88 protein-coding genes (2 of these 88 cut by a window edge) are annotated in these 115343 nt (G+C 54.2%); 32 read left to right on the top strand and 56 right to left on the bottom strand.

Annotated elements, in window-relative coordinates; all coding sequences use genetic code 11:
* On the top strand, positions 1-436 hold the 3' portion of the coding sequence (locus R3C20_14230; protein ID MEZ6041660.1) for a hypothetical protein. Its footprint begins 71 nt before the window's first position; 436 of the gene's 507 nt are visible here — the last part of the coding sequence; the start codon falls outside the window, past its left edge; the stop codon is at positions 434-436.
* A gap of 32 nt (positions 437-468) precedes the next feature.
* The gene (locus R3C20_14225) at positions 469-1305 is read left to right on the top strand and encodes a hypothetical protein (GenBank protein MEZ6041659.1); all 837 of its coding nucleotides are present in this window, start codon (positions 469-471) and stop codon (positions 1303-1305) included.
* Between the two features lie 71 nt (positions 1306-1376).
* Here R3C20_14225 and R3C20_14220 read toward each other — a convergent pair whose 3' ends face one another.
* Positions 1377-2813: a sulfatase gene (locus tag R3C20_14220; protein MEZ6041658.1), complete on the bottom strand. Its 1437-nt coding sequence runs from the start codon at positions 2811-2813 to the stop codon at positions 1377-1379.
* A gap of 198 nt (positions 2814-3011) precedes the next feature.
* Positions 3012-3674 (bottom strand): DUF1559 domain-containing protein, encoded by a 663-nt coding sequence (locus R3C20_14215; GenBank protein ID MEZ6041657.1) that lies wholly within the window; start codon positions 3672-3674, stop codon positions 3012-3014.
* Positions 3675-4196: 522 nt separating this feature from the next.
* Here R3C20_14215 and R3C20_14210 point away from each other — a divergent pair.
* Positions 4197-5339 (top strand): DUF6268 family outer membrane beta-barrel protein, encoded by a 1143-nt coding sequence (locus tag R3C20_14210; protein MEZ6041656.1) that lies wholly within the window; start codon positions 4197-4199, stop codon positions 5337-5339.
* Between the two features lie 77 nt (positions 5340-5416).
* Here the strand turns inward: R3C20_14210 and dapB are convergent, their stop codons facing one another.
* From dapB to R3C20_14195, 3 genes are all read right to left on the bottom strand, one after another.
* Positions 5417-6217, bottom strand: coding sequence for a 4-hydroxy-tetrahydrodipicolinate reductase (gene dapB, locus R3C20_14205; protein MEZ6041655.1), 801 nt, complete (start codon positions 6215-6217; stop codon positions 5417-5419).
* 200 nt (positions 6218-6417) lie between these two features.
* Positions 6418-7689 carry a citrate synthase gene (locus R3C20_14200; protein MEZ6041654.1) on the bottom strand — a complete coding sequence of 424 codons (1272 nt, stop codon included), beginning with the start codon at positions 7687-7689 and terminating at the stop codon, positions 6418-6420.
* 351 nt (positions 7690-8040) lie between these two features.
* Entirely contained in the window at positions 8041-11316 is a 3276-nt protein-coding gene (locus R3C20_14195) for a UvrD-helicase domain-containing protein (protein MEZ6041653.1), read from the bottom strand.
* Positions 11317-11539: 223 nt separating this feature from the next.
* Here R3C20_14195 and R3C20_14190 point away from each other — a divergent pair, with 223 nt between their 5' ends.
* From R3C20_14190 to R3C20_14180, 3 genes are read left to right on the top strand one after another with little or no spacing between them, the layout of a single operon-like run.
* Positions 11540-12847, top strand: a complete 1308-nt coding sequence (locus R3C20_14190) for an EAL domain-containing protein (protein MEZ6041652.1) — start codon at positions 11540-11542, stop codon at positions 12845-12847.
* A 48-nt stretch (positions 12848-12895) separates the two neighbouring features.
* Positions 12896-14278: an AAA family ATPase gene (locus tag R3C20_14185; protein ID MEZ6041651.1), complete on the top strand. Its 1383-nt coding sequence runs from the start codon at positions 12896-12898 to the stop codon at positions 14276-14278.
* Positions 14279-14280: 2 nt separating this feature from the next.
* Positions 14281-17583: a tubulin-like doman-containing protein gene (locus R3C20_14180; GenBank protein ID MEZ6041650.1), complete on the top strand. Its 3303-nt coding sequence runs from the start codon at positions 14281-14283 to the stop codon at positions 17581-17583.
* 32 nt (positions 17584-17615) lie between these two features.
* Here R3C20_14180 and R3C20_14175 read toward each other — a convergent pair whose 3' ends face one another.
* The 3 genes from R3C20_14175 to R3C20_14165 all read right to left on the bottom strand — a co-directional run bounded on the left by R3C20_14175 (position 17616) and on the right by R3C20_14165 (position 22769).
* Complete coding sequence (locus tag R3C20_14175) at positions 17616-18590, bottom strand: hypothetical protein (protein MEZ6041649.1); 975 nt, start codon at positions 18588-18590, stop codon at positions 17616-17618.
* Positions 18591-18779: 189 nt separating this feature from the next.
* A complete protein-coding gene (locus R3C20_14170) occupies positions 18780-19742 on the bottom strand; it encodes a hypothetical protein (GenBank protein ID MEZ6041648.1) in 963 nt (320 codons plus the stop codon).
* A 108-nt stretch (positions 19743-19850) separates the two neighbouring features.
* Positions 19851-22769 (bottom strand): DUF2235 domain-containing protein, encoded by a 2919-nt coding sequence (locus R3C20_14165; protein ID MEZ6041647.1) that lies wholly within the window; start codon positions 22767-22769, stop codon positions 19851-19853.
* Between the two features lie 166 nt (positions 22770-22935).
* Between R3C20_14165 and R3C20_14160 the strand changes: the two genes are divergently transcribed.
* Both R3C20_14160 and R3C20_14155 read left to right on the top strand, forming a co-directional pair.
* On the top strand, positions 22936-26421 hold the full coding sequence (locus tag R3C20_14160) for a DUF6797 domain-containing protein (GenBank protein ID MEZ6041646.1): 3486 nt from the start codon (positions 22936-22938) through the stop codon (positions 26419-26421).
* Positions 26422-26545: 124 nt separating this feature from the next.
* On the top strand, positions 26546-27982 hold the full coding sequence (locus R3C20_14155) for a hypothetical protein (GenBank protein ID MEZ6041645.1): 1437 nt from the start codon (positions 26546-26548) through the stop codon (positions 27980-27982).
* A 137-nt stretch (positions 27983-28119) separates the two neighbouring features.
* Here R3C20_14155 and R3C20_14150 read toward each other — a convergent pair whose 3' ends face one another.
* The 3 genes from R3C20_14150 to R3C20_14140 all read right to left on the bottom strand — a co-directional run bounded on the left by R3C20_14150 (position 28120) and on the right by R3C20_14140 (position 30398).
* Entirely contained in the window at positions 28120-28605 is a 486-nt protein-coding gene (locus R3C20_14150; GenBank protein MEZ6041644.1) for a VOC family protein, read from the bottom strand.
* 321 nt (positions 28606-28926) lie between these two features.
* Positions 28927-29475, bottom strand: coding sequence for a hypothetical protein (locus R3C20_14145; GenBank protein ID MEZ6041643.1), 549 nt, complete (start codon positions 29473-29475; stop codon positions 28927-28929).
* Positions 29469-30398 (bottom strand): DUF1559 domain-containing protein, encoded by a 930-nt coding sequence (locus tag R3C20_14140; GenBank protein ID MEZ6041642.1) that lies wholly within the window; start codon positions 30396-30398, stop codon positions 29469-29471. Before R3C20_14140 ends, R3C20_14145 begins: the two co-directional genes overlap by 7 nt.
* A 729-nt stretch (positions 30399-31127) precedes the next feature.
* On the opposite strand from R3C20_14140, the gene R3C20_14135 reads away from it, so the two are divergent.
* The 3 genes from R3C20_14135 to R3C20_14125 all read left to right on the top strand — a co-directional run bounded on the left by R3C20_14135 (position 31128) and on the right by R3C20_14125 (position 34791).
* On the top strand, positions 31128-31961 hold the full coding sequence (locus tag R3C20_14135) for a hypothetical protein (protein ID MEZ6041641.1): 834 nt from the start codon (positions 31128-31130) through the stop codon (positions 31959-31961).
* A gap of 147 nt (positions 31962-32108) precedes the next feature.
* A complete protein-coding gene (locus R3C20_14130) occupies positions 32109-32885 on the top strand; it encodes a hypothetical protein (GenBank protein ID MEZ6041640.1) in 777 nt (258 codons plus the stop codon).
* Between the two features lie 22 nt (positions 32886-32907).
* A complete protein-coding gene (locus R3C20_14125; GenBank protein ID MEZ6041639.1) occupies positions 32908-34791 on the top strand; it encodes a hypothetical protein in 1884 nt (627 codons plus the stop codon).
* A gap of 30 nt (positions 34792-34821) precedes the next feature.
* Here the strand turns inward: R3C20_14125 and R3C20_14120 are convergent, their stop codons facing one another.
* Together R3C20_14120 and R3C20_14115 are read right to left on the bottom strand one after the other, a co-directional pair.
* Positions 34822-35910, bottom strand: a complete 1089-nt coding sequence (locus tag R3C20_14120; protein ID MEZ6041638.1) for a lysylphosphatidylglycerol synthase transmembrane domain-containing protein — start codon at positions 35908-35910, stop codon at positions 34822-34824.
* Entirely contained in the window at positions 35907-36710 is an 804-nt protein-coding gene (locus R3C20_14115) for a DUF1080 domain-containing protein (protein ID MEZ6041637.1), read from the bottom strand. The genes R3C20_14120 and R3C20_14115 overlap by 4 nt, the downstream gene beginning before the upstream one ends.
* A 344-nt stretch (positions 36711-37054) precedes the next feature.
* Here R3C20_14115 and R3C20_14110 point away from each other — a divergent pair, with 344 nt between their 5' ends.
* Complete coding sequence (locus R3C20_14110; protein ID MEZ6041636.1) at positions 37055-38302, top strand: NupC/NupG family nucleoside CNT transporter; 1248 nt, start codon at positions 37055-37057, stop codon at positions 38300-38302.
* Between the two features lie 42 nt (positions 38303-38344).
* On the opposite strand, the gene R3C20_14105 is transcribed toward R3C20_14110, so the two are convergent.
* Both R3C20_14105 and R3C20_14100 read right to left on the bottom strand, forming a co-directional pair.
* Positions 38345-39253, bottom strand: coding sequence for a hypothetical protein (locus R3C20_14105; GenBank protein MEZ6041635.1), 909 nt, complete (start codon positions 39251-39253; stop codon positions 38345-38347).
* A 29-nt stretch (positions 39254-39282) separates the two neighbouring features.
* On the bottom strand, positions 39283-40605 hold the full coding sequence (locus tag R3C20_14100) for a PQQ-binding-like beta-propeller repeat protein (protein ID MEZ6041634.1): 1323 nt from the start codon (positions 40603-40605) through the stop codon (positions 39283-39285).
* Between the two features lie 454 nt (positions 40606-41059).
* Between R3C20_14100 and R3C20_14095 the strand changes: the two genes are divergently transcribed.
* Positions 41060-44446: a S41 family peptidase gene (locus R3C20_14095; GenBank protein ID MEZ6041633.1), complete on the top strand. Its 3387-nt coding sequence runs from the start codon at positions 41060-41062 to the stop codon at positions 44444-44446.
* Between the two features lie 135 nt (positions 44447-44581).
* Here the strand turns inward: R3C20_14095 and R3C20_14090 are convergent, their stop codons facing one another.
* Complete coding sequence (locus R3C20_14090; GenBank protein ID MEZ6041632.1) at positions 44582-45448, bottom strand: hypothetical protein; 867 nt, start codon at positions 45446-45448, stop codon at positions 44582-44584.
* 297 nt (positions 45449-45745) lie between these two features.
* Between R3C20_14090 and R3C20_14085 the strand changes: the two genes are divergently transcribed.
* Positions 45746-47014, top strand: coding sequence for a PQQ-binding-like beta-propeller repeat protein (locus R3C20_14085; GenBank protein ID MEZ6041631.1), 1269 nt, complete (start codon positions 45746-45748; stop codon positions 47012-47014).
* A gap of 37 nt (positions 47015-47051) precedes the next feature.
* Here the strand turns inward: R3C20_14085 and R3C20_14080 are convergent, their stop codons facing one another.
* The 4 genes from R3C20_14080 to murD all read right to left on the bottom strand — a co-directional run bounded on the left by R3C20_14080 (position 47052) and on the right by murD (position 52564).
* On the bottom strand, positions 47052-47573 hold the full coding sequence (locus tag R3C20_14080) for an OsmC family protein (GenBank protein MEZ6041630.1): 522 nt from the start codon (positions 47571-47573) through the stop codon (positions 47052-47054).
* A gap of 62 nt (positions 47574-47635) precedes the next feature.
* Positions 47636-49756, bottom strand: coding sequence for a prenyltransferase/squalene oxidase repeat-containing protein (locus tag R3C20_14075; protein ID MEZ6041629.1), 2121 nt, complete (start codon positions 49754-49756; stop codon positions 47636-47638).
* A gap of 226 nt (positions 49757-49982) precedes the next feature.
* Entirely contained in the window at positions 49983-51041 is a 1059-nt protein-coding gene (locus tag R3C20_14070) for a hypothetical protein (GenBank protein ID MEZ6041628.1), read from the bottom strand.
* A 23-nt stretch (positions 51042-51064) separates the two neighbouring features.
* On the bottom strand, positions 51065-52564 hold the full coding sequence (gene murD / locus R3C20_14065) for a UDP-N-acetylmuramoyl-L-alanine--D-glutamate ligase (protein ID MEZ6041627.1): 1500 nt from the start codon (positions 52562-52564) through the stop codon (positions 51065-51067).
* A gap of 285 nt (positions 52565-52849) precedes the next feature.
* Between murD and R3C20_14060 the strand changes: the two genes are divergently transcribed.
* The 5 genes from R3C20_14060 (at position 52850) to R3C20_14040 (ending at position 60654) form a co-directional block, all read left to right on the top strand.
* Positions 52850-55228 carry a multicopper oxidase domain-containing protein gene (locus R3C20_14060; GenBank protein MEZ6041626.1) on the top strand — a complete coding sequence of 793 codons (2379 nt, stop codon included), beginning with the start codon at positions 52850-52852 and terminating at the stop codon, positions 55226-55228.
* Positions 55225-55977 carry an SCO family protein gene (locus R3C20_14055; GenBank protein MEZ6041625.1) on the top strand — a complete coding sequence of 251 codons (753 nt, stop codon included), beginning with the start codon at positions 55225-55227 and terminating at the stop codon, positions 55975-55977. The genes R3C20_14060 and R3C20_14055 overlap by 4 nt, the downstream gene beginning before the upstream one ends.
* Positions 55978-56063: 86 nt before the next feature.
* Complete coding sequence (locus R3C20_14050) at positions 56064-58727, top strand: cytochrome c peroxidase (protein MEZ6041624.1); 2664 nt, start codon at positions 56064-56066, stop codon at positions 58725-58727.
* 84 nt (positions 58728-58811) lie between these two features.
* Positions 58812-59738, top strand: coding sequence for a hypothetical protein (locus R3C20_14045; GenBank protein ID MEZ6041623.1), 927 nt, complete (start codon positions 58812-58814; stop codon positions 59736-59738).
* Positions 59739-59778: 40 nt separating this feature from the next.
* Positions 59779-60654, top strand: a complete 876-nt coding sequence (locus tag R3C20_14040) for a C1 family peptidase (GenBank protein ID MEZ6041622.1) — start codon at positions 59779-59781, stop codon at positions 60652-60654.
* Positions 60655-60747: 93 nt separating this feature from the next.
* Here R3C20_14040 and R3C20_14035 read toward each other — a convergent pair whose 3' ends face one another.
* The 5 genes from R3C20_14035 to R3C20_14015 form a co-directional block, all read right to left on the bottom strand.
* Positions 60748-62073, bottom strand: a complete 1326-nt coding sequence (locus R3C20_14035; protein MEZ6041621.1) for a hypothetical protein — start codon at positions 62071-62073, stop codon at positions 60748-60750.
* A gap of 1 nt (position 62074) precedes the next feature.
* Positions 62075-63361 (bottom strand): FAD-dependent oxidoreductase, encoded by a 1287-nt coding sequence (locus R3C20_14030; GenBank protein MEZ6041620.1) that lies wholly within the window; start codon positions 63359-63361, stop codon positions 62075-62077.
* On the bottom strand, positions 63358-64314 hold the full coding sequence (locus tag R3C20_14025; GenBank protein ID MEZ6041619.1) for a proline racemase family protein: 957 nt from the start codon (positions 64312-64314) through the stop codon (positions 63358-63360). Before R3C20_14025 ends, R3C20_14030 begins: the two co-directional genes overlap by 4 nt.
* A 194-nt stretch (positions 64315-64508) precedes the next feature.
* The gene (locus R3C20_14020; GenBank protein ID MEZ6041618.1) at positions 64509-65921 is read right to left on the bottom strand and encodes a hypothetical protein; all 1413 of its coding nucleotides are present in this window, start codon (positions 65919-65921) and stop codon (positions 64509-64511) included.
* Between the two features lie 416 nt (positions 65922-66337).
* Positions 66338-66823 (bottom strand): methylated-DNA--[protein]-cysteine S-methyltransferase, encoded by a 486-nt coding sequence (locus tag R3C20_14015; protein MEZ6041617.1) that lies wholly within the window; start codon positions 66821-66823, stop codon positions 66338-66340.
* A 120-nt stretch (positions 66824-66943) separates the two neighbouring features.
* On the opposite strand from R3C20_14015, the gene thyX reads away from it, so the two are divergent.
* On the top strand, positions 66944-67879 hold the full coding sequence (thyX, locus tag R3C20_14010) for an FAD-dependent thymidylate synthase (GenBank protein MEZ6041616.1): 936 nt from the start codon (positions 66944-66946) through the stop codon (positions 67877-67879).
* 27 nt (positions 67880-67906) lie between these two features.
* On the opposite strand, the gene R3C20_14005 is transcribed toward thyX, so the two are convergent.
* Entirely contained in the window at positions 67907-68416 is a 510-nt protein-coding gene (locus R3C20_14005; GenBank protein MEZ6041615.1) for a hypothetical protein, read from the bottom strand.
* Positions 68417-68855: 439 nt separating this feature from the next.
* On the opposite strand from R3C20_14005, the gene R3C20_14000 reads away from it, so the two are divergent.
* Together R3C20_14000 and R3C20_13995 are read left to right on the top strand one after the other, a co-directional pair.
* On the top strand, positions 68856-69326 hold the full coding sequence (locus R3C20_14000) for a DUF1559 domain-containing protein (GenBank protein MEZ6041614.1): 471 nt from the start codon (positions 68856-68858) through the stop codon (positions 69324-69326).
* A 42-nt stretch (positions 69327-69368) separates the two neighbouring features.
* Positions 69369-69986, top strand: a complete 618-nt coding sequence (locus tag R3C20_13995) for a DUF1559 domain-containing protein (protein MEZ6041613.1) — start codon at positions 69369-69371, stop codon at positions 69984-69986.
* Positions 69987-70089: 103 nt separating this feature from the next.
* Here the strand turns inward: R3C20_13995 and R3C20_13990 are convergent, their stop codons facing one another.
* The 4 genes from R3C20_13990 to R3C20_13975 all read right to left on the bottom strand — a co-directional run bounded on the left by R3C20_13990 (position 70090) and on the right by R3C20_13975 (position 76268).
* Positions 70090-70455 (bottom strand): DUF2149 domain-containing protein, encoded by a 366-nt coding sequence (locus R3C20_13990; GenBank protein MEZ6041612.1) that lies wholly within the window; start codon positions 70453-70455, stop codon positions 70090-70092.
* The gene (locus tag R3C20_13985) at positions 70455-71087 is read right to left on the bottom strand and encodes a MotA/TolQ/ExbB proton channel family protein (protein ID MEZ6041611.1); all 633 of its coding nucleotides are present in this window, start codon (positions 71085-71087) and stop codon (positions 70455-70457) included. Before R3C20_13985 ends, R3C20_13990 begins: the two co-directional genes overlap by 1 nt.
* Positions 71084-75193 carry a cobaltochelatase subunit CobN gene (locus tag R3C20_13980; protein MEZ6041610.1) on the bottom strand — a complete coding sequence of 1370 codons (4110 nt, stop codon included), beginning with the start codon at positions 75191-75193 and terminating at the stop codon, positions 71084-71086. Before R3C20_13980 ends, R3C20_13985 begins: the two co-directional genes overlap by 4 nt.
* A 61-nt stretch (positions 75194-75254) precedes the next feature.
* On the bottom strand, positions 75255-76268 hold the full coding sequence (locus R3C20_13975) for a DUF1559 domain-containing protein (GenBank protein ID MEZ6041609.1): 1014 nt from the start codon (positions 76266-76268) through the stop codon (positions 75255-75257).
* 1495 nt (positions 76269-77763) lie between these two features.
* Here R3C20_13975 and R3C20_13970 point away from each other — a divergent pair.
* Both R3C20_13970 and R3C20_13965 read left to right on the top strand, forming a co-directional pair.
* A complete protein-coding gene (locus tag R3C20_13970; protein ID MEZ6041608.1) occupies positions 77764-80499 on the top strand; it encodes a DEAD/DEAH box helicase in 2736 nt (911 codons plus the stop codon).
* Positions 80500-80536: 37 nt separating this feature from the next.
* The gene (locus R3C20_13965; GenBank protein MEZ6041607.1) at positions 80537-80989 is read left to right on the top strand and encodes a hypothetical protein; all 453 of its coding nucleotides are present in this window, start codon (positions 80537-80539) and stop codon (positions 80987-80989) included.
* A 172-nt stretch (positions 80990-81161) separates the two neighbouring features.
* On the opposite strand, the gene R3C20_13960 is transcribed toward R3C20_13965, so the two are convergent.
* From R3C20_13960 to R3C20_13950, 3 genes are all read right to left on the bottom strand, one after another.
* The gene (locus tag R3C20_13960) at positions 81162-82397 is read right to left on the bottom strand and encodes a pitrilysin family protein (protein ID MEZ6041606.1); all 1236 of its coding nucleotides are present in this window, start codon (positions 82395-82397) and stop codon (positions 81162-81164) included.
* A gap of 537 nt (positions 82398-82934) precedes the next feature.
* A complete protein-coding gene (locus tag R3C20_13955; protein ID MEZ6041605.1) occupies positions 82935-85121 on the bottom strand; it encodes a Tex family protein in 2187 nt (728 codons plus the stop codon).
* Positions 85122-85234: 113 nt separating this feature from the next.
* Entirely contained in the window at positions 85235-87058 is a 1824-nt protein-coding gene (locus R3C20_13950; GenBank protein ID MEZ6041604.1) for a phospho-sugar mutase, read from the bottom strand.
* A gap of 321 nt (positions 87059-87379) precedes the next feature.
* Here R3C20_13950 and coaE point away from each other — a divergent pair, with 321 nt between their 5' ends.
* The 4 genes from coaE (at position 87380) to nusB (ending at position 90832) form a co-directional block, all read left to right on the top strand.
* Positions 87380-88120, top strand: a complete 741-nt coding sequence (gene coaE / locus R3C20_13945; GenBank protein ID MEZ6041603.1) for a dephospho-CoA kinase — start codon at positions 87380-87382, stop codon at positions 88118-88120.
* Positions 88121-88361: 241 nt separating this feature from the next.
* On the top strand, positions 88362-89672 hold the full coding sequence (rho, locus tag R3C20_13940; protein MEZ6041602.1) for a transcription termination factor Rho: 1311 nt from the start codon (positions 88362-88364) through the stop codon (positions 89670-89672).
* Between the two features lie 129 nt (positions 89673-89801).
* Positions 89802-90287, top strand: coding sequence for a 6,7-dimethyl-8-ribityllumazine synthase (gene ribH, locus R3C20_13935; protein ID MEZ6041601.1), 486 nt, complete (start codon positions 89802-89804; stop codon positions 90285-90287).
* Positions 90288-90406: 119 nt separating this feature from the next.
* Entirely contained in the window at positions 90407-90832 is a 426-nt protein-coding gene (gene nusB, locus R3C20_13930) for a transcription antitermination factor NusB (GenBank protein MEZ6041600.1), read from the top strand.
* Positions 90833-91322: 490 nt separating this feature from the next.
* Here nusB and R3C20_13925 read toward each other — a convergent pair whose 3' ends face one another.
* Entirely contained in the window at positions 91323-91889 is a 567-nt protein-coding gene (locus R3C20_13925) for a DJ-1/PfpI family protein (protein MEZ6041599.1), read from the bottom strand.
* A gap of 467 nt (positions 91890-92356) precedes the next feature.
* Here R3C20_13925 and R3C20_13920 point away from each other — a divergent pair, with 467 nt between their 5' ends.
* From R3C20_13920 to R3C20_13910, 3 genes are all read left to right on the top strand, one after another.
* Positions 92357-93229: a hypothetical protein gene (locus R3C20_13920; GenBank protein ID MEZ6041598.1), complete on the top strand. Its 873-nt coding sequence runs from the start codon at positions 92357-92359 to the stop codon at positions 93227-93229.
* Between the two features lie 113 nt (positions 93230-93342).
* Positions 93343-93597 (top strand): MoaD/ThiS family protein, encoded by a 255-nt coding sequence (locus R3C20_13915; protein MEZ6041597.1) that lies wholly within the window; start codon positions 93343-93345, stop codon positions 93595-93597.
* A gap of 48 nt (positions 93598-93645) precedes the next feature.
* Positions 93646-94404: a HesA/MoeB/ThiF family protein gene (locus tag R3C20_13910; protein ID MEZ6041596.1), complete on the top strand. Its 759-nt coding sequence runs from the start codon at positions 93646-93648 to the stop codon at positions 94402-94404.
* 78 nt (positions 94405-94482) lie between these two features.
* Here the strand turns inward: R3C20_13910 and R3C20_13905 are convergent, their stop codons facing one another.
* The 13 genes from R3C20_13905 to R3C20_13845 form a co-directional block, all read right to left on the bottom strand.
* Entirely contained in the window at positions 94483-94713 is a 231-nt protein-coding gene (locus R3C20_13905) for a hypothetical protein (protein MEZ6041595.1), read from the bottom strand.
* Positions 94714-94773: 60 nt separating this feature from the next.
* Positions 94774-95169, bottom strand: a complete 396-nt coding sequence (gene atpC, locus R3C20_13900; protein ID MEZ6041594.1) for an ATP synthase F1 subunit epsilon — start codon at positions 95167-95169, stop codon at positions 94774-94776.
* Positions 95170-95244: 75 nt separating this feature from the next.
* Positions 95245-96696, bottom strand: coding sequence for a F0F1 ATP synthase subunit beta (atpD, locus tag R3C20_13895; GenBank protein ID MEZ6041593.1), 1452 nt, complete (start codon positions 96694-96696; stop codon positions 95245-95247).
* Positions 96697-96792: 96 nt separating this feature from the next.
* Complete coding sequence (atpG, locus tag R3C20_13890) at positions 96793-97668, bottom strand: ATP synthase F1 subunit gamma (protein MEZ6041592.1); 876 nt, start codon at positions 97666-97668, stop codon at positions 96793-96795.
* A gap of 65 nt (positions 97669-97733) precedes the next feature.
* Positions 97734-99248, bottom strand: a complete 1515-nt coding sequence (gene atpA, locus R3C20_13885; protein MEZ6041591.1) for a F0F1 ATP synthase subunit alpha — start codon at positions 99246-99248, stop codon at positions 97734-97736.
* Complete coding sequence (gene atpH / locus R3C20_13880; GenBank protein ID MEZ6041590.1) at positions 99199-99840, bottom strand: ATP synthase F1 subunit delta; 642 nt, start codon at positions 99838-99840, stop codon at positions 99199-99201. The genes atpA and atpH overlap by 50 nt, the downstream gene beginning before the upstream one ends.
* Positions 99841-99906: 66 nt before the next feature.
* Positions 99907-100626, bottom strand: coding sequence for a F0F1 ATP synthase subunit B (atpF, locus tag R3C20_13875; GenBank protein MEZ6041589.1), 720 nt, complete (start codon positions 100624-100626; stop codon positions 99907-99909).
* 76 nt (positions 100627-100702) lie between these two features.
* The gene (locus R3C20_13870; protein MEZ6041588.1) at positions 100703-101002 is read right to left on the bottom strand and encodes an ATP synthase F0 subunit C; all 300 of its coding nucleotides are present in this window, start codon (positions 101000-101002) and stop codon (positions 100703-100705) included.
* 109 nt (positions 101003-101111) lie between these two features.
* Positions 101112-102011 carry a F0F1 ATP synthase subunit A gene (atpB, locus tag R3C20_13865; protein ID MEZ6041587.1) on the bottom strand — a complete coding sequence of 300 codons (900 nt, stop codon included), beginning with the start codon at positions 102009-102011 and terminating at the stop codon, positions 101112-101114.
* A gap of 37 nt (positions 102012-102048) precedes the next feature.
* Positions 102049-102438 carry a hypothetical protein gene (locus R3C20_13860; protein ID MEZ6041586.1) on the bottom strand — a complete coding sequence of 130 codons (390 nt, stop codon included), beginning with the start codon at positions 102436-102438 and terminating at the stop codon, positions 102049-102051.
* Complete coding sequence (locus R3C20_13855; GenBank protein ID MEZ6041585.1) at positions 102435-102725, bottom strand: AtpZ/AtpI family protein; 291 nt, start codon at positions 102723-102725, stop codon at positions 102435-102437. The genes R3C20_13860 and R3C20_13855 overlap by 4 nt, the downstream gene beginning before the upstream one ends.
* Before the next feature lie 172 nt (positions 102726-102897).
* On the bottom strand, positions 102898-103791 hold the full coding sequence (locus R3C20_13850; GenBank protein ID MEZ6041584.1) for a DMT family transporter: 894 nt from the start codon (positions 103789-103791) through the stop codon (positions 102898-102900).
* An 85-nt stretch (positions 103792-103876) separates the two neighbouring features.
* Positions 103877-105229 carry a DUF1501 domain-containing protein gene (locus tag R3C20_13845; protein MEZ6041583.1) on the bottom strand — a complete coding sequence of 451 codons (1353 nt, stop codon included), beginning with the start codon at positions 105227-105229 and terminating at the stop codon, positions 103877-103879.
* Positions 105230-105453: 224 nt separating this feature from the next.
* Between R3C20_13845 and R3C20_13840 the strand changes: the two genes are divergently transcribed.
* Positions 105454-106086: a hypothetical protein gene (locus R3C20_13840; GenBank protein MEZ6041582.1), complete on the top strand. Its 633-nt coding sequence runs from the start codon at positions 105454-105456 to the stop codon at positions 106084-106086.
* Positions 106087-106234: 148 nt separating this feature from the next.
* On the opposite strand, the gene R3C20_13835 is transcribed toward R3C20_13840, so the two are convergent.
* The 9 genes from R3C20_13835 to R3C20_13795 form a co-directional block, all read right to left on the bottom strand.
* A complete protein-coding gene (locus R3C20_13835; protein ID MEZ6041581.1) occupies positions 106235-106750 on the bottom strand; it encodes a hypothetical protein in 516 nt (171 codons plus the stop codon).
* A 61-nt stretch (positions 106751-106811) separates the two neighbouring features.
* On the bottom strand, positions 106812-107261 hold the full coding sequence (locus R3C20_13830; GenBank protein ID MEZ6041580.1) for a hypothetical protein: 450 nt from the start codon (positions 107259-107261) through the stop codon (positions 106812-106814).
* A gap of 61 nt (positions 107262-107322) precedes the next feature.
* Positions 107323-108942, bottom strand: a complete 1620-nt coding sequence (locus tag R3C20_13825) for an NADH-quinone oxidoreductase subunit N (protein MEZ6041579.1) — start codon at positions 108940-108942, stop codon at positions 107323-107325.
* 66 nt (positions 108943-109008) lie between these two features.
* Positions 109009-110001, bottom strand: coding sequence for an NADH-quinone oxidoreductase subunit M (locus tag R3C20_13820; protein ID MEZ6041578.1), 993 nt, complete (start codon positions 109999-110001; stop codon positions 109009-109011).
* A 14-nt stretch (positions 110002-110015) separates the two neighbouring features.
* The gene (locus tag R3C20_13815) at positions 110016-110606 is read right to left on the bottom strand and encodes a proton-conducting transporter membrane subunit (protein MEZ6041577.1); all 591 of its coding nucleotides are present in this window, start codon (positions 110604-110606) and stop codon (positions 110016-110018) included.
* Positions 110607-110682: 76 nt separating this feature from the next.
* Positions 110683-113151 carry an NADH-quinone oxidoreductase subunit L gene (nuoL, locus tag R3C20_13810; GenBank protein MEZ6041576.1) on the bottom strand — a complete coding sequence of 823 codons (2469 nt, stop codon included), beginning with the start codon at positions 113149-113151 and terminating at the stop codon, positions 110683-110685.
* 61 nt (positions 113152-113212) lie between these two features.
* Positions 113213-113521 (bottom strand): NADH-quinone oxidoreductase subunit NuoK, encoded by a 309-nt coding sequence (gene nuoK / locus R3C20_13805; protein ID MEZ6041575.1) that lies wholly within the window; start codon positions 113519-113521, stop codon positions 113213-113215.
* 26 nt (positions 113522-113547) lie between these two features.
* Positions 113548-114132: an NADH-quinone oxidoreductase subunit J gene (locus tag R3C20_13800; GenBank protein ID MEZ6041574.1), complete on the bottom strand. Its 585-nt coding sequence runs from the start codon at positions 114130-114132 to the stop codon at positions 113548-113550.
* On the bottom strand, positions 114129-115343 hold the 3' portion of the coding sequence (locus tag R3C20_13795) for a complex I subunit 1 family protein (protein ID MEZ6041573.1). Its footprint extends 132 nt past the window's final position; the window shows 1215 of its 1347 coding nt (coding positions 133-1347); its start codon lies beyond the right edge, outside the window; it ends in the stop codon at positions 114129-114131. The genes R3C20_13800 and R3C20_13795 overlap by 4 nt, the downstream gene beginning before the upstream one ends.

Below are 115343 nucleotides of genomic sequence, written 5' to 3'. Positions count from 1 at the left end.
ACTTCGAACGCCGGGCCGGATCCATCTGATTCTCGCGCTGGTGCTGGTCTCAACCGGCCTTTGGTTGCTGGCATTGCCGGTGATTGTCCCGCTCATTCTGCTGTCGTTGTTACGGTCGTCCTGGGAATATTTTCTGCCGGGATTGTGCACGGAAGTCTGGATGGACGACGACAGACTGATGTGCAAACGCAACGGCCTGGAGATCTGCGTCCCGCTGGCGCAGATCGAATCGATTCGGTTCAGGAAACGGAACAACCCTCCGTATGCCACAATCCAGCTTCGAAAGGCGAGTCCTTTCGGGCCGACACTTTCATTTGTTCCGGATGTCAGCCGAGGGCGATTCTGCGCACAGTTGATCGTTGATGAACTTCATCGTCGATGTGGTATTGAGTCGACCGGTGACATGGATCCGATGGCAATGTCCGTTCATTCGTAAGATGCCCGGTGATCATTTCAGAGAGGATGATAATGCAGACGCAAGAGCTTCGAGCCGAATACGAGTTACGCAAGTCGCAGGCAGAATTGCTGGCTGGTGGCCTTCTCGATATTCCGCGGCGGGTCATTATGCTGACAAACATGTACCTGGATTCCGGGCGCAATCATGCTTTCTGCCAAATGGCGGCCCACGGCGCGCTCTGGGGACTTTCATACTTCGAGTCCGGAGGAAGTCTTGGCCGATTGATTGCCAGGAGGTACTTCTACAATTCAAAAGAGAAGGCCTTTCGGCTGGGCATTTTGCGGGAGTTCGCGGAATCATTTCGAAGAATCAATCGCCAGGTTTGCATCGACACCTATGCAGCGTACGAGTTTACGCGTGAATACGGTCAATTGTCGGCGGCCTCCGACATAGTTCCTGCCGATCTGCTGGAGGCCCTGAATCAAATTCATCACGCAAGTCGGACAAAGAAATCTCTCCCCGGAGATCAGAAACGTCGGATCTTCGAGACTTCATTCCGAAACGAACAGGAGCTGACGGTCGCCCCAGGTGTTCAGAGTGCAATTGCCGCGTTCGATTGCCGCATCATGCGGTGGTTATGTCTGCATCCCGTTGTTCGCTTTTCGTATTTTCCGTCAATGAGATATATGTTCTTTCGAGACTTTGGTTGCACAGAAGAGCGAATTCAACGAGGGATTGAGGCCTATGAAGTAGCAGAGCGTGTTGGGTGGGATCATGTGTTTGACAGTATGGAATTCTATGGTCATATGCCCCGGCCCTTCTTTTCACAACCACTGCCTTACTTCGAAGACCTGAAATCTGATGCGCTTCGCAACGCGGGTGTTGCAGCCACATTCTCCAGACCATGAGACTGTTCAGAGCATGACCGAGCGCAGGCAGAGTCCGTTTGAGGGCGTGCGTTCGATGCTGGAGAGGTTTTTCAATTGGACGCTCCTCGCTTGCCTCGGGGTGCATCTTCCGCGCCGACGGTTGCTTTCCAGTCGTGCAGTTTTTTGAGCAGCCGGTCCCGATCTGCAGGCTGTGAATCCGCCAGGTTTTGTGCCTCCTGAATGTCGGAGGAAAGATCATAGAGCTCAATACGCTGCTCTGTGGGGAACTCCAGTAGTTTCAGATGGCCTTCGCGAATCGCGGACGAAAACCAGTCACCGGTACTTGTGGGTCGGGGAGCCGGGTTGTGCCAGTAGAATGTTCGATCCGGTAAAGCTGCGTTGCTGATAAGACGAGATGCAAGGCTTAAGCCGTCGCGATGATCGCCCGGGCGAAGATCCAGTCCTGCCAACTGCAGCATGGTTGGAAACAGATCTGTTGTGATTACCGGCGAATCGATGGTCTGCCCGGCGTCAATCTTTCCCGTCCAGCGGACGAGCAATGGAATGCGAAGTCCACCTTCGTACAAGTGACCCTTGCCAGCTCGGAATGGTCGATTCGACGTTGCCACTTCCCGTTTGTTGCCCCTCGCCGACAGCCCTCCGTGATCACTTGCAAGAATCACAATGGTGTTTTCGGAAAGGTCGAGGCGATCCAGCAATTTCAGCAGACGGCCGACACCGTTATCGACGCTCTCAATCATCGCTGCGTAGGTTGCATTCTTCTGAACCAGAAGATTTTCGCCTGCACTCTCGGGTTCGTAGAGTCGATCGGGAAGTGGTTTGGTTGCCAGTTTCTGTTCGTAACGTTTGGTCAGATGCGGCTTGGCTTCGATAGGAGTGTGGACCGCATAATGGGCAAGCACCGCCAGAAACGGCTGGTCCTTATGTTCCTTGATGAAGTTTATCGTTTCGACAGTGAGTCGATCCGTCAGGTATTCGTCATCAGGAGCATCATCAAGACCAGTAATGGCTTCTTTTTCTCCTTTTCCGCCGGTCCGCGATCTGGTGTATGGTGCAAAGTGGGAACGCGTTGCACCGGCCGCACCAGCGGCGACGGTCGTGTCGAAACCTGTATTTTCGGGTGCAGACGCCCCTTCACCCAGATGCCACTTACCGCAGTAGAACGTCGCGTATCCGGCCTCCTGAAATGGCTGCCCAAATGTAATGTCGCGATTCGGTTCAATGTGGACACTGTCTCGCTTCTTTTGGAAGACGGCCGGGTGTTTGCCGGTCAGAATGGCAAAACGAGAAGGAACGCACCGGGGATACGCCACGTAAGCCTGCTGGAATTTTGCACCTTCGGCCGCCAGTCGATCCATGTTCGGAGTTTCGTAGAGTGTCGATCCATAACAGGCCAGATCGCGAGGCCCAAAGTCATCCACCAGAATGAACAGAATGTTCGGACGTGAATCTTCTGCACAGAACCCCGACCTGTTAGCAGACAGCAGGATCGCGACACCGAGAGCCAGGAGATAAGGATGTGACATGCGGAGTGTTCCTTTGATTTCAGGGAGTCAGACGGCGTTCTGGCTGGACAGCGTCGGATTTGTCCGGAAAAGAGATGCAGGTCCTTCGTTGGTAGTGCGTTCCATCCTCATGGCAGCCCGATTCGTGAGTGAAGAATTTTCAACGCTTTTCCGGCTGCAGCGTTGAGCGATCCATCCGTCGAATACGGCACTGTCCCGTCAGTAATCGCCGACAACTTCTCCACCATTGATGGTGGAAAGAGCATGGTACGTCGTGAGATCGATGTTTTCGCTGACGAATCTTGCTGAGCCATCCCAGAGCATAAACGTCGCGCCGCCCTGAGGGTGGCGGCTTCGAAAACAAGTGTCGACCTTATCGCCCGAAGCATTTCGCGTGTTGATCGCGTCCCTGCAGGTGATGCGTGCCGGAGAAGACCACAGGAGTTTTGGATCGATGGTATCTGTGTCCAGTTCGCCGGTATGCAGAGAGTTGCTCAACCCGTCCTTTACATCGTTGATACCGCCACGATTCACAGTTCGTCCATCGCCCTGGACTCCTGCATAGTGGGTACGCGCAAGCTGGAGACTGCCGCTGATGATTGTTGATTCTCCGGCATCCGGACAGATCAGGGCCGGAATGACATCTGCCGGCGTTGCGTTGGGAGCCTCCAGGCTTGAAGTCTTCCAGCCTTTGTAATGTCCGAAGCCACTATTGTTATGCAGGGCAACTCCCATTTGGTGCAGGTTGTTCTTGCACTGGGTGAGTCGGGCAGCAGATCGGGCATTCTGGATGGCTGGCAGTAGCAGTGCGATCAGCAGAGAGACAATCGCAAAGACAACAAGCAACTCGATCAGGGTCAGTGCATTCCTGTTCGAACACAACCGGTTTTTGGTGCGGCTGGCACATCCTGGTGAATGCCGACGTTTTGAGGGCAATAAGTTTCACAGGCGCGTGACCTCCCGGTTCTCGAATCCAAAAGCCGGTATGACGTTTGACAGGTTTAGCTTAGCTGTCCGTTGAAAAACCGGGACAGGCAAGCAGGACGACTGGAAACCGTCGTGTTTTAAGGTTTCCTGCTTGAGCCAGTCCCGTTTTTCAACAGGCTGTTGGGTTAGGACATAACTGCGGCGCAGTTGAGAAAATGCTCAATACTGAAAGGAGCGGGTTCTGTCGACTGCTCAAACAGTTCAAAAATGGTTTGGCTGAGCCGTCCTGGCTGCATGATCCCTCCGCTTGCTGTAACCACCTTTGATTGGGCGCCATGGGAAACTGTACCGATTGCATTGGTTGTATGCACAGACTCTGGCGGATTTTGCCGGGAGCATCATGACAGGCCCGGACAATCAGCGGTCATTGGGAAAATCGAACGTTGCAGCAGAACTCATTCATCCGAATTCATCTGCATGATCTTATCTCCTTCCATCCAGGGCAGCGTATTCGCAGTCGCATTGACCGTTGTGTCTCTGTGGAGCAATTGCGTTTGCGCTTCGGATCAGCCAGACGGCAAATGGGAGACGAGCACTGATGTTGGCAGGCTGTTCACCGTAGGGGGCGATACTGCCTGGACCGAATCATTGCGAGAAACACAGAAGTCGGCGAAGGACTCGCAACTCTTCGGTAAGCAGGCGACCGCGATCGTCCCCGTGTCTGCGAATTCGCAGATCGAATCTCCTATCCTGGATCCTTTGCGCTCATCGTCACCCGGTGCGTACCCACCGGGCCTGACAACGTCGCATGCTCCGGATGATTTCGGACCCATTCCGCGTTTTCGCAAATCACTGTTGCAAAGCATTCAGGTACAGCAGGGAAACATCGGCGGGGGAGCGACTGAATCGCTGGGGTTGCATTACGTATCGACGCTGGTCAGTCTTGCGGTGCCCCTCGGAAGCAAGGACAACATTCTGGGTGTAATGCCAAACTTCAAGGCCGACTTCATCAGCGCGCCGGCAACCATGGATGTGCCGGATGCATTATTTGAGACTGGTGTGAAGTTTTTTTACCAGAAGCCGCTGAGCGAAAGAGTTGGCACCACAATTCTCTTCGCACCCTCCGCACGAACGGACTTTCGGACCAGTGAAAAGTCCTTCCGTATTTTCGGGATGGCGATGCTGACATGGGAAGTTGTTCCTGAAGAACTGACTCTGTCGGCAGGTTTGGTTTATCTGGATCGAGCAGACTACCCTGCGATCCCTGGGTTTGGGGTCCTTTGGACGCCGAATCCCCTTTGGCGAATCGATGTGCAGTTTCCCCAACCGCGAATCAGCTACCGCCTTTCGAAAGTCGGCATGGAAAGCGAATCCTGGATATATGTCTCGGGTGGTTTTGGTGGGAATACGTGGGCTGCGATTCGACAGGATGGTACCACCGATGAGATCACCATCAGCGACTTGAGAGCGGCGATCGGCTACGAAAAAGTACTGGCCGGCAACAAGGGGTGGTTTGCGGAAGTTGGTCTGGCATTTGCTCGAAAGTACAAATGGCAGAAGTTGAATGTTGAAAACGAGCTGGATGCCGCAAGCATGATTCGTGGCGGCATCACATTTTGATTCTCTGTCTTGCGTGATGAGCGCAGGACATCTTGAGAACCGTTCGGCGGATTAGCCAAATTCGTGCTGTGGGCAAATTACGAATCCAGGCCCAGGACATCGGCCATGGAGTAGATGCCAGCCGGTTTCTGCACCACGTATTTCGCGGCGGACAACGCTCCGTAGGCGTAGCTGTCACGCGTATGTCCGCGAACTGTCAGGTCAATCGTTTCACCCATCAGGCCAAATACAATCGTGTGTTCACCCACATTGTCGCCTGTGCGGAGTGCGTGGTAACCGATTTCGTTGGCGGGCCGCTTTCCGGGGCGACCCTCACGACCATGAATGTGATTTGTCTGTCCCATTTGTTCGGCGACGATTCGGCCGAAATGCAGGGCTGTTCCACTGGGGGCATCTTCTTTGAAGCGGTGATGGCGTTCGATGATTTCGACGTCGACACCGGATGAGTGATTCTTCAGGATGCGAGCTGCATCCGCGACCAGCTTCATGACGAGATTGACAGCCGTGCTCATACTGGGCGCCATGACAATTGGCGTGACCTGTGATGCTGCCAGCACGGTTTCTCGCTGCGCGTCTGTCAGACCTGTTGTCGCAACAACCAGTGGCACTCGACGATCTTCACACAGGGCAACTACGCGTTCCAGTCCGGCTGGCGTTGAGAAGTCGATCACGACATCAACGTGGCAGTCCAGTTCGGAGGCGATTTTGACTCCGGCGGTCCCTGCCCCGGCAATCTCGCCTGCATCCCGACCCAGGCTGGCGCTGTTTGGAGATTCAAGGGCCGCAGCAAGCTGTAATTCTGTGTCGGCCATGGTCAATGCGACGACCCGTTGTCCCATTCGCCCCGCTGCACCGTTTACGCCGACTTTCAGAACCATAATGCTCCACCCTCAAAGGTCCCTCACAGAGGGAGTGACCAGGAGACGGCAGGTTGCGATCTCCCGAAAACATGAACTCATCAGAAACCCGGCATGAGCAGCCTGTTGAAAAACGGGACTGGGTCGAGCGGGTGATCTCAAAACACGACAGCTTACAGTTACAGCCGTCCAGCATGCCTGTCCCGATTTTCAATGGACAGTTAGCGGTCTGTAACCGGAATGTAACTGCGTTCTGTTGGCCCGGTGTAGATCTGCCGAGGGCGATAAATGCGGCTCGTATCGTCTTCGCGAAGTTCCTTCCAGTGTGCCAGCCATCCGGGGAGCCGACCGATAGCGAACATGACGGTGAACATGTTCACTGGAATTCCCATCGCTCGATACAGGATTCCGCTGTAGAAATCGACGTTCGGATACAGCTTGCGATCAACGAAGTATTCGTCCTCCAGCGCGATCTTCTCGAGGTTCATTGCGATATCCAGAAGTGGATCGTCGATACCGAGAGATTCAAGAACGTCGGCTGACATCTTTCGCAGAATGGTGGCCCGCGGATCGAAGTTCTTGTAGACGCGATGGCCAAAGCCCATCAGGCGGAAGTTGTCATCTTTGTCCTTGGCCTTTTGGATGTATTTTTTGTAGTCGCCGCCGTCTTCATGAATCATGCTCAGCATTTCGAGCACAGCCTGATTCGCGCCACCATGCAGTGGGCCCCACAGAGCGCAGATTCCTGCAGAAATCGAAGCGAAGATATTTGCCCGGCTGCTGCCGACCATTCGAACCGTTGATGTGCTGCAGTTCTGTTCGTGGTCCGCGTGCAGGATCAGCAGCATATTAAGTGCTTTCACCAGCAGCGGGTTGACTTTGTATTCTTCAGCAGGGACGGCAAACATCATGTTCAGAAAGTTTGCACAGTAGGAGAAATCGTTCCGAGGGTAGATAATTGGCTGCCCAATGGATTTCTTGTACGCATACGCAGCAATCGTTCGCACTTTAGCGATCAGGCGAACGATGTTGACGTCCATGTGTTCGTCTTCGGAATCCGGGTAATAGGTCGATAATGATGCGACCATGGCAGAGAGAATTGCCATGGGATGTGCATTGGGGGGGTATCCTTCGAAGAACTTTTTCATGTCTTCGTGGATCATGCTGTGGTAGGTCAGCTGTGCGCGAAAGGTGCGCAGCTGGTCTGCTGTCGGCAGTTCGCCGTTCAGCAGCAGCCAGGATGTTTCCACGAAATCCGATCGCTCGGCAAGTTGTTCGATCGGGTAGCCGCGGTACCGAAGAATTCCTTTGTCACCGTCGATGAATGTAATTGCGCTTTCACATGCGCCAGTGCTGTTGAATCCGGGATCCAGCGTGATCGCGCCCGAGGCGGATCGCAGTTTTGTGATGTCCACACCTACTTCGTGTTCGGTGCCGGTCACGACGGGCAGGTCCCAGGACTTGTCGCCGAGAATGAAACTGGAACTGGTCATAGTGGTCGTTTTCCCGATATTCAGGTCTGTCTCGCGCCCTCAGGCGGGTGCATGCCGGGAAGAAGACGGTGCAAAAACTGACCCGTCCTTCCCAATTCACGTTCAACGTAGCTTCTGGATGTGGCTGCGAGAAGGAAAGTGCCACGGTAGTCCAGTGCGGTGAGGCTACGGCGTGATTCATCCCTCAGAAATGAACCACTCCGTACAGGCGGGATTCTACGGTATCACGCCGAACGCAAAAGTAAACCGACATGGATTCCCTGCGGAATTAACCCGACTTTGAGTGAGAACATGGTGAAGGGAGGGTGTGAATGTGCCGAGCTTGTCTGTTTTGACCACTATTCACGACAATCAGACGGTGACATCGGCGACGGCATCTGCTTCCAGCAAAAGAAGGCGAGCAGTAATGTGCTCTCGCGGCACACGAAAACAGTGTTCAACCGCATGGATATAGATGTCCAGTTGCGGTGCATAGTGCTCCGTCCTGGCCGAAATCCACTCTCTAACAGGTCCCACGACGCGATCTGTCTTGAAGTCGACAATGTCAGCAGCCACGTTTTTTTGGTTTTTTCTCGCCAGAACCAGGCGGTCCATTGTCCCCTGAATGATCGTTCCGTTCTTTGGCAGTACGAACGAGCGTTCGGGCAATACGTGAATCCGGATTTGCCCGGAACGGATTTCGTCTGCCCACCGCGCGAAGGCTCGACTTGTGACTCCGCCACCGAACGGGACCGCTTTCTGTGCTCGATTCTCCGGCACCACTGCCTGTCTGGACATCACTCCTCGTGTCACTGGACGGTTCAGCATGCTGCGGAATTCAACCAGCAGGCTTTCAACAGCCGGCTCCGGGATCGATAGCTCTGCCGCTCGTTTCCGCAGGAGCTGTTCGTCAGGCATCGTTCCGTCTGGCAACCATTCGATACATTCAAACCAGGCATGAATCACTGTCCCTCGGGTTCTTGGGTCCACAGCTCCTGCATGGCTGATGGTTGTGTGTTGCGGCAATTCCTGACTGGTTTCGATGTCCGAGGCAGGTAGAAACAATCGAGTTTCATCATGTCGCGAAGGTGTTTGTCGCGCGAGTCCCCGCCGTCGACCTCCCGACATAGGGGCCAGTTCAATTGTGCGGGATGGAAAGGCGGGCTTTATCTGATGAACTTTGAGAAGGGACTTCGTCGGCAGAAGAGACATCCAATCGGGGTTCCCGGTTGAATAAAGGACCGCATTACCGTCTGCACTTGCGGCGTCGGTCAGACCCGCGAACAACACGCCTGCATATGTCTTTGGCAGTTTTTTGCTGAACGGCTCAATCAGCATATGCAATGCATGTACGGCTCGTGTCATCGCGACGTAAAGGAGGCAAAGTGTTTCGGATAGGTGGCTGGCGGTGGTTTGTTCGAAGGCCTTTTGAATCGGTTCCGGCAGCAGATCACGCATGCTCTTGTTCCGCCAGATTGATACATATTCCGGAGCTTCGCCCGCTTCATTTCCTCCAGCGGCGGCCGCTGGAGCAAGGAAGAGTCTGGCATCCAGTTCGGGCAGCACAACGATGTCAAATTCCAGACCTTTGCTCTGGTGGACAGTCATGACTCGAACCGGAGCGGGCTCCGAGCGCGAAAACCGACTGGTTTCAAGGAGACGCACAAAATCTGCCGCATTCAGGGACGGAGATTCATCGAATTGCCATCCTGCCGCAATCACCTGACGCATTCTCAACAGGTCGCGGGCGTTACAGTGCGGTCGAATGTGGTCGAGCAGATTCTGAAGCGTCCGTCCGTATCCGTCGTCGATCAACTGGTTCCGCAGTGCCTGCGAGACTTCAAGGGCCATTTTGTCGTCGTCCCACGCCGTCAGACCTACGATTTGACCCAGTGGTGAACCGGAAACATGAAACCTGGAAATCTGACAACCCGGATGACTGCAGAGATGAAGGAGCGACATGATGGCCAGAACGGCGGGGCTGTCGAGCGGTGCGGTACCGCCTTCTTCGCTTGCCGGGACACCGAGCAATGTCAGTTCGTGAACTAAACGGGCTACGGTTGCATTTCGGCGCGTAAGGACCCCAATCTCGTGACCTGGTGCCTGTTCGTAAAGATCCCTGATCTGCGATGCTACCCAGCGATACCATGGACCCTTTTTATCCTCGACACCTTTGGTGTCAAGAAAAGGCCCGGTCCGGAGTTCTGCGTAGCCGGGCAGCGTTGTCTTTGCCGTCGAATGTGTCGGGAACAACTTCTGCCATGCATGGCATGCCTCCTCATAATCGCCAAGGTCCTTGTGCTGACTGATGTGTTGAAACAGCTGATTGACAGTCTCGATGACAGGCAATGATGATCGCTGACTGGTATTCAGTGAACCTGCTTTGATCTCCGGGATGGATTTTTCCACGGCGTTCAGAATCTCAGCCTCACCACCACGCCATCCGTAAATAGCCTGCTTGCCATCGCCGACGCAAAAGAACGTCGTCGAGTCTTTGCCGCGGTCCTCCTTGTCCGATCGCGTTCGCGACCTGGATTTTCCTGCGATCGATAGTGCGAGGTCTTTCAGAATGTGCCACTGATCGGGAGAAGTGTCCTGAAACTCATCGAGCAGAAGATGACGGATTGTGCTGTCGAGCCGAAACTGAAGCCGTGTTCCATCAGCCGCCGAACTGGACCGTGCCAGAATTCGCGTCACGTCGCTGAACCGCATTCCTCCGTGCTCGGCCCGCAGTCGGGAATATTCGCGGTCAAATCGCGAAATCAACTCCCACGTCGCATATGTTTGCCTTGCGAGTTGTTCTGTCAGATGAGCCTTTGCCTCCTTGATGAGCGGTTCATAGGCTTCCACCAGTCCGTCTGGCAAAGGCTTGCTGTAGAATACGGGATGCCCCGCGACGATTTTCGTGGCGACTCCGCTGGTGATGAAGGAATCCCATTGCCTGTTTTGAAATCGATCGAGGTCGCCTGTGACAGACGTCTGTACCCTCTTGTCCAGATCCGGCAGCATACTGCGAATCAGAATGACATGATCGCGCAGCAGGTCGTCGCGCTGTCGTTGCGGTTTTGGGAAGCGCAGCCACGCTTCCCTGTCCGTTAACTGGTACAGCTCGTAGAACTTTGAGACTGCATCATCAATCAAATCCCGCACACTTCTTTTGGACCGGCCCTTTGCCAGCATTTGCATCAATTGCTGCGCATCTTTGGACACATGTTGTGCGAGAACAGAATCAATGGCCTGCTGTTTCAGATCCTGATCCACGTGTTCATCAATAATGCTCCAGCCTGGAGGAAGCCCAAGTTCGAGTGTCAGGCTGCGAGCCAGTAGTTGAAAAAAGCTGTCGAGTGTACAGACTCGCATGCGATGCAGGTTATGGGTCACTTCTGCCAGCAGAGCCTGAGAGGACTCCTGTGTAACCAGCGAAGTCTCCAGGAACTCGGCCAACTTTGCACTTGCTGCCGGATCCTCTGCAGCGTCCGAAAGTCTGGTCAGGACTCGCCCCAGAATTTCTCCGGCGGCTTTTCGAGTGAAAGTTGTGGCAAGAATCGATTCCGGTGGGCTGCCTTCGTACAGCTGTCGCAGAAAGTGACCGGACAGACGAAACGTCTTTCCGCTTCCTGCAGACGCGCGGATCAGCAAACGGCTCATTTCGGTTCTCCCTCCACACCAATCTTCCATCGATCACTTCCGGCGGAAGTGTAACGGTTGTAGCGAATCGTGGCAGGGCACCGTCGCGGCGAACAGTCTTGCGACACTGGAAACGCGAGGGTCGCGCATCTTACTCGTTTCTGACCATCGCCCGGTCATGCGGATGATGCGGCTACTCGACTCAAAAGTGGACTGAACGGCTTAACCGTCACCACATACCAGGATGTCAGGCAAACACTACCTCAAATTGGGCGGGGATGCCGGGAACGTGGGCTACGGTTTCTCATTGGTTGCATTGTGGCAACATCCGTCGATGGCTGGCAAATGCATCGACGGGACACCCGAAGTGGTCACAGGCACGCGTAAGATGTTCATTCAGGACAAACCATCGATGGCGACAACTGCACAACATTCTTTGTCGATCAACCCCGCGGAAGGTACGGAACAGCCTGGTCAGAGTCCGGCCTGGATGCTTGTCAGCTCGGTATCAGAGAATGGAACCTGTCAGAAGGTTGCCGTTTCGGTCAGCAATTTTCTTGTCGGTCGCAGCTCTTCCTGCCATCTGACGATTGCTGATCCAACAGTCTCTGGACGCCACGCTGAGCTGCTGGTGATCGATCGGGATCTGTTTATTCGTGATCTGAACAGCACAAATGGAACGCTGTTGAACGGCCGAAGAGTTCAAAACCTGACCGGCCTTCGTTCCGGCGATGTTCTGCATTTCGGCAGTGTCATGTACACCCTGAACAGCGCTGACAGCGAGGCGATACCTGAAGCGACCATGATGGCGGATGTCTCCACGGAAGCCATGGCACAGCTGCAATTTGACAAGTTGCTGAAACGCCCGGGCCTGAAACCGTATTACCAGCCGATTGTTCGCCTGGACGACCATTCCCGTGTCGCTTTTGAAGTCTTGTCACGCAGTACACTGATTGGTCTGGAAACGCCGGATAAGATGTTTCGCATCGCTGCGCAGCGGACATCAGAAGTTGAGTTGAGCATTGTTTGCCGGCACGAAGGGCTCCGTGTCGGAGAGGGAATGGGGCCGGATGTTCAGTTCTATCTGAACACGCACCCTGCGGAACTGAAGAGTACGCAGCTGTTCAATTCGCTCACAACAATGCGGGAAGAATTTCCGCTGATGGATATCGTGATTGAAGTTCATGAAGCGGCGGTTGCATCCACTGATTTTCTCCGTCAGTTGCGGACGGTTGTTTCTGATCTCGGCATGAAGCTGGCATACGACGATTTTGGTGCGGGGCAGGCTCGATTGAAGGAACTCTTCGATGTTCCGCCGGACGTGCTGAAATTCGATGTGAAATTTGTGAATGGACTGCCATTCGCTTCACCACAGCAACGCGCCACGATCCAGTCGCTTGTGAAGCTCGTCCGGGACCTGAATGTGATCCCGCTCGCAGAAGGCGTCGAAACAACTGAGGAGGCGGCCTGTTGTCATGAACTGGGCTTCGAACTTGCTCAGGGGTATCTGTTTGGTCGGGCCGACACGGCTGCACACTGGGCACAGCACTAGTTTTACTGAAAGCTGCGTCATTCCGTCGCAACAGGTTACGCCATGTTAATGTCACGTAGTGCAAAGATAAACGCCGGAGACGCCAGCCTGCTGTCAGCGTTAATGGCGGGTGAAAGCTTCTGGCCCACAGACCCGCGAAGTCTGCAGGAGATGGGTTTAAGCGATCCATTTGTGGAAGCACTGATTTGCCGCCTGCTGCTTTCAACCGGCAACATGACAGGTCGACAGGTCGCGACGGAATCGAGCATACCCTTCCGCATTGCAGAAGGTGTACTGGAACGGCTGAAGTCACGACGGCTTGTTCTCCACTGCGGCAGCGCAAGCCTGAACGATTACATTTATGGTTTGACGGACGAGGGCCGGAAACGGGCCGAGGTCTTTTATGCCGAATGTGGCTACACCGGGCATGCACCTGTGCCACTTACCGATTACGTAATCTCTGTTGAAGCACAGGCCATCTGCGACGAACCGATACGTCGGGCGGAATTGCGAGATGCATTCTATAACGTGTCGATCAACGAAGATTTGATTGATATGCTCGGACCGGCGGTGAACTCTGGCAGCGGTCTGTTTCTGTACGGTGCACCGGGGAACGGGAAATCCACGCTGGCCCACTGTGTCACCAGCTGTTTCGGCCAGGAAATCTGGATTCCGTATTCGATTATTGATGGTCGAGACATCATTACTGTCTACGACCCGTCCTACCACGAAATTGTGGAACCAACAGGGGACACCGCGCCGTATGATCGTCGCTGGGTTCGGGTGCGCCGTCCGACAGTTGTCGTCGGTGGCGAATTGACCATGGATAACCTGGAAATCCGCCACGATCCCGCGACACGAATCAGTGAAGCCCCGCTGCAAATGAAAAGCAATTGTGGCTGTCTGCTGATCGACGACTTCGGACGTCAGAGGATTTCACCAACGGACCTGCTGAATCGGTGGATTATCCCGCTGGAGAATCGTCACGATTTTCTCACTCTGTCATCTGGCAAGAAAATCCAGGTACCGTTCGAACAGCTGATCATTTTTTCAACAAACCTTGATCCATCGGAACTGGTGGACGAAGCTTTCCTGCGACGAATACCGTACCGCATCGAAGTTCGAGATCCGGATGAAACAGAGTTTCATTTGCTGTTTCAGATCGCAGCCGACCGTATGGGTTGCGGCTACGACCGAAACGCTGTCGACCACTTGCTGAAGACTTATTATCGCGATCAGGGCAGACCACTTCGAAGATGTCATGCCAGAGACATTCTTCTTCAGGTGCGAAATTACTGCACGTACCATGATCATCCCTTCGAGATGTTACCTGAGTACTTTGATGCGGTCTCAAGCTGCTTCTTCACACGCGTAAAAACCAGGGATTTCAATCCGGAAACGCAGGATCGAGGCGACCTGCCACAACACGCAGCTCTGCCTGGGAGTAACTGAGAATGGCGAACACGGAGATCGTTTCTACTGCCGTTGTTGGAGGTGATACTCGCGAACCGGGGACAGCGCTGGCTGCGGGTGAGCGCATTATTGCAGGGTATGAACTTCAGGACTGCATCGGGGTTGGCGGCTACGGCGAAGTCTGGCGAGCCATCGGCCCGGGCGGTTTTCCAAAAGCCGTCAAGATCCTGTTCGGCAAGGTGGACGGGCCGCAGGCCGAAACCGAAATGAAGTCTCTGAACCTGATGCGCGAATTGCGGCATCCGTTTCTGCTGAATGTCGAACGAGTAGAACTCATCGGTGGAAGGTTAATTGTCGTTACAGAACTGGCAGACTGCAGTCTCGATAAACGATTCAGCGATATCATCGCGGCTGGTGGCCGCGGGATTCCACGGGATGAACTGATCGGATTTCTGCGCGATGCGGCGGATGCCCTGGATTTCATGTCCGAGCACCACGGTCTGCAACATCTGGACATCAAGCCAGAGAATCTTCTGATCCAGGGAACGCATGCCAAAGTCGGTGATTTCGGTCTCACGAAGAATGTTGCGATCTCGCGAGCATCCCTTGTGAGCGGATTCACACCGCTGTACGCGCCGCCTGAATTGTTTGAAGGCCGCGCGACGCGAAGCAGTGATCAGTACAGCCTCGCAATCGTTTACCAAACGATGCTCACGGGTGTGCCTCCATTCAACGGGCGAACCGCCGCTCAGCTGACAGCCCAGCATCTGCACAGTAAGCCGGATCTCTCATCATTGAGCAACGGTGATCGAAGTGTTGTCGCGCGTGCTTTGTCCAAGAATGCCAATAGTCGCTTTTCCGGTTGCCGACAGTTCGTCGATGAACTGGCAAAACGCCGGACGGGAGGTGGCCCGTCGAATCGACTGCCCGCAATGCCGCTCAGAGATCAGGATAACAGCCTGACCAAAGTGGTTGAGCCGGGTCTGGTAGGCACGACTCAGTCGACGCCACTTCGTCCATCCAGACAACTTCCACTGGTGGCTCCGGACCAGGGGATACGTCATCGGCCCACACTTTTCATCGGCGTCGGTGGCCTTGGAGCAGAGATCCTCAGTAGCCTGCATCAGAAACTGCATGAACAGTTCTGTAGTACTCAGCTCTCGACGGTTGGCTTTGTTGTCGTTGATTCAGACTCTGACGTCATTCGACAGATTCAGAACGGCTTGAGCGAGCAGGAACATCTGCCTTTCCGGGAAGTGGCGATCCCACTTCGCTCGACGCAGCAGTACCGCAAAGTCGCCGATGAGCATCTGACATGGTTGAGCCGAAGATGGCTCTTCAACATTCCCCGTTCGGGAAACGTCGAAGGGATGCGCCCCCTGGGGCGACTTGCGCTGATTGATCATCAGTCAAAGGTGCGCGACGTAATTACGGCCGCGATTGGGGAACTGATCGTGGAAGGAAACGCTGCGAAGAGTTCCGAGCAAACGGGCTGGCAGTTCGACGAAGACTCAATTGACGTCTGTCTTGTTGGTTCGACCGCCGGCGGCACTTCCAGCGGAATGTTGCTGGATATGGGATTCCTCCTGCGACGCATCCTGCGGATGAACGGGCTTCACCACAATCCACGAATCCTTGGCATGTTGCTTCACGGCACCAGTGCCGGGGGGCGGAATACGGATGCACAGGATGCAAACTCTGTTTGTTTTCTGAAAGAGTTGCAACTTTACGGGCTCCCTGGAGCAGACCTGCCTGCAGATATTCGAGCATCCGGGACCGTGGCCAGACCACTCGACGCGGCCTGGTTTGTGCATATGGGCGACGATCTGACAACAGCAGATTATGACCGTCATGTGGAACGTGTGGCTGAGTATCTCCGGACATGGTCCATGTCTCCGCATCGGGCAATTCTCGAAACATGGCGAAAAGAAGATGATGCCGATTCAGCCAGCGCGGCTTCAGAACTGACACTGCATACCATTGGATATTCCGCAATCGATATCGAAACCTGGCGCGATGCGAGTGCCGATTCAGAACGATTGGCACATCAGTGTATTCGTCGGTGGGCTGCCGCGTTTGGCAACAGTCCTGAAAAGGCAACGAACTCGGAAAGTGACGACCACCATGATGTTTCGGGCTGCGGTCGGGAAGGATCGCCCGAACTGGAGCAGCTGTTTCAGTCCCTGTCACTAACCAACAGCCAGATCCTTGAGTTCATGCCGACACTGTTGCGAGGTGAGATCGCAAAGCGAATTGAAATCTATGCAAATGATGTCTGGCGTCGGATTTGCGGAAATATTCGATCGGAATCGGATCTGACAGACCTGGCGTCGAAGCTCGCGGAAACTATCACGCACGATGCGTCCAGTACTTCGCAGTCAATGGACTCGGTCGCCCGCATCACCCAAACGGTGCGGCAGGGTCTTATCGCTCGACTGCAGCAGTCGTACAAAAAGATCACCTCACATTTATCCGAAGTTGTCGACCAGCCTCATCGGGTGTGGAATGCCCGTTACACCCTGGAAAGCTGCTACAGTCGGGTTGAGGCAGCGATTGCAGCCTGTACCTCTCAGAAGACAGACATCCAGCAGTCTTTCAGTGAGCTTTGCGAAACGTTTATGCGAAAGGTCGAGAGCGAAAGCACGACCACATCACAATTGGCTCCCCAGAATTTCTGCCAGCAGTACTGCATGCTGATGACGTGTCAGACGGTTTGCCAATGTGTCATTGGACACCTGGTTAGCCTGCGGGAATTTGTTGAAAAACAACGCCGCGACACAATGGAAAAGCTGCGAGACCAACTGCTGACAATTTCCGGCGGATTGACGATGAACGGCAATACAAATTCGGAAATGAGCGAGTCCGTCGTGGCGGCCTTCGATCAGTATCTGGCCGCCTCGGGACAATTTCGAATTGGTGCTCTGCTGACACAGGCTGTGACGCCGGCCAAAGCTCAGGGAATTCTGCTTTCGGATGCCTCCAGCTTCCTGATGATGCATCGCGAATCTGAGATTAACAGTGGCGATAATGACACAGAGTCGATGCCGACAGTTCGCGAGAATTTCCCGGCGAATGCGAGGCCTGTTCTGAGCAACGTCGGCGGAGGTCACCGTGTGCTCAGTCTGATTCCTGAAAGTGCTGCTCAGGACACGTGGAAATCCCGATTTCAGGCAGAGTTCGGGGAATGTGTTCAGGTTGAATCGTCGAAGGGGACACAGGTTTCGGCCTTCTACGAGGGTTCATCGATTGTCATTCCCGCCGTCATAGATGCCCTGACCCACCTTCGACCCAATGTCGAAGAAATGTCAGACCGCCTACATACTCGAAAAGATGTCGCATGGTAGAACGCCCGTCATAGAACGTCTGACAGGCGACGTCACCACTCGGCGCTTCGTGTCGTTGGCGGATGTTCCACTTCCTGACTGACACGCAGAACGGCATGGTCGCTGGAATTTGGGGAGACGGCTTCAGACTGCCAGCTCTGACTGTAGAGCGAACGCTGATCGGAGTTCGGCAGATTGCGAGATTTGATTCGACCAGCGATGTGCCCGCCGATGACACCGCCAACATATCCAAAGGGTATGTAGCCCGATATCACGTTGCCGACGTAGGATCCATAGGCTGGATAAAGGATCTCGTAGGCCTCTTTTTGCTGACCACGGTCACCATTCACAGTGACGTAGTCAATGGCATCCTGCGTCGCCAGACGTTCGTGGTAGAGTGAAACGCCCGGGATCAGATAGGCTGCTGCATACGTGCCCTTCCATTCTCTTTTGGCAAAGTCTTTGGCATGCCCTCCCTCGTGGTATGCGATAGAGGGAATGTTTGAATAGAGATGGATTGTGTTTGTAAACGGATTGAAGTGGTCGCCGCCAATGAGGCGTCCGGGAAACAGTGTCTCGCCGAGGACGCTCATCGTTCCAAGTGTGTACTTCCATCCCGCGCCGACCGATTTGTTGGCAACGAGCCGTTTCCAGTCGTCGCCGGGGCGGTACTGATTCAGACGTACCTTCACACTGCTGAGCTCGTTCTGAGCCAGATAGCCGGCAATGGCTGTTTCCGTTTGTTGATCAATGTTGTGATTTTCAACACGACGATCAAAAAGCAGAATCTTGTTGGGAATTCCAAATACCCAGCCCACTGAATCGACCACCACATTGGGTTCGCCGCGTTCGATCTGAGGGCCTGTCCGAGCCTGTAGTTCATCACTGGTTCGATAGTGTTCAGCGCGACCAAAATGATACGAACCCGTCGCACAGCCCGCGCAGGCGGAAATGATCAGTGCGATACTGACCTGAAGAGAATGCCGGAATATTGAAGCAATACTTGGCTGGGTATTGTGAAGCTGCACGAAGGGGCTCCGGGAATGCCAGGCAGATGAAGATTTCCCTCATTGTGGCAGAATCGATTGACCTTCCCGAGATCAGTTTGTGACCTGCTGGCCGGACAACGGACACGTGCAGGAGACATTTTCCCGGACCGGCAGAATCTGCCGATTGTCAGATGGCTTCCAGGTGAGTCTCGCCTGCATTCAGGCCGATCAGAATACGTGCCACGCTTTGGATTCAAATTCGGCGATGATCTCGGGCGAATTCGCGCGGGCGGCCAGCTCGTAGTAGGCATACGGGTACTTGAACACGTGGCCGATGCCTAGTGTTTTTTCTCCCCGTTTTTCCCAGTATTCGGCTTCATTCGGACGCAGCTTGCTGAATCGATGATCGGCAATCCTGCGATCCCCGGCCTGGGGGCCACTGCGCGTCACGGTCACGTATTTTCGGAAGGCTGTTCGGCAGCTTTCGGCCCATTCGACGTCACCCATTTCTGCGAGCTCAATCAGGGACTGACCAAACGTCAGCATGTGTCCGGCAAAGCCCTGTCCAAACCCAATAAAGCGATCGATCGCGTCACTGGCTTCTTTCAGGACGAATCGAGACGCGGCTTCGATGTCGCTAAACGGCGGTGGATTGACATTGGCCGCAGGTTCGACATCGCGCCAGGGCTTGATGGCATTGATTAACCGACACACTCCATCGACGCGTTCAGCCGTTGCCAGTTGAGGCATCAACCGAATTGCCTTGATCGCATGCATTGCAAAGATGGCATCGTGTCCGACTTCTCGCAGTACACCGTTTCCGTTCGCCAGCGCTTTGCCGATTTGCTGCGCGGCATCGTCAACAGGATCTGCCCTGGGAAAAGACTGGCACAACTTTGTCCCCGCCCAGTTCAAATCGAAGAGCTGCACAATACGGGCTGAGGCCACATCATCCAACTTGTTGTCCACACAAAGCAGATGAGCCGAGATCATTGCTGCCCCGCGATGTCCGTCAGCAAAGTAACTCATATCTGCCGCGCGGCTCAGAGCGTTCAGACCAAGTTCCACCAGTCGCTGCTGTTCGATCGCTGGTTCCCCGGCCTCCAGCCGTGATGCAGGAATGGAGAAGCCATATCCTGCCAGTACTGCAGCAGTTGAAAGCCCGAATTGACGGCGACTGATTTGATTCATCGAACGGCCCCTGAAACGTGCCCTGCGATTTTTCTACGCGGTGAAGCATCGTCTGCCTGTCAGATGCTTTTGCCGTGTGGCCCGGAAGATGCACGCAGCCATGATCCTCTAAAGGGGCTGAATTGTCACCCTCAACTCTCCGGTATTGTTGAAGTAAAATCCCGGAACGTCGTTTGCGAACAGGAACAAGTATCCATCAGAAGGTGGTGAAAAGGGTTGTTGGTCTCTGATGAGAAATGCGGGTGCGGTTGGATCATTCATGCATCCACACAATGTCATGTATTTGGTGCTCATTCGCCGGAGTGGTCCCGCCAGCTTCATTGCCCGATTCTCGTATTCAACGCCCTCTTTCCCAGCGTGATAATCACCGTCCTGCCAGGATGGTTGTTCGAAGCGTCCGACATAGACCTGACCAGCGCGAAGGTACATCCCTGTTGCCAGAACAGCTGAGCCTTCGACGATGAATGGTTCAGGAGACCCGGATTGATTATTCGCAGGACTTGTCACGGTTTGGGCTGCCGCGGCTGCCGCAGAGTCGTGCCTTTGCAGGCGAATGCGAATGAGCACGTCTTTGATGGTAATCCAAACGGGGTAAGAAAAGACCGCGACCAGGATGCCAACCCCGACCGCTGGCACCACGAACCGTCCCAGCAGGTCGCTCGCCTTACCGAAAACTCCATGGCGATGTCTGATGATTCTCTGAAGCTTCTGAGCCCAGCGATCAAATCTATCCACATCCGGATGCCGAACTTCTTTCTCATGGCGAGAGTATCTCCAGGACAGGACATTCCATTCACGAATCCGATCGCAGCAGAGGTTGTTGAGGCGATTTGTCAGGTACAGTGCCCCCGACAAGAAGGTGAAAATAATCGGTGATCCGAAGACGCCATGGAGGAGTGGTTCGACAAAACCTGGTGCGATCCATTCCACGACGAGAGCGATGGCTGGCCGTGTGACCCATGCGATAAGCATGATGACCATCGTACGTCCAAATAATGCAAGAGCAGCACTCGTATGCTGTTCCGCTGGATACTGAACCCGTCGCCGGGATCGAAGACTGAGAATCACAAACGCAACCAGCGGGGGTGTCAGTACGATGAGCGGAACTGGTGAAAACAGCATCGTCACTATTTCCAGGGCGATCCCTCGCCCCAGGGCAGCTTCCACAGGCCAGGTGGCAAGAGCACGCGCGCTATCGACGGTGACCGCAATCAGGCCGTACAGCGACTGGTTGGCACGATCGATTGCCCATGAGAGACAGTTGGTGGCTTGCCCCGGCTGCCAAAATAGCCCAATGGCAATGGCGATGATCGAAAGCACAATCCATGCGTAATAACATGACCTCCTGATGATGACGTAGCCGGCTGTGTAGTCAGCCGCCAGTTGGCGGTACTTGCTGACAGCTTTTTCCAGTTCCTCCACGTCCAGTGGCGGTTCGCCAGGAAGCGACCCGGACAAAGGGGGTGTTGCTGCGAAACCGGCAACGGGAGGATCGATGGACTCCAGTGCTTTGTACGTCCCTGGACGGTTATTCGGACCGAAGTTCTGTCTCCAGCGTTGTTCTGATGGATTCAGCATTTCACGGCCAGCCGATTGCCTCGCCGCTTTCGTGAAGTTCTCGGCAGTGATCTCTCCGACGGGAACTCCGTTGACGGTGATTTCCGGTCCGAACGATTTCGTTGTTTCCCCAACATCAAGGGGCTTGATCAGGGGCACGAATGCTTCGGATTCTTCCTCGTATTGATTCGGCCCGGGGATTCCGGAAGGGGCGTAATCCAGGCCAAAGTTTTCGATGCGAGCCAGCGTGCTGTGATGAATAAACGGCAAGTTGTGCTGTTGTCTTCCGCTGGCATCAACGTAACTACTTCCGTCGATACCGACTTCTTTGGCGAATTGTTCGATCACGCGAGGCCGGTATCGATAATAGACGGCAAGTCCCGCTCGCGAATCGTGTAGTGTGCCGAGCGGATCGGCCTCCTGTTCATAAGTTGCCTTGAGGGTCTCGTCGAATTCAAGACCGGCGGCTTCGGCATGTCTGATCATCCAGACGAGCGAAACATGGGCCAACTGGTCTTTTGCGTAACCGCCTCCAACGTTGGCATGAACACCCGGGAACCAGACTTGTTTCACCGTGTTTTTCTTGCGTGAGCCGTCCCTGTTGAACTCCAGCCACAGGAGTGGTCGAAACGTTTCGCGTTCGTCATCGATTGAAATGGCGTGGAATGCGCTCTGGATACCTGGATGCAGATCATCATCCTTCCATTCCTTCCAGCTTGTCTTTGGTGGCCGATGGAAGTTCAGCGTCGTCAGTGTCAGCCAGCGAAAGGCGGGCCTTTTGATCACCCGGCACCAGAAGCCGAATAGCCACTGCGTCAGGTTTTCGAATGGAAGTCCCACCGCGGCAACAGTGTCCCACACACCAACGAAACTGATGGGAACGCGACCAATTTCGTGGCTCTTGTCCAGATCGGATTGGTCTGCGGAAACCCCGAATGTTGTTCGAAACTGGTCGGCAACCGTTGTTGCGGGAGAATCCGGCCCGGCGGACTCGATAACGTGGCGGCACTTGTATGCGATGACTGCTTTTCTTGAGATTTCGCGGATGCGATCAATTGTGTGTAGCTGCCGACTGTCTCGATCTCGCTTATCTGCCAATCCACAGACATGAAGCATGTACGCCAGAGTCCGGATGGTGAATGCTCCGCGGCTGAAGCCGAACATATAGATACGGTCGCCCGGTTCGTAAACTTCCATCAATCGAGCGTAGAGCTGTTCCAGATTGCTGGTGATTCCAAAACTGATGGCCTTCCCGATGACTTCCAGCGGCAGAAAGGTGGAGGTCCCGACTCCATCCTGATGGATCAGTATCTGTCGCTCGTTTTTCTCCTTTGTCAGTTTCCTGACGGCTTTGTGGATTCGCCAGACATTTGTGGGAGCTGCGTTTCCACCGACATTCCCCGTTCCGTCGGAACAAATAATAATCGACTTGTTTTTTGGAAGGTTGGTATTCTCAGCGCTGCTTGTCATGATTGGCCCTTCTTGTGCGGATGAGTTCAGCCATTGCATCTATCTTTAGGTGCGGGGTCAAGTGAGTCGCTCCCCAGGGAACGGTTGACATCGCGATTCAGGCCCGGGCGGCAACTCGTCATGTGACGATCGTTTGTGCTGTGCGTTTGTATTATTGAGGATGGAAATGGGCTGGCCTGCTACTCATCGCTGTGCGATGTCCGTTGTTTCCGGGATTCTGGTTTGGTTTTCTGCGGACCTGTCAGCGCAGGATGTGACGAAGCCATTGAAACCGTTTCCACAGAATCGCCTGAAGAGCTTTTACTTTCATCAGGCGGAGCAACTTCTGGATGCAGATCAAATTCCGGATTTGATCCCGCAGTTCCCGGGACTGGATGGCGGCGCATTCGGACACTGGGGACAAAACCCCGAAGAGGTCAATTTTGACCATACACTGAACGACGTTGATACGGGAAATGTTGTTCGACAGGTGATCAATCATTTTGGGACAGCGACGACAAAAGGAGTGGCTGTTCATGTTGACAAAGACTCCTCCACCACGGTGCTGTTCGATCCGGAAAAAATGTCATTTGTGGATACATGGCAGGACGGTTTCGTGCAGTGGGGTGTCAGCCGGTTTGGTGTGATTGGCGGAGTACAGGCGAAGGGCCGACAGTGGATTGGTCTGAATCAGAGCGGCTGGCATCTGCCGGAAAAGACGCAGGCGCGGTATGAAGGTTTTTTCCGCAATGGAACGACCGTCGTATTCCAGTATCGTGTGGGTTCTGCTCGCCTGCTGGATGCTATGACGTTCCATGGCGGAAGGCTGATTCGAACAATCCGGAGCGATCAGACCTTGGGCGAAGGTGTTCATCTGAAACTGATGACCTGCAGAAATGATGTGGTGATGGGAAGGCAACGGAAGGAAGCCGGGGTTGGTACTTCCGGTCCACTCGTGTATTCGTCACGGATTTCGGACGATTCGATGGTGGTTGTCACGCAGGCTCACAGTCTTAACAGTCAGCTTGTCGCATCAGACAACGATCTGGTCGTCGAATTTACGCGTTCGACCAATGAAACGCCGGACTCAGGAACGTTGGTGCAACTGGAGCTTTCCATCGAGCCCATCATTGACGCTGCTTCGCCAGGGACCGCCGTTGAATTAGCGGATGTTGTGGAATTAGCGGAGCTGGCAAAAGGCGGGGCCGGCCAATGGGTCTCACAGACCGTAACGACAACGGGTGTCCCCGGAAGTGCCGGCGACGGATATGCGATCGACACGCTGACGGTGCCGTTCGGGGAAAAAAATCCTTTTCGGACACCCATGCGTCTTTGTGGGATTGGATCGCTCAGCGATGGACGAATCGTTGTTTCCACGCTGATTGGTGATGTCTGGCTGGTGACATCTTCAGGGGATGATCTGAAAGAAATTCACTGGCAGCGCATTGCCGCCGGGTTCTATCAGCCACTTGGTCTGGTCGTGCATAACGACCAGATCGTTGTACTTGGTCGAGATCAGGTGACGCGACTGCATGATTTGAATGGAGATCTGGAAACGGACTTCTACGAATGCCTGACCAACGACTACCCCACAACGCCTGGTCACGACTTTTGTACATCGCTGCAGCAGGATCAGATGGGGAATCTATACTGGTTCACGGCGGCACAAAACTTTGGCGTCACGATGCTGAAAGATGCGTTTCACGATCCGGTTTCGACAAAGCCCGCGTCGATTGCTACCGGTCTTCGCAATTCCAATGGCATAGGAGTTTCTTCAGACGGATCTGTTGTCTACGCGACCGTTCAGGAGGGGACCTGGACACCTGCTTCTGCGATATTTGAAGTCCGTAACGGAAGCTATCACGGCTTCAATGGACCTCGCGATGGAACTGGCAAGTACGGATATGACTTGCCTCTGTGCTTTCTGCCCCGGGGCGTTGATAATTCTTCTGGTGAACTCGCTTTTCTTCCACAGGACCGTCGCCTGGGTCCGCTTTCAGGCGCGACGATCGGCACGTCCTTTGGCGACTGCAGTTACTATGTTGTTCTTCGCGAAGTTGTGAACGGAAAATACCAGGGCGGAATCGTGCCGATGCCCGGAGAATTTGAAAGTGGCGCGTGTCGACTGAGCTTCAATCAGTACGACGGTTGTATCTACGTTGCCGGCACAAGCGGCTGGCAAAGTTACGCTCAGAAGAACGGCTGCCTCCAGCGAATTCGTTATACAGGTCGCCCCGTGGTCTTGCCAACATCCGTCGAAGCGCGAAACAACGGCCTTCTGGTGCGATTCAGCGATAAGATCGACGCAGATTCGGTTCAGCTTTCCAATGTCTTCTGTCAGCAATGGAATTATCTCTACAGTGCTGCGTACGGTTCTCCGGAGTATTCCGTCAAAGACCCCGGACGACAGGCGCACGACTTTGTGAGGGTGGAATCCGTACACGTGCTGTCCGATCAGCAGTCTGTGTTTCTGGAGATTCCTGAGCTTCATCCTGTCATGCAGTTTCATCTGCACATGCGTCTTCGAAATTCGGACGGGCAAATGTTTACGCCGGATGCCTATACGTCCATATTTGAACTGGGTCCAGCGTTTACAGAATTCGAAGGGTACGAACTGATTGCGAAACGACGTGACCCCGATTTTCCAGTCGCCGAAAAGTTCGCGCTCGACCCCAGACTGTCAGCGCAGGATCAATATGGAACCAATTTTGGATGGGTGCAGTCGGCAACCAAACTTTCGATTTCGGCCATCCCCGGTCTACAGTATGAACCCCGTCGACTACGCATTGCACCGCGCAGACGTGTGGCATTGACGTTTCACAACACTGATCCCAGCATGCCCCATAACATTGCAATCGTTAAGGCTGACTCTGCTGATGCGTTTGCGGAAAAGGCGATGATGCTGGCCAGTAATCCGCGTGCCATTGCAACTCACTATGTGCCGCAGGATTCGGCAGAAATCTGTTTCTCACCGATCCTGAATCCGCTGGATCAATATACCGTCTACTTTGAGGCTCCGGAAGAACAGGGCGAGTATCGAATCATTTGCACCTACCCTGGGCATTCGCGAGTGATGCGAGGCACATTGTTTGTTCTTCCGGATGACCAGCCCATGCCCGAAGAAACGGATGCCCCGGTTCGTCGGTTTGTCCGGAACTGGCAACTGCAGGAATTGAGCGATGCTGCAGAAACGATGACGTCGCGGTCTTATGAAAATGGGAAAGCTGTTTTCGTTCAGGCAGGCTGTGTTAAATGCCATCGCATCGGCTCAGACGACTCTGGGTTATCAGGTTCGATCACTTCGGCGCTTGGACCAGATCTCAGCAAGGTCCGTGAGCGGTTCCGTGGGGCAAAATTGCTGCAACAGGTTTTGGAGCCATCTGCTGAGATCAGCAAGCAGCACCAGACATGGATTGTTGTCACCAACGAGGGCCGTACTCTGACAGGCTTGATGACCGACTCCAGCGACACCTCCGTTACTCTGGTCACCAATCCGCTTATCCCTGACCATAAGACCATTGTTGCTCGCAGTGATATTGACGAAATCCTTGCATCCGATCGTTCAACAATGCCCGAAGGACTACTCATGGTTTTCGACCGCGACGAGATTCTGGATCTTCTGGCATATATCCAGTCCGGTGCCAATGACCAGGACGAAGTCTTTCGAAAATGAAGTTCCATCCCATCATCAGGCCCATCTTTGATAATGGTGTGAGTTTGCAGATGGAAACGCTCAGGCCAGACGGACCGTTTTCATGCTGATTTGCCACGACAGGATCAGGCACCCGGAAATGTTAATGAAGTCTGTTCTTGTTCTCATGTCTCTGATGCTGCCATGGCAGTCTGTTTGGGCCGACGATACCGATCTTCTTGCTGCGTGTCAGCGATATCTGGTTGCTGGCGGAAATCCGGATCTCCTGACCAGAGAAACCATGGAAGTACTGGATACGCCTGACCGCGATCCGGTTGTCGTCAATAAGATCGTTGATCGACTGTCTCGGTCTGAACCCGTCGATCGTCAGGCGGTGACAGGCGTGATGGCGAACCAATCGTTCCGGCACCCGGATTTGATGGATAGACATACCGGTGACCTGCTGCACTTCTATGTTCCACAGAGTTACAAGCCCTCTCAGCCGTTTGGATTGGTCATCTTCATGCATGGCGGTGGCGGCCAGACTCCACCAGAACATGCGCTGCATATTGTGACGCATCCGGATGATGACCCACAAAGCATTGGCCTGCAGCCATACCTCGCCGATCGTCCTTTTATTCTGGCAGCACCATCAGCACCCGTGAATAAAAACACAGGGGCGAGATGGAACGTGCAGGGAGCAGACGAATCTATTGCCGATGTAATTCGGGAGTGCCGATTTCGTTTCAACATCGATGGCGATCGCGTATTTCTCGGTGGATACTCAATGGGAGGATTCGGTGCCTATCATCTTTGCCAACGACTGAGTGATCAGTTGGCTGGAGGTTTCGTTTTCTCCGGCGCATGGAAGACCATGCGATGGCAGGCATGGACCGGTTTGCCGTTATTTCTGAGACATGGTGTTTACGATGCCGCACCCGCGAAGCAGAACGAAACGGCTGGACGGCCTCGTTTTACGGATGTTTTTTACGCCCGGGCGGCCACACAGCGGCTCTCGGAACTCGGCCTGCCGCATGAGTATGTGGAGGATGAAGGCAATCATGCCATTCGTGGAGCAAAGGTTGCGATGTCGCGTTTCGCGGACTGGATTGTGACACCGCGACGAGACCCGTTTGCTAAACGTGTTGTCGCCATCTCTCCACGTGGATGGAATGCAGACAGCGATGCTCCGTCACCTCATTGCCGCTGGATCACGATTCACAAATCCGGCGACGGAACAATTGAATTCGATCAGGTTCAGATCACGGGCCCTCGACCTGCTTTTGGAGAATCATCGGAGGATTTTCACAAGCAAAGCTTTCATCTGAGCCGACGTGCGGTGAAGGCCGGCCTGGTTGATGCACGTATTGCGTCTGATAATCATCTCGTGGTCGAAACGCAAAACGTTCGCCGATTTTCTGTCTGGCTGCATCCGGCGATGGTCGATTTTTCGCGGCCTGTGAACGTCTCCGTGAATGGCCAGCAGAGCCAGCATCGCATTGACTGCCGCCTGTCGACTGTTCTTGAAAGTTACCAGCGCCGAAAAGACTGGGGGCTAATCTATCAGGCTAAAGTTACTCTGACGGTTCCATCAGAAGAGTAATTGACCTCGAACATTGATCCAGTCCGAACGGCTAACCTAACAGCCAGTTGAAAAGCGGGACTGGCTCGAGCAGGAGACCTTAAAACGTGATGGTTTCCAGTCGTCCTGCGTGCCTGACCCGGTTTTTCAATGGGCGGCTAGCTCCGGATCGAAGCCGGGTGATGGCAGATCAGTTCCAGAACATTTCCCTCCGGGTCCTTGAAAAAGACGGCCTTTGCATTCATCGCCGGAAAACTGGCATACGAAACTTCAATCCCGAGGTCGCAAAGTCGTTTGGCGTGCTGCCCGAAGGACTCAGGAGGAATCTCAAACGCCAGATGATTGAGCGTCGACCGTGAGACATCATGTCCGGCAAATCGCTTTCTTGCGTGGACATGGCGGCGATGGTCGATCAGGACAAAGAGCTGTGGATGTCCAGCAAGTCCCAGAGGGGTTTGCGTTTCACTGATACTCAGGAAAGCGATTGTCGGAACGCCATCCGGATCCGGAACCAGTGACTCCAGCGACAACTGGCTGTGCAATCGAAACCCCAGGACTCGGACATAGAAGTCCCGCATCTCTGTCAGGTCATTGACGCTTAACACGATTTCTGAAATACCAGTGATCGGAGGGACTGCCTGCATATCGAACTCTGCCTGTCTGACGTTGGGCCTGTGTTCCTCGATCCAGCGAAGGCAACAGTTTCAGCCAGTGAGTGTCACCAGGCATCCGTTGTGCGCTGGCTTCTGGATCGTGCCGCTATGGGGTTGGACGCAGCATTGGCAGAATCATTACATGATAAGTGCGGAAAACCTCCATTCCGGGAGAGCATCGATCGAAACTGTTTTGATGGTGTCAGCAAATTGCCTGCATTGGGTCAGCCCGAACCAGCAGCAATGGATTTGAATTTCATCGCTTCTTGTTCATTACACAGCGGATTGTTGTTGTCTGGCCACGATGACGTTCTAGTCGAACACTACGGGAAACGTCGCAGCGGTGTGCCACGGCCTGATCTTTCCGGATTCCGTGACGGATATAAGAACGATAATCCAGGCTTCTCCCGTCACTTCCGGAATCTGCCAGGCGCCCTCAATGTGGCGCGTCAGTGGCCCGCCTGGATACTCGCAGGTGCCAGGCCCTCCGAGGCCCACTTCCTGTCCAACGGACCAGCCCAAACGGTTTCGATCTTTGTAAGCAATACCCAGCTGTACCGACTCGATACACCTTCCATTGTTTAACTCTTCCGCGGGAACGAGAAACCCGGAGACGTCCACCTTCGTATTGGATTTCAGGTGAATTGGCTGCGGTCCGCATTCCTGATCACCCAGCTTGATGACGACTTTGCCTGCCAGTGGCTCAACAGGAACGTCTACATCAGGAGGGGACAAGTGTCCTGTTAACGGCTTCGTATAAAAAATGTAAGGCGGTGCAGGTCCCCTGTCTCGAAATGTCCAATACAAACCGGCCAGCACAACCACAGCAAAGACGATCCAGGTTGTATGTCTTCTTACCATTCGGTCACCTGATCTCCGTTGTGGATGGTTCCAATGGATGTCCACAGATCGCGATCAATTGAGGCGGAAGCAAACCTGACCGATCCATCTGCCAGAAGGACATTGACGCCTCCAATGTGTCCACTGACGGCCGATATTACATCGATAAAGCAGGGATTCGTTCCTGAAAAACAGGAGCCTCGATGGGGTGGCAGGGCATGATTATATCCATTGGTAAGCGACAGCACTCGTCCGCCGGAACTTCCGTAGTCCGCCGGTCGTGCATCCGCATCCTCTGAACAGCGATCGGCCATCCACTTGAATGATAAGTCACAGGGAGTCGGGGCCCAGGTAAGCCAAACGCCCAGGCCACGTGGGCCATCATATGGATCCGGAGACATCAGGTCGAAGGCGGTGTTGACGCTTTCACTGACAAAGGCTGTCTGGGAGAGACCATCCGTGACTTCTCTGAATCTGACACCGTTACTGAACTGATTGAACCCAGCCCTCTCTTCGGTTGGAGGTATGGACCCTTTGTTGAGGACATAACTTGCCCCACCTTCGGGATCACAAAGAATGTCGTCCGGGCAAATATATGTGGTGATCCCACCCAGAATATCATGAGATCTGGCCAAGTCCTGGTGGGCCAGTGATTCGGAAGCGTTTTCGAATCGCATCTGCTGCTCAACGTATGGCAGGACGCTGAACAACAAGCCTCCGGCACTGCAGGGCGGGAGCGAGCCGTGTTGTTCATGATATTGGTGGGCTGCGATGCCGATTTGTCGCAGGTTATTCGAACATTCGGTTCGCCGTGCCATTGCCCTCGCCGACTGCACTGCGGGTAACACAAGGGCTGTCAGCAGGCCGATCACGGCCAGTACCACAAGAACCTCGGGCAGCGACACTCCTCTGCGAGCACTCGATGAAACCGTGACGTCGTTCATTGTTTGGCTCCCGATTCCAGAAGTTCCGCCGAGAGCAGAAGTGCCTCGGCGGAAGGTTGTCAGGTCAGTTCCTACTGCAAGGTCTCGTATACCAGTTGGTGTCCTCACAGAGCGTTACCATTAACATGGTCCTGACTTCACAAATGTTTTCGAATTTGGCGCCGTGGCATGAACATCCGGGTCAGCGACGGGTGTTGCGCAGTCTCCCGATGAGTTCGTCAGGCACCCAAGTTTGTTAGCACTGAAAACTTCCCCCCGACAGGTTCGTAACGCAATTGCCCCGAGACATACTTGTTGCTGAAACTGGATGTCCCATTGATCAGGCTCACGACGCGGGCCCGGTCGCATTGCCTGGCGTCACGACATCGACTGCCCCAGGGCATATGGCGCTGTCATCGGACCACAAATCGACCAGCATTCACCTGGGGACACTTCGACTCGTCATCTTTGGAGCTCCTGAAGGTAAGTGGAAAAGAACTGGTGCGTATAGTGTTGTATACCGGGTGTAGGGTCAATGCTGCTGTTGGTGTGATCATCGCTGATTTGGCGTATTCTGGTGTGGGAATGGAGAAATGGTTGCCAATTTTTCTCACCGAATGGCCCAGGCAGGTTGGCTTGCTTTTTGTCGGTTGGAAAATCCGATTCGCGCTTGAAAAAGTTGTTGGGTAGCTGGCACAGTGTTGCCCGTGTCAATGGGGGCACCTGCAAATATCCTGAACGAATCACACCATGCCTCGCCTGAACTTCACTGGACGCCGACGTATCTCACACAGTCACGTACAAATCAGCGTGACCGGAATTGGTGGCATTGAAACCTTCCATGCCAGGCTGGAGTTAGCGTCTTATAAATTTCCACCAACGGCGAGAGTTGTCATTGAAGCCTACCGGCAGCTTGAGCTTTCCCGGTTTGAATTTGGAACTGTCGAACAGATTGACGTGCCTTCCAACTGTCGACTGTCCGAATTTGGATCACTGTCCGGTTTGAGGTTCCGGGTGAAAATTGTTTCGACAGATGTTCCCCGAGGTCGGTTGCTGGGTGTTGCGGATCGAATTCATCCGCAGGACAGCCATCGTGAATCGTTGTTGCGTGTACCGCTGCTGCCGGTGAAATCGCAGGACCTGGGACGTGAGGTCTGGCGTCTGGATTTCTCGGATGAACCTTTATTGCTGGTGAATTCTCGACTGGTGTCTCGCAAAGCACTTGTGCAGACCAGTGAATTTCAGTCGATGGTGCTTCCGGAGATTCTGCGATCCATTCTGAATCGAATTGTGCTGGTTGATCAGGTTCGCAGCGGGGACGACAACGACGACTGGAGTGCACGCTGGCTGAATTTTGCCGCCTCTTTACCGGGTTCGGGGGTGCTGCCGGAACAGGCCGACATGGAGCTGGATCACGACTGGATTGACATGGCCGTCGGATCTTTTTGCCGCTGGCGAGGTGTTGATCGGCAGTTTGTCAGCTTCTGGCAGAATCGAGTGACGGAAATGGCAGCGTCCGCCGATGACAGCTCTGAAAGTACGTCGGAATCTCCCGAAACGTCGGGTGTTCAGGCTGACTGGTAGTCGAAAGTTATCCAGGCCTCAGACAAATTGCAGCCGCAGGAATTTGATCCGGCTGGCCATTAGAGTTGATGTTGACAGTTAATATCAACAATCTTAAAAAGCCCTCGCTGAATTGCCGATGATGGTCGGAGAAGGGGGTCAGGGACTGTGAACGCTGCAAGGTCCGCGTCTGCTCAGTCAGATACGCTGCATGATTTGCGGCGGCAGTTGAATAAGTCATTCACGGTGGGCATCACTCAGGATGTCGTGGCGTCCGACTATTCTGCGCTGAACCAGCTTCTGCCGGATGGTGGATTTCCGACAGCTTCTCTGGTGGAATGGGTGAGTGATCAGCCTGGATCCGCGGCCACCACCGTCGCCCTGAATTGTCTGCGGCCACAGTTAAAAAAGCCCGGATGTCTGGCGGTGATTGACAGCCGACGAGACTTTTATCCACTGGCTGCCGGCAGTGCCGGAATTCCCCTGAGTCGCCTTCTGCTGATTCGACCGCCACAACAGGAAATGCTTTGGGCACTTGAACAAACGGCAAGGTCGGTGGGAGTGCGGGCCATTCTTTGCTGGCTGGATCGAGTTTCATCGACGGCGTTGCGGCGTCTTCAACTGGCCGTCGAACGAAGCGGCGTCACCATATTTCTGATGCGTCCGTCTTCGGTGCTGATGCAATCGTCGTGGGCGGATCTGCGTTTGCACGTTTCACGAGTCACGTTACCCTGCCATGATGTTGGCAAAGCGATTTCCATTCGTGTTTTGAAGTCGCGTCAGTCTGTTTTGCAACGTCAGCAAAGTGTGCTGCTGAAGATTGATGATGAAACGGGTGCTTTGTTTACGATTCCCGAACTGGCCGATCCAGCGTCTTCAGCAACAACTTCTGCTGACAGCCGCGTCACCCGGATCACAGACGGCCAAAGGTCTCTCAAATCCTGAACCCCTGGCTATCCATTCGCCAATGCCGGTTACACAATCGGGGGTTGCAGCTGCCAGTGCTTCTCATGAAGCCAGACCGTCCGGAACTCGCGACGCAGCCGGACGTTCAGAAAGGACGCATTCGCTCAGGCAGACCTCTGGTCGCGGAAAATCCGTGAAAGGCGGGGCAAAGGAACTGGAGCTGACGGATCTGAAATGGATTCGAACTCTGTTTCCGGCAGCACGCAACGGGCCTGCTGTAATCGCTGTCTGCGACCAGGCATGGCAGCGAGGTGTTCGGCCGGGAATGCCCCTGGCCGAAGCTCGAAGCATGGCCGTTCCTTTGCTCAATCAACGCAGTCACCAAAGCGCAGGTCGCAGCAGAAGTCAACGGGAAGTCAAAACTCCGCCAGAAATCCAGTTCCGTGAATGGCAACCTCTGGAAGATCGTGCCGGTTTGATTTCTCTGGCCGAACTGACTCGTCGGTTCTCTCCGGTCACAGGGCTTGATCAAATGCCTGCACCGGATTGTCTGATTCTGGAGATTACCGGATGTGGGCCCTTGTTTGGCGGCGAATCGGCTCTGGCAGAACAGCTTCTCAGGACCATGCAGTCGAATGGCTATCGATGTCGTGTCGCAGTTACTGACAGTATTGCGGCGGCGTGGGCATTTGCTCATTATGATGGCGACGTTCGGATGGCCCCAAGCTCTGGTCGAGGTCATATTCGATCGGTCAGTACCCCGGCAGGTCGGGATCAGACACTGAACCTTCCTATTCTGATTATGCCACCCGGGCAGCATTCAGATTCAATGGGGCGACTGCCAGTTCACGCGGCGCGGCTGCTTCCTTCGGACATTGATGTGCTGTCACAACTGGGGTTGCTGACCATTCGGCAATTGTTGGATTTACCGCGAGAAGACCTGCCATCGCGACTGAGTATAGACGGTGTTCGGCGAGTGCAGCAGTTGGCTGGTCTGGATGACGAACTGATCGTTCCTATTCCCGAAAGCAGCCCCATCGAGGCAGAATGGAGCTCTGAGTTTCCCGCCTCTCAACACGATGAGATTCTTCAGGTTTTGAATCATCTGGTCGCTCAAATGGCCGAACAATTCGTCAGTCATCATGTTGGCTGTATTCGGTTAACAGGCGAATTGCATTGTCTGACTGAAGGTGCATCCAGCACCGATGTTTCGCTCAGGACTCAGTCGATTGAGAATGCGTCGACACTGCCAAAAAAAGAAATGCGGACTCTGATTGTCGAAACGGTCAAACCAACTCAGGCAGCAGACCTGCTGATGGATGTGTTGTCGCTTCGACTGGAAGCCATGAAGCTGTCGCTGTCGGTCGAAAAAATCCATCTGCTTGCGACGACGTGCCCACTTCCGACAGCCCGCCAAAAGGATTTATTTGACGAGACACAGCATGTTGTCCCATCAGATGAACTGGCAACGCTGATTTCCCGGCTGAATGGTCGCCTGGGGGCGGATGCTGTGCTGGTGGCACGCCAGGCCGATGATGTCAGGCCAGAGTATTCGGTTCGACTGACGCCTGCTGTTCCTGACCTTCAGGGGGCTACTTTGTCGCTCAACCGCGAGGACGTCGTTCATCAACTGGCGACGCCGGCTGAGGGGGACGGCAGAACGTCTGCAGTGACGACTCCACTTCGCCCGGTACGACTTCTGTCAGCGCCGTTTCTGCTTCCGCAGCGAACGAGTGCTGCCCTGATGATGGAAGGAATTCAGTGGCAGGGACAATCGTATCGGATCGAACAAATTATTGGCCCCGAACGTCTGCAAACGGCATGGTGGCACGACGATGCGATCCAGCGCGATTACTACCGGGTTCGGACTACGGTCGGGTCTTTGTTCTGGATTTATCGGGATCTGGTGACAAATCAGTGGTGGCTGCACGGTCTTTTTGATTGACGAGAGTCACAGCATCCAGACATGAAGTGTCTACGTCGGATCGGGACCGGCTGGATCAGAACGACCCGGTTGCAGCAGAATTGTCGGGTTCGTCTCTTTTTCGGCAGGTGCCTGCGGTTCAGAATCGACTGCGGCTTTGCTCAGATCCTTCAGATTCAGGCCGGACTGATGCAGGAAGTACATTCCAAGAGTCGTGACAGGAATATACATGCTGACGTGGTAGTAAAGGGATGCACCCAGCACGAGCGATGGATCCGGCTTAACCGCCTGAGCACCCATAGCAACCTTAAAGCAGATCTGGATGACGCCAAAGTAGCCTGGCGTTGATGGAATTGTGACGCCCATCGCGGTGACGCCCGTCACAATCATTCCCGTTGCAAATGTAACGGGGATTCCGAATGCACGCAGGGCAACCCATGCGATCATTCCATTGAACAACCACTGCACCAGGGAACTGACGGTGATCATCAGCACCATTTTCCCGCTGCGAAGGGAGGACAACCCTTCAGCACCACTGGCAAGCATACCGACGATCTTGTCGGAAAGACTGTGGGGAATAAAAGGCACTTTGCGACATACGGCCCGCAGCAGATTCAGAAACGAGTCCGTCCAGATGAGATAAACGGCGACGCAGACAACCACTGCGGCAGAGGCTGCGCCGAAAAACAGCGCTGCCTTGCGGTATTCTTCCGGCAAATCCGCCGAATACATCAGACCAATTGAGAACCATGCAAGGATGGCGAGGACATCAAAGATTCGTTCCAGCACAACGGTTGAAAGAACAGTGCTGGCCGGAATTCCATAGCGACGGCGAACGATGAACACACGAACGAATTCGCCAAGGTGGGCCGGCAGGAGATTATTTGCAGCGAAGCCGATCAGCATGGGGGGGAAAAGTTCGCGGACGGTCAACTGCCGCACGGGAGACAACAGCCAGACCCAACGCTGTGTCTTCATCCAGTAGAAAGCGAAGAGAAGACCGAGCATGGCAGGCAAAGTCAGGTAATTCGCCTGGGCAAACCCGGTCTGTAATTCATCGATGTTGGTCCCTCTCAGTGACGCTGCAAAGCAGGCGACCGAAACACCAATACCAAAGATCAGGAAGAACAGTCGTTTCATTTCGACTCAGCAGGCAGAGACCGGATTCTGGCATTGCGAATGCGACCAGTGGTCTGCCATGTCGCAAACCCAAGTGGCTTTGATCGTTCCATTTCGAACCGAACGGAAATGCGTCGCCCTTCGGTTTCCACTTCGACCATGTGATCGTCATCGACCCACGCATCAATGCGCTTATCGGTGACAATCAGGCGGATCTTGTACCACTTGCCCTTTTCGAATTCACGATAGGATGTTGTTTCGTTTTCTGAAGCATCCATTCCGTCGAGACTGGATAACCCGCAAACTCCGCCGCCCCAGCCTCCCAGGATCAAAGAGCATGAGGCATCTGCCACGGGGAAGGTCAGTCCGGCAAAGAAATCGCTTCCGGCAGAGCGCTGAGCTTCGTACTGAATTTCGTAGTTGATTTTCGGGATTTTCTGCTCCGTATGCGCGCCGGACAATTCCGCTCCCTGAGTAATGACCAAGGCACCATCTTCGACGAAAACATCTCCCTCGCCCCCAAAATTCGTCACCTTCCAGTCTGTCAGGTCTTTGCCGTTGAACAGCATTTTCCAGCCATCATCCTTCCCGGCAGCCGGCTTTTCATCCTTCGGAGCCACCAGGTCAGTTGGTTCTGCTGTCAGGGTTTTCTCCTGAATCGGTGGGCCAGGAGGTTTTGACTGAGCCAGTACCGGTGATTGAGCGAACAATGCAGTCACAGCAAAGGCCAGGCAGGCGTTCGTTCGACAGAATCGGCTTATACCCGGAGATGAACCGGGCAAACGCGGCATGGATTCGACGGCGCGGCTGAGATATGGCATGAACAAGCAACTCCTGTGTTGAGTATTTGTGATGTGACGGTGACCGGGATGTTAAAGTCTTGCATGACAACATGCACGCCCTGCCATCCTATCATGATCAGGCCGCTGGCGAAGTGAAAAACAGCCTGGGGCTCCGAAGACTGGACGCTGTTCGTTTTGTCGAGGGTTCTCGAGTCTGCTGTTTCGATAGCCGATTGAAGCGAGTAGGTTGTCGGATGGGTCAACGCTGTCAAGAATGTTGGCTGTTATGTCTCGCAATGGCCGTCACTTCGCCGTATGGCCGTGTCAAATCTCTCGTTGTGAAATCTCTGCTCTCTAAAATCCTCAGCACAAACGGTTCTGTTATGCATCAGGTCATCGCGGCGTTCGGTCTGCTTGTCATGATTGGCCTTGCATGGCTGATGAGTTCGGATCGCAGTCGGTTTCCTTTTCGCGTTGTGGCGGGCGGATTGTTTTTGCAGGTCAGTTTTGCGCTGCTGATCCTTCGCACAAGAACCGGACAGGCACTGTTTGAATATCTCGGAGCGTTTTTCACGGGGCTACTGGATTTTGTGGATGTGGGGAGCCAGTTTGTTTTCGGGGACAATTTTGGCGAACACTATTTTGCTTTCAAAGTTCTGCCAACGATCATCTTTTTCTCTGCCCTGATGAGTGTTCTCTATCATCTTGGTGTGATGCAGTTTGTTGTTCGGATTTTGGGCGTGATCATGCAGAAAACGCTGGGTACTTCCGGGGCGGAAAGTCTTTCTGCGGCGGCCAATATTTTTGTCGGCCAGACTGAAGCGCCATTGGTCATTCGTCCGTATCTGCCTGGCATGACGCGTTCTGAAATGATGGCGGTGATGGTTGGGGGATTCTCTACAGTCGCGGGCGGAGTCATGGCGGCCTATGTCGGAATGAAAATCAATGCCGCTCATCTGATGACCGCATCTGTCATTTCTGCCCCCGCGGCGCTGGTGCTTGCTAAAGTGATGCAGCCTGAAACAGGTACGCCGGAAACACTGGGAGTCACAAAGCATGAACTTCCGCGTCAGACCGCTAATCTGATCGAAGCTGTGAGCGTGGGGGCGTCTGATGGTTTGAAGCTGGCGCTGAACGTCGGAGCCATGCTGATTGCCTTTCTTGGGTTGATCAGGATGATTGACTTCGGGATGGAACATACGTCGATCTGGTTGAGCCAGTTGCTGGGTTTTGCAGACGCAGCCCCATGGACATTGTCTCGCCTTTGCGGGGTCCTGTTTTCTCCGTTTGCCTGGCTGATTGGAATTGAATGGAGCGATTGTCAGGCTGCCGGCGAACTTCTTGGGCTGAAGATGGTCTCGAACGAATTCGTGGCGTATCAGAATCTTTCTGAATGGATTGCGAACCCCGACAGCGGAAAGACGATGACTCCGCGTTCGATCGTGATCATCACGTACGCATTGTGTGGCTTTTCGAATTTTGCCTCGATCGGTATTCAGGTTGGTGGCATCGGTGGCATCGTTCCCGAAAGAAGAACGGAACTGACCCAGCTGGGGCTCCGCGCGATGCTTGGTGGAACACTTGCGTGTTTGATGACAGCGTGCGTTGCTGGCATTGTCATGCCGGATTGAACCGGACGAAAGAAAGCGGGGCGGAAGAAATAATGCTGTCCGTTACACCAGTGCAACGACAACGGCAACAGTTAACAGCACGGCACCTGTCAACCGTCGCAACATAACGCCGGGTGCCAGAAAGGCTTCGTTGGCGGCAAAATACCGCGCTGTACCCCAGGCCAGCAGGACGCCCCAAAGACCGCGTAGTGCATAAACAATGTTGATGCGCGTGGCGTCGCCATAAGTGGACAACGACCACGACATGCTGACCGCCTGCATGGCCATTAACATGGTTCCGGGGACAATCCATCGAAGGGCCTTCAGCTGCATCATGTTCTTTGGGCGATCCACCCACGGAAGAAATCCGCACGACAAAATTCCGGTGACGGCAAAGGCAACAGGCAGAAATTCGCGGCTGTTCCATTGTGTTCCCCACTTCTTCAGCAGGACATCGAACAGGGACAGGCAAAATGCCGCCAGCAGAGCCATCCCGATCGTCAGACCAAAGCGACTTGTTGCCGACGGATGGTCAGAATCGTTTGATTTTGGTGATCGGCTTCCCGAAGACTGAACCAGAATAACGCCAACCGTGGCCAGAGCGGATGCGATCCAGACTCTTCCCGGAACCGCTTCCCCGGCAAGCGCAGAAACCAGCAGAGCGACCATCAGTACCTTGACCCCGAAAACCGGTGTGGCGACGGAGACGTCACCAAACTGGAATGCGAGATAGGTAAAGAGCTGCCCCAGTACGAACAGACCGCCAATAACGGCGGCCTGCCCCCAGGCTTCTGTTGGAGCCACCGTGCCATTCAGAAATGCGGGAACGCTCCAGAACAGGGCCAGCCAGGCATTGCCCAGAAATGTACCGGTCCATGGACTTACGCCCAGTGTTGTCCCGCGTTTTACCAGCATCATGCCGAGCACAAACACAACACTGGAAAACAACGGAAACAGCAGATGCAATGGCATGGATAGTTCTATCGTTAGTGCCGGATCGCTCAGGAACGGGGGGACTCGGCAAGATCGACACAGATAATTTCGTTGTCATTGCGGATGTAGGCGTGTCGATTTGCGAAAGCTGGCATGCTCCAGACAACATCCCGACCGAAAGCGAAGTTCGAAGGTTCGATGACTTTCGCCCGATCGATTTCTGTATAACCATCGGCCGACATCCGGCCGATTACCAGTTCGCCCAGTTCATTGAACATCCAGAAGTGATCGTCGTGGCGAACCAGGAAGGCAGTTTCGGATCCCGCTGCCCGCTTGCCGATTACATCCGTGGTTTCCCAGAGTCGTTCGCCGGAGGGAATCTCCAATGCTCTCAGAACACCTTTCTGGTCGAAACCATAGACGATGTTGTCAATAACGAATGGCTGGACATTCACCGGGCAAATTACATTTCGCTTGTCGCGCCAGACTTCTTCAACGGCTGGTTTCGCCGGATCCATCTTCAGCAAAAGGCTCTTGTTGCTGTAGCCGGCGGCGTACAGGTATTCACCGACAAGAACGGGTGACATAATGATGGAGCCATTCGACGCTTCGTACGGCACCGACCAGTATTCTTTCCCTGTTTCGGGGTCAATCCCGGCGACTGCGTTGGGGCGCAGTAACACGAGCTGCCGAACTCCGCCCGCATGCAGGATAGTCGGTGGACAGTACCCCTGCTCCGGCGCTGTTGAACTTCGCCAGATCTCGTCCCCAGTCATCTTGTTAAGTGCGACGATGTGAGTTCCTTCGCCTCCGGCCAGCGTCAGAAGCTTGTCACCATCGATCAATGGGTGTGCAGCGTAACCCCAGAGTGCTGTTTTGGTTTTGTATTCGGAACGAACGTCTTTGGACCAGATGATCTTTCCTGTCTTGAGTTCAAAACAAAACAGATGTCCTTCCGCACCCAGTGTGTATACACGATCGTCTTCGATACAGGGGGTGCAACGCGGCCCTGCGGGATACGACACCGTGTACTTGACCGGATATTCATGAGACCAGGCCACTTTGCCGGATTGTTCATCGAGGCAATGAACGCGTTCGGTTCCGGTGAATTCGCTTCTCTGGAAGTTATCAACCTTAACATTTTCACTTGTAACGTAGTCGGTGATGACAACCATTCCGTTGGCGACAGCCGGACCGGAGTAACCTCCTGCGATCGGTGTTCGCCAAAGCACCTTTGGACCGCCCTCCGGAAATTTCCGGATGATGCCGCCTTCACGCCAGACGTTATCACGCTGGGGGCCCATCCATTGCGGCCAGTCGTCTGCAGTGGCCACCAAAGGACTCATGTTTAGAATCGTCAGGATCAACAGGTTGTGAACGAATGTTCGCATGAAGATTCCTCGGGCAAATTTCAGAAGTGAACGAGACGGTTGTTGGTTGGTTTCGTGAGTGTTGACATTTCGCCACACTCGACAAGCCAGAGTGAGCGTCGTTTTCCGCGAAATTGAGCGGATTGGCCGCAATTCTCGCTGAAGAGGCAGCCAGCCGTTGACGCAGGGGCGACGGGCCGGAATTCTACAATGGCGTGGTGTTCAAAAGACAGCGTGGCCAACGGTCTGTGAGCTTGCCCGGTCACTGCACGGTGAAGGCGACCGTAAGGTGAAATGAGTTCGCAGAGCGAATCCGAATGTGAGTTCTAATGGATTGTGCAGCATTTCGGATTCTCTAACCCCAAAAAAATCGATTCAGACGGAGTTCGTCAGCTTTATCGCATGACGCTGCTCACGATGTTGTTTGTGCGAGAACAGACGACATTCGATTCACTGTTCCTCGAAAGATGGATTCATGAAGCACCGAATTTCTGTATTTATGATGGCATTCATTGCCTTGGCTGCTGCACCGTTATTCTGTGTTGCCAGTGCGTTTGCCGGAGATCAGCAAATCATCCTGGCATCTGATCCTGCTGTTTCACCGGATGGCAAAGAGGTGGTCTTCACCCATCGTGGGGATTTGTGGAAGGCATCAACAAACGGAGGCCGGGCTCGTCGCCTGACAGTACATAATGCAGGAGATCGAAGCCCTCGCTATTCACCCGACGGCAAACAGTTGGCGTTTGTCAGTGATCGCACAGGGGCGGATCAGGTTTTCGTCATGCCGGTCACCGGTGGAAGCCCGCAGCAGCTCACATTCCATTCTGAAGGATTCACACTTGAGGATTGGTACCCTGATGGCTCACAGCTGCTGGTGATGGGTAATCGCGATCATTTCTGGCGAAGCAGCCAGCGTTTCTTCCGTATCGATGCGGACAAGCGATCCGCCGAGAAACTTCTGTTTAACGACTACGGTTATGAAGGTCGGATTAGCCCCGACGGCAGGAAGATGCTGTTCGTCCGCGAAGGTGAGCGTGAATGGCGGAAGGGCTATCGGGGAGCGCGGGCCGCTCAGATCTGGCTTCACGAATTCGAATCGGGCAATTTCAGAAAAGTTGTCAACCATGAAGCAGGAAGCCGAACGCCAGCATGGGCAACGGACGGCAGCGGATTCTACTATTGCACTTCGCAGGGTGCAGAAAATGGCGCGAGGAATCTCTGGTATCACGATTTAAACAGTGGAGAGGATAAGCAGCTCACTTCTCTTGAAGATGACCTAGTCACCCAGCCTGTCATCTCGGCCGATGGAACGACGATTGTCTTTCGGCATCTGTTCGATCTGTATCGATGGAGACCGGGACAGGACAAGACCCCGGAAAGAATCAGACTGACTGAGTCCGCAGATGATCGACCTGATGACACGTTGCGTCGCACATTAAAGGAGGCCACCGATGCGGCGTTCAGTAGTGACGGTCTGGAAGTGGCTTTTATCGCGGGCGGCGATCTGTGGGTCATGGAAACCGAACTCCGTGAACCGGTCCAGATAACTACGACCGCGGAATTCGAATCGGATCCTGTCTTCGTTGATGACGGGGCTGCGATCATTCTCCGCAGCTGGAAAGACGGTCAGTCAGATCTGTATCGTGTCGAAAGGTCCGATGCCAAGAAGTATTGGTGGCAGAATACTGACTTTCAGATGACGCAACTGACGAACGACGCAGCTGTTGAATTCAATCTGAAGTTAAGCCCTAACGGCGAAGATCTGGCCTATCTGCGTGAACGTGGTGATCTTTGGATTCGCAATCTGAAGTCCGGCGAATCCAGGAGACTGGTTCCTTCATTCTCGGAAACCAGCTACGACTTCTCGCCTGATGGTCGCTGGCTGGTCTACGCGACCATGGATAACGACTTCAACAGCGACATCTGGATCGCTCCCATCGATCAGTCAGCGGAGCCTGTCAACATTTCGCGTCATCCGGACGTGGAGGGAAACCCTGTTTGGTCGCCGGATGGAAAGGTCGTTGCCTTTACCGGCCGGCGTTCTGACGATGAAGTCGATATCTATTATGTTTGGCTGAATCGCGAGGATGAAGACCTGGATTCGCGTGATCGCAAGCTGAGCAAAACCGCAGAAGCTTTCAGGAAGGCACGATCAGGAAAGGGGGCGAAAGCATCCGCTGATCCGAAGAAATCAGACGATCCGAAAACAGAAAGCAACGACGAAAAAGAATCGACTGCGAAAAAAGAGGCAGAGCAGGATGGTGACAAGGAAGATCAGAAAACAGGAAAGCTGCCTGAAGTCGTAATTGACTTCGAAGAGATTCACCGTCGGTTACACAAGATTTCGATCGAAGACAGCAGTGAACGAGGCTTATCATGGTCACCCGATGGAAAGACTCTTGTATTCTCGTCCAGCGTGAAAGGCGAAAGCGGAACCTACAGTGTTACGTTCCCTGACAAGATGACGCCGAGCAAAGTGACGTCGTCGACAGGAAGTATTAAGTCGTGGCTGGCATCACCCAATCGAATTCTTTGGCTCAACAATGGTACTCCCGGTGTACAGCCTTTGAGCGGATCAGCGACCTCCTGGTCATTTTCCGCCGCACAGGAAACACGGCATTCGGTTCGCCGCCGGGCGGCGTTTGAAGAAGCCTGGAGAACCATGCGTGATCGCTGGTATGACAATAATTTTGGAAATCACAACTGGGATCAGATTCGCAGGAAATATGTCGACGCGGCAGAATCGTCATCCAATGAAGAAAGTCTGAAGTATGTGGTCGAGTTGATGTTGGGAGAACTTAACGGGTCACATCTGGGGTTTTACCCGAGTTCATCGGCGTCCAGCACAGAGAACGACTGGCGTCCCGTGACGGTGCATCCGGGATTGCGATTTGATCTGAAATTCAAAGGACCCGGACTTCGAGTGAAGGACGTGATTCCGGGTGGCCCGGCAGAAGAAAAGAACAGTCGAATCGAACCCGGCGAGATTGTTCTGAGCATCAACGGCACTTCTGTCGATTCGGCAATGGACTTAACCACCGTCCTGACCGGTCGACTTGATCAGGATCTGATCCTGCGAGTGAAATCGAAAGGGAAGAAGCCTGTCGAACGCGAAGTCGCGCTGCGGCCAACCACCTATGCACGCGTACGAAGCGCGTTGTATCAGAAATGGCAGGATGACAACCGGAAATCAGTCGAACGCCGCGCGGACAACATCGGGTATCTGCATATTCAGGGTATGAACTGGCCGAGCTTTCTGGAATTCGAACGTGAACTCTACGACGTTGGATACGGGAAAGATGGCTTGATCATCGATGTGAGGGATAATGGCGGCGGCTTCACCACCGATCACCTGCTAACCGCGTTGACTCAGCCACGACATGCGGTCACGGTTCCGCGCGGTGGAGGTGCAGGTTATCCACAGGACAGAATGGTCTACGCGACCTGGGACAAGCCGATTGTCGTAATGTGTAACCAAAACAGCTACAGCAACGCTGAGATTTTCAGTCACGCGATCAAAGGGCTGGGACGTGGTAAGCTTGTCGGTGTACCAACAGCCGGTGGCGTCATCAGTACTGGTGGAGCCCAGATTATGGATATGGGCTTCCTTCGTCTGCCATTTCGAGGTTGGTTCCTGAAGTGGACGGGGGAAGACATGGAACTCAACGGGGCTGTACCGGATGTGGTGATCTGGCCGATGCCCAATGAGATTCCAAACGGCCGCGATCGACAACTCGGCCGGGCTGTTCAGGTGCTCCAACAGGAAATTAAAGAGGCGAAAAGCAAATCGTCCCCGACCCTGATGAAAGTTACCGGAACTCCCGCACTGGAAAACAATGACGAGATGCCTCTGGAAAACTGATTCGGAAGGATCTGTCGGCAAGACTTCGGAAGCAGGTCATACGTGTTCTTACGTGTGACCGCTTTCGACATTTCATGGAGTCAGCGATTTCGTACCACTCCGGCGGCCACGTCGCGTGGACCGTTGCCCGGCGGTTCAGGGAGTCCTGACGAGTGTGGTGTCCGGTTGGATAAAACAACGAACACATTCTTCCATGGTTGCCCTGTGGAGCATCAGGACTTTGTGTATGTCTCCGAATTGATCCCGCTGGTATCCCCCGGCCAGATTCCACACAACTGGTAGATTGTGGTTTCGACATAATTCGAAAATCAGCCGATCTCGCTTTCGCATTTCGTGGTCATACATGCCCAGTTCACCAGGACCCAGAGGATCGTCAATGTGCGCGTCCGCGCCGGCCTGGTAGAACACGATCCGAGAGCTCTCGCGGGATTGGCTCAGATAGGAATCGATGAATCCGCGAATTTGTCTTTCGAATCGCGCCCATTGAAATGCTGCCTTAATCTCCTGACCATAGGTCCAGTGAAAGACCTGGTTGTGCATCTTTTTCTGGTTGATGATGCTTTGTGTTCCATCACCCTGGTGTGCATCGCAATCGATAATTGCGACCGTCCATTTCCGCAGACACATACGGGCTGCCGCGACCATCAGGCCATTGAATGTGCAAAATCCTCTGGCCGAATCATAGCGAGCGTGGTGAAATCCACTGGTGGGAGAGCAGGCCACCTTTCCGTTGTGTGCAGCCTCTTCCGCGGCGGCGACGAATGAGCCTGCCGTCAGAAGACACGACCTGGAGACGCGGCGAATTGCGTTGCCGTGTCCATTCTTTAATTGGCCCTGCAGAATGCCATCGATGTATTGGCGACTGTGTACGGCGCTCAGGTCGACCTTCGAGACCGGGGGAACGTCCTTCAAATGGATTGGAAGTTCCGACTTAAGCCAGTCTGCCACAACGTGTTCGGGTTTCGATGCTGAAGGAGAGTATCCACCGGAATCAACAGACATTGATGGGCAGTAGAAAACGGGGACCTGCTGCACGATTTGTTCCTCTGCTGCACGTTGGTTGACCGGTATTGTTCATTTCACGGCAACCTTCTGACACACAATCCATTGAAGGGGATCATGGGATGATGGTCGTTTGTGATCTCGCAGACTTCGTTGTGGCAGATGAACTATTGGTCAGCCCGGTATCAGGCCGCATGAACCCACGGGTTTCGTCGTCAAACATTTGACATCGTTCCGGGTTCGAGGAAACTGCATCGGCTGCTGAATGTCCTGCCCACTCTAGCCGGAGTTTCCTTCATGTTCCTGTCCCGTCTGATCGTTGCCGCTTCGATCCTGAGTTCGACTGTTACCTTTGCTTCTGAATGGACACGGTTTCGAGGTCCAAATGGCACAGGTGTGAATGAAGCGGCTGACCTTCCTGTTGAATGGAAGGACGAGAACATCTTGTTTCGCACCCAATTGCCGGGTGGCAGTGGAGCTGGCTCTCCTGTGGTCTGGGCAGACAAGGTTTTTCTGCTGAGTGCCGATCCCGAAACGGCAACTCGTTATCTGGTTTGCGTAGACGCAATGAAGGGCGGCATTGTCTGGCAAAAAGAGTACGCGTCGCAGCCACATCATCTGCATACACGAAGCAGTTACGCATCCTGTACGCCATCAGTTGACGAAGAGCGCGTTTACGTCGCCTGGTCGACGCCCGAGCAGACAACTCTGACCGCCGTGACGCATGATGGTCAGGAAGTCTGGACCAGGGACCTGGGCTCATGGCAAAGTCAGCATGGTTTTGGAACTTCACCTGTCGTCTACCGAGATCTGCTGATCCTGCACAATTCGCAGCAGGCGAATCAGCTGAAGGAAGGTGAGAAGCCCGGAGAAAGCCGAATGATGGCATTCAACCGGAAAACAGGCGAACTGGTCTGGAAGAAGGATCTGGAATCCGTGAACGTTTGCTATTCGGTTCCGATGATTTATTCACCACCGGATGGAGGACCGGATCAGCTGGTTTGCACCAGCACAGGAAACGGTGTCTTCAGCCTGGATCCGCTGACAGGCAACGAAAACTGGTCGTACAACGAGAAGCTGTTTGCCATGCGGACCGTTTCTTCGCCCGTTGAAGCCGGGGGGCTTCTGTTTGGCAGCAATGGTTCCGGAGCCTATTCCGGAAACTACATCGTTGCGATTCAACCGGGGCCGGAGGCATCACTTGTCTACAAACTACAGAACAGCAATCAGTTTAAGGCACCCTATGTTCCATGCCTGATCGCGAAGGATGAACTGCTGTTTTGCCTCTATGATCGCGGCTTTGCAAGCTGCATCAATGCAAAGTCCGGCGATATTCTGTGGATGGAACGAACGAATGCTCAGTTTTCCGGCTCACCCGTTCGAACACGAGACTGCATTTACTGTGCCGACGAAAAAGGTACCGTTTGGGTATTTGCTGCCTCAGACGAATACAAGTTGCTGGCAAAGAATGAACTGGGAGAAGAAAGCTGGTCGACGCCCGCCATTGCCAACAATCGACTTTATGTGCGAACAATCGGTCAACTGATTGCCGTCGGCCGGAAGTAATGCGAGGGTGCGGCGAATGACTCTGATTCGCGACTGATCAGGAATTCAATTTATGCCGTGAAGAAATCTTCGCGGCATTTTTTAACGTCTGAAGCACGACGCAGTAGCGCTCAGCCAGTTGAATCAGCTTATCCGCCTGTTCAACGCTCAGATCGCCGGTCAGTTGAAAGAGCAATTCAATTTCAAACAGGCCGACTGGCGCCTCACGGCTCACGCCAAGTGTTCCCCGGAAGTCCATTCTGCCGACGGCTTCGATGTGGGCAGACCTGAGCGGCAATTCCATGGCGGTGGAAACAGCTGCCAGCGTCACACCGGCGCAGGATACGAGGGATTGCAGCAACATATCGCCTGAACACGCGGTGGTACCGTCGCCACCAGTCATCGGGTGCAGCCCGGCAACGGTCATACCGTCGCATGATGGTGGTGGTGTCAGTCGGCAGGTGATCGACGCAACATCGACATCACCTGTGGCGTGAAGCAGGGCGACTGCCTTTTCCGGCTGTTCCTGATACAGCGCCTTCAGAGGTGCCTGAAGATTTCTTAGGGTCTCTCGGTCCATCGCGGCGCGATTCTTTGCAACTGAGGTTTCTGGAAGATGACGATGACACAAGGATTCACCAATCATTGGTGGACTGTGTCTGTGTGGACTGTGTCTGTGTCGGGAAATACCGGATGATATCGATAGTAAACCTGCAGCGTGAGCGTCGCCAGACATGTTGTCAGCAGTCTTCCGCCTGATTTACTGTAGTCGCTTCGGTCTCGAGGTGACCAGCTGCCTTTGGCCTCCCCTTCGGTTATCTGCCATGCGATCAGGTCGTCACGCAATCGTTCATTCCAGCGATTCCATTCTTCGCCACCCCAGTTTCGCATAACTTGAGTGGCGAAGTAATTGTAGTAGAGATTGTCATATGGGCCGCGTTTGTCCAGAAGTGCGATTCCGTCCTTCATGTCGCCATCAGCCCGCCGCCAGCCAAGATACATGCGGCACAGAAGGGCCATGGCGGTAATAGAGGCCTGATAGGATTTTTTCTCGACTTCATATCCATAGCGCCCTTCACCATCGACCTGTACGGTATCCAGGTAGTGCATGATTTTCTGCAGAGATGCCTCCGGCACTTTGATGCCCGCTTTCTTTGCCGCCATGAGAGCCATCACCTGAATGGCCGTTACGGATGTGGAGCCTGCCTGTTGCGGGACATATCTCCATCCGCCACCGCGAGGGTCCTGTGAATTCAGCAGAAACAGCACCGCGCCTTCGGCCACCGGTTTCAGTCGGCGGTCATTGGTCATTCCGTAGGCTTCACAGACGGCCAGCGTCGCCGCTCCGTGAACGTAATAGGCTTCGTTCGGCTGATCATCTTTGTCACCTTTATTCAGCACACCACGCAGATCATAACCAGCTGGTGTTCGAATGCCGACACTGCTCAGGTAGTTTAATCCTGCTTCAACCTGCCGCCTGTACCGGGAATTCTTATCCCGATGAGTGTGTCCAGCAGCCAGAAATGGCAGCAGTGCGTAGGCCGTGCCCCCTATCGGATTGTTAACGGTCCCGGGATTTGTGCATGGACCGATATCGATAAAGTCCCAGCTGCCATCCCGGCGCTGACACGAAGCGATCCACTCCAGGGCATGCCCGACGGCGGATTCACTGGCAGCTGATCCTCCGTATTTCTGCAGCATCATCTTTCGACCCGCTTCACTGCGATTGTCGACAGCGCTGGATGCTTCTGCGGAAGATTCTGCCGTCGCCGTCGCTAGGGTGGTTGATTCCTCGGCCGTATCGGTCATGGGTAGGTCGGCGGAGTTCGAATCGGGATCGACGGGCATCTCCGGTTCGCTCGTTGCCTCTTCGGGGACCAGGGGCTCCGGTGTCTCGACGGGTTCAGCCTCTTCGGCCATTTCCTCTTCCGGTTCAGGCTCCGATTCTTCGGCTTCTGGTTCCTCAGCCTCGGCCATTTGTTGCTCGCCTGTTTCTTCTTCCGGCGGTTCGATCGGTTGTGGCTCCGCGTCCGACTCAACAACCTCTTCGGCAAACGATGCTATGATTGGCAGTGGCTGTTCTTCAGCGTCGACGGTCAGTCGAAGGCAACTGAGTGCGACGATCGTCACCAGAAGCAGTGCCAGACTGGCGAATGCAGATCCCTGTGTTTTCCGGATCTCTTCGACGGCTGTTCGTTGTCGTGGTTTCAGATCCGACTTCTTTGCGCGAATTCGGATGCGATCCATCAGCTGGGGGGCCATCAGCCGGATTTGTTCAGCAAGCTCACGTACGCGTTTTGGTTTTCTGCGAGACCGTTTGGGCAATTGGGTGGAACGAGCCGATCGTTGTTCTATGCCGTCGGTCGGGAGTTGCTCAAGTCCGACGGAGGGTGTATCCGGCTGGACCAGCGTTTTGGTCTCCAGCGGACCAGGGGCATTCTTCCTGGATTCCGGTTCACGGCACACTGCGGTCTGCTCAATTCCAATTGGCGGTGCTGGCAGACCGGTATTGGCCTCCGCTACCAGACGGGCTGCGACATCCACTTGTCCGTTCAGAATTTTGCCGCGGCCGGCTTGTTCAGCCAATGCGGCAAATTTTTGTGACAGTGCCAGATATTGCTGCGAAAGAGACGCGTGGTGGACCGATGCTGTCAGTGCCTCCTGAGCCTGGCCTCGCAGTCTCGCTGCGAACTCGTCGGGAGATGCCGAGGGTGTTCTTGTTTGTGATTCCGCGTGTAAATCACTTCGCCGTTTCTGGTTCATCTTGCAGCTCACGACAAGCATGGGCACAAGTCATTTCAAAACCCGCAGCAGCAGAAATTGTCGCGATTTTCCGAGGGTATGGGATTCGAACAAATTCCGCTGCCATTGGTGTCTCGAAGTGACCTCTGTCAGCATCAATATTTCTCCGCCACCTGGGCAGGTTCCTTAGTCTACCAGTGGGGATTATACTCGCAAGCACAAGATGGAAAGATGATTCACCCACCCTCTATTTTTCTTCGGGAGTCCGGGTGTTCTCTTCGTTGCCCGGGGGGCTTTCTTTGGGGCTGTCGGCACTCGAGTTTCCGGCAGCATCGGAATTTTCAGACGGAAGGAGTTCTGTGACCGGTTGCCAGACACCCAGATCGTAGCGTTGCCAGAAGTCTGCGGCCTTGATGGGTGTTTCCACCGTTGGTTGTAGTTCGGCCAATGAAGGCATATTCCGAATCACATCGATTCCTGCGGTGATGCGCTCGGGGCTAAACGTCAGTCGTTCCAGTTTCAGGTCTTTCAGTGGAGTGAGATCGGTGACAGGAGTGTCGGCGATGTTCAGTCTCCTGAGAGTCGTCATGGCGGCAAGAGGTTCCAGCGAACGAACATCTGTGGCCTGAATATCGAGGCTCTGGAGTTTCATGCCCGCGAGTGGTGACAGATCCGCGATCTTTGTCCGCGGAGCCCACAGAGTCTCCAGCGGCATATCATGAAACGGGCTCAGATCATTGACCTCCAGGCCCAGCAGATTGAGTTGCCGGATTGGCATTCCGTGTAATACCGTGAGATCCGTGATCTTCGTGTTCTGAAGTTTGACAACCTCCAGCTGCATTCCCTTTAGCACAGAAATATCAGCGACCGGAGTATTCTCCAGGACGAGTTCTTTGAGTGGCATGCCTTCCAGCGGCGAAATGTCAGACACGTCTGTCATGCCCAGGTCCAGAAACTCCAGAGGGATCCCTCTGAGCGGCTCGATGGAGCGTATACCGGACTGAAACAATTCGGCACGAACAATACTATTGCCTGCCAGTGTGAATTTGGCTCGCTCATTGGCCTTCAGATTGGCCCTCAATTCCGAAGGAGTAATCTGGTAGGTGGTGCTGTCGTCTGCAGGCATGACCGGCGGTGCGGCCGTTCTGGCGGTCTCTTTGGAATTGCTACCACACCCAATGGCCGTCACGATGATCAGCAGTCCGGTCATGCCGATGAATGGAAGAGACGATTCACGCTCGCCGGTCTGTGCGTGTCTTTTTTTCCGAGTGATGTGTGTTTCCGTTGTGTTCTGTAATAACTGCATGTGCTGAATCCGTTGTGAATTGATCAACTGTTGTCATTTGCATGCCATGTATTGGCGAGTGCAATGAATTGGTCACCGCGGTCGCGGTAATCGCGAAACCATCCGTAACTTGCGCAGCCCGGTGAAAGGAGCACGATATCGCCTGGCCCACTCAGTTCAACTGCCTTGGCGAAGGAGTCCTGGAAGTCTGCACCTGTTCGAATCTTCAGCGTGTCCTGTCTTGCGCATCTTGTGATTTGGTCTTCAATTAATGCCTGCAGTATCGGCGCGGTCTGGCCCATCAGGACGACAACGGCTGCCCTTGACGCTATCTCTGCGGCCAGTGTCCGGAGATCCTGTTTCTTGTCGTAGCCACCGGCCAGCAGGATTACGCGTCCGGAAAACACTCTCAGAGCCTGTATGGCAGATTCGGGCGTTGTTGCGATGGAATCGTTGTAGAAACGTCTCTCGTTTCGTACTGCGACAAGTTGCAGGCGATGAGGCAGCGGCTGGAAAGTGTGAATAGCTCTGCTGAAGAATGCGGAATTGGCTCCAGCCAGCCACGCGGCCGCGCATGCGGCCGCAACGTTTTGCTCGTTGTGACGCCCCGGTAGCTGAGGCGGCATCTGAAATCGCACGCTGTCTTCCATCGTCGTGCCCGAAGTTCCGCTGGATTGCCGCAGAATCAACATTCCATCCTGAAGAAAGGCGCCGTCTTCACTGGTGTCTGTCAGGCCAAAAGTAAATCGTTTCGCCCGGACTCGCCATGGCGGAACGCACTGAGCGTCCTCGTTAAAGTCATCCGGGACAATGGCGATGTCGTCGCCGCGCTGGGCGTCCAGAAGGCCCTGCTTCGCAGCATGGTACGCTTCCATCGTTTCGTGCCAGTCCAGATGGTTGGGACTGAAGTTTGTAATCACGGCGATGTCAGGGCGGAAACGATTCTTACGCAGTTGTTCCAGCTGAAAACTGCTCAGTTCAAGAATCACCCAGTCACGCTCACGAATATGAGGCAGTTCGGGTAGCAGACTGACGCCGATGTTACCCCCCAGCCAGACATGAGGCACATCAGTGGAACGGGTTGCGGCAGATTCCTGCTGAAAGTGGCCCTGCAGAATTCGATGAATTAAAGCTGATGTCGTGGACTTTCCATTCGTTCCTGTAACCGCAATGACTCGGGCAGGATTTTGCTGCAGAAAGAGCTCGATCTCCGTGGTGATCGTGGCTCCTCGGCTAACAGATCGCTGCACCAGAGCATTGTCCGGCTTGACAGCCGGATTCACGACAAGCAGATCGCAGTCGTCGAAGAACGCCTGCGGATGTTCTCCGAAGGCCATTTGTTCGATCGGGACATCGGCAAGTGAATCAATGGATTGTTGTAATTCGCTTTCCTGACGCAGGTCCGTAATCGAAACACGGCATCCGTGAAGGCAGAGATATCTGGCAGCCGCCACGCCCCCGCCGAATGCACCCAGGCCCATGATCGTGACACGTAAGCCCGGGTGCATGAACGGAATGGCATTCGCCTGAACCTGCTTTTTCATATGGTGACTTTTTAAGAAGACTGGCCGGCTCCGGCGTCCTGGTCAACCGCGTGCCTGATATCGGAGTTGAGTTGCAAGTCTGCCCTGGAGGTGTTTTTATGATTATGCTTGCGTGTGGATTATTGCTTACGTAGTATCACTCAGCGTGGATAGCATCTCTGCATTCTGTTCGCATCGCATTCCCGAGTCACTTCTCCGCAAATGCTGAGTTGTTCCCGGAGACCGTGTGGATCTGGAGTCTAATCAGACAACAGGATGCTGCGAACACACGTCATGGAGAATCAAATGGATCGAAGAGCATTCCTGAGGGCCACGGGAATTGCCGCGGCTGGTACTTCAACGGTCTCTGAAGTTGCAAGAGCTGAAGGCTATCGGCGTTGCGACCAGATTCACAATAAATTGACGGAGGCGGACATTGACAAATGGACGACTCCACTTGCTGTTCCCCGAACGGTTCCAACCCGGGTTGTCACGCAGAAAGGTGACGTTCAGAATCCGCAACTTGGTGGTGGATCACAGCAGATCGCTCCGGAATTCTTGTGGCATCACGGACATTTGACGGATATCACCCGTGAAGATTTACGGGCTCCGGGGCATGAAACGCCGCGCCCTCAGGATATCTACCGCAGCGAAGAAGCGGGTTCACCTGTTCCGCTGCAGTTTGCGGAACTGTATACAAAGGCGATCGTGGCAGAGGTCATTCCAGGATGGCTGACAAGAATCCTGTGCTATGGCTTCAAGGAAAGGGACGCCGGAGGGAATCTCGTTGCAGAACACTTCAGCACTCCCGGCCCGACGATCAAAGCAAGGGCCGGGCATCCTCTGGTTGTGCGTCTGCACAACGAGATTGATCCGTCTCTGATGCTGGATGTGTCGATGCATCAGCATGGCGGGCATATTGTCGCCCATGCCGACGGTCATCCGAACTTTATGGTCGAACCGCAAAGCATGGCGGACGATCCGAAACCCCATGCGGTGGGGGTTCGTGATTACTACTATCCAAATCCCGTTCCGAAGAAGGTTCAGCAGGCCAGTGATGGATCCGGATCATGGACATGGACTCCACAGAATGAGTGGGATTTCGGTGAAATCCAGAACACGATGTGGTATCACGACCACGCCGAAGACATTACCGCACACAACGCGCTCCTGGGCCTCGCTGGATATTTCTTTCTGGAAGACGCTCCGATACCGGGTAAAGGTGAGGATGATGTAACAGGGCCGACCGGCTGGCGAGATTATCTGCCCCAAAAGCAGATTCCACTGGTGTTCAAGGACCTGTGTCTTTGCCCAATTACGCAGAGTGATCAGATTCAGCCCGCAGTGAAGGAAAAGCTGAAGGAGGGCAACTTCTTTGGAGAAGCTCGCATTCACTTTGATCCGTTCGATCACAATGGCACGCTCGGCAATGTCCACGTTGTGAATGGTGTCGCATATCCGTATCAGGAGGTGAAGTTCGATACTTACTGGATGCGGATGCTGAATGCATCACTGGCACGATTCTATAACCTGGAATGGTGGGTCATTCACCCGGTGACACGGCAGGCAAGACGTCTTGCCTTTCTGCGTTTTGGAAAAGACAGCTGGCTTTTTGAAAGGCCTCTTGATCAGAGTTCCGTCTTCATCGGCATGGCGGCTCGAGCCGACGTTTGCATGGATTTTGAACAGCTTCAAATTAACGCCGATTTTGCGGAGTTTGCGAAGTCCGACGGGTCATATGAGGTCATGCTTGTCAGTACGCTGAACCAGAAGGATGGCCGGGGGCCGGGGCATGGGGACAATGAGCAAACCGTCAACAACTTTCCGCGCGGCATGGCCGACGAGATCAGAGACGACCGAGCTGCTCCGCTTTTCCTGATGAAGTTCATCGTGAAAGATGACGCAAACGACCAGGCCACATGGCCGGATTCGATGGTCGATCCCGGACCGCAGCAGAAGAAAATGGAAGCGCCCTCCATTCTGCGGTACCACCACAAGCTGGAAGTTCCCAGACGAGAAGACATTTTTGTTCGAGAGCTCAACTTCGAACGCGGACGCGGTGCATGGCAGATCAATAAACGCTTCTACGATGCGTGTATCGCCAACATCGTACCACAGCTCTGGAGCACGGAGTTGTGGATTCTGCGGAATCGCAGCGGCGGCTGGTGGCACCCCATTCATATTCATCTGGAATCGCACCAGCAGTTGTATGTGCGCGCGAAAAACCATCGCGGAGAACGAATCTCTCTGTGCCGAGAAGGTTACAACCCTAAAGAATTTGATCCCGATCTCCTGGACGGGCCAGAGCCATTGGATCTGGAAAAGGAAATCCTTGCATGGGAACGGAGTTTCAATCCGCAGGTTCTCGCCGAGCGGCGCCACGATGCGAACGCTCACGACTTCGATGCTTCCGTCTGGAATCTGAACATCAAGCACGATACCACCGTGCTTGGACCTAACACAGAAGTCCACATTCTGATGCGATTTCGTACGTTTGAAGGGCCGTTTGTGTTCCACTGTCACAATCTGGATCACGAAGACATGCGCATGATGTATCAAATGGATCCACGGCAGGGCCTTGGTTTTCCCGACGAACAACTACAGGTGCGACATGACTACTGGTTCTTCAGGGATCCGACGGGTGAAGAACACTGTTGCGAAAAAACGAAGGGAGAACTGGCATGAATGATCAACAAGCATCTCCGGCACGTCGTCGCGCATTGTTTGGCGTCGGAGCAACAGCTGCTGCTGCGGTGGCATGGAACCAGTTTCGATCCGTGTCTGCTCCGGGGGGCGATTCTGCTCGAAACGACGCTGTGAATGGCGACAGGGCTCAGGTTCTTACGCCCGGAGCACGTTACTCCGATCATCTGCCGGACGTGACATTGCAGACTCAGAGCGGAAGATCTGTACGGCTGGTATCGGATCTGATTCAGAACAAACGAGTTCTTGTCAGCTTCTTCTACACACACTGCAACGGAATCTGCCCGCTGACCAGCGCTCTGTTTCAGCGGCTTCGCAGACCACTGGCGGATCAGTTTGGGGAGGATATCTGTCTCATTAGTGTGACGCTGGATCCGCTGGTGGATACGCCGGCCGAATTGAAGCGCTATGCCGGCCTGCGTGATGCAGAAGATGAATTCAACGCGCAGCAGACAGGTCTGGCTTCGTGGTACTTTCTGACAGGTTCACCGGAAGACGTTGAGGCAGTCCGGGTTGGTTTTGGATACACCGATCCCGACCCGGTCCTGGATGCCGATCGAACACAGCATGCCGGCCTGTTTACGTTTGGCAATGATCGCACAAATCGCTGGTGTACCTTTCCAGTGGGCCTTGATTTCGATCAGACCCTTGCGGGCATTGTCCGGTTTCTGGGTACGAGTTCTGAACATCGCTACGCCTGGTTACCGCGGCCACGTCAGACACCCGCGTAAATCAGATCACGTTCTGATTCAGTGGAAAAGATCCTCGGTTCTTCGCTTGGTTATTGTTCCTTCCCGCAACTGCGGAGACTCACCAGATGAAACACGTTTCACTCTTCGTCAGCATATGCCTGCTGGCGTTCTCGATTGCATTCACGACTGCCGAGGATCCTGTACCGCCCGTCACTCCCGGTGTGGTTGACTTATCCCTGGAGCCGTCACCACCTCTGACAGATGGCGATCGCAGGCAGCTTTGCCCACCATCCCCGCAACCCAAACCCTGGCTCATGATTCCTCATGGCGGAATGCATAGCGAAGGTTGTGAACGCGTGGCTTTGCAGGACCTGGAAATGGATTTTTCCGGGACACGGCGGAAAGCCGCTGAAATGCGGAAGGCCATGCTGGAACGGGAGCCCGTATCGACCCCTCAGCGGTTGAAGCGAAAAAGCGAAGTCAACGCCAATGCCATTGTGACGGATTTGTCAGAGCTTATTCAGGATCGAAACGCCGCCATTGCCCTTGGAAAAGCGTTCTTCTGGGACATGCAGGTGGGAAGTGATGGTCAGACCGCGTGCGCGTCTTGCCATTTCAGGGCCGGTGCTGATGGTCGAGGAGCTTCGATGGGCGTTGCGCGTCGAATGATGACTAACGATGCTGCCGCGGATGAATTCGGCACTGAGGACAGCGCAGATCTCGCAGACGAACTCTACGTAATCGTCTACCGGAATCGATGGCAACATATGACGAACTTTGATGACCTGCTGGCGAAACTGGCCGTGCAGGGTATGGAGCGGCTGCTTGCATCCCCGGAGAATCTGTCGACGGCAAGAAAAGCTATTGAAGTTTGTAAGTTGACTACCAGCGACGCAGCGGTTGTCAGTGCCTGGGATCGTATCAGTAAATCTCAGGATGCGGGTACGACGCCGTCCCGGCAGCAGGAAACAATCATTGAGCTTGTTATCAGCGCTCTTGAATTTGCAAAGATGGTCGAGCGGACATCAACCGGTGCTGTGCAAATCGCTGCGGCTGACGAGGGACTGAATTCACAAAGTGAAGAGAAGAAGGAACAACTGCGTACACGTTTGATCCAGGGCCTGAATCCGGATCAGTTACGTGCCGCCAGGAATCTCAGCCGTGCGTTCTCTCCGTTTAAGGAGGAAGTGGAAGCGGGGCTGAAGTCGCAGTCTGTCCGTGCGCCTGCATCGGAACCCACCGTCGGCTCGACAGCGAAACCGGAACAGGGGACCTTCCGCAAGCGTGAAGAACGACTTGCCAATGCTCCGACAGTAGTAAATGCGGCTATGAACGATCGACTGTTTCACGATGGTCGAGCGGCAAATGTTTTTAACGGCTACGATCACCTCGGAGATGAAGCGGGACGAGACGGCTACGGCAAATGGACGTATCAGGGTGGTCGCTGGAGACGAGTCCTGATTCGAATTCCGGATGCCGCGCTGGCATCTCAGGCGACTGGACCATTGTTGTCGGCTGCCGAAATGTCGTGGTTCGGAAGACAGTACCATCATGTCGCGAAAAAGCTGCTCGGTCGTTATCCGCTGAAGAATCAGGAGGTCAGTAAGTCCGACAGCCATCTGCATGCCTATGTGGCCAAAGATGGAACGGGGCTGTCTGTCACTTACGAGGAACTCATCCGGAAAGCATTCCGCCGGAAATGGTGGGCCGCGGATGTTCATGGACAAAAGTTGAGAGTGCAGGAAGGAGATTCACTTACGGGAAAGCGACCGTTCCTTCGACAGACGGAAATGAATTTCAGCCTTTTCTGGGGTGTTGCTCTGATGCTGTACCAGCAGGAACTCGTCTCTTCAGACTCGGAGTTTGATCGATTGATGGACTTGCGACGAAAGGGCGAATCGTTGTATCCCGAGGGAATCACGCACGCTGAGCGCGTCCGTATTCAGGAAATCATGAAGGGGCTGGGAGTCTTCCAGGGGCATGCATGTGCAGATTGTCATCGTGCACCGGAGTTTGCGGGGGCGACACTGGCGACTGTCTACGGCCCGATTCTGGAGTTTGAGGGACCACTGGATGCGGTAAATGCCGAAACTGAGCAAAATGAATTCGCCAACTGGCTGATGGCCGGGCAACCTGGCATCGATGCTCGTATTGAGCGGATGCTGTTCCGGGCGGACATGGCCCCGCGTTTTTATGATAGTGGTTTCTACAACATTGGAGTGACATCCGATGACCCCGCTGCAGAAGATTTTGATCCAGGCGTCGCAGGCGATGTTCGAATTGATCTGTCAACCAATTCGCAGGGGGCCTTGTTGAGTATTTCGCAGCGATTTGGTCAGGGGCTGGTGACGGATTTGATTTTGCGGAGTCCCTACCTGACTCATTCGCTGGCTCGCCGTCACAATGATCGCTGGTCCAGCGTGATTGGATCTTTCAAGACTCCCACAATGCGCAACGTCGCTTTGACGGCTCCGTATTTCCACACGGGAGACGAAACAACGCTTGACGGTGTGCTGGATCATTATGAACAAGCCGGACTCGAAGAACCGACTAACAATAATCTGCATCCGGCATTGAGGGTCGTGGCCGGAGAACCGGCGGAAACAGATGTTCCTCAGTCCCTTCGAGGGGCCCTTGTTGCATTTTTGAACGCTCTGACAGACCAGCGTGTGAAAGATTCAGTGGCTCCGTTCGATCATCCTTCACTGAAAGTACCTGTTGATGCTGCTGTCGAAGAATCGAGTGGTCGCACCCCCGAGAGCTTCATGAAGGCGGCCGACCAGTTTTAATCCAGAAGTGTTGCGTGGATGTTTGAGGGCGACTGAGTCTCCCCGGTCACATGATTCTATGTAATTTCCTTCGAGGGAAGTTAAATGACCAGAATTGTCATGGGTCTTGTATTCTGTTTGTCGCTGATCCGTTCCGGTGTATTGACTGCACAGGATGCTGAACTGGAGGGTCCCCTGAAGTCTGTTGACCCAACAACCGCCGAATTGTCGGTTATGGGCATGCGAGTCATTGTTGACGGCAACACCAGGATTGAATCGCCGTCGGCGACGCTGACCATCGATCAGCTGAAGGACACGGCATCGCTTCCTGGCCGTACCCAACAAGGCTTTGAAGGAGGCACGGCTACGGTCACAGGTACGGTTGATCCCATGACCGGCAACGTGACTGCGGCAACGGTGTTTGTCGAGCCGTCTGAGAATGTCATTCTGGGTGTCGTCACAGAAAACAATGCCGGGGAGCTTAAGGTCAACGGTGTTCAGATCAAATACCTGAACGACCCTCGAATTCCTCTGAAAGCCGTTCAAAATGAATTCGGGTTCGAGGTCAAACGTGAGTCCATTCCGGTTGCTACTCCCGTAGCAGTCGAAGGGTACTACGATGGTACGGACTTCCAGACTTTCCTGGTCGAAATTGATGGCCCGGCAACACTTGCGAATCCGGATCCTCAGGTGTCTGTGTTGCGGGCACAAACCCGAGAACGTCGCGCAGACAGGGGAGACGACGTGACTGTGCGAGGAGCGGTCACGACTGCCCACGTTACGCCGGGCACGACGAGACAAACGATCGGAATCTATCGCGTCGACAATGGCGTTGAAGCCCTGATTGCAACGGTTCAGGCAAGAATTGTTGCTGATACGCCCGGCTTCGCGAAGTGGTCATTCAATGGAGCGACGGATCCCTCAACGCATCCTGTGTATGGTCGAGCGCCACGAATCATCAAAGCCGTCAACCTGAGTGCCGGTGCGAATCTGGCCTCTGACCAGATTGATGCAGAAGTACGTGAAGAGTGAGTTTCCTGAATAACGTTTCCTTTGGACCAGGGAGTGAGAAATGCCGCGTTCTGATATCAAGATGGGTTGGCTGCCGGATTTACCCGATTTCCGGGACTATACCGAACAGACAAATACCATCCATGGGCTGCTGAAGAAGGTGGGAGTTGCTGATCCGGTGTCATCGACGCTTCCAGCGTCTGTTGACTTGCGGCAATGGTGTTCGCCGATTGAGGACCAGAAATCACTCGGCTCCTGCACGGCGAATGCCGGCGTAGCGTTGGTGGAATACTTTCAGCGGCGAGCTTTCGGAAAGCATATCGATGCCTCCCGCCTGTTTCTTTATAAAGTGACACGAAACCTGCTCGGCTGGACCGGGGACACGGGGGCCTTCCTTCGGGATACGATGAAGGCTCTGGTACTGTTTGGAGTGCCACCCGAAAAAAACTGGCCTTACATCATTGAAGATTTTGAAAAAGAACCGACTGCCTTCTGCTACGCATTCGCCCAAAATTATCAGGCCATTCAGTACTATCGACTGGACCCACCAGGATCGACGCCTGATGACATCATGAATCGTTTGTGGGCGAATCTGGCGGGCGGACTTCCGGCAATGTTCGGGTTTACTGTCTATTCCTCCATCTACGATCACGACGTCCAGAACACAGGATGTATCCCTTTTCCTGCGGCAACCGAAGGTATCGAGGGTGGTCACGCGGTTTGCGCTGTGGGATACGATGATGACAAAGTCATTACAAATCCCAACAACAATGAATCAACGACCGGTGCTTTCCTGATCAGAAATTCGTGGGGCACAGGTTGGGGTGAAAGCGGCTATGGCTGGTTGCCGTACGAGTATGTTTACAAGGGGTTGGCCGATGACTGGTGGTCTCTTCTCGACAACGAATGGATCGATACCGGCGAATTCTCCGTGTAAATCACTCGCTGTTTTTTGGCTTTGAACCTGATTCGGGACGTGCCGGATCCAGACGCTGACAATTCAGCCCAGAGAATACCGGGGCGTGCCGATTCAGGGACACAAGATGCTGTAGCCAATATCCAGCGGTACGATGGGAGCCTCTTTCATTTGAACGGATCCCTGATCGTCTGTTTGGTTTGGGCCGAGGCTGTAAATCGTCAGTTGGGAATCATCCCAGCGCAGACGGAATGGCTGGTTAGTGAAGGGGTCGATCGAGACGTCGCCTGCGTTAGCCAGTTCGGGAATAAGAGAGGTTAATTCGGCGATCGTTGTGGGCGGTACTTGTCTGGCTTTTTGATAACGTATTGCGGCAAGTGCCAGAATGGCCGCGCGCTGCATAGCGACATTTCTGGCAACAGTGCTCACGGCTTCATTGGCACCGGGAATTAACATGGATGCGCTCAGGTTGAACCACCTGGACATGGAGCGATTGGTTGAAAGTCTTCTTATCTCTGCAGCCTGTTCCGCCGCTGCAGCAATTGTCTGATCCCAGCCCTGGTCCGTCGCATCGATGACGGGCTTACTGAGCTGCAGGTAGGTTGACGCATTGGAACGTCCGAGGGGGCCGAGGCCCGCGGACTGAACGATGGAAACTGAAAACGCGCGTTCGGTGCAAAGGGCTCGTTTCAGTTCTTTCAGAAAATCGATATCTGCTGCTCGTTGAAGTTGTGCGAGCTGTGAGTCGTTCCAGTGACCTTGCTGTGCCAGTTCAACGGCCTGATTACTGGCCATGGCGGAGATCGCTATTCGCATCAGGTGAGTCAATAGGACCGGCTCCGCCTGAAGTGCGCTGGACACAGCGTGAATTGCAAGAGTCGATTTCAATGCACGGTCATGCCTGTTTGTACGTGCAAATACAGCAGCTTCCAGCTGTAGCAGACGTGCAACCTGCCTGGATTCGAACGCCGAAGAAAGAACGGCATTCGGACCGGCGGACAGTTGAACGGGAAACCGTGCGGCTCCACCGGCGTCGGCCGCTTGATGAATGATGCGTAACGCTGCCTCGTGCGTTTTGAGGAACTGTTGAGCCAGTTCTATCTGGTCCCAGTCCTCGTTCGCGCGTGGCAAATCGCCTTCCCCGATGAATGGCAGCGTTCGAGTTGTGTCGTCCAGTCTGATCGCCGCCGCCACATTGATCGCTTCAATCCAGAGCGTTGTCGTATCGGCAGTGCCTTCGGGGAGGACATAAAACTCATCCAGGTCGGCGAATCCAATGGGCAATCCTGCCAGCCGAATCTCAGCCATTTGCCTTTCGAGTCGATTTCCTGCGACCAGACCTGCGATGACGAGACTGATCGCGATGAAGGCAACTGGCATGACTGCCCAGAACCAGGCGCGACGGTAGTATGGTCGCTCCGAAGCCCGGGCTTTTTCCATGTTACCTGCCGATCCTGAAGGGAGAGATGTCAATGTGAGTCGGCGTCCCATCAAGTAACTCGGCGATGAGCTTTCCGGTTGAAGGTCCCATTGAGATGCCCAGCATGTTGTGTCCGGCTGCCACCCAGACGTTCTCGAATCGGGGCGAACGATCAATATAAGGTTTGCCATCCCATGTCATGGGACGCCAGCCGTACCATTCTTCTTCAACGGGCTCGGCAGTAGGTTCGTGCAGATACTGCGATGCGCCAGTTCGCAGATAGCTGAGCCGCCTTGGGTTGAGCGAGGTGTCGTAACCTGCAAATTCCATGGTGCTTCCGACTCGATAACCTTCGTGGAATGGTGTGATCGCGACATGACATTCTTCCAGAATCATCGGATATCGCGGACATCGTGCAGGCCTTGCCATCGTAATGGAATAGCCTTTGCCGGGCTGGATCGGGATACTGCATCCCAGTTCTTTGTTCAGAAATGGAGTCCAGGAGCCCGTGCAGACAACAAATTCATCGGCAGCGATGTTCTCTGCTGGTGTTCGAACTGCTGTCGCTCTGCCGCGGTCCATAACAAATCCGTCGACCGGGCATTGCTCTTCGATTTTCACACCATTCTTCAGCAGCAGCCGCTTTAATTCACTCATCAATTTGTCGGGTCTCAGGTGAGCATCGATCTTGTAGTGCCACGCGCCGGCCAGTCCTGGCTTCAGGGCCGGTTCAAGTGATGTCAGGGCTTCGCTTCCTTCAATTGCGTCGGCCCGAATACCAAAGTTCTCCGAAAGCCATTTGTCGATGGATCGATAGTGATCGAATTCATGCTGGTCGCGAAAAACAAACAGCAGACCATCTTCGGTCCATTCCACGTTCAGATTTTCGTCTCGAATCACCTGACGGTAAAGCGACGCAGCCGACTGCAGCAGAGCATGGCGAGACTTTCCGGCTTCCAGTGCATCCTGCTCGTTACAGCGAGAAGCGAATTTCAGCATCCACGACCAGAATGATGGCGACAGTCGTGGTTGAATACGTAGCGCTCTTTGAGTGCTGAAAAGGCCTTTCAACCCATTCATAATCTGGCCGGGCCGACAAAGCGGCAGCACGTGACTTGGGCTGACGTAGCCGCAATTGCCGTGCGAGGCAGCCGATCCAAACCAACTTCGTTCGCAGATAGTGACCCGTCGTCCGGTTTGTCGCAGGTAATAGGCTGCGAACGCGCCGATAATGCCGCCGCCGATGATGACGGTGTGTTTTGCCTGGCCGGACACATTTGAAGACGTGTCATTTGTGCTGTGTGTCATGAACGTATGCCCGCTCGAAACGGGTCCGATGGATCCAGGAAGAATGTGCAATCACCAGTGACCCACGCGGAGCCGATGATGGTTGGAATGATGTGTCTTGTTGAAACGTCAGCTTCTTTCGCTGGTTCAAATGAACCTTCAAAAATGCTGCCAACGATACTTTGTTGCCGCCAGACCTGGCCTGCCTGAAGTTTTCCGTCTGCAGCAAGGCAGGCTAATTTTGCACTGGTACCGGTTCCGCACGGAGATCTGTCGTAGGCTCCACCCGGGCACATGACGAAGTTTCGGCTGTCGGCCTCTCCTGTTTCTACGGGAGAGAATAATTCAATGTGATCAATGACGCCGCCATCTTCACCCGTGATACCGCCGGCTTCCAGGGCGGCGCGAATGCGCAACGTGAAATCGGACAGTTGCGAGGCCCGACTGAGTTCCAGTTGCTGCCCATGTTCGCTGACAAGAAAGAACCAGTTACCACCCCACGCAATATCTCCGGTAATTTCGCCATGCCCCGGTACGAAAACAGGAACGTCCTTGCGAAAACGATACGAAGGTACGTTCTGCAGTGCGACTCGGTGATCATCCAGAAGGGTTGCCGTCACCACGCCGACCGGCGTATCGATGCGATGTGATCCCGGTTTCAGTTTTCCTAGCCAGTTCAGGGTCACCATCAAACCGATAGTGCCGTGTCCGCACATGTTGATGTAGCCTGCGTTATTGAAAAAGATGACGCCGACAGAACAGTCGCTGGCGGACGGCTCACAAAGCAGCCCTCCCACGAGGAAATCCGATCCTCGAGGTTCATTGTTCACTGCGGAACGAACATGGTCGAACTGATCACGAAATCGCTGCCTCTGGTCAGCCAGAGAGCCCGGCCCCAGATCCGGACCTCCTTCAATGATAATCCGCGTGGGTTCTCCACCGGTGTGTGAATCGATAACGCGAATTTTTTGCACGCAGCACGGCTTTCTTTTCTCTGGGGCAGCGACGAACCAGCAGTGACCCTCCATTCGGTTTGCCCGCTTGTTCCCATGAATGATGGATGGCGGTTGGTCACGCATAAGCGTCGACCCATTATGGCATCGACTATGGGCCTCGCAATCGATGAGAACAAGAGTTTCTCACGAATGCGTGGTGCAGATTCTGAGGTTCAGGGGTCTGAACAATGGGGCCCGGCGACCACCGTCAGTCGCCCGACGTATTCCGACAGGAACTGGCTGGCCTGCTCCGGCGTCATCACATGATTGTCGGCTCGCAGATTGATTCGAAGCATTCCGCCGTAGTCTCCGATGCTGACAGCGACATGGGTGTTTCTTCGAACCGGTGCGGCGCCGTTGATGGATGTGATGCGAACGTTACCAGCTTTCCAAAGTCCATCTTCCGTGGGAAATCGTCCTTCGAATCGCCGTCGAATGGTTCCGACATTGGCCAGCACCACGGTGCAAAAGCAGGATTTCAGTTCCAGAAACATTTTCATTCCCAGAGGAACTGAGCGGAAGAATCTGAGGCACTTCAGTGCAACGATACCTTCTCTCATGAAAAGCAGGTCTCCGGTTTGTTCATGAATCGAAGCAATCAGCTGGTTCGGATCGCGGCACTCGGACGCGCGACGCGTAACAAATGCGTAGCTGACAAGATTCGCCGCCGGCATCGCTTCGTGTTCTTTCGATCGCATGCTGAGCGGCACTGCGACTCGAAGCCAGGATCGACCGCTGAGATCACCCTGTGATTCCCGCCAGTCGTGGATGAGGAGCAGCATTTCCAGAATGCAGAGGTCGTTCACCGAAACCTTTTGTTTCTGTGCGGCAATTGACAGGCCCCGCGTGAATTCCGATGGAAGTTCAGCAAATCGGAGGATGCCGGCAGTAGCCCTGTCATGCTGGTTCGCGGCGTCAGAGACGTTGCTGACCTTCATCAGTGTGACGGGTCGTCGAAGCAGCAGTCTTGAGACTTTTGCAACAGCTCGCGAAATTCGTCCGATTCGGCTCCTTTGAGTGCCCGCCGAACTGAATTGATTGCGAAGACGCAATTGTTCAATGTTGCGCGGTACAAACTGCGGTCGTTTATCATCGGGCCCAGCGGTGAAGCAACCGTATCGTGCCATGACTTCACCAATGAATTGCAGTGCCCCGATTCCATCGCAGCAGGCGTGATGGAGATGGAAGACAATTCTCGCTGCATTCGGAGTGGCATCCACCTGAACTTCCAGTCCGGCGCTTTGGGTGAGATCGATGATACGTGCTGAGACCTCAGAAAAATCCTCCGTTTGCGCGAAATGATTCCATTCAACGGCCGGCGTGTGTGATTCGAGTGGTACCCAGCTCCATCCCTGGTCCGCTGTATCCGCGATCAGGCAGGCGAGCAGTGGGTTGTCCCTGATCGAGTCGTTGATCGCCAGAGTCAGCTCTTTTCTTCGCAATTCACCAGCGACCGCCACTGTCATCGCAAACACCATGGGATGCGAAGGGCGATCATCCGCGAACATGTAGTACTCGAAGTCTGACAGCTTTAGTGGAAACAATGGCTGTCTGTCCGGGTTTGAAATTGGGCCAGTGTCTGTCATGGTCGATTCATGTGTTCAGCAGTCCATTGAAAGAGTGTCCGGAGCTCTTGAGACGCCGGTAAGGAGCCGGAACACGAAGTACCGGGAACCCGGGCCGCCTGAGAGTTTCAGACGCGATTTCAGTTTGCTGCAGGCAGGATTCCATTCACGTGTGATTCCATTCCGGTTCGGTTTTTGTCCCGAAATTCGACTTTTTCTACCGGCATCTGTGATGCTTCTGTCGCATCCGAGTCGTTCGATATCGATTGCGGTCGAACTTATTTGTCCATTGAAAAAGCCACCGACGCGTGAGCGAGGGATCGCTGGCCTCTGCAAACCCGTGCAATTGTTTCTCGCTAATGCATCGGGTGACTCTTGTGTTTCTTTTCAACAGGCTGTTGGGGCAGCAATCGAACGTAAACTCGATCCAATTTCCCTCAGATACTCCAGCCTGTCGCTCCTTCATGTCGAAGCAGGGTTTTCTTATTCTCCAGTCCGCCACCGTAACCAACAAGTTTTCCGCTGGCCCCGATGATTCTATGGCAGGGAACAATAATCGAAATGGGGTTGCGACCGTTAGCCATTCCCACAGCGCGCGATGCCGTTGGTTTTCTGATGGCAGCGGCAATTTCTCCGTAACTTGCTGTTTCGCCGAAGGGTACGTCGCACAGTGCTGCCCAGACTTTTTTCTGGAATTCCGTTCCTTCACCTGCCAGAGGCAGGCTGAATTGTCTGAGCTTTCCGGTGAAATACAGTTTCAATTGTCGAATTGGTTCGCGAAGTTTTTTGACGTTTTCTTCCCAGTTCACAGGGATATTTGAGGAATCCTCAGCCTTCAGGAACTGAACGTGCCTCAGCCCTTCATCGTCTCCGGCAATAAGAAGGCGTCCAACCGGCGTTTCATCGAGAATCGTGTAGAACATTTCTTGTGGTCCCTGCGAGCGATGGGCAGGCGCTGGTCTGTTTGTTAACCTTCTCGCGCTTTGAGTGCCTCAGAGTGTACCGTTGTGCCGACTTCGATTGAAATGACCTGCGAGAGTGAAATGACCACTGATTCTGCCGATCCCGCCGGTGACCGAATTGCCCTGGTGAATGACCTGCGATGGAAGAAGTTTCCGGTGCTGGATGACGGCTTCGTGTGCCTGGTCGATGTGATGGGTGATGATAGTAGTGTGGTGCAGGCGGCACGAGTCAGCTATGGCGAAGGTACGAAAAAAGTCAGTGACGATCGAACTCTGATTCGGTACCTGCTCAGACACCGGCATACAACGCCTTTCGAGATGGCCGAAATCAAGTTTCTGGTTCGCGTCCCCATGGATTGCTGGCGCCAATGGGTGCGCCACCGTACTGCTAATATCAACGAATACAGCACACGGTATTCTCTGGCCATAGACGCCGCCCAGACAACCACACCGGAAGAATGGCGCACTCAGGCGGAATCTAATCGCCAGGGAAGTGGAGATGCCCTGCCTGTTGACCTTGGCCAGCAATTGACCGACCAGGAGTCCGATCTGCAGACGCAGATGCGTAATGTCTACCAAAGCCGCATCGAATCAGGTGTCGCGCGCGAACAGGCCCGCAAGGACCTGCCACTGGCAACGTACACGGAGGCCTACTGGAAAATCGACCTTCACAATCTGCTGCACTTCCTCGCACTGCGAATGGATAGCCATGCTCAGCTTGAGATCCGGAACTATGCAACCGCCATTGGTGAGCAGATTGTGAAGCCGCTGTTTCCCGTCGTCTGGGAGGCTTTCCTCGATTACCGTATGCAGGCGATGTTTCTGACTCGACTGGACATCGGTGTGATCCAGCGACTGACAGCCAACGCTGCAACAGCCGGGACGTCACCTCCATTCACGGAAGAACAGTTCCTGTCTGCTCAGGACCCTGCCTGGGCCAGTCTACAGCGAAGTCGGGAACGCGACGAATGCCGTGGTAAACTGCAGCGTCTGGGGCTCATCGTGGCGGATGACTAATGTTCAGGACGCCCTGGCATCGAATTCCTATCGCGATTCAGGTGGTTGGATGTGCGTCACGTTAGGATGGCAATCATCGGTGTCACGATGAGTCCAGCCAGGATCTGCAAGCAGCACTTTGAAACCGATGGCAGCGGCCACGCTCGTCCCGCTTTCCAGCAAAGCTGACAACCAGAAAGACGCGATCGGTAGAGAAAGCCGTGTCGATACGACACCGAATACCGTCGCCTGAACAGTGACGCCCTGACTGCGTAGCCACTGGATCCGTCGAAACATGGAAGCAGCACAGCGAGTGGTGAAGAAGCCCGGCATGAGCTTTGGCCGGAACACATTGATCAACAGTCCTCTCTTTGCCAGTCGGCGAATCACCGGGACCACGATCAGAGTGGTGATCAACGGAAGTAAAAATGACGTCCCGGCCAAATCGGAGAACAGGCTGCGAGCGTCGTAGAGAAATGTCACCCGATCCAGAACGCGCCAGTTAAGATGGCCCACGAGTCTGTAGACCAGCGTGTTGGACAGCAGAGGGATCAGCATGTGCCCGTCAATCAGGAAATGACAGGTCGTTCGCTCCAACGGCTCTGCATGGGTTCATTGTTCTCCCTAAGGGCCCCGACTACGCGATTGCATCCCCTTGTGTATGGTCGGATACACGGTGGCGTTTTCTGCCAGAATCATTCGGAATGCGAAAGTAAGGAGGGGTGTGTTCAGGGATCAGAATCCCCACCACTGCGTGCTGCAAAACTTCTTGGTGCAGCTGGCGAGGAAATTGTGTGGCAGAGAGGTCCCGCACCATGAATTGGAATTAACCGCGACCAGTTCAACCAACAGCGGGAGATTCTGTTCTGACTGGCCCGATTCAATCCTGAAAGAAAATTCAGAATCCTTACGGAACTTCCGGGGCAACGCTCGTTACGGGTTAGATAGTTCCCACCTGCCCAGGGATTAGATTGCGTGTTCGTCAGGAGTGATGGAAATGAAGAAGGTTGGTTTGCGCGGCATACGTAAAGTGGGGCGTCGGGTTGGTTTTACGTTGATCGAGTTGTTGGTTGTCATTTCGATCATTGCGACTCTGATGGCCCTGATACTGCCGGCCATTCAGCAGGCAAGAGAAGCGGCCCGTCGTACACAATGTCAGAATAATCTGCGCAACATTGCGGTTGCAATCATGTCCAATACAACTCGCGGTAAGGACAAGATTCCGGCCTACGGAAAATACACCCCGATTCTTCCTCCGGGCGTGACCAATCCAACTCCACATCAAGTCGAATGTTCCCCGCTGGGTGGGGTGAACTGGGTTGTGACATGTCTGCCGGAACTGGATCGCCGTGACCTGGCAGATCGTTGGGATCCGGCTGCTCCGCCGTTTGGTGGCAATAACTTCCCCCTCGCTCGCACGCATCTGGCTGTGCTGGCCTGTCCTGATGACCAGTCAGCGTTTGGGTAACCGGGTGGCCTGAGCTACGTCATCAACAGTGGCTATGCAAACATGGTTAATCTGGATGCATATTCTTCGCGGATTGCTGCCAGCCAGAATCCTTTCGAATCACAGATGCATCACTACGTAAACATTCCTGCGGACTGGAATCAGAGTGGCGTCTCGCCCGGGGGAGGTGCGGATCCGCAGCAGGATAAGATTGACGAGCTGATCAATAAGGACACGGGTGTTTCGTGGATCCAGGTTCGCAGCGATAATTTCAGTCAGTCCATGCATACCATCTACGATGGTGCGACCAACACGTTTCTTCTTGCAGAAAATCTGAACGCAGGAGTTTCGGGGACATGGTCCAACCCTGCGCCAAACAATTGCACGTTTGTCTATCCAGTCGAGACCTCTGCCGTGGATAATACCAACTTCAGCGATCCGCCTGTTCCCTCCGGACTCAACGGTCTTCCAAATCGGATGAAGGATGGTGGAGAAGGTTTGCCGTTCCCTTCTTCCGGACACCCGGGTGTCTGCAATTTTGCATTTTGTGACGGCGGCGTGAAATCCATTTCTGATGATGTGGATCGTCGGGTGTATCTGCAACTGCTGACCCCCGGTGGTTCGAAGCCGAGATTCACCGGATTTGTTCCCCAAACTCCCCTCTCAGACAGCGACTATTAGAGGTGTTGAATGTAGAGGTGTTGAAGGATTTCAGGGCACAGGATCGAATGTCGGGGCAGGCGGATTAAGCCTGATGGCAGGTCCGGAGCCATCAAAATGCAACTCACTTCATCCCTTCACCTTTTGACTGGGGTTCCGGGACATAGATGACTTCGCCCGATGGCAGTCGATAGGCAACGCCCAGACGCTCTCCTCGGCCACCGGCTTCGCGGTCGCCGATTTGAAATTGTTTTAGTTGATCGCCATCTCGGGGAACCGAGTCTTCCTGGTCCTTCGTATCGACTGACGGGGATTCTCTGCTCGAACTCAGAAGATCGCTTGCCGGAACTCGGGCAAACAGCGCGATCAGCAGCGCGACCGCAAAGACCATGGCGACGTCAAACAGATTCGAAACTCCCGCCAGTGGATCGTGTTCGTCATCGTGCAACAGTCTTTGGTACCTCTGTCTGTTCCGTGGTTGTCGATCCATCAGGTTTCTCCGGTGGAGTGGGCGAAACCGGTCGGTGGTTCTTTCAGGGACAGGGTCTGAAGCAGGAAGTCCATGTCGGCCAGGTCCTGAGCGTACCACTGGCGTCTTGCAAGCCAGATCGCGTAAGCAACTCCGCCCACCAGCAAACCCAGCACAGTTGTGCTGAAGGCGACGACCAGGTCCTCCGCCATTCCGGTCAGGTTGGATTCCGTCAACCCGATCAACGCCGGTCCCAGAGGAATCAGCGTGCCCATCAGGCCGAGCATCGGTCCCACACGGATCAGCAGGCTCAAACGAGCAAGCCGCGCCGAAGATTCAATTTCCACATCGTGAGCATGCTTTTCCGCGAAGATCGGGAGTCCACCATCGGCCAGTGTTCGCTTCACAAAGACTGCCACCAATCCTGGATAGACCGCCTTTGCGTTCTCAGAGGTATCGAATGAAACGCTCCGGGCAACGAGTTCTCGTTGATGAACCTGCCACGCGTTCCTGACGCGACGTCGCTCACTCCATTCGCGCAGCGAACCGCCGATTTCCAGCAGTGAGTAAAGCACCAGCACGAAGAGTGAGGCGATCACCGGCACAAGCAGGGCGTTCGAGAACTCGTACAACGCGTCGACCAGTGATGTCATGACTTCGCAATCCCCCAACGCGAAGCATAGCCAGCACCAATCAACAGCAGGCAGGCGAATACCGCAATCATACTCCACGGATATTCTCGTGGTGGTGATTCAGGAACATCGGAACTCGCCGACAGACTCGGTTGCTGGTTGACTGGCTCAAGCACCTTGCCTGTCACTTCCGGGCTCTCAGTGTTCTCAGGACTTGCATCGGGCTCTTGCGTTTCCGTGTTTGTTTCACTGTTCTCGGTGGACATTGCCGGGTGTGTCTGAGCAATGGTCGGAGCCGTACTATCCAGTGTTCCTCCTGCCAGGAGCGTCTCATCGACGGCTCTTTGTTTAAGACGTGTCAGCAGATCATTCAGGTCCTTGTCATTCGGTTCTGCAAGAGTTTGCTGAACGAAGGCTTCCAGTTTGAAGTTCCCACCACCGCGAAGTCCTCCCCCTTCGCCATGCTGAACGACGGACCGAGCATACTCTGCGGCAATCTCGCGAATCGTGTCGGCATCGGGCTGCCAGTAACCTTTGCGAATTGTCTCGAGCAGAGTCTCCGTGAGGTCCTGATACGCGAAGGGGTTTTCGGACTCGAACCATTCCTTGATTTGAAGGTTCTTTTTATCGCGAATGAACGTGTCGATGATCTCGGTCCAGTAATCGTCACCCACGCTGCCCGGCCGCATGATCGTCCAGCCCAGCGAGTTCGTGACGTGAACGGAAATCTGATCCGCACCGGCGTACCCTTCGCGCATCATGCCTTCAATCCACTTGCGATTGAACAGACGCACGCGGAAGTCCTGTCGAAGTGCGTCTTCTGCGGAGACGACCCGGGCAGCGTCCGGGTCGCGTACGTCCGACAAAAGAAACTCGGGCTTCTGGCCGGTCAAATGTTCGACGGCCAGCGCAAGACTGCCACCGTGGTACCAGTCGTATTTGTTGGAAAGCGGACTGCGAGTACGATCCGACCAGCTTCGCAGAACGATCTCTGTTCCCTGAATGTGGCGGTTGTAGGCTTCGGCGGCCGGAGTTCCCCAAGCGCCTTCCGTATAGACGTTGCGGACCTGGCCAAGATAAACATCCATCAGCTGTTCGCGGGTATCCCATTCGCCAGACTTCTCAACCAGGTAGTAATATCCTGCAGATCCCATCTGCCCTTCCGGATAGCCGAAGATCCTCCCGCGAGACTGCACTGCGGCAAGCTCAGAGGCGACACCTGATGCGATCAGCTGTTGCTCAACGGCCAGACTGTTCTGCCGAATCGGGTTCTGGCCTTCCGGCTCTTCTGCTTCTGCCACCAGGCGTACCGCGCGGTCGATCAGCCGCATCCGCGTGGGAAGCATGTCTCGATAATACGACAGTCCGGCAATGAAGACGTCCACTCGAGGCCGACCGAGCTCGTCCAGCGGAATCAGTTCGACATCCGCCACAAGGTTCTTCTCATCCCATTGAGGCCGACAACCCAGCAGATAAAGAATCTGCGACTCCATCACTCCATAATCCTGAAACGTGGCAAAGGAATTGAGCGTGAAGGCAATCTTTTGGGGATACCGCCCGGTCTTCTTTAAACGTTCCTGCAGAAGCTGATCGACCAGCTGGCGTCCAAGTTCCCAGGACGGTTGCGTCGGGACTTCCTCTGGGTTCATGACGTACATATTGCGGCCGGTGGGCAGCGAAGCAGGATTGCGATCGGGGCTGTTGCCCGGACCGGGGGGAATGAATCGCCCATTGAGCGCCGCCAGCAGTTGTTCGACTTCCTGCGGCGTCTGCCGAAATCCGTCGCTGAGTCGGGTCAGCTTTTGAAACGTCTCTTCCAGTTGTTCCGAAACGGTGTTTTCAGGAAGTCGTGCACCCACGGAATCGAGGGCATCTTTCAGGGAAAAGTTTTTTCGCAAATGCAGCCGAACCAATTCTTCGGCCGCGCGGCGAAGATACTTCTTCCGGTCTCCCGGAGTCAGCGATTCGCTGGCAGGTACATCGATCAGCTCACCAAGTTGTGTCAGCAGATCGCTGCCGCCGCACACCACAAGATACGGCAGCAGCAACTCGTCTGCCGGAGGTTTACCAAACACATGCAAGCTGACCGGAGTGGTTTCATTATGAATGTCATGCAGATACGTCAGCACCGTATCAATCTGTTCCGGCGTCACCAGTTGCCCGTCCGGCAAATCCAGGTGGCAGTCCACAGCCAGACCGGTATCCCGAACCTGCTGTGTGATTGCTTCCCGGAATTTCTCACGCAACGCACCATCCGACAGCACAACCCACTTGTCGATGTCATCGTGCAGGTTGCTCAGTTGATCCGAAAGTTCTGCATTGACCGACGGCGGGACCAGGTGATCAATCAGAACGGCATAAGCCCGGCGTTTCACCGGAGAGGACTCACCCAGATTGTTCAATACCCACGGATTGATATTCGGAATGCTGCCCAGCACGATGTCCGGCCAATCGTGTCCCGACAGTCCGGTTGGCTTACCCGGCAACATGAATTCTGAGCCATGGGTTCCGAAATGAACCATCGCATCGGCGTGGAATTCTTCGTCCAGCCAGAAATAAGTCGCGAGATAGTTATGTGGTGGAGGAACTCTCAGATCGTGAACGAGCGAAGTGTCCTGGGCTTCACCTCGGAGCGGTTGCGGCAGCAAAATCACGTTGCCCAGGTCCACTCGCGGAATCACAAGGTATTGCTTTTCGTTTTGTTTCCAGACCAGAAACTTCCCCGGCGGAGGCCCCCAGCGCTGAATCACGTCATCACGAAGGTCGGCAGGAACACGCTTTTCGAACCACTCGACATAGTCTTCTGTTGGAATCAGCACTGCGTTACCGCTTCGAGCCAGGCGTTCGAGAACTCCTGGTGCCCAGACACCGATCTGACGACCATGTTCCATCATCCACGCCAGCAGTTGGTCTTCTGACTCAGGAACCTGATCCAGTCCGTAGCCCTGCTGCTGCATCGCCTGCAGAACATTCACCATGCTGCGCGGGCCGTTCATGAACATGCCCGTTGCGCTGCCTCTCATTAACTCCGCCTGCCCCATTTCGCGGTCGTAATACACAAAGGCGATGCGCTTGTCTCGATTCGGAGCGGTGCCCAGTCGAACCCAGCGCATCGCACGACTGACAAGATGCTCCACTCGGTCAGCAATCGGCGTGAATGCTTCTTCGCTTCCTCGGCCGCCCGGTGTCCCGGATGTCACCTGAGGCTCAATCGCGCCAAGCAGTTCCTGGCCAACAATGTGAAATGCCATTTCACTGGAAGACAGTCCCTGCAGGGCCACCTGCCAGTCGTTAATGGACTGTTCACGCATAAAGATGGAATGCAGATGCGGGACCTCAAGTTCTTCACGAAAGGAAACACGCTCTCTGCTGTGACAGGTGTGGATGATAACTGCAGGACGAAACTCCCTGACATCACGTTCGTAATCGGGACCATAGTCCACCATGGCAACGGCCAGAGCGCCGTTTCGTTCGCATTCGCGAACCAGCGCTTCCACAACGCGAGGCTGCTGAAACGTCAGATGCGTGCCATGCACAGCGATCACGACTCGCGGCCCGTCGATTGTCGGAAGTTTCTTCTTTCTGGCCCATTCAAGAAACGGCTCAACGCCGCCAAACATGTCTCTGGATTCCGGATGAAACAGCCCGAAAACCTGCGACTCGGCATCAGGCGGAAGAATCTCGCCCGGCTGCCCCAGCAGTTTGACGCGAGCGTAAATGAGCAATCGCCGAAGATTCTCCGGCGAGCTCCCGTAGTAGGCCGAAAGAGCTTCATCCTTTTCAACAACGCCGGCTTTGGTCAACTCCGGCAAGTCCGCTTCAGCCAGCCCGGACAAACTGAACACACGCAGCGACGGGTTGTCACTGCGAGCAGCTTTAATCAATTCTTGATACTGTCGTCGGAGGTCGTCGCGCGTGTGCTGCAGAAACAGAACGGAAACGCCATCCAGTGACGCGGTTCCGTCTGCGATATTGCCGTCTCGCAGGTAAGTCAGCTTCAGTGACTGATCTTCGGCAAACGTTTTGAGAGTTTCAAAGACGCCGCCATGCAGGCCAATGAACGCCATCTTCGGTGCTGGATCCTGACGCTGCTGATCCTGCGCGATGCCGCATGACGGTCTTATCATCAGAAGGATCAGACATCCGAAGTAAGGCACGCACCTCGTGAGATGTTTCGGCAGCAGATAATCAGAATTCACCGACAACCTCACCGCCATTTCGTGTTCCCAGAGCGTGGTAGACTTCGATGCTGATGCTTTCGCTGATGAAGTGGACTGAGCCATCTGCCAGAATCACTTGCGCTCCGCCAACGTGCTGGCTTCGAGCCGCAAAATTCGTACAGCCAAAGTTCGGGGAAATGCAGTCGAAACGTCGATCGTTGGGCGTTCGATTGGTGCTGAACAAGTTGTTCTGTGGCGTACCTCCCAACCACACTCCGCCGAGATCAGAGGAATTCGGCGGAAATGCCTGGCAAGTGTCAATGTTATTCGCATCCGCCGCATTTCGGATGAAGATGTAATTGTCCCTCACGGAATTCACATTGAAATCGCCCTTGAGAATCTCAGCGGCCGCAATCGTATTCGAAGTGCCATCCGTGATGTCGCGAATTTTCATCCACGAATTGTGTCCGAAAACACCACTGCCGCTTTTGTCTCTGGACTGACACGTCGTCCCCTGATTCCCAAGGTAATTTGTGGGAGCCCAGTCTGAGTTATTGCGGCCGGTCGGGTCACTGGGACAGATGAAGGCCGACACGTCCGTTCCTCCCACCGCCATAAAGGCCGGGTTCTGATGCGCAGACAGCGTCAAATCAATCTGTGAAAAGTTGACCTGTTTGTAAAGAGGTGCCTGTTCGACAAAAGGCAGGAGATAAGTCAACCAGCCGAATTGATGACGATACGATGGCCCGTCGACTCCACTCTCCATGTGCCCGGCCGGAAACATTCCATGGGTATCATGATAGTTGTGCAATGCAATCCCGAGCTGCTTCAGATTGTTCTTGCACTGAGTTCGCCGAGCCGCCTCGCGCGCCTGCTGAACCGCAGGAAGCAGCAATGCGATCAGGATCGCGATAATCGCAATCACGACTAACAGTTCAATCAATGTAAATCCCAAACGCCGCGAGATCGCAATCGGGCGTTGAATGGAAGAAGTTGAAATGGAAGTCGTTGAAGAAGTTGAAGACATCTCACCCTTTAACATCAGAGTCGGATTCCCGTGATAAACCGAGTTCGGTTGTCCGCGTCACAAGCCTGCTTTGCAAGTTCATAAACTGGCCATTCAGTGTTCATGACTACCGCCATGAATGATCTCATCCTTCAGTTTGTCTGAGCATTCAGGACAGCAAACGGTGTATTGAACGCCCTGAAATTCGAAGAGATGAGTTCGCTCAACCGCCGCGATTTCTTTTGAGCAATGATCACAGTTGGCCGTCCGTCCAATTGAGGAAACCGGTTTCGCCCGAGGGTATGAATCCGCCCCTCCACAGCCGCCCGGAATGCAGAGCAACAAAGCCATCACGATCTTTACAGTAAGTCGATAGAATCTCACGTCCTGCCTGACACCCCAGAAGAGCCTGAATCTACGCAGATACACGCATTCGCTGCACCGCAACTCGCATGCCAACCCGCGTCGCATCACGAGTGCCGATCATTTCCCCCTGGTGAGAGCGAAGATCAGGAACGAAGACGCCGCATGCATTGATTCAGGCGACGAGAATTCCGTCATCGATGGCGGAAAATCCGCCACTCCCCGTCAGTTTCTATTAGAAGGCCCCCTTGTCCCAGTCCGCAAATTCACGCGTCGACGGGTGACCTCGAGTCGTTTAGTCGATGGGAGTGGTCTCGTTCAAGACCCGAAGCGCCTGAGAGCACTCAGTCCGTCTGCGAGAGCACGAAATCAGATCTGGCAGCGAATCGTTTCAGGAATCAGCGGGAACCGTCGAAAGAAAGCACGTCGTGAGGGAACGCGAGGATCCGATTTCAAATTCAGAATCCGGGCAACAGCTTGAAACGCGGGTTGCCGTGGCTGGTGGCTCGATTCGTTGCGAGAGAAGTTGCTCTTCGGCAGAATGATCGGGCTCCGGGGCGGGTGGCTGGGGAGCTGTTTCTCTCAATCCTGCGGTTTCCGTTCAGCCGCCGGAAATTGTCTCGCACTTTTCTCAGAACGCCGATAAGGTGTTCGTTGCTCGATGAATGCAGTTTTCTTGAGAGATGTGAAGGCTGGAACGGGAAGTTGACACTTCTATCAGCCATCTGAGCCGCGTAGCCGTAGCCCGAGAGGGATTTCTGCCGATCGTTCGGTGGGAAGGTCGTCAATCGCGGACTCACGGGACCAGATGAAATTGCTGGTCCGGACGTGTTGTGACAAAAGCTCATGGTTTGCGGACGAGGTCCTCGGTCATGAAATGCTGGAAGAAGTCACAACCTGGGGGACTATTGAATCCGAGAGCCTGATTTGGCAACCGGTTCGGATTCGAAACTGTGTGCGTTCGATCGAGTAAAAAGTCTGCTTTTGGCAGGCACTTTACAACTCGTTTGAATGCCCAACGCGCTCATCGTTGCGTCCCCGTGCCTGCCATTGAATTGGCAGATCCGCTGACGTTGCGAAAGGGCTGCGGGTCCACCCTCCGACAGGTCCCTCGCGACGGTTGCCATCGCTACGGACTCTGTCTGATCTCAGAAAGCAGATCCGTCTGATGTCTACCGCTGAAGTTACATTTCATTCGCTGAACCTGGCCGAAAAAGTTCAGTCTGCCGTTGATACGCGCGGCTACACCGTCCCCACCCCCATTCAGGCCCAGACCATTCCCCATTTGCTGGAAGGTCGGGATGTCCTTGGGCAGGCCAGTACTGGCACAGGCAAGACAGCCGCGTTCGCGCTGCCGCTACTTTCGCGAATCGATCTGAAAGACCGATCTACGCAGGTACTTGTGCTTTGTCCGACCCGGGAATTAGCCATTCAGGTTGCGACTTCGTTTTCAACCTACGGCGAAGACCTGCCCGGTCTGAACGTGCAGCCCATCTATGGTGGCGCGTCTTACACAAACCAGATTCGTGAACTGAAGCGAGGCTGTCAGGTTGTTGTGGGGACCCCCGGCCGTGTCATGGATCATATGCGTCGCGGCACTTTGAATCTGCAGTATGTGCGATGCCTGGTTCTTGATGAGGCGGACGAAATGCTTCGCATGGGTTTCGTCGACGACGTGAAATGGATTCTCGAACAAACACCGCCGCAAAGACAGGTGGCCTTGTTTTCTGCAACGATGCCGGATCCGATTCGGCGCATTGCGAATGAACATTTGAAGGACCCTGCAACGGTCACGATTCGTTCTGAGATGCGTGTCGCCAATACCATTCGGTCCCGTTATCTGGTGGCTCCTTTCCGGGAGAAAACCGGCGCTCTGATTCGTATTCTGGAAACAGAAAAGACGGATGGAGTGATCGTGTTCGTCAAGACGCGAGAGACTACGCTGCGAGTCGCAGACGATCTGGTGGCCAATGGTTATTCGGCCATTGCTATTAACGGCGATATCGTCCAGAAGCAGCGGGAGCATACGATTGAACAATTGAAGAACGGAAAGTTCGATATTCTGGTGGCGACAGACGTTGCTGCTCGAGGGCTGGATGTGCAGCGAATTAGTCACGTCATTAATTATGACTTGCCGCATGACTCCGAAGCCTGGATCCATCGAATCGGGCGGACCGGGCGCGCTGGACGCGAAGGCGAGGCCATTTTGTTTCTGACCCCCGGTGAACGGCGACACCTGCGAAGCCTTGAGCGATCGACACGTCAGACCATAGAAGAAATGGAATTCCCCTCTTCGCGTGCGGTGAATGAACGTCGAAAAGAAGATCTGAAAGAACGATTAAAGGCGGCCACCAGCGCTAGTCAGTTTGAAATGTTCAAACGGTTGATGTCGGAAGTACAACAGGATACCGGCATGGCGCTGGAAGACCTTGTGGCCGCAACAGCCGTGCTGATGCAGGGCGATAAGCCGTTCTTTATGAAGGATGTCAAGAAAGATCCCTATGGTGCCAGGAGCCGTGGACCATCGCACGATGTTCGCGGAGACCGTTTCGGGCAAAGCCGCGACCGAAGAGACTCTCGGGGACCAGCCAATTCCCGGGATCGATGGGAAGATCAACGCAGTCGTCCCGGACGAGATCAGCAGGGTCATCGGGACTGGCAGGAAAGCCGCAGCTCCGATAGCCGTCATGATAGCCGCGGCGCGGATCGACGTAGTCAGAACTTCGGAAGCCCCGATGATCGAAGCCTGGCGAGCCCTGGTCCGCAGACTCGGCACCACGAACGCACTGGCAACGGGGGCTATGGGAATGCTCCGCGGCACGAAACTCCGCGATCGGTTCCTGTTGAGTCCGATGTTCAGCAGCCGCTCCCAGTGATGGAGATCCCCAAATCTGTGACTCACGAGGGAGTCACAGTGCCTTCGAACCCGGTCGTGGTCACTCCGGTTGTGTCGACAACAGTTGTATCAACCGCCGTCACTGGTAAGCAGCACGTGATCAAGACCCGGGCCGATGCATCGATGTTCGATCCGCCAACGCCCGTTCAAGCCACCTCTTTCAACTCGGATCCGGCCATTCCACCATCGGATGCTGCAGTGACCGGTTCAGCTACTCCGCCACCCGTCGGCGATTCGTTTGCGACAAGAGACTTCCGCCGTCCGCCAGTAGAGACTGGACCTGCATCCGACCGTGGCGATCGCCGTACCGCCCCGCGCGGGGATCGATCGTTCTCGGACGAACGGCCGGCACGCGGTGGCAGACCATCCCGTGAAGACCGGAATCCGCGCGGCGAACGACCATTCCGTTCAGAACGACCTGGTCGCGATGACCAGCGACGAGCACCAGGCGGACGGCGAGGCGGTCCGGAAAAAGGAATGGAAACGTTCCGGCTGGAGGTTGGTCATGAGCATGGCGTACAGCCGGGAAACATTGTCGGAGCGATCGCGAATGAAGCCGGCATTGATTCTCGAAACATCGGCAGGATCAATATTCAGGATGATCACTGTTATGTCGATCTGCCCGTCGGCATGCCGCCGGAAATCTTCCGCGGACTGAAAGACGTCATCGTGATGGGCCGACATCTTCGCATCACTCGATCCGATAGTCCGTCTCCTTCCGATTCCTATCGCTCCGGAGGATCAGGTTCTCGTGGACAGCGTCCAGGCGGCGATCAGCGAAATCATGGTGGACATCGGAGTGGCCCACCGCGCCGCGATGGCGAGGGAGGTGGATTCCGAGGGCGTGGTCAGGGTGATCGAGAGCAGCGGTCGTTCCGACCTGCCGATCGGGGTGGAAGGGCTGACGGCGGTCGTCCGGAAGGTGGCCGCTCAGAAGGCCGTCCGGGACGAGATGCTGGTGGATTTCGGGGTGGCAAGGGCCCACGTGGCAATAAGTTCCGTAAGTAGAAGCTGATATAATTCGGGGCTCCCGGAGGCAACTGCGATGGCGGGTAATTCGCACCAACCGGATTCGGCTGCGACAGATCCCTACCGGGCTCCCCTGTCGGAAATCCAGTCTGCAAAGCTGTCGATGATCCAGCGAACGATGGCAGTCGTCATTGGCGTGATCGTTATGATCTCGTCAATGGCGACATTGCTGGCGTTCCTGTTTGGAATCATCGTCGCAGTGGGTGGTGTCAATCAGCCGGGTCAGGTTGATCCCTGGGATGTTATCACACACAGCGGAATGGGCCGATGGATTCTGATCGGTGGCGGTTCACTGACGGTTATCGTATCGGTGTTACTTGGGTATTTCGGCTGGCGGAAGATGCTGCTTGCCTGGCAGAAACAGGCGGGGCTGGACGATCGTCGCCGCCAGTTGACACAGTCCGTGGAATCGTTTCGTGAGGAACGGGGGTTCGGTAAAACGCGGTCGCCAGGATCTGCAGCGGATTAATGTCCGGACCAGCCGCGCGCTTGCCGCAGCGCCTTGCCTTCACCGACAGCTCAATCTGTCATCCGCGATTCACGCTTAGCTTATTAGCTGTCCGTTGAACAACCGGGACAGGCCCAAAGGGCGAATGTAAACGATCGTGTTTTGAGGTCTCCTGGTCGAGCCAGTCCCGTTTTCAAAAGGCTGTTAGCTCCTTCAGTGGTCCAACACCTGCTGTGGTAATCATCTTCAGAGGAAACTTTGTCAACACTTCACGGATCTCTTTGACAGTGATGGACCGGATTGTCTGAAGGTCTTCTTCAACAGATCGGTAATGATTTCTGTAGACCCAGTTGTTGCCCAGTGACGAGAGTCGCCCCATCGGCCGTTCGCCTCGCAGTACAATCCGTGAAGCAACTTTGTTTCTCGCCTGCTCAAGTTCTTCCGCGGTAATTCCATCGCGGCTGACTTCATCGAAGATGCGTTTCATCGCTGCCAGATTCTGCTCTACCTGTTCCGGCTGGCAGCTGAGATACGTCATCCATGTACCTGCGCCGTCATATTCGCTGTAGCCAATATCCGCAGCTTCAGCGTGTCCGGGATCGACAAGATCCCAGAACAATCGACTTCCGCTGTCGTCCCCAACGACGACCGCCAGTAGTTCGGCGGCAAATCGCAGCGGGTCATCCGATCGTGGGCCTTCTCCCATTTGCATGATGTGTTGCTGCACGCTTCCTTCACGATAGACCATTTGCGTCGATGGTTTTGCTTCGACGGGAAGCAGGATGCGATTTGCATGCCCCGCAGGAATGCTGCTGCAGTAGCGTTCTGCCAGTTGAACTGCATGTTCGAAATCACATCGTCCGGCAATGGCAAGGGTAATATTTCCTGCGTGATAGTGATTGCGATGATACTCCCGCATCTGCTCGGCAGTTAATGCCGTAATACTTTCGTTGGTCCCCAGAATACTTTGTCCAAGGGGATGACCAGCGAAATGCGTCGACATGATGGTGTCGTAGCAGGTAAATGAAGGCTGGTCTTCGTACATTCCGATTTCTTCAAGAATGACGTTCTTTTCCATGTCGAAGTCATCCTGCCGCAGCGAGGGCATCATCAACGCAGAAAGCAGATCCATTGCCGATTCCAGGTATTCAGGCAAAACGGCTGCGTAATACATGGTGATCTCTTCGCTTGTTGACGCGTTGTACTTGGCTCCGATCTCGTCGAAGACTCTGTTCACGTCGTCCGCCGTGAATTTTTCATTGCCCTTGAATGCCATGTGCTCAAGGAAATGGCTGACACCCGATACCGCAGCAGTTTCATCGCGGGATCCTGTTCGAACAAAAAAACCAGCGGCGACGCTGTGAACAGTCTGGTTGGTCTCACCAATGATCCGCAGTCCGTTGGACAGCGTGTGTTCCTGGAATTTCATGCGATCGTTCGATTTGAGGGGAAATGCGATTGCCGACGACAGGTCCGGCGTTCAGGGGAACTGTAGCGACTTCAATGCGACGATGCATTCCTGCCAAAGCTGCATCAAAACCTGAATCTGTGAAGCACTCATGCTGGTGCATCCTGTCGTACCCCGGGTGATTCAGGAAAACGGAAAGAGCCGCTCTTAGAGGAGAGCGGCTCAGGCAAAGACTACTGTTTCTTGTGGCACCGTTTGCAGCGAACGCGAATGCCGATGAGAACTCCACATTTGGCACAGCGTTTCAGTTTCTTCGCAATCTTGGCCTTTGTCCGCGGACGGAATACCATAAATGGCTCCTGAAGGTGTCCTGAATACCGGGTCTGCAGTGATCAGTGATCGCTGCTCACGGCGCGGGAAATCTATCCATCGGCCCCGGGACGCACAACTCAGAATTCCATGTTCTTCAATCGATTGAAGCCGGCAGCACAAGGACAGTCATTCCGCGTACAAAAGCTCTGGACAACGCACGTGGCCAGGTTCTGTTTGCCCATAAAATCATTGCGGGCTCTTGCGCGACAGTGAAATCCGTTTTCTGGCGACATCGACTTCCAGAACGGTCACTTTCACAATGTCTCCCACGGCGACTTCTTCTGAAGGATCATTAATAAAGCGGTCGGCCAGCTGAGAGATATGGATGAGTCCATCCTGATGAACTCCGATATCCACAAAAGCCCCAAAGCGTGTGACGTTTGTAACCACACCTTCCAGCTTCATCCCCGGGGTCAGGTCGCTGATTTCGTGTGCGGACTCCGAGAATTTCACAGTCCTGAATTCGCTGCGCGGGTCGCGCCCGGGACGCGCCAGTTCATCAAGGACATCGCGTACTGTGAATTCACCTGATTCGCTGGTAACAAAGTCTGAAGCTTTCAGTCGCTGGGCCAGACTTTCATTGCCAACAAGTGACTGGACATCTACCTGTAGAGTGGCTGCCATTTTCTGAACCAGCGGATATTGTTCGGGGTGCACGGCCGAATTATCAAGTGGCTGTTTTCCATCACGGATTCTCAGAAAACCTGCCGCCTGAGTAAATGCTTTCTGTCCCAGTCTTGGCACCTTCAGCAACTGCTGACGGGAGTCAAATCTTCCATTGGTGTCGCGGTACTCCACAATGCGTCGTGCCAGAGTGGTTCCGATACCGGCAACATAAGACAGCAGCGAAGGACTGGCAGTGTTGACGTCAACGCCAACACTGTTGACGCACGATTCAACCTGACGATCCAGGGCCTTCTTTAATTCCGTCTGATTGACGTCGTGTTGATATTGTCCGACACCTATCGACTGCGGGTCGATTTTCACCAGTTCCGCGAGCGGATCCTGCAGTCGATGCGCGATACTGATCGCGCCACGAATCGTGACATCGAGGTCAGGATATTCTTCGATGGCTGCCTGGCTGGCAGAGTAAATGGAAGCACCGGACTCATTGACCATGACTCGGGTGATCTGCAGATCATGCTCTCGAATCAGATTTGTGACGAAGGCGTCTGTTTCCCGCGACGCTGTTCCGTTCCCAATTGCGATCAGCGTGACTCCGTAGTCTCTGATCAGTTTCAGAAGCGTCTTTCCGGCGCCTTCCAGGTCACTTCTGGGGGGAGTCGGATAGATCGCCGTGGAAGTCAGGTATTTCCCTGTTGCATCAACAACAGCCACTTTGCATCCGGTTCGAAATCCGGGGTCAAGACCGATAGTGACCTGTGGTCCTGCTGGAGCTGCCAGCAGCAATTCCCGCAGATTACGAGCAAAGACTTCGATTGCATCCGCATCCGCCTTTTCTTTTAGTTTCTGCATGACGGCAGACTCTGTCGCGGGATGCAGCAGACGTTTGTAGCAGTCATCGACTGTTTGCTCGAGAATCGCACGAAACTCGAATGATGGGTTGTGAAGAAACTGTTGCCGCAATTTGCGGGTCGCCTGATCATCATCCATCACGAGGCCGACTTTCAGGACGCCTTCATCGACCCCACGCTGCATTGCCAGAAATCGATGCGAAGGCATGCGTGATATCCGTTCGCGACTGTCAAAGTACATTTCGAATTTGCTGCCGTCCTCTGCCTTTCCGCGTTTCACGCTGCAGGCCAGTTCGGAACGTTCAGCCTGTTCTAACAACTGCCTGCGCGCGTTGACATCCTCGGACCAGGTTTCGGCAACAATGTCGCATGCTCCCTGAAGAGCGGCCGTTTCGTCGGCCACTTCCTTCGACGGATCCACAAATGCGTGAAGCAATTCCGTTCCGGGCTTCGAGAGTTTGCCCTGTGAAAGCAGGATGTCTGCCAGCGGCTGGAGACCTCGTTCTCGGGCAATGGTGGCTCGCGTACGTTTTCTGGGCTTAAAGGGAAGGTAAAGATCTTCAAGTGTCTTCCGGTCGCTGCATTCCACGATCTGATTTCGCAGGGATTCTGTGAGTTGTCCCTGCTCGCCGATCGTCTTCAAAATTGTGTCCTTGCGGTCTGCCAGGTCGCGAGCCTTTGCCAGAGCATCCTCAATGGCTCGCAATTGTGTTTCGTCAAGACCTTTGGTGACCTCCTTGCGATAGCGAGCGATGAATGGAATGGTGTTTCCTTCGTCCAGCAACGCGACCGTGTTTTCAATCTGGGCCGTCTGCAGATTCAGTTCTTTTGCCAGCTGCTGACAGAATCGCGTGACATTGAAAAGCAATGAAGCGGACGAGTTTTCGTCAGATGCCATAGAAACAGGTTCTTTTGTGGAATGTGGTCCGGGCCAATTCGTACGTCTGGCAACCGTCGGTCAGCGGGCGCTGGTAAAACCAGAATCAAAAACAACCGTTATGCAATGGGATGTTACGAATTCAGTTGTTGCTGAGCCCAGGCAGCCAAAGCCTGCTGAACATCTTTCATCATGCTGTCTCCGACACCTTTTGCCTGATTCAGATCGGTGCCAGGGTTCAGTTCAGACTGGCAGAAGAAATAAAACTTGATCTTGGGTTCCGTACCGGACGGTCGCCCGGCAATCTGGATGCGAACCGGGCTTTGCGGATCAGACTTATAAATCAGCAAATCGCCTCGTGGCTGTTTGATGCTTCCCAGCGATTCGCCCGATGGGATTGCCGTCCGAGTTCCGGTTTTGTAGTCAGTGACTTCCACAAACCGCACAGGCCCGAATTGCGCCGGAGGATTTTCACGTAGAGTCGCCATCAGGTTGTCAATTTTTGCCTTGCCGCTGGGGCCTTCGCAGTAGATCGACTTCTGGCCTTCACAGTGATAGCCACATGTTTCGTGCAACGAGTCCAGCTGATCCAGCAGCGTCAGACCCTGAGCGCTGAGTTCGGCCGCCAGTTCAAGGATGTAGAGTGCGCAAACGGCAGCATCCTTGTCACGGCAGTAATCGCCCGCGAGAAAGCCGATGGATTCTTCTGTGCCAAAGACAAAGTGTTCAGTCCCCTGTTCCTCCATTGTCTGAGCGATGTATTTGAATCCTACCAGCAGTTCATGAAATGCCCGGCCGCCGTGATGTTCGGCGACAGCTTTTGTTAGAGGTGTTGTGACGAGCGTCTCAACGACGTAATCGAGCGGCGAGAATCGGCCGTCTTCTTTTCTCTTTCGAAAAAGAAAGTCGGTGATCAGAGCGCCAACCTGATTACCACTCAATGAAGTGAAGCCACCGGATGGATTTCGGACCATGACACCCAGACGGTCGGCGTCGGGGTCCGAAGCGAGGATCAAATCGGCCGGGTGACTGGTCTCACGAATCCAGTCAATGACCGGGTTAAAGACCTCGAGGTTCTCCGGGTTTGGCAGATGCTTTGGGACGTTTGGGAAATCGCCGTTGGCTTCGCGATGCGGTTCAAATATGTCGACACTAGTGAAACCGGCTTTTCTGATGACCGCGTAAACCGAGGTTTCACCAACACCATGCAGTGGAGTAAAGACAGCAGAGATATTTCGGTTGGTTGTTTCTGAAAGTCGGACGACACAGTTCGTGTAAGCGTCGTCAATTTCCTTTCCAATGGTGACAATTCGGCCGTCTGCTGCAGCCGTATCGAAGTCGACCGTGGGAATGACATCGGCTCGTTCGACTTCCGCAATAATCCCCTTGTCGTGTGGCGGAATCACTTGTCCGCCGTTATTCCAGTAAGCCTTGAATCCATTATCAGCTGGCGGGTTGTGTGACGCAGAGATCATGACACCGATGTTGCATTCCAGATGTCGCACTGCGAATGACAACGCGGGAGTGGATCGATGACTTTCAAAGAGATAGACCTTCAGACCGTGTGCAGCAAAAGTGCAGGCGGTGATTCTGGCGAAATGCGAGGAGTTATTACGTGTGTCATGGGCGATGACGGCGGAACCGCCACTGGTGACACCTGTCGAACGAAGATAGACCGCCATTCCGTGTGCAGATTCCGCAATCGTGCGATCGTTAATTGTGGCTGGTCCCATTTCACCCATTGGGCCGCGTCGTCCGCCAGTTCCGAAAGGGATTGATGTCCAGAACATGGCGTCAAGCACGTCCCATTGCTCGGCGTCGATCAGTTCAAGGATCCTTGGGCGGTAGGGTGACACGCAATCTCTGGCGAGCCATTCTGTCAGATTGCGAGGCGAATCTGCCGTAAGTTTTCCTTCGGCGGCGGCGGCCTGAATGCGGGCTTGAGAATCAGCAGGCATGATCGAACTCTGGCTTCAGGAGACAGGAACCCTGGTGGCCCCGGGAATTGAGAATTGCGGAACGGACGAGGTCAGGTTGCGTAGGCTAATGAGTTACGGCTCAGCGGCAAGGCGATGTAAGGTGTTCGACCGTTGAATTCTGAGCCCGCCGGAAGATCGCGGCCAACTCATGGAAAAGCGTTAATCTCCGGTTTGAACCGATTGACTTCGCCTTTTTGATTGAGCAATATAGCCACGGTCTCATCCGTAAGGGAGTGGATTGGGACAAGGGCTGGTCATACGGCCCCGGTGTTTGTCGGCGATCTCTGCTGATGATCACGAATGGATTCAAACTCAACCCGTCCTGAATCATTCCCTCGCGTCCGCGAGTTTCCTGATCTGCCAACTCTTCCCCCTTTTCAAAATACACATCTTTTGTCCCCCGGTCTTCAACGTTCGATTGATGTTCCAGTCCCGGTCATAGGCATCCTGGGTGGTATCGGATCCGGCAAATCTTCCGTTGCTCGGGAGGTGACCCGTTTTCGGCTGCTTTTCATTGATGCGGACCGGATTGGTCACACGTTGCTCAACAGAGAAGACATTGCAGAGAAGATTCGCCGGACATTTGGTAATTCCGTATTTTCCGAAGATGGAACCGTAAACCGAGCTGCTCTTGCCGAACAGGTTTTCGGGCAGACTGCCAAACACCATTCCTCGCTGACATCCCTGAATCAAATTATTCACCCGGCAATCCATCTGGAGACCCGCAAGCAAATATTAACGGCCCCACAGGATGTGGACGCTATCATCTGGGATGCGGCCCTGCTGCTGGAAGCCGGCTGGGCGCATGATTGTGATGCTCTGATTTTTGTTGATACGCCACTGGCAATTCGTCAGAAACGTGTGGCGGAAAACCGAGGCTGGTCGTCTGAGGAACTTGCCCGTCGGGAAGCGAATCAGTTGCCTGTCGATCAGAAACGTTCAGCTGCGAAGTACATCATCGATAATTCAGGAAGTCTGGCGGATGCGGCCCGGCAAATGACAGATGTCCTGGATTCCATTCTGAAGTCTTTCAGGAAATAAACCTCACCATTGCACGCGAACCCATCGGCATTCGCTCTGAAGTTCGCCTGCAGAAGCCTTTCTCTGCCTTCCGTTTACCTTTCTGTAATCTACCCGGAGGCCCGTTGCGGCCATGACACGAACACCACGCCCTGAAGAAAGTCGAACCTCCGCCGCGCGGATGGTCCGTCGCCCGGACACTCGACACGAAGCTCCCGACACACGGACCGATGGCTCCCCGGATTTTGGTGCCAATGTCCCGATGCCCGAAAAATCGGTTTCCGAGACTTTCTCTCCGTCGAAGGCCGCAGACGTCAACATTGCTGATCTCCAGCGAATGTCGATGAAAGAACTGCTGCAGATTGCAGAGAGTGAGCAGCTGAGCGAATACCATGGCATGAAGAAACAGGATCTGATTTTCAAGATTCTGAAAGAACGCACACGGATGAGCGGCCTCATGTTTGGTGAAGGCACGCTGGAAATCCTTCCGGATGGCTTTGGCTTTCTTCGCAGTCCCGATTATCACTACCTGCCATGTCCTGATGATATTTATGTCAGTCCAAGCCAGATTCGCCGGTTTGGACTTCGGACGGGTGCCACCGTCGCCGGGCAGATTCGACCTCCTAAAGAGAACGAAAGATACTTTGCCCTCCTGCGCGTGGAAGCAGTCAACGGCCACGACCCAAACCTGCTGCCGGGCAAAGTTTTCTTTGATGACCTGACGCCACTGCATCCGGAAAAGCGACTGCGACTGGCCGACAACGCCGAATTCATCAGCACCCGGGTTGTGGATCTGGTGGCGCCGATCGGTCTGGGACAGCGGGGGCTGATTGTTTCACCGCCTCGTGCCGGCAAAACAGTCCTGCTGCAGCAGATGGCAAAATCTGTGCTGCACAATCATCCGGACGCATACGTCATCGTGTTGCTGATCGATGAACGCCCCGAAGAAGTCACCGACATGGAGCGACGACTGAAAGGTGACAATTGCGAAGTCGTGAGCAGCACTTTCGATGAACCACCGTCTCGACATATCCAGGTTTCCGAGATGGTAATCGAAAAGGCAAAGCGGATGGTGGAATACGGCCACGACGTCATTATCTTTCTGGATTCGATTACTCGACTGGCCCGGGCATGGAATACGGAGACACCCAATTCCGGCAAGATCCTGTCGGGTGGAGTCGACGCCAATGCTCTCCAGCATCCAAAGCGTTTTTTTGGGTCTGCTCGCTGTGTTGAAGAGGGCGGAAGCCTGACCATTATCGCCACCGCGCTGGTGGATACCGGCAGTCGCATGGACGAGGTGATCTTCGAAGAATTCAAAGGAACAGGAAACACCGAACTTCACCTGGATCGGCGGCTTGTCGAACGACGTATCTGGCCGGCGATCGACGTGAATCGATCGGGAACCCGCCGGGAAGAATTGCTGATGAATGAAGACGAGCTCAAACTCGTCTGGGTGCTGCGTCGCGTTCTCAGTGATATGAATTCCATTGAAGCAATGGAGTTACTGGTGAATCGACTTTCGAGAACGAAGTCCAACGAAGAGTTTCTCCTGTCAATGAATCTGACCTGACAACGCATTCTTCCGGTTCCGTGTCGAAGTTCCTCCAAAAGCAACGACCCTGTACCCACCGTTGAGCCATCTGCGTATCCTGCCCATACGACTCCCAGCAAAACGTTCTACCAACGAGCCTTCATTCCAATGCCAAACGTCATCCACAATGAACTTAACGCACGTGATATCCGCTTCGCCATTGTTGTCTCGCGCTTTAATGATCTGATTACGAACCGGCTTGTGGAAGGGGCGTGTAGTATCATTACTCGCCTTGGCGGTTCCGACAGCAATATCGACGTGGCATGGGTCCCCGGTTCATTTGAGATTCCACTTGCGGCATCCACAATGGCGGGATCCGGGAAATATGATGCAGTCATCTGTCTGGGGGCCGTGATCCAGGGTTCGACATCTCATCACGAATACATCAACAGCCAGGTGGCAGCCGGGATTATGGCAGTGACTCGCGAAACGGGTATTCCCGTGACATTCGGTGTGATTACCTGTGAATCAATGGAGCAAGCTCTCGATAGAGCCGGCGGGAAAGTTGGTAACAAAGGAATCGAAGCTGCCACGGCAGCGATCGAAATGGTCAACCTGCTGAAAACAATCAATCAACCCGATCCACGAGGCTAGTTCTCGTTGCCGCAATGACGCAAAGATCTGATACTTTGCGTCAGTCCGTTTCTTCTGTCGAAGAAGAATTCCATTGCAGTGTTTGTCTCAGTCTTTCACTCAGAAAATCCTTTAAAACGATGTCCGGTCGATCCAGTGCACGCAGGCATGTCTTACAAATGCTCTTTCTTGTTGATCAGAACAAGGAAGCAGATCCTCGCCGGATTCAAAGGTATTTGGAAGATGAGTTGAAGAACGTCGATCTGGTTGAATTTGCATGGGCATTGTTTCGCGGAGTTCGCGAAAATCAGGCTGAGTTGGACGAGCTCATTCGAAAGACTGCCTCAAATTGGCGGCTCGAACGCATGGCCGTGACAGACCGCAATGTTATCCGGTTAGGCGCCTATGAAATGCGGCACTACGGGACCGCTCCCGCAATTGTGCTGAACGAAGCCATCGAAATCGCTCGCGAATTTGGCACCGAAAATTCCGCCAGTTTCGTCAATGGGGTTCTCGACAAGCTTGTCCCGGATGCCGCTCGTTCTGATGCGAAAACGGCTCAGTGATAAAAATTGTCGTGCCCAGCTGTCAGGGTCATTCAGACGCGTTTGACATTTGGTGTGTTTCAGACAGGAATTTGCCACAAACACCTGTCAGCATGGATTAGTCCCCTGATATTTGCTCGATCTGTCGGCTGCGCAACTGGTCGAAGTACGCGATAGCTGCAATGCCTCAGGGAAATGCCCATCGAGGATCCAGTGACGGTTGCCATGAGGCGTGATGTACCGCGATTGGTCCGCGTCAGAATCATTATGGCAAGGCTGGCGATTGCTCCGGACAGGCCAGCCAGTTGCTCTGGAATGCGATCCGGAATGCGGATCACTTTCCCGCGTCGAACGAAACGCGTTGTCGAACCGCTCAGGGCGCAGATTTCCGGCAGACACCTCCCGATTGATCAGCGGAGATTGCAAAATGAAGCCGCGCGGAGTTCTGCAGTCGTTTCGCTCCGGATTGAGCACAGAATCCGACACGGAATCCGGATTCAGCACCGCACGATCAGACGTCACGAGCCGCCTCCAGTAGTTTGATCCAAGGACCTATGTAGTGGCCGTTGTCGTGAAATGTTCGGCCGCTCACCAGGTTACCGTCAATCACGCACGGTTCGTTCACGAAGATTCCGCCACAAACTTCAAGGTCGAACTGACACTTCGCCACCGTTGCCATCCGCCTGCCGCGAACACAGTTTGCATACGCTGGAATCTCTACACCGTGGCAAACACTGGCGATTGGCTTGTTTGTCTCGAAGAAATGACGGGTGACTCGCACAAGGTTCTCGTCGTATCGAATGTACTCTGGCGCGCGTCCACCACTGAACAGAATTCCTGCATAGTCTTCCTCGACAATATCAGCGAACGCAATGTCTGCTTCCAGAGTGTAACCCTCCCACTCTTTTGTAATCGTCCACCCGGGTTTCACCTCGTGCAGGACCATCTGGTAGCGACGCTTCTCCGGGGCCGCAACAATTGGCTGGAACCCAGCCTCAATAAGCCGGTAGTAGGGGTACATCGTGTCGAGCGTTTCTGTTGCGTCGCCGATTACGATCAGGACCTTGTTAGCAGACATGAAGTTGACCTTAGGAAATGTTATGGGAATCGTCACCGTCACGATTCTAGCTGTTTTCTGCCGGGTGAGCCACACGCTGCGCTGGATGCACAATCTCATGATTGAAGCCGTCGATCAACACGGTGCGATAATCCCGATTTGAGTTATGGCGATGTGTATTCCCTTACTTAATACGTTTCGGTTTAGGGCGATTTGATTATGTCGCTCGGCAGGGGTTGCTATTTATTGCCATATGGGTGAACGAGGGCCGGGCCGATTGACTAAATAATAGTTCGCTATCGACCGGGTTCATGCGCTGGGGCCAATTCCACCCGGCAACAGCAATCGGGAATCAGAGAAATCCTGTCCGGGTTTGCGATGCCACTGCGATGTACAGGGGGCAGCGGCCAAACCCGGTTGCAACGCTTCCAGGTAGCGTCTCCGGTCTCGATCTAATTCTGAAGACATATAAGTGTCAGGTGGAACAGATGTTTGATATCAAGTCATTCCTGAATTGCTCAGCAGTGCGAACTCGTCGAACGAAGTGGAATGTCGTGGAGTCGATGGAACAGCGATGTCTCTTGACGACCCTTGGAGATCCGCCAGTGATTAGCTGCAATTACTTCAATTCAGAGTATGCAGAAGGGGTCGTTACGAATGTGGAAACGGGAAACGTCATCACAGTAACAGCCGACATCGACAACGATGGGACGGTTGATGAAACGCTGGAGACCATATTTGACAGTACGGAAGGCATATTTCGGTGGAGTATTGAAGGCCTGGCGGCTCGAGGTGATGTTGTCGCGGGTTTTGATATTGCCTTCCTGCCTGTGGAAACCGCAGAAACGGGGGGAGCTGATCCTGAAGCAGGAAGCTCTCAATCGGGCACGCCGGTGGTGGTTCATATTCAGGCTTCGATTCCGTCACCCGTGTTGACCTGGGGATCAGCTACGGAATCTCTAGCGTGGGGTGAATTCACCGACGAGGCGATGAATTCTACGGCCAGCTACTTCGCAGAAATCGCAGTCGACAGTGAAGAGAATGGTTTTGTCGCCTGGCAAACGGAAGTTGATTCCGGAGGTGGGGGGTTCTTTGCGGACCGTTTGAGTGCTCCAGAGTCGGAAACCGGTGTCTTATTTATTCGACTTCGGAAGATGGAGAACGGGTTAGTTGCATACAGCAACGTGATTCGGTGTGAGATTATGACACCGGAAGAGCCGGGTACAGGCGAGGGCGATTTCGGGGATGGTGGGCAGTCAGCTGGTATGGGGTTCAGTGGAGAGATACTCGGCGATATTGACTCGTTGTTTGGTCATTCTGGTGACGACGACTTGTTGGGAATGCTGATCCCGGTCGGCTGATCCCGGTCGGCGGAAAAAAGGATTTAGAGTGGAGCCCTGCAACGATGGCAGGGCTTTTTTTCTTTTGGGGATATCCGCTAGACTCACCACATCAATTCGATTTGAGGTGGCCAATGATCAGTGTGACAATTCTCCTGGAAGCTCAACTGCGAATTCAGGCGGGACAATCAGAGGTTTGCCTGGAGATCTCTGAAGTGCAGCCCAATCTCGCCAGTGCTATCAAGCTGCTTCAGGAACGCTACCCGGCACTCAAGCTTCGAAATGTCCTGGCGTTCCGAAATAATCAGCCAGTTGGTAGCAGCGGAGACGCAACTGAGCTGGCTCATGGAGATACGCTTCTGCTGATGCCCCCGATTTCGGGCGGTTAGCCCGGCGTATTTACGAGCAGCTCCAGTTTCATGCAACAGGACAGAACCATGGCCCATTCGGCTTCATTGACCGATGACGAAATGGCCCGATACGAGTGGCAAATGTGGTCACCTGATCTCGGTAAGGAAGGGCAGGAGCGGCTCAAGGCATCGACGGTTCTGGTTTCCAGGGTTGGAGGTGTGGGGGGAACCGTTGCCTGCTATCTGGCGGCTGCCGGCGTTGGTCGGATTCTCATTACTCATGCCGGCAATGTGAAGCCAGGTGACTTGAATCGACAGATTCTGATGACGACGGACTGGCTGGGTAAACCACGCGTTGAGTCAGCCTGTCGCAGGCTTCGCGCACTGAATCCGGAGATCGAAATCATCGGACTGGCTGAAAACATCAATCGGTCAAATGCTTCGGGATTAGTCAAACAATCCAGCGTAGGTGTAGACGCGGCACCGTTATTTGAAGAACGGTTTGCTATGAATGATGCATGCCTTGAATGGAAGCGTCCATTGGTTGAATGTGCGATGTTTGACTTTACCGCACAACTCACCACTTTGATTCCCGGCAAGACTGCCTGCCTGCGATGCCTCTATCCTGAGGTGCCTGAAGAGTGGAAACGGGAATTCCCGGTACTTGGCGCAGTCTCCGGCACAGTTGCCTGTATGGCTGCGGTCGAAGTCATCAAGCTCATTACAGGGATCGAAGCCCCGCTTGCGGGTGAAATACTGCTGATGAACCTCAGATCGATGTCGTTCCGGAAGCTGCCGATCCTCCGCAGACCAGACTGCCGGTTCTGCGGGAACATTTCACTTTGAGACGTCCAGGGCTCCCAACGCAATGTTGTTACAGTTATCGAACCGGCATTGTCATTGTCGGCGATTGGTAAAACAGAGCTATGATTTTGCCAGGTACAGCTGTTGGATGTCTTCTACCGTGACGGTGATATGACGTATGAAGCCGCTGTGAGTGCGGATGTACTCGATATTTCGAGCAATCGACGGATTCTGGTGAATTGTGTGGGCAACCCACTGGCGATCCTGGGGAGGCAGGTCGCCCACGGATGGATCCCAGCTTGTTCGAGTCTCAACTACAAGGGCGTCGATTCGAGAATCAAACTTCGCCATAGCTCCGGCTTTCGCAACTACGAGATACTATTAAAGACAGCCAGCAGCATTGCAAACAAATTAGTCTTTGCCTGCAAGGGTGAGCATTTTGCGAGCGCGTTCCAGTTTGCGGGCCATCGCCAGATACTCCTCATCGGAGTTCGACTTAGCGGCTTTCGCGGACTGTAATTGCTCTGCTGCCGATTTGCGACTGATCTCTGAGACTGGGATCGCGGCATTCGTGAGTACGGAGACCACTTCCCCCTTCACCTGAACGAAGCCACCTTCAACAAAGTAGGACTCTTCTTCGCTCCCGTTCGTCAGACGTAATTCGCCGATCCCCAGACGTCCGACCAGCGGCGCACGGCCCGGATAGAAGCCGGCTGAACCGTCAAACAGCGGCACACGGATCGACGCGACTTCTCGGTCGAACAGAGTCTTTTCGGGAGTGACGAGTACCAGTCGCAAATTAGCCACGAATCTTCTCTCTCGCTGCATGTGCCAGGGACACAAACCGCCGAATCTGTTTGCAGGGCCGGATTACCACCAGGATCAGGCCTCTGCCTGCATCTTCTTGTATTGCTCTTCTGCTTCTTCAATTGCCCCGACGTACATGAAAGCTGCTTCCGGCAGGTGATCCCATTTCCCGTCGCAGATTTCCTCGAAGCTGCGTATGGTGTCAGCCAGTGGGGTGATCTTACCAGCTTTTCCTGTAAAGACCTCTGCAACGAGGAACGGCTGCGAAAGAAAGCGTTCAATTCGTCGAGCCCGATGGACGACCATCTTGTCCTCTTCGCTCAGTTCATCCACCCCAAGAATTGCGATGATGTCCTGAAGTTCTCGGTAGCGTTGCAGCGTTTGTTGTACTCGTCGGGCGACGTCGTAGTGATGCTGACCAACATACTGGGGGTCAAGAATTCGACTGGACGATGCCAGCGGGTCGATGGCCGGGTAGATCCCTTTTTCCGCGATACGTCGCTCGAGGTAGATGAACGCGTCAAGGTGAGCGAACGCGGTTGCAGGTGCCGGGTCTGTCGGGTCGTCTGCAGGAACATATACAGCCTGAACAGAGGTAATCGCACCGCCCGATGTTGAGGTAATTCGTTCCTGAAGTTCACCCAGTTCGGTCCCAAGAGTTGGCTGATATCCCACCGCTGAAGGCATACGCCCAAGCAACGCAGAAACCTCAGAACCTGCCTGAGAAAATCGGAAAATGTTGTCAACGAACAGCAGAGTGTCTGCACCAGTTGCATCGCGGAACCACTCCGCCATGGTCAGCGCGGACAATGCAACTCGAAGTCGTGCTCCGGGGGGCTCGTTCATCTGCCCGAACACCATACATGTTTGCTCAATAACAGAACGCCCCGTATCACCGATCTTGGCTTCCTGCATTTCCAGCCAGAGGTCGTTTCCTTCACGCGTTCGTTCACCAACTCCCGCGAAGACAGAGTAACCACCGTGTGCACTCGCAATACGAGCAATCATCTCGGTCAGAATGACGGTTTTACCCAGTCCGGCTCCTCCGAAGAGTCCCGCTTTACCACCGCGTACGAACGGGGTGAGGAGGTCAACCACTTTGATCCCTGTTTCGAAGAGTTCGGTCTTCGCACTCAGGTTCTCCAGTTTGGGCGGGCGTCGGTGAATGGCCCATCGCTCTTCGCTGGCGACTTCACCGCGACCATCAATCGCATCCCCGAGAACATTGAAGACACGTCCAAGAGTTTCTTTACCCACTGGAACAGACAGTGGTTTGCCTGTGTCGACAACCTCCATCCCACGCACCATTCCGTCGGTAGAACCGAGGGCGACGCAACGAACCTTTCCGCCACCAAGATGCTGCTGGACCTCACCAGTAACCTTGATCGGGTTGCCTTTAACATTGGCCTCGATCAGAAGGGCGTTGTAGATCGACGGAAGATGACCTTCTGGAAACTCGGCATCGAATGTCGATCCGATCACCTGCGAAACCTTGCCGGCTACTGCTACTACTGCTGTGTCACTCATGGGTAATTCGCCCTGTGAACCTGATATCCAGAATGAACGCGCCTAATCCGCACGTTTGAAAACAAAAACTGATCTGTACCAGCGGATCTGATCTGACTATTCGAGAGCTGCAGCTCCGCCGATAATTTCCGCCAGTTCTGATGTAATACCAGCCTGGCGAGCTCTGTTGTACTGCTGCTTAAGATTGCCAGCCATTTCGTCTGCGTTTTCGGTTGCTCCCTTCATCGCCACCATTCGAGCGATTTGTTCGCTGACTGCCGCGTCCAGGAAACACTTGAACAACTTAGCCTGAAATGCAGCAGGAACGATCTCTTCCAGAATCTCCTGTGCTGACGGCAGGAATTCGTAATCGATACCGCTACCGGATGACTCGGCGACACCGGTCGAGAGATTAGCAATGGGAAGCAACGATTCGACAACGGCCGTTTGACGGGCCGATGATTCGAACCTCGTGTAGGCCACATCCAATCGATCAATGCGACCTGCAATGAAGTCTTCCGAGAATCGCTGACCGAGCTCGTTCACTTCTGAAAACGCGGGATTGTCTTCGAAGTGCGTGTAAGTGCGACTGAGCGCAATTTTTTGGAAGTTGAGGAACTTGATTCCCCGTTTTCCCGAGGCTTCGAGCGAACAGTTGACCCCTTTGCTCTTCAGGTCACGATAGTGAACAAGTGCCTGACGGAGTACGCTTGCATTGTATCCGCCGCACAGACCTCGATTTGAGGTCAGCACCAGCAGAATGCTGTTCTTTTCTTCGGAGCGTTTTTCGAGCAGCGGATGAGTGAACTTCAAATCCGCCTGCCCGAGATCTCCGACAATCTCGGAGATCTTTCGGGTATACTCCGCAGCTTCGGTCGCCCGATCCATAGCTCGCTTGAACCGACTGGTCGCAATCAGCTCCATCGTTCGCGTAATCTTGCGGATATTGCGAACCGCTTTCAGTCGCTTAACGAGTAGTCGTGCATTAGCCATGAATTAACCGTCCGAAACAGATCGGATAAAAACAAATCCGAATACGAAATCAATCCCAAAGCAGCCTACGCCTTACTCGCCCAACGAGCCCTGAATGCCTCGAGGGCAGCCTTCAGTTCCCCTTCGATTTCGTCCGTCAAAGCTGCTTCTGAGACCAGTTTGTCCCGCATCGAAGCATGTTCAGTACGGATGAACTCATGAAGTTCGTTCTCTGCCTGTTGCACCTGATTGACAGGCACTTTATCGAAGTAACCTTTTGTGCCGGCGTAGATCGTAATCACCTGGTCTGCGACGTGCAGAGGTCGGAACTGTGGCTGCTTCAGCAGTTCCACCATTCGATAGCCGCGGTCCAGTTGTGCTTGAGTTGCCTTGTCGAGTTCCGTACCAAGCTGTGCAAACGCTTCGAGTTCACGGAAGGCAGCAAGGTCCAGTCGCAGGCTGCCTGCGATCTTCTTCATTGCCTTGGTTTGAGCATTGCCACCCACGCGAGACACGCTGATGCCCACGTTGATCGCCGGACGAATCCCCTTCCAGAACAAGTCCGGTTCGAGGTAGATCTGTCCATCCGTGATGGAAATCACATTGGTGGGAATGTAGGCGGACACTTCACCTTCCAGTGTCTCAATGATCGGCAACGCCGTCATTGAACCGCCACCAAGTTCCGCGCTAAGCTTAGCTGCACGCTCCAGGAGTCGGCTGTGGCAGTAAAAAACGTCGCCCGGGAACGCTTCGCGACCTGGAGGACGCCGCATCAGAAGTGAAAGCTGTCGATAGGCAGTCGCCTGCTTCGAAAGGTCGTCGTATACGACCAGCGTGTGCTTGCCCTGATACATAAAGTATTCAGCCATCGCTGCACCAGCGTAGGGCGCGATGTACTGCAGAGGGGCCGGATCGGCGCTGGTGGCTGCGACGACAATGGTATAATCCATCGCGCCGTTTTCACGAAGTACGTCGACGATACCCGCAATCGAAGATGCACGCTGACCACAGGCAACATAGACGCAGATAACGCCTGTTTCCTTTTGATTCAGAATGGTGTCGATCGCGACAGCCGTCTTCCCTGTCTTTCGGTCACCAATGATCAGTTCGCGCTGACCACGGCCGATTGGGGTCATGGCGTCAACAGCTTTGATACCCGTTTGCAGCGGCTCTTTGACGGGCTGACGTCCAGCAACACCCGGAGCGGCTGTTTCGATAGGCCGTCGGTCGTTTGTCAGAATTGGACCTTTGCCGTCCAGTGGGTTACCCAGAGGGTCAACCACTCGCCCCAGCATTGCTTCTCCGACAGGCACGGAAAGCAGCTCACCCGTGGAACGAACCTCATCGCCTTCGACGATCTCAAGGTAGTCCCCAAGGATAACCACGCCAACGCTGTTCTCTTCAAGATTGAAGGCCAGTCCGCGTGTGCCGTTGGAGAACTCCACCATCTCGCCCGACATGGCTGTAGACAGCCCTGTGCAGCGAGCGATACCGTCACCAACTTCAATCACGCGACCGACTTCGGCGGTCTGAACCTGACCACGAAATTCTTCAATTTCCTTCAGTATGACTGAAGCGATCTCGTCCGCTTTGAATTTCATTGAGAGCTTTCTCCACCAAACGACCTCTCAGCTGTTGAAGCCGGGATCGAAGCGATGAATCGTAAACAGTGTCGCCAACCTGGATGATCAGGCCGCCGATCAGGGACTCGTCGACCGATTCCTGCAGAATTGGCTCGAACCCAAGTTTTTCTTTCAGTTGTTCAACCACTTGCTTTCGGGATACATCCGTCAGAGCTTTTGCAGAACGCACTCGAACACGTTTCTGCCCTGCAGCTTCTTCCAGGATTCGGGTAACGACCTGCCGAATCACTGGCAGCAGGTCGATGCGGCTATGTCGCACCAACACTCGCAGAAAATTCGATAAGCAGTCGGAAACCCGCCCAACAACCGTGCGATCAATGATCGCAAGTTTGTCGTCGCGAGAAACAAAAGTGGACGTGAGAGTGTCAAGAATCTCCGGATGCTTCTCAACGACCTCGTCAACAAACGAGATTAGTTCTTCTACAGCTTCACTCACGCCAGCCTGTTGTGCTGCGGTCAGATAAGACCGTGCATACAAACTGGCCACAGCCAGCACGCCGGGATCTTCCAGCACACTGTCAGGACGAGTTTTCAGACGTGACTCAACCATAGAACGAACACCTCAACGAGACGAATGCCTCTTCGCACACGGGATCAATTACTATTCTCCGCCGAATTATCGGGAGATGCCTGACAGCGCTTCGCTGACAAGACGCTCCTGATCCTCGGCTGTTATCGCACGCCCCAGAACATGTTCCGTCGCAGCAAGTACCTGAGAATTTACCGCGGTGAATAATTCAGACAACGCTGCATCCCGAGCCTGATTGATATCATCACGGGCGCGGTCTCGCATTGCTGCCGTCTCGTTCTGGGCAGCAGCAATCAGGTCCTGGCTTGTTCGCTCCGCGTCACGTTTGGCTTCCGCAACCATCGCCTGAACTGTTCGTTCAGCGTCCTTCAGCTTTTGCTCATAATCCGCGAGCAAAGCCTGAGACTTGCGACGGTTTTCTTCAGCCTCTTCGATTGACTTGCGGATGCCTGCCTCACGAAGATCCAGACCCTGAATCATTGGCCCCCATGCGAACGTCTTCAATACGAAGAGAAACGCCAGGAATGTCACCAATGACCAAAGCGCGAGGTCACTCTTGAAGCTCAGTGGGATGCCCGTTTCATGGCCCCCATCACCGTGAGCGTCATGAGCGTCACCATGTTTTGCATCACCATGATCTGCATCACCGTGCTCAGCTTCCGATGCTCCATGGCTTTCGTGCTCCCCTGCTTCAGCCGCAGGATGAGCTTCATCCGCGAACGATGCCGAAGAAACAAACAGACACAAGCAACTGAAAGCCAAAAGAGCCTTCAAATGCACCTGGCAATTTGCAATGCAATTCTTCATGACCAGCAAACACCCAAAACAGAAATCACCTGACTTACCGCCAGCACTGACGACCAGACACACTGGCCGCTCAACACTACGACTGCATGCAGACGATCAGAGCGAAGAATGTCGCACCTTCGATAAGAGCAGCAGCGACGATCATCGCACCACGGATGTCGCCAGCAACTTCCGGCTGACGAGCCATGCTCTCAACCGCAGCAGCACCGATCTTGGCAATACCGAAAGCTGCACCCAGCATAACGATACCAGCACCAGCAGCACCTGTCAGGTTAACAAGAGCCTGGTCGCCGCCTGCTTCCTGAGCCATTGCTGGAACAGACATGGCCACGAATGCTGCTACAGCCAACAGGCAAATCTTAGCAAATTGACTCACCACAAAACTCCTCTTCTACACGAACCAAAGGATGACCGACAGAAGGATCTGTCAGTCTGGGCAAAACTACATCATTACAAAGCAAGCAACATCAATCGAAACTTCGACATCAGTGCTTGTGAATAGCTCCGGCGATGAAGATTGTCGCGAGGAACGAGAAAACATACGCCTGCAGGAACGCGACAAACAACTCAAGACAACCAATAAAAACCTGACCGACAATACTTCCAGTCAGAACCATGCCGTAGACAGCATCATTCACTCCGGGTTTCGCTGCTTCAGCAATGAACCCCAGGATCACTGCAAGAACTGTGTGACCGCCCATAATGTTGGCGAATAATCGAACAGCCAGAACACCGTGCTTGATGAAAAAGCCCAGCAGTTCGATCACAAACATCATGCCAGCCAGAGCCAGTCCTGGCACACCACCAACCCCGGTTTCGGGGATCAGGTTACCAAAGAAGCCATTGATCCCCATTGCCTCGACACCATAAACAAATGTCGCAGCCAATGCGGTCAGAGCCAGGGCTCCAGTCACATTAATATCACCAGTGGCAGAACCGAGAAACGGTACAGCACCGAGTAAGTTGCAGAACAAAATATAAAAGAAGCAACTCCAGATGAACGGAAGGTACTTATCTGCGGGATGGCCGGCGACAGGAAGAGCAGGCTGATGACCGACGACTTCGTGACCATGCTCACCATGCAAGCCATGGCCATTGTCGTGATCGTGCGAATGATCCCCGATCGTGGGTCGAACAACTTCATCACGGAGAAAAAGGGCGATCGATTCCCAGAAATTCCAGAACCGGCCTTTTGCTGGCTGACCACTGCGAATGCGGCGGGCCAGACCCGTAAAAATGAACATCACAAGCACCGCCGCAACAACCTGCAGCAGCATGAACTTCGTGAGCGGATACCTGAAGAACTCCTCCAGGCTTGGATGCCAGCCTCCAGGCAGCTCAAGGGAGCCAGAGTCGCGAACGTGATGAAATGGATCTCCACTCATTCCGAAACCGCCTGCCACCTTACAAGAAAACAATTCGTCAACGACGCCGCAAAGACCGCTTTAACAACCATACCTCTGTCGCCATCGACAGAAGGTAGAACAACACCAGCCATCCGGAAAAATCAGCAAAACCAAACTCGGGTCTCATTTTCCGAACAAATAACGCCGCTCCTGCGACAGAGAACAACCTCACACTTGTCTGCAGCAGCAATGCTGCCAATTCGTTGCGAACGATAGCGAGACCAGAGAGGAACACAACGATCCAGCCCGGGACTAAACAACAAATCGCCGCAAGCGTCATCCATTGCACCCCAGCCTCGCCACGCAGGATGCGAGCAGGCCAGAAGCAAAGTATCCACCCAAACACCAGCACCACTGACAATGTTGCTGCCGCCCGAATGAAACCAGACTCAGCTTTCCTTGTCACAACTCTGAGGTCTCCCTGTTTTCGGCCTGCAGCTTCTTCTGCTCTTTCGATTCTCGATCTATTCGCAGAAGCAGCTGCCGAAGAGACAGACCCCATGTCGCAAAACCAAGACACGCGCCACAGACTGTTAAAACCGGCCTGCAGCCAAACCTCGCATCAGCGGCGTAACCGCAACCAACACAAATCACCAGAGCAACTGCCCCTGAGATGACTTCGTTCGCTGCTCGGTACGCCTGAGCAATCTGGCTGGCTCGGCTTTTCCCGGATCGGCCAGAAATCGACAACACGAGTCTCCTGCGAAGTGCCTGAAAAGTCCGGGCAGCCGTGCCTGAGTGGCGAGAGTCTAAAAGTCGCCCCGAAGGCAGTCAAAGTGGCTCGCTGTCGCACCTGGCATTTCCCGGAAACGGGATGTGTTTTGTCAAGTGAAAAGAGTTGAACAATCTTCTTGCAATTCGGCAATTAATGAACCGTCAGGTACACGCCGGCAATCGCGACCACAGTCGACAAGACAGACCAGGCTGTGATTTGCACTCCGGACAGGATTCTGACAAGAGGGGTGGCAAAGAGTGGTGTCGTTGAGAGCAGCGTCATCGCGATGGCGACGGTTGAGTGTTTATAAGCTATCTGGCTCAGCCAGATCCCAAGCCACGTTCCCAGCAGGACTGCTGGCAGAAAGGTCCGAATGACCGTCGGACGCAGAACCGTTTTTGTGATCGTGGCCAGTCGCCCGGGAAACAAAACGAGGACAGATCCCATCATCGCGCTGGTCAGTATTCGAATGAAGGCTGCCTCCAGCGGATCACTTCCCGAGAGGCCGTGCCGACTCGCCACAGCCCCTCCGGCGCTGAAAACAGCTCCCAAAAATCCCTGCACCACACCAGAAGAAATCGTGCCTGGGAAAAGACCGGGTGACTCCTTTTCCGCTCGCCGATCGGAGATGACTCCCGCGACACCAACGAGGGTTAATGTCATGCCCACAGCTGAAACAATGCTGACCGTTTCAGACAGAAATAACCACCCCAGGATCGCTGCAAACACTGGAGAACTGGTCGATACCATCAGCGCTCGACGTGGTCCAAGGATCTGAAGACTGCGGAAATAGAACGTATCGCCAATCACGATTCCCATCAGTCCACTGAGCGAAAGCCAAAGCCAGCTTGCTGCGTCCGCACGGAACATCGGAGTCTGCATCACCAGGGAATGGATGGCCAGATGAACGAGAAGCACCATCGAGCCGATGGAGTTCTTTGCGAAGCTGATACCAGCCGCTGACAGCGGTATCCGGCTGTATAACATGCTGCCCGTTGCCCAGCATGCTGCCGCCGTCAGCGCGCTGACTTCTCCGATGCCCATTGTGTTTCAGGCCTGGTGGTTGAATGATGCGAAGGGGGGGGTGAATGATGGACCATCTCGTGCGTCTGACGAATAGACGAACGCCTTACACAAGTTCAAAGGGAACTTCGCCGCCCGGAACAAGCGCCGTTGGTCGGCCGGACAGATCGACGATCTTATCGTCAACGCTCAGCCCCATCGCCCGGTAGATAATTGCGCAGAAGTCTTCAACTCCAACCTTCCGCTCCGTCGGATATTCCGCTTTGTCATTCGTCGCACCAATGACCTGCCCGTGGCGATACCCGCCACCCGACAACAGGATGCTCTGCGCCTGTGGCCAGTGGTCGCGGCCAGCGTTGTCGTTAATTCGCGGTGTGTGGCCAAATTCGCCCGCAACGACAACCAGCGTGTCGTCCAGCATGCCCTGTTCTGCCAGATCCTGAATCAATACTCCCACGCACTTGTCGTGGCGGGGCAGCTTGTCTCTGAGAGCTCGCTCAATATTTCCATGGTCGTCAAAGTAGCCGGTGTTCAGCGAAACATAACGAACACCTGCCTGAATCAGGCGACGGGCCAAAAGAGCCTGCTCACCCCATCCGGGGCCATACCGCTGACGAAGAGATTCCGGTTCGTCTGAAATATCAAATGCTTTGCGCACACGTCCCGACAGAACCAGATCCATTGCCTGATGATCGACTGCGTCCAACTGCTCGAACGTTCGGTTGCGGTCGATCTGTCGTTTCAGGCTGTCAAGCTGACCGCGAAGCGAAACGCGATCGACGACCCGCTTTTCTGACAACCCATCGACCAGCGAAAAACTTTTATAATCGCCGGTTGGCAGAGTTCCAGCTTCGTTTCCGTAGCTGAAATCGCCATAGCGAAAAGGATTGTGGTTGACACCCAGCCAGGCAGCTCCGTGGAATCCGAATCCGCCATCATTGAAGTTGACGCTGGAAAGTGAGCCGGGCTGTGTCGGTCCCAGTAAATGCGAAGCAACGGCCCCCATGGACGGATATCTGGGCATACGGTCACTGCCATTTGCTCCCAGTCGGCCGGTCAGCATCCAGTGAGCGGCAGCCCAGTGGTCTCCGTTGCCGTGTGAAAAGCTCCGAATCACGGTGCACTTATCCATTACTTTTGCGTGTTCAGGCAGCAGTTCGCAAATATCCAGCCCCGCCACGTTGGTCGCGATCGGTGAAAACGCCCCTCGATACTCACTGGGGGCGGCTGGCTTCATGTCGAAGGTGTCGAGCTGCGAGGGTCCTCCGTGCATCCAGATAAGAATTACAGATTTCTTTGATCTGGATGATGGATGCATGGCGGCCGACTGCTCAGCCTTCAGTAGATCCGGCAATCTCAGACCAAATGCTCCCAGAGACCCAATCTGGAGCATTTTGCGACGCGAAATGCCATCGCAGAATGCGCGACGAGAATCTGGCTGGCTGACGATGTTCAGCATGGCGGGCAGTCCTGGGCCTGGAAATGGCAGGGGGGAACTATCTGGTGGGCAGGTCCCGGTGTTCGGACCGGGTTTTTCAACTTCATCTTACTCTATCGAAACCCGTGGCAAAGGAAAATCCGCATTGAGGCCTTCCGAGACAGCGACGAATCCGGTCTTGCTTCAGATTCGGTCAGTCAGGACACTTCTTGTTAGTTAAAGCCTCTGTTCATGGACGAACGGTTGTGACAGGTTTCATCGTCAATGTGGAAAAACGCAGCCGATTCGCTCGGCGAAGGCGGGTTGCTGCGCCGATTCTTGTTGGCGGCATCCTGATGGCACTGGCGAGCTGTGTCTCGTCCCCACCGCAAATGCCCTACAGCGGGGCCAGTGCAATTTATGTCTCTGTAGCAAATCGGGACCTGCTGTGGGAGCGAGCCGTTTCTGTGCTGAACTACAACCACTTCCTGGTGGCTCGCGAAAGCAAACTCGAAGGTGTGATTGAAACGGAATTCAGAGCAGGCGCAAATCTCCTTGAGCCCTGGCACCCGGACTCCATTGGTTTTGAGAACCGCCTGGAAAGTACGCTTCAGTCCATTCGCCGTCGGGTTGTCGTGACAATGCAGGCTGCTGCCCCGGGGCAGACCAGTGTCAGTGTGCGGGTCGACAAGGAGATTGAGGATTTGCCGGGGTTGGCAGCCAGCTATGAAGGAGGTGCGACGTTCCGAGAGGGGCAACCTTTGCAGAGAGATCTGACTCAGGTGATCGGACAGTCTGCGCCATCACGATGGCTGCCGATCGGGCGTGACACTCTGCTGGAACAAAAACTGCTCAGAGAAATATCGGGAGCTGCCGGTGTGCAGCCAAACTCCCGGTGAGCAATCGGATCCATGGCTGGGAGTTGATGAAGATCTTCAGGTGTCGCTACCCGTTCGGCAATTCGCAGCTCGGTCGGAAATCCAGGGTGAGTTTCGGCGAGCCGAAGTCCGTTCGAACCGGCCGTCCACTAAAGTTCACGACCGACCATTATATGGATTCGACGTCCCCGGTAAATTCAGCCGGGTTAGCAAAGCAGTCTGTGTAATCCCTGAAATTGAAGTCAATCGATTCAGCCATTCGATCCACGATTGAAAGGGTGTCGCTGTAGTCGTCGCTCGTCTCGATCAGAAAATACTCGATTAGAAACTTCAGCGTACGACCAAGCTGAATGGCCCCGGCTTTGGGCGGCAGCGCCATCGGGCGCATTTGAATGTCTTCATCGCTGCGAGCCCAGTCCCGGACCCACCATGCGAGAAACTCAAGACTTAGCCACGCGTCTGGTGAACGATCCAGAATCACTTCGATCTGAATCATTACTTCGCCCTGACGGCCGCCATTTGTCCGACGCAGGATGGCCTGTGGAAGATCCCCAAATTCGCCGGGCAGAGACAGGACGTTCGGCTTTAGATCTTCCAATGGTTTTGGTGAACAGAAACACGCAACCACTGCGGGCAGCGATTCCACAGACGCGATGAGCTTATCGACTTGCGGCGGGTACTGCATGCGACCGGTGTCCGTTCAGAGACTTGGCGTCGCCGGGCGTTTTTTCGGCGGCAACACTGGATCAGGCTGAGGCCAGCTTCGAAAGTTCCTGGTGGAGCTCTTTCAGGGCGGAAACAGATTCTCGTTGTCGAACTTCAATGGCCCGCAGCAACGCTGCTCCTTCCTCATCACCAGCAGCTGAAAGCGACGTCACTGCGTCGGAGATTCCGTTGCAGACCTTCTGCTGGCTGTTGTCGAGCAGATTCAGGAGGCCAAGTAACGACAGGAACTGAAGATCAGTGTATTCCGTTGGGAAAGTTCCAAAGTCGATTGGAAACTCCCGTTCATTGAGGAGTGCAACAATGTCCGCAACATCCTGACGCTGTCGTGCGGCAATGACGTTCACCTGCTCTTCAAGCGATTGCCCCGCATTGCTGACCCAGGGCCAGCTTTCAGACACATACTGAAGGAAGCTGTGGGCCATGCTGATCAGCACATTATTCAGCAGTGTTTCATTGTCCTGAAGAGCCATGTGCGACATCCGAAGTAGCAAGAGATCTATGACTGGATTGGAAAACAGGCCGGAGACAACGTCAGAAGCTGGCGACAGATTCCGCAGCGACACTCGCAGTGTTCGTCAGCCCGGTCATGATTTGCGGCAGCAGACCCAGAAGGACAACAAAAAGTCCAAGAACACCTGCGTATGCACCTTCGTAGGAGAACCAGTTGACCGGTACCGGCCGAGCTCCCTCAGGTCGTTCGTCCAGGAACATGGTCTTTAGGATCTTCAGGTAGTAGTAAAGGCTCAGCACTGTATTCAAGCCACCGAATGCCACCACAACATACATGAACCAATGAACTTCGCCTGCCTTCAGAGCAGCGGCAAAAATCATAAGCTTGGCAAAAAATCCCCCGAACGGGGGCATTCCGACAAGGCTGAAACAGCATACCAGCATCGTGATGCAAAGAACGGGTGACTGACTAATCAGACCCTTCACGCTGTCGATGTCTTCACTGAACGTGTGATTGCGACAAAGTGCGATTACCGCGAATGCTCCGAGATTCATGAACATGTAAACGGCGAGATAGTAAAGCAATCCTTCGAGAGAACCCCGAATTGTTCCCGCATAGTCCGCAGCGGATCCGCTGTTCTGAAGAACCATCATTGCTGAAACAGCCATCAACATGTAACCGGCATGAGCAATCGTTGAATAGGCCAGCAGGCGCTTCATGTTCGTCTGTGCATAGGCCGCCAGGTTACCGTAGGTGGTTGTGATGCAGGCGATAACACCGAGCCCAATTCCAAACGCCGTCAGTAAGCTGTCAACTCCGGTGGCACCTGAAAGGGCGAGACACAATCGCACAAGCAAACCAAACGCACCGGCTTTCGACGCAACTGAAAGGAAGCCCGCGACTTCTGCAGAGGCCCCTTCAAACGCATCCGGGCACCAGAAGTGAAACGGCACCAACGAAAGTTTGAAAGCAAGCCCCACCATAATCAGCAAAACGCCAAGAGTTACTGTTCGAATCTCCGGGTCCGACAGACCGCCAGTTCCACCAGCTGCAGCTTCAGTCAGTCGGGAGGCAATCGCGGACATGTCACCAGTACCCAGGACTCCGGCAAGGAGGCTGACACCATAAAGCATGACGCCAGCGGCCCCGGCACCGTAAACTACATACTTCAGCGCTGCCTCGCTGCTTGGTTTGCGACCCTTCAAAAAACCAACCATGGCGTAACTCGGAACGCTCGCCATTTCAACGCCCAGGAACAAAATCAGCAGATTGTTCGCACTGGCCATCAGCATCATGCCGATCGTGGCACCGAACAATAAGGAGTAAAAGTCAGGGCCATCTTCGTTGTCCGGGATGCCGGTCAATGCGGTAAGTGCAATTGTCAGCAGCAGAAACAGCGACAGGAAACCTCGGAAATAGACCGAAAACAAATCCTGGATCAGCATCCCGGAAAAGAAAGTCTCCGAGAATACTCCGTTGTACTCGGCAACGAGAGTGAACTGTCGGTAGGTCGCCCACAACGAAGCGAATGCACCGACTACGGCCACCAGATAGGAAGGTACCCATCGATCGGCGTTGAAAAGCCGAAGCAGTAGCATCAGCACGATCGTTACACTCAGGCACAGCTCGGCGCCAAAGAATGGCAGAGATCGAGTCGTTGTTTCCTGAATCAGGCTGTCGATTAGCTGAGAGAACACCATGTTCTTTTACGCCGACTTTTTCGGGGTGCAGATTGAATGAGAGGACGCTACCAGACAAAAACGGAACTATCGGCTGGCCTGAGTCTGGTTGACATCCATGCTGGCCTTTTGGTAACCCGATTCCAGTGACTCAACCAGTTCCGTAGTTGATACCTTCATGACGTCAAATGCGATTCCGGGACGGATCCCAAACACAATTGCCAGAAACAGCAAAGCGCCTGCAACCGCAACTTCACGACCATTGATCGGGGTAATTGCCTCAGGATGAGGACCTTTGTATTCGGGGCCGAGATAAACACGCTGCATCGCCCAGAGGATGTATCCAGCCGTCAAAATCACTCCTGAAGCGGCAATGATCGCCAGAAGCGGACTGAAACTCCAGGTGCTGATGACAACGAAGACTTCACCAATGAATCCGCAAAGCCCTGGCAGTCCAAGACCGGCAAAGAACAAACCAGCGGACAGACCGCCGTAAAGCGGCATAAGCCCCATCAGACCGCCGAACTTGTTGAGATCACGATGGTGGACGCGATCGTAAATGACCCCCACCATGAAGAACATGCCTGCAGAAGAAATGCCGTGAGCGATCATCTGAAACATGGCGCCATTAATGCCCATCAACCAGAATTCGCCGTTCTCTGTGGCTCCTGTTCCTTCATTGATTTTCCAGATTGCCAGACCCAGAAGAACGTACCCCATGTGGCTTACTGAACTGTAAGCAACCAGGCGTTTGAAGTCCGTCTGCGCCAAAGCAGCGAATGCCCCATAGATAATGCTGATGACGCCGATGGCAACCATCGCGTACGCAGCATGCTGAGCACCGTACGGGCACAGGGGGAACGCGATGCGGATAATACCGTAGCCACCCATCTTCAGCAGGACACCTGCCAGGATCATACTGATCGGGGTTGGGGCCTCCACGTGTGCATCGGGCAACCAGGTATGAACAGGGAATACCGGCAGCTTGATGGCGAACCCAATGAAAAGCATGATGAATGCAGTGATCTGCAAAGAGGGACTCAACGATAGCTGCAACGTTGATTCAGCTCCTGCGGCCACCTTTGCCAGTTCAATCAGGTTGAAACTATCGTGGTTGCTCCACTGTTGAAGTACAGCATCAACATGGCGATCAGCATCAGGACACTGCCTGCCAGTGTGTACAGGAAAAACTTGATGGCTGCGTATTCTTTTCGAGGTCCGCCCCACACACCGATCAGGAAGTACATTGGCAGAAGCATCACTTCCCAGAACACGTAGAACAGGAAGAAGTCCAGTGCCAGGAACACGCCCATCATTCCACTTTCGAGCAGCAGAAACAGGATCATGTACCCTTTCACATGCTTCGTAATGCTCCAGGAGGCTGTCATGGCCAGCATGCTGACCAGTCCTGTCAGCAGGACAAGTGGCAGACTAATCCCGTCCACGCCAAGGCGGTAGAAAATATTCCACGACTCCACCCAGGGTATCTGCACCGCGAATTGTATTCCGCCATTCGCGTAATCGAACTGCCCCCAGAGCGCCAGAGTCAGGCCGAACGTTATGATCGTCGCACCAAGTGACCAGAAGCGGATCACATCGGTGTTGCGACTATCAAAGAAGGCGAGAAAGAAAGCAGCGACCGCTGGAAGGAAAATAATTGCGCTGAGCAGGAATTCTGGATTCATCGCTTTTGCAACGCCTGTTAGAGGCTAAAGGAAGTGTCAGTTATTGTTGAGCGAACGGGCCAGGCCCAATCGGTCTTTATCGAGGAAAAGTCGTAAACAGGACGGCAAACAACGCGACAACACCAACCACGATGAACATGACGTACTGGCGAAGTCGGCCCGTCTGAAAGTTTCTCAGTGATAACGCGAACGTCTGTGTAGAAGACGCCAGCAAATTGACGAATCCATCCACGAATTTCTCATCGAACTTGCGGTCCCATTGTGCCACAACTACGGTGACTTTAGCAGCACCGTGCAGAATGCCGTCAAAGATCGTTCTGTCAATCCACGCACAGAACTTCCCAACGATATGAGCGGGCTGCATAAACAGACCGTCATACAATTCATCGAAGTGCCATTTGTTGACGAGGAAGGAATGCACACCAGCAAGTTGCTGCTTGATTCGTTCCGGGCTAACCAGATTTGTTCCGTACAGGATGTAAGCCAGCAAAGTACCCGTGACTGCGGCCAGTAATGCCATAGTTCCGGCTTCGCTGTGCACAGCATGAATGGCACCGTGACCTGGCAGAGTCAAGCTGCCCGTGGTCGCTGCAATTCCGTCCGCAACGTGACCAGGTTCATCACCAGTGATCAGCAGGTAGAGTGGCCCGTGTTCACCGCCGAAGGCACAGAATGCCGCAAAGACTGAAAGCACCAGAAGCGGAGCCGTCATGATTGCAGGTGATTCGTGGCAATGATCATAGACGTGCGAGTCGCGTGGCTTCCCAATGAAGGTGTAGAACCACAACCGAAACATGTAGAAGGCGGTGATCCCAGCTGTCAGGAGAGGCATGATGAACAGCAGATAGTGGGATGGATTCGCCTTCACAAAGGCAAGCGCACTTGCAACCACTGCGTCCTTGGAATGAAAACCGGAAAATGCAATTCCCGTGCCGGGTATAGCGAGTCCCGAAATCGCAATCACACCGACCAGCATTGTAAATGCGGTGATTGGCATCTTGCGCCAGAGACCACCCATTTTGGGCATCTCCTGTTCATGATGACAACCGTGAATCACGCTGCCGGAACAGAGGAACATCAATGATTTGAAGAATGCATGGGTCACCAGATGGAAAAGTCCTGCACCCCAGCCAAAGACACCCAGACCAAGCATCATGTAACCGAGCTGGCTGATGGTTGAGTACGCCAGGACTTTCTTGATATCAGTGGCAACAATCGCAATCGTCGCGGCCATGAATAGAGTGATACAGCCGACATACGCGATGGTCAGTAAGACTTCCTGCACGAACATCGGGTAGAATCGTCCCACAAGATAAACACCTGCGGCGACCATGGTGGCCGAGTGAACCAACGCACTGACCGGGGTCGGACCCTCCATCGCATCGGGCAGCCAGGTCTGCAGCGGGAACTGGGCACTCTTGCCAACGCATCCGGCAAAGACACCAAGTCCGGCGACGATCAGGAGTGCATAAGGAATGGTCTTCGGGATTCCTGATTCTCCCACAACCGGGTGACCGGTTTGATCATGGATCAACACGCCGCCTGTAATTGGCTCAGTTGCAAGGACTCCCGCGTCATCCCGTTGAATCATCTCGAACAGACCCGCCTGGACAATATTTCCTTCGGCATCTGTGGTTGAACCGAATCGGAACACTCCGAAATACGTCCAGATGACCATCAATCCAATGAGGAAGCCGAAGTCGCCAACCCGGTTCATGATGAACGCTTTGTTGGCTGCGTTGCTCGCGGATTTTCGTTCTGTGTAGAAGCCAATCAGAAGGAAGCTGCAGATCCCGACGAGCTCCCAGAAGACGAATACCTGAAAGATATTGCCGGCGAGGACCAGGCCCAGCATGGAAAAACAGAACAGGGACAGAAAGGCAAAGAAACGATAGAATCGACCTGGTCGATGGACGTGGTGCCCATTCGCAAGATGGGCATGATGGTCGACATACTCTTCGGTCAGCTCATCGCTCATATACCCCATCGCAAACAGGTGAATACAGGTTGCGATCAGAGTAACCATGGTAAACATGACCAGGGTCAGACTGTCGATGTAGTAGTCGATGGAGAGCTGAAGCGAGCCGAAAGTGGCCAGCGTGTAAATGGTGCCCGAATAGACGGTCTGCTTATTGCCGGAATGTTCATGCCCATCGGAATGCTGGCCGTCTGCGTGATCATCGGCTGAGTGGTCACTGGCTGCGTGCTCATCAATGCTGGCGAGTTGATAAGTATCAGTGGCAGCGTTCGCTCCGTGATCACCATGGTTACCATCACTATGGTTAACACCACCATGATCGCCGTCGGCGTGACCTTCCTCGCCATGGTCGCGGCTCTCCAGCACGGTCCAGCCGTTGGTGTTGCCCCAGATTACCAGGGCAGAAGCACTTGACAAAAAGCCAGCTGCGATACACCCGACAGCAATCCATGCTGCCAGCTTGCTTTGTCGGGTACCCCAGAAGCCACCGAAGATCTCAACTGCAAATCCGACAAGCGGAAGCAGCCACGCGATCATCAAAAGGTTTCTCAGCGTTTCGCCAACCATTGGGAATCCCAACACAACAGAATGGTATTTTTCAGAAATCAACCACCAACCGGGTCCGCCATCAACCTTTCAGTTTGTTGGCACGATCCACATCAATAGTCAGATGGTTATTGTAGAAGTTCAATGCAATCGCAAGAGCGACTGCTGCCTCAGCCGCGGCCAGCACAATCACAAACAGGGAGAAGACCTGCCCATCCAGACCCAGACGACTGAATTTGGAAAAGGCGATGAAGTTAAGGTTGGCACCGTTCAGGACCAGCTCAACACCCATCAGAACACCAATACCGTTTCTCTTCGTGGCCATGCAGATGACGCCGCACACGAAGAGGACCGCACCGACCAGCAGATAGGAATTTATATTTGCAGACATCAGGCTGGACCCGAGAGAATTGCTGATCAGTTGGAAGAAGTTTTCGAACGCTTGGCACGCGCAAGGTAGGCGGCACCAATCAGGACAACCAGGAGATGCACTGACGCAATCTCGAACGGAAGCAAATACGCAGGGCTTTTGACAGAATCTTCAGGAGCACCAAGATCCTTATCCGGCCTCAGTCCCAGCAAACTCAACCCCAGAGGTCTGAGCGTGTTGCCGACGACCGGCCCCTGCTCTACGACCGCTGGCGATTCTCCAGCCATCCAGTCCACCTTGCCGGTGCTTGCAACGACCATGAAAAGGAAGAGCAGGCCGAGAAGACCCGCCACGACCATTTCACCGGATGAGGTTTCAATTTTCTGGTAAGGACCGCTCGCAGTTAACATGATGCCAAACACCAGAAGGACCAGTGTCCCCCCGACATAAACCAGTAACTGCGCCGCACCCACAAAGTCTGCATCCGCGAGGAAGAACAAAGCGGCGGTGCTGCCAAGGCAAATGATCAGCCAGAATGCCATTCGAACGACCGTCTGACTCACTACGACCGCTACTGCACTGAGGCAGGTTGCCAAAGCAAAGATCGTAAATAATACGGATTCACCACTCATTGCTGTCCTCCTGGCAGTTCCAGCCCAGCGGTTGCAATTGAGCTGTCGGAAGCTCTTGCCGAGACATGCTCCTCGCCTTCGTGATGCTCAGCATCTCCATGATCGACTTCATCGGGGTGCTCCGACGTCTGTTCTACCGGCAATGATGCCGTTCTTCCCGCCTGCTCTCGCAAAGCCGCGCTGACACGTTCTCCCAGTGCAGGTCCGAGCGTCGTCTGGCCGGTCTGAGCCAGCGCTAACGGCCAGATCGTCACAGCAAGAAACAGAAAACAACTGATCGGCACGAGATACTTAAGACAGGTTGTCATCACCTGGTCGATTCGGAGACGAGGCAAGGTCCATCGCAGCCAGATCTGAACGAAGACGCCCGCGGAACCCTTCACAGCAAAGACAAGTGCACCGATCACATTCGCCAGATAGCCCGCCAGTGCCGATCCCTCACCGGAAGCAGCCTGCGAGCGAGCCGCATACAGTGCACTGTCAATTGGATCAATGCCCGTGTTCCAGCCACCCAGAAACAGAATCGAGGCGACTGCACAGACAGCAAACATGCTGGCGTATTCGCCCATAAAGAAGAACGACCACCGCATCCCGCTGTATTCCGTGTGAAAACCACCCACCAATTCGCTTTCGGCTTCTGCCAGGTCGAATGGTGCGCGTTTACAACTCGCGGTGGCGACGACGAAATAGACGAAGAAAGCGATGAATGTGAACGGGTCGTGCATGATGAACCAGTTGGTGAACCAGCCCCTCTGCATGGAGCCGATTTCTCCCAGATTCAATGTGCCTGCGGAAACGACGGGTATCAGAGCACAGATTGCGAGCGGAATCTCGTAGCTCACCATCTGAGCCGCCTCCCGCATGCCCCCGAAAAGCGACCATTTCGAACCGCTGGCATATCCAGCCATGATAATGCCGAACACTTCCAGCGACAGGATCGCCAAAAGGATAAATAAGCCTGAGTCTGCGGCGACCGCAACCCAACCATGACTGAATGGCAGCACCATGAATGCTGCGAACGATGAAATACAGACGATGTAAGGGGCGGATCGAAACAGCATAGAGTCCGCAGCAGGAGGACAGAGATCTTCCTTCTGGACCAGTTTGATTCCGTCAGCCAGGGACTGCAGCCACCCGAAACGGCCACCAACGCGAGTCGGGCCGAGACGGTCCTGAATACGCCCGGAAACTTTTCGCTCAAGCCAGATGAA

This window comes from Planctomycetaceae bacterium (assembly GCA_041398825.1).
In the GTDB taxonomy this organism is placed as follows: domain Bacteria; phylum Planctomycetota; class Planctomycetia; order Planctomycetales; family Planctomycetaceae; genus F1-80-MAGs062.
Note: the sequence above shows the minus strand (reverse complement) of the source record. Positions and strands in the feature narration are given on the sequence as shown.

What these genes read in the sequence shown, in the direction of transcription:
- R3C20_14225 (MEZ6041659.1), top strand. Translation starts at nt 469, where the DNA reads ATGCAGACGCAAGAGCTTCGAGCCGAATACGAGTTACGCAAGTCGCAG.
- R3C20_14220 (MEZ6041658.1), bottom strand. Translation starts at nt 2,813, where the DNA reads ATGTCACATCCTTATCTCCTGGCTCTCGGTGTCGCGATCCTGCTGTCT.
- R3C20_14210 (MEZ6041656.1), top strand. Translation starts at nt 4,197, where the DNA reads ATGATCTTATCTCCTTCCATCCAGGGCAGCGTATTCGCAGTCGCATTG.
- dapB (MEZ6041655.1), bottom strand. Translation starts at nt 6,217, where the DNA reads ATGGTTCTGAAAGTCGGCGTAAACGGTGCAGCGGGGCGAATGGGACAA.
- R3C20_14200 (MEZ6041654.1), bottom strand. Translation starts at nt 7,689, where the DNA reads ATGACCAGTTCCAGTTTCATTCTCGGCGACAAGTCCTGGGACCTGCCC.
- R3C20_14195 (MEZ6041653.1), bottom strand. Translation starts at nt 11,316, where the DNA reads ATGAGCCGTTTGCTGATCCGCGCGTCTGCAGGAAGCGGAAAGACGTTT.
- R3C20_14190 (MEZ6041652.1), top strand. Translation starts at nt 11,540, where the DNA reads ATGTCAGGCAAACACTACCTCAAATTGGGCGGGGATGCCGGGAACGTG.
- R3C20_14185 (MEZ6041651.1), top strand. Translation starts at nt 12,896, where the DNA reads ATGTCACGTAGTGCAAAGATAAACGCCGGAGACGCCAGCCTGCTGTCA.
- R3C20_14180 (MEZ6041650.1), top strand. Translation starts at nt 14,281, where the DNA reads ATGGCGAACACGGAGATCGTTTCTACTGCCGTTGTTGGAGGTGATACT.
- R3C20_14170 (MEZ6041648.1), bottom strand. Translation starts at nt 19,742, where the DNA reads ATGAATCAAATCAGTCGCCGTCAATTCGGGCTTTCAACTGCTGCAGTA.
- R3C20_14165 (MEZ6041647.1), bottom strand. Translation starts at nt 22,769, where the DNA reads ATGACAAGCAGCGCTGAGAATACCAACCTTCCAAAAAACAAGTCGATT.
- R3C20_14160 (MEZ6041646.1), top strand. Translation starts at nt 22,936, where the DNA reads ATGGGCTGGCCTGCTACTCATCGCTGTGCGATGTCCGTTGTTTCCGGG.
- R3C20_14155 (MEZ6041645.1), top strand. Translation starts at nt 26,546, where the DNA reads ATGAAGTCTGTTCTTGTTCTCATGTCTCTGATGCTGCCATGGCAGTCT.
- R3C20_14150 (MEZ6041644.1), bottom strand. Translation starts at nt 28,605, where the DNA reads ATGCAGGCAGTCCCTCCGATCACTGGTATTTCAGAAATCGTGTTAAGC.
- R3C20_14145 (MEZ6041643.1), bottom strand. Translation starts at nt 29,475, where the DNA reads ATGGTAAGAAGACATACAACCTGGATCGTCTTTGCTGTGGTTGTGCTG.
- R3C20_14140 (MEZ6041642.1), bottom strand. Translation starts at nt 30,398, where the DNA reads ATGAACGACGTCACGGTTTCATCGAGTGCTCGCAGAGGAGTGTCGCTG.
- R3C20_14135 (MEZ6041641.1), top strand. Translation starts at nt 31,128, where the DNA reads ATGCCTCGCCTGAACTTCACTGGACGCCGACGTATCTCACACAGTCAC.
- R3C20_14125 (MEZ6041639.1), top strand. Translation starts at nt 32,908, where the DNA reads ATGCCGGTTACACAATCGGGGGTTGCAGCTGCCAGTGCTTCTCATGAA.
- R3C20_14120 (MEZ6041638.1), bottom strand. Translation starts at nt 35,910, where the DNA reads ATGAAACGACTGTTCTTCCTGATCTTTGGTATTGGTGTTTCGGTCGCC.
- R3C20_14115 (MEZ6041637.1), bottom strand. Translation starts at nt 36,710, where the DNA reads ATGCCATATCTCAGCCGCGCCGTCGAATCCATGCCGCGTTTGCCCGGT.
- R3C20_14110 (MEZ6041636.1), top strand. Translation starts at nt 37,055, where the DNA reads ATGCATCAGGTCATCGCGGCGTTCGGTCTGCTTGTCATGATTGGCCTT.
- R3C20_14105 (MEZ6041635.1), bottom strand. Translation starts at nt 39,253, where the DNA reads ATGCCATTGCATCTGCTGTTTCCGTTGTTTTCCAGTGTTGTGTTTGTG.
- R3C20_14100 (MEZ6041634.1), bottom strand. Translation starts at nt 40,605, where the DNA reads ATGCGAACATTCGTTCACAACCTGTTGATCCTGACGATTCTAAACATG.
- R3C20_14095 (MEZ6041633.1), top strand. Translation starts at nt 41,060, where the DNA reads ATGAAGCACCGAATTTCTGTATTTATGATGGCATTCATTGCCTTGGCT.
- R3C20_14090 (MEZ6041632.1), bottom strand. Translation starts at nt 45,448, where the DNA reads ATGTCTGTTGATTCCGGTGGATACTCTCCTTCAGCATCGAAACCCGAA.
- R3C20_14085 (MEZ6041631.1), top strand. Translation starts at nt 45,746, where the DNA reads ATGTTCCTGTCCCGTCTGATCGTTGCCGCTTCGATCCTGAGTTCGACT.
- R3C20_14080 (MEZ6041630.1), bottom strand. Translation starts at nt 47,573, where the DNA reads ATGGACCGAGAGACCCTAAGAAATCTTCAGGCACCTCTGAAGGCGCTG.
- R3C20_14075 (MEZ6041629.1), bottom strand. Translation starts at nt 49,756, where the DNA reads ATGAACCAGAAACGGCGAAGTGATTTACACGCGGAATCACAAACAAGA.
- R3C20_14070 (MEZ6041628.1), bottom strand. Translation starts at nt 51,041, where the DNA reads ATGCAGTTATTACAGAACACAACGGAAACACACATCACTCGGAAAAAA.
- murD (MEZ6041627.1), bottom strand. Translation starts at nt 52,564, where the DNA reads ATGAAAAAGCAGGTTCAGGCGAATGCCATTCCGTTCATGCACCCGGGC.
- R3C20_14060 (MEZ6041626.1), top strand. Translation starts at nt 52,850, where the DNA reads ATGGATCGAAGAGCATTCCTGAGGGCCACGGGAATTGCCGCGGCTGGT.
- R3C20_14055 (MEZ6041625.1), top strand. Translation starts at nt 55,225, where the DNA reads ATGAATGATCAACAAGCATCTCCGGCACGTCGTCGCGCATTGTTTGGC.
- R3C20_14050 (MEZ6041624.1), top strand. Translation starts at nt 56,064, where the DNA reads ATGAAACACGTTTCACTCTTCGTCAGCATATGCCTGCTGGCGTTCTCG.
- R3C20_14045 (MEZ6041623.1), top strand. Translation starts at nt 58,812, where the DNA reads ATGACCAGAATTGTCATGGGTCTTGTATTCTGTTTGTCGCTGATCCGT.
- R3C20_14040 (MEZ6041622.1), top strand. Translation starts at nt 59,779, where the DNA reads ATGCCGCGTTCTGATATCAAGATGGGTTGGCTGCCGGATTTACCCGAT.
- R3C20_14035 (MEZ6041621.1), bottom strand. Translation starts at nt 62,073, where the DNA reads ATGGAAAAAGCCCGGGCTTCGGAGCGACCATACTACCGTCGCGCCTGG.
- R3C20_14030 (MEZ6041620.1), bottom strand. Translation starts at nt 63,361, where the DNA reads ATGACACACAGCACAAATGACACGTCTTCAAATGTGTCCGGCCAGGCA.
- R3C20_14020 (MEZ6041618.1), bottom strand. Translation starts at nt 65,921, where the DNA reads ATGACAGACACTGGCCCAATTTCAAACCCGGACAGACAGCCATTGTTT.
- R3C20_14015 (MEZ6041617.1), bottom strand. Translation starts at nt 66,823, where the DNA reads ATGTTCTACACGATTCTCGATGAAACGCCGGTTGGACGCCTTCTTATT.
- thyX (MEZ6041616.1), top strand. Translation starts at nt 66,944, where the DNA reads ATGACCACTGATTCTGCCGATCCCGCCGGTGACCGAATTGCCCTGGTG.
- R3C20_14005 (MEZ6041615.1), bottom strand. Translation starts at nt 68,416, where the DNA reads ATGCTGATCCCTCTGCTGTCCAACACGCTGGTCTACAGACTCGTGGGC.
- R3C20_14000 (MEZ6041614.1), top strand. Translation starts at nt 68,856, where the DNA reads ATGAAGAAGGTTGGTTTGCGCGGCATACGTAAAGTGGGGCGTCGGGTT.
- R3C20_13995 (MEZ6041613.1), top strand. Translation starts at nt 69,369, where the DNA reads ATGGTTAATCTGGATGCATATTCTTCGCGGATTGCTGCCAGCCAGAAT.
- R3C20_13990 (MEZ6041612.1), bottom strand. Translation starts at nt 70,455, where the DNA reads ATGGATCGACAACCACGGAACAGACAGAGGTACCAAAGACTGTTGCAC.
- R3C20_13985 (MEZ6041611.1), bottom strand. Translation starts at nt 71,087, where the DNA reads ATGACATCACTGGTCGACGCGTTGTACGAGTTCTCGAACGCCCTGCTT.
- R3C20_13980 (MEZ6041610.1), bottom strand. Translation starts at nt 75,193, where the DNA reads ATGATAAGACCGTCATGCGGCATCGCGCAGGATCAGCAGCGTCAGGAT.
- R3C20_13975 (MEZ6041609.1), bottom strand. Translation starts at nt 76,268, where the DNA reads ATGTTAAAGGGTGAGATGTCTTCAACTTCTTCAACGACTTCCATTTCA.
- R3C20_13970 (MEZ6041608.1), top strand. Translation starts at nt 77,764, where the DNA reads ATGTCTACCGCTGAAGTTACATTTCATTCGCTGAACCTGGCCGAAAAA.
- R3C20_13965 (MEZ6041607.1), top strand. Translation starts at nt 80,537, where the DNA reads ATGGCGGGTAATTCGCACCAACCGGATTCGGCTGCGACAGATCCCTAC.
- R3C20_13960 (MEZ6041606.1), bottom strand. Translation starts at nt 82,397, where the DNA reads ATGAAATTCCAGGAACACACGCTGTCCAACGGACTGCGGATCATTGGT.
- R3C20_13955 (MEZ6041605.1), bottom strand. Translation starts at nt 85,121, where the DNA reads ATGGCATCTGACGAAAACTCGTCCGCTTCATTGCTTTTCAATGTCACG.
- R3C20_13950 (MEZ6041604.1), bottom strand. Translation starts at nt 87,058, where the DNA reads ATGCCTGCTGATTCTCAAGCCCGCATTCAGGCCGCCGCCGCCGAAGGA.
- coaE (MEZ6041603.1), top strand. Translation starts at nt 87,380, where the DNA reads ATGGATTCAAACTCAACCCGTCCTGAATCATTCCCTCGCGTCCGCGAG.
- rho (MEZ6041602.1), top strand. Translation starts at nt 88,362, where the DNA reads ATGCCCGAAAAATCGGTTTCCGAGACTTTCTCTCCGTCGAAGGCCGCA.
- ribH (MEZ6041601.1), top strand. Translation starts at nt 89,802, where the DNA reads ATGCCAAACGTCATCCACAATGAACTTAACGCACGTGATATCCGCTTC.
- nusB (MEZ6041600.1), top strand. Translation starts at nt 90,407, where the DNA reads ATGTCCGGTCGATCCAGTGCACGCAGGCATGTCTTACAAATGCTCTTT.
- R3C20_13925 (MEZ6041599.1), bottom strand. Translation starts at nt 91,889, where the DNA reads ATGTCTGCTAACAAGGTCCTGATCGTAATCGGCGACGCAACAGAAACG.
- R3C20_13920 (MEZ6041598.1), top strand. Translation starts at nt 92,357, where the DNA reads ATGTTTGATATCAAGTCATTCCTGAATTGCTCAGCAGTGCGAACTCGT.
- R3C20_13915 (MEZ6041597.1), top strand. Translation starts at nt 93,343, where the DNA reads ATGATCAGTGTGACAATTCTCCTGGAAGCTCAACTGCGAATTCAGGCG.
- R3C20_13910 (MEZ6041596.1), top strand. Translation starts at nt 93,646, where the DNA reads ATGGCCCATTCGGCTTCATTGACCGATGACGAAATGGCCCGATACGAG.
- R3C20_13905 (MEZ6041595.1), bottom strand. Translation starts at nt 94,713, where the DNA reads ATGGCGAAGTTTGATTCTCGAATCGACGCCCTTGTAGTTGAGACTCGA.
- atpD (MEZ6041593.1), bottom strand. Translation starts at nt 96,696, where the DNA reads ATGAGTGACACAGCAGTAGTAGCAGTAGCCGGCAAGGTTTCGCAGGTG.
- atpG (MEZ6041592.1), bottom strand. Translation starts at nt 97,668, where the DNA reads ATGGCTAATGCACGACTACTCGTTAAGCGACTGAAAGCGGTTCGCAAT.
- atpA (MEZ6041591.1), bottom strand. Translation starts at nt 99,248, where the DNA reads ATGAAATTCAAAGCGGACGAGATCGCTTCAGTCATACTGAAGGAAATT.
- atpH (MEZ6041590.1), bottom strand. Translation starts at nt 99,840, where the DNA reads ATGGTTGAGTCACGTCTGAAAACTCGTCCTGACAGTGTGCTGGAAGAT.
- atpF (MEZ6041589.1), bottom strand. Translation starts at nt 100,626, where the DNA reads ATGAAGAATTGCATTGCAAATTGCCAGGTGCATTTGAAGGCTCTTTTG.
- atpB (MEZ6041587.1), bottom strand. Translation starts at nt 102,011, where the DNA reads ATGAGTGGAGATCCATTTCATCACGTTCGCGACTCTGGCTCCCTTGAG.
- R3C20_13850 (MEZ6041584.1), bottom strand. Translation starts at nt 103,791, where the DNA reads ATGGGCATCGGAGAAGTCAGCGCGCTGACGGCGGCAGCATGCTGGGCA.
- R3C20_13845 (MEZ6041583.1), bottom strand. Translation starts at nt 105,229, where the DNA reads ATGCTGAACATCGTCAGCCAGCCAGATTCTCGTCGCGCATTCTGCGAT.
- R3C20_13835 (MEZ6041581.1), bottom strand. Translation starts at nt 106,750, where the DNA reads ATGCAGTACCCGCCGCAAGTCGATAAGCTCATCGCGTCTGTGGAATCG.
- R3C20_13830 (MEZ6041580.1), bottom strand. Translation starts at nt 107,261, where the DNA reads ATGGCTCTTCAGGACAATGAAACACTGCTGAATAATGTGCTGATCAGC.
- R3C20_13825 (MEZ6041579.1), bottom strand. Translation starts at nt 108,942, where the DNA reads ATGGTGTTCTCTCAGCTAATCGACAGCCTGATTCAGGAAACAACGACT.
- R3C20_13815 (MEZ6041577.1), bottom strand. Translation starts at nt 110,606, where the DNA reads ATGAATCCAGAATTCCTGCTCAGCGCAATTATTTTCCTTCCAGCGGTC.
- nuoL (MEZ6041576.1), bottom strand. Translation starts at nt 113,151, where the DNA reads ATGGTTGGCGAAACGCTGAGAAACCTTTTGATGATCGCGTGGCTGCTT.
- nuoK (MEZ6041575.1), bottom strand. Translation starts at nt 113,521, where the DNA reads ATGTCTGCAAATATAAATTCCTATCTGCTGGTCGGTGCGGTCCTCTTC.
- R3C20_13800 (MEZ6041574.1), bottom strand. Translation starts at nt 114,132, where the DNA reads ATGAGTGGTGAATCCGTATTATTTACGATCTTTGCTTTGGCAACCTGC.